This is a genomic window from Sulfuricella sp. T08 (assembly GCF_000971475.1).
GTDB lineage: Bacteria > Pseudomonadota > Gammaproteobacteria > Burkholderiales > Sulfuricellaceae > Sulfuricella.
This window is the reverse complement of record NZ_DF967529.1, coordinates 1-111,745: the sequence shown is the minus strand read 5'-3', so window position 1 is coordinate 111,745 and position 111,745 is coordinate 1. Positions and strand designations below refer to the sequence as shown.

Here is a 111,745-nt window from a genome sequence, read left to right as displayed (position 1 = left end):
CACTCGTTCCCGAGTAGGTCAGTGTATAAACGTGGGTCAAAATTCCATGCAAATCTCTATGGTTAGTGGGTCAGTTTTAAACGCAAATCAACAGCCCGATGGCAAACAGGCTCTTGCCTGTTCCCTTTTTACCGGTGATGACGTAATCAGTCATCAGTAGTACTTCGATGCCATGCGAAGGTGAGACATATTCCAGTCATAAATAAACCGCGCGATCTTGGCTGAAATAACCAGCGATATGCACAATCCGGTATTCGACGGCAAAAACATGGCCCCAGTCGCCGCCCAAGCCGGAAGATCGACAACCACCGTTAACACCATCGCCTTGATGGAGTAGGCGAAGGCAAGCGTAATCGAGATAGATGCAGCGATAGCCGCCGCAAGAAATATGGTCTTTTTGGCTAATGACAGGCCAAGAAGCGCAGCCAAATTGCCGATGAGACCCGCTAGCCATGCCGCGAATACGCCCATTTAATCTTCCCTTCTTGCGGTCAAAATACCGAATAGTGAATATGCCGTGAAAAGGTAAAAAGCGTACCCGGTGAAGTCGCGAATTTTTTGAACCGTCGGACACCAATCAACAGTGATCGATTTGCCAGCAAAATTGATTACAGGCGGCGCACAAGTCGCAGAAGGAATAATGGGAGACCAGTCCCAAACAAATCCATGGCTATCGGTTCCAGCTGTGGAGATACCATCTATTGCCGCCTTGTAGTCAGTGGCCGATTGATTTATTGCGGCTGCTGGAACCGTCATGCCGTTAGGTGCACCAGGTGAAGTGGTGATTTCGTTTTTAATCGCTTCGGAATTAGTCTTTAACGTGTCCGTATTAGACTTAATTGCCGTTTGTGTGGCTTCTCGGTTGTAGTCAGTCGGGAAAACAATGGGAGTCGCAGGTGCAGCCGTTCCAGATCCGGCAGCAGTTCCCGTACCCGGAACCGTAGTCCCCGAAACACCCGTAACGACCATCACGCCCTGAGCATTGGGAGCCATGTAAATATTCGTTGTCGTTGTCGTATTTGCTTGAACATTAGATACAACACGGGTAATTGTTCTGGTTCCATCCGGGTTTATAGTCACCGTTTCCCCATCACCATTGGCTTTTGTAGCTTTAGCTTGAGTACCGCTAACAGTCACACCAGCAGTTGAAAGACCGGAACATTCAGGGTCTTGAGGATCAACGGTAAATCCAGAAACAGACGCGAGGACATCACACCGACCATCAGCGGGTTTCATCACCTGAGCAGGAGAACTTAAAACACATGAAGAACCTGAAACAGCATATCCAGATGGACAGGCAGTTTCAGAAAGAGCCACGGCACAATTAGGTTGATTCGGGACATTACAGCCAATCGAATAAAGAGGAGGAGACGCCCTGTTAACCGTATCCTGAATCCATGGAGAACTACCAGGTGAATTGGCATTGAGACACGAAACAACCCCGGCCACCTGCGCGTAATAATTCGGAGGAGCACAAGCGGCCGGATAATTAGCAGAATAATGCAAAACAGGCGTAGCAGTACTAGGTGGCGAGGACGGCCCAGACCATCCAACAGGTGTAGGCAATTGAGCAGCAGTACGCACACCAAGAGGAATACCCGCAAAATTATCATCGTTGGACGTACTAGCTTGATTTTGATTCTTGAGCCACATCATGCCGGCCAAAGTACCGACCGTCAGCGCAGCCATAGCATTAGTCGCCAAAGTACCCTCAGTAAACACTGCGACAGCATAGGCAACAGCGGGGAGAATCGCACGAGCAGGAGCAGTAACGACACCCCAAAGAAAAGATGTCATAACAAAAAATATAAGAGGTTTTCTTAACAGCGTATGCATGGATTGGCCCACCATTTCCGCATTTCGTCCTGGCGCTTTTCATGCTCAACGTCCGGATTAGAAGCGCACCCTGCCAGCAGCAGGAAAATCAGAAAGCCGGCAAGGTGGCGCATTGTTGCTTAAACTGCTTTGCTGGTGCCGCGTTTGAACAGCTTGATAAGGGCGAAACCGACCGTCACGGCGGCCAGAATCGGCCAGATCGCCGCGAGAATGTCCGTCACACTACCGCTCAAAGAAGTAAAAGCGGCGGTTGCTTCCGCAGGCAAAGCAGCAGACGCAGAACCGGCAACCAGAGCACCAGCAGCAGACCCGATAACAACAACTTTTTGACCAACTGTTTTCAACATTTCCATTTTGATACCTTTCAGAGAGGTGAAACTAAGTGACGCGATCTATTGCGTTTTTAAAGACGGATAACAAGTAACCCCCCGTAAAACCGAGTACCCACGCGCCGATCAGGAACCCGAAAAATTCGATAATGTCCGCAATATTCATTGGCGATAACTCGTCATGAAACCGAGAGCAAAGACCACAAACATAAGGCCGTAAAACAACAAATCTTGAATGGCAAAGACGCTCATCAGGCCACCTTTTGGAAAGACGACAACTCCCAATATCCGGCAGGCATAGCAGCGGGTGCCAACTGGATGACCTCAACACGAGTTGCCAGCCGAGTCACGTTACAAGGCACTTTGATGTCGATACCGTAGGGCAAAAGCGCCGCACGCCAACGCTGTTTTTGCCTTAAGCAAAAATCAGGATCAGACCAAATATCGGAACCGTCGCGCCAATCCAGCGCGATCCGGCGCAGCCTAGACGGGATACCCTCAAAGGGATTGGTCTGTACGGTGTTGCGATCCAGAACCGCACTAAATTTGCCATAAATGATATTTTCCATAGTCTCGCCTTTTTCCTTCCACCCGAATGTCCACGCCCTCAAATCCTGCAAACCGTACTGTTTTAAATACCGACTTTTTAAACTGATTTCATGCCGAAGAATGCCGCTGTTAATACACCAATCCTTGACTTCTTGAGCCACGTGCGCCCCAAGTTCCATACCTTTCAAATAAAGCTTTGCGTACCAAAATTTCGATCCTTCATTCCATGACACGCCGTTGGCGTAAGTCTTGGGTAATCCCTTACCCGATGATGATGGAGCGGCAATGGCTTGACCCCCCATGTAATGCGCGACCCGTGCAGCACGTTCGTGACTGCCAGCAGCATAGTTTTTGGTAAGATCGACACGAGTAATAACCGCGCCAGTTGCGATAAATCCATCAGTGCGAGCGGAGACAACATTGCTGTTGATCTGGGTAAAGCGGGGCAAACAGAAAGTTTCAAGAAAATCGCTCGCCTTCTGGATGCACTCAAGAACAGAATAACCAAACACATTGTCAGGTCGTCCATAACGTCCAATGTTGCCCTCAAAAACGATGCGCGTACCATCACAAAGAAAACGCAATTTCGTGTCATAGCTCCCCACATGATCCAATTTTTTGCTGGTGCGGTATTCAATTTGCCCGTCAATATCGACACAAATCAGGTTGCCATTGTTAATAATCGGCAGCGTGCCGGGGGTGAAATCTTGGTAAATTGAGAGCCAATCACAAAAAACCATGAAAACCCAAGCCCCTATTCGTTTACAGCGTTTTTTGATGCAACGACACGCGACAGAAATGTCGCAGACTTTACGTGTAACTGGGACGTAAAGTCCTTTCCCGATTTGCAACTTGCCGCCAAGTTGAACAGAAAAACCGCAAAATCAAGAGGTGTCGCTTCGCGCTCAGGACGTGAAATACTCGGACGAACACCAGAACCCTTTTTTCTGGTTTCAAGAACACAAGGCGCTTCACCCAACACCAGCGGAAAAGCCGGAATATCGGCCGGAGAAATCCCGACCACATATAACCAAGTGTTCTTAAACGCCCGGTGACCAAACCAGAACTGGGGAACCGGCAGCGTAAAACCGCCGAACTCGTCACGCTGTCCAAGTCGAGGAAGTCCGGCAACTTGCCAAAGCGTCGATCCTGCAGGATGTTCAAGAACACCGCCCCAGGTGCGGACGGCATCGACGGCGAAAAACGCCAGGTCCTTCTCGTCCGGTCGAGGTTTGGCAAAATGCCGCAACCGACCCCAAGCCCTGCACGGAGGATGGGCAATAACCGGCAATCCGCCGGCGAAAGTCCGGGCATCCCGCGCCATGTCATACACATCGCAACCGTGGAAACCCTTGTAGACCGAATCCGAACGGGCAAAAAGAACCGCCACGCTTGCCAGGTCAACCGGGCAAAGGTGGCGGGAATGTTCCCGCAACAGGGCAGGGTGGCCAAGCATGATTTAGTCGACAGCGACCACAAAATGACGCGCTGTTTTAATCGTGACTTGCTCACCAGTTTCCTTATCCACCATCTTGTAACTATGGCGGGAACCGCGAGCAGCACAGATACCGCGCCACATATCGCCCACATCGGCCAGCGCCGAACCGCTTTCGACTTCGATGATGGCCGGACCGACCATTTCGTCACCGGACGGGCAGATCAAGACGGAATAATGGCGATTATTGAATTTGCGCTTGCTTTCGACTTTGCCGGAAACGAGCATTTGCAGCGGCTTAAAAGTTAAGGCGGGTTTTGCGGCAGGGGTTTGGATGGATTGCGGTTCGGCCATGATAGAAGCTCCTGAATGAATGATTATGACGTTGAGTTGGGAAACATGTCGTAATCCGACATGGCGCTTTATAACTCGGAAAACGACATGTTGTCAACGTCGAAATTCGAGGTAAACTCAAGGCACAAACAAAAACGAGGTGGAGAGATGAAACCAAGCGAATACCTGGATAAATGCAAGATCACCCTGCAAATCAAAAGCGACTACGCCTTAGCCAAGGCACTGAAAACGACCACGCCACGGATTAGCGACTACTACAAAAGCAAGGCATGGCCGGACGCCTACGCATGCGCACAGATCGCGCTGGCATTGAAGCTCGACCCGCTGGAAGTGCTGGCCGACATCGAGAGCCAGAGCGCCAAGACCGAGGAGCGCCGGGAATTCTGGCGGGGTTTTATTGGGCGTACCAAGAAGGTCGCCGCCGTCCTTCTGCTGGCGCTAACCTTTATTTCTATCTCACAGGGCGGCGGGAGTGGCGCTAATTGGGCCGCTATGGTAGCGGCAAGCGGTTTACTTTGGGTTTTGGTAGTTCGTATAATGTATATTATGTAAAATCATATACACAGAAACACCCGCATAACCACCCGTGTTGTAGCTCCCACGGAATTTCGGTAACCACTCCCGAAATTTTAGTAACCTACTCTAACCTGAGCGCGCAATCTCGGTGAAATGGCTTCTCGATTAATTGGATCGATGTCATTAAGGAACAGTTCTCTTTAAAAGAACTGGATTCTTAAATTTAAATAGAGCCAAAGCTCTTCTCACTTCAATCTTGCAAAAAAGCTCCGCGACCTCTCGATGCTCTCGGCTCAAACCTCTATTGCGTTTGCTAGCGCAGATTGGGCTCTGGTATTTATGCTAGGATGCTAAGGTATTAAGTTTCACTCATACTCATAATAAGAATGACGCCAGAATCTGCTGCCAGGGAGAACATAGATCGCCTTCTAAAGGCTGCGGGTTGGCATGTCTGCGATGCTTCCCAAGCCAATATCCACGCCAGTCGTGGTGTAGCGATTCGTGAGTTTCCTCTTCCTGGTTATGGTTTTGCGGATTACCTACTCTATATAGATGGTAAGAAGGCCTCTGGCCCGCCCAGATCAAGGCGATCCACAACCTCGAACAATCGTTGAAAGAAAACCGCCCCCGCGCCCTCATCCAGATGGCCACCGGCTCTGGCAAGACTTTCACCTCCATCAGCGCCATCTACCGGCTGATCAAGTTCGCCGGGGCGCGACGCATCCTGTTTCTGGTGGACCGCGGCAACTTGGCCGACCAGACACTCAAGGAATTCCAGCAATACGTCTCAACACCAACTTCAAAACCTGGCTAGTAGGAGCGGCGCCCCGCCGCGAAAAGCCATTCACCCAAGAACAAATCCGTTGGCTCGAAATGATCCGCGACCACATCGCTGCCAACCTTGGCATCGAGCCGGATGATTTCGAATACGCGCCCTTCGCCCAGGAAGGCGGATTGGGCAAGGTGCATCAGCTCTTCGGTGATGAACTGAATAACCTCATCGAACAACTGAACGAGACACTGGCGGCATAACGCAGCGTGTCATGCCGCCCAACTTGTAAACTCCGCTCACAAGCCATGGAACACACTGGTGAAACTTAATTCCTGGCTTTACAGATACCTGCTATGGTGCTTTAATAGGTACTCTTCTAAGTATTGGAGTTAAGCATGAACATCGTCCCCGCCCAGGAAATCAAGCGTCGCGGCATCGCCGCTGTGGATGAGGCTCTGGCGCAGGGCCCTGTACACATCATCAAGAACAACCGCCCGCAATACGTCGTGTTGACCGAAGAGCGCTACAGCGAACTGATCGAAGCCCAGGAAGAAGCCACCCTGGCCCGCATCAAGGCCTCGCTGGAAGACGCCAAAGCCGGTCGCGTCACCCGGCACAACAGCGTCGAAGCCCTCATGCAACACCTGGACAGTGAACCTGCGGCATGAGTTGGACACTGGCCACCACGGCCTTCTTCGACCGCCGTGCGCGCAAGTTCCTCACCAAACACCCCGACCTCCGGCCCCGCTTCATGGAAACCATGGCGCAATTGCGCGCCGACCCCTTCGAACCCAGCCTGCGCTTGCACCCCCTGACCGGCAAACTTCAGGGCATGCAGGCCGTTAGCCTCACCTACAGCTACCGCATCACCCTGACTGTACAAGTCACCGAACACGAAATCCTCCTGATCGACATCGGCAGCCATGACGAGGTGTACGGGTGAGCGGCGATCGCGGCATCGAACCGGATGAGTTCGAATATGCGCCCTTCGCCCAAGAAGGTGGCTTGGGCAAGGTGTATCAGCTTTTCGGCGATGAACTGAATATCCTCATTGAACAATTGAACGAGAGCTTGGCGGCATGACGACGTAACCGCCTTAATTTTGGCGGGGAAAGGGTGAAACGGACCGCCCAGAAAGGCGCCAATGCCGGCCGTGAGTTTTGGGGGTGTGTCCGGAACTGGGTTGAGGTTACCAAAATTTCAACATCAATCTTTAGTTTGTGCATTAATTTACACACGTAACACACTGTAGATAATTGAATTTTATTACGGGAATAAACTTTGGAATTTCAGCCTATGAATTCGCAAGTGGCTGAAATATTTGAGGAGGGATTACTGTTTTTTCGTTGTAGCTATAACCCGCTCACGATTCGCTCTCAACCCATTGCACGGCGAACCTGACCAGTTCCGTGGCATTCTTTAGCCCCAGTTTATCCTTGAGATTGGCGCGGTGCGCTTCAACAGTTTTCACACTGCGACTTAGCTCTGAAGCAATTTCGCTGGTTCTGAGACCCTTACCGATAAGCCGCAGAACATCAAGCTCCTTGTCGCTTAGATGGGATACTGGGGACGTTGGGGTTTCGAATCGGTTATCAATGATACGTTGCAGTATCTTCGAGCGCATTTTCTCGCTGAGATAAACTTCGCCACTCAATATATGCCTGATTGCAATCAAGACCTTTGCTGTGGCCTCCTGCTTCATGATGTAGCCTTTTGCTCCGGCCCTCAACGCTCTTTCGGCGTAGAGAGATTCATCATGCATGGAAATCACCAGAATCTGTACTTCCGGGAAACGTGAGCGCAGGATTTTGACTAGCTCGATACCGGAAATTCCCGGCAGCGACATATCTACCAGAGCGATGTCAGCGTTGCAGCAACCCTCGAGTTTAGCAATTGCCTCCAGGGCCTGATCCGCATCTCCCGCCTCGCAGCAGACTCGCATGTCGTCTTCACGATCGATGAGTTGAGCGATACCCTGCCGCACGATAGGATGGTCATCGACTATCAGTACATTGCTTTTTCTTCTGGGCTCAGTAAATACCTGATGCCGGTCAGCTAGTGGCATTATTTTTTCCTTCGTGGCCACGATATGGATATCGGTTATTGTTTTTTTTAGACTTTTTCTATTTTCGCACACTATCATGGGATCATGACATGTGAAAGTGGATTCTATTGACAGCTTCGCGTTATTTTCTGTGTTCAGAGAGGGAAATGCCATTCATGGCAGCGAAATCGGCAATCTGACCGAGCAACCTCGGCAGCATCCGGTTGGCAGCGATGACTCCTCCGTAAGGGTCGTCAGTAGGCGCGGCTTCGACCGCATCGAATACCTGGGTTGCCAATACACGGTAGCTCGTCTGCTCTACCAACTGAACGCGCAACTTCATGTGCAAGCGACTGGGTGAGGTAGTAAATTCCTGTTGCAGCAAGGTGATTTCGGTATCCAGACGCACGTCGCCCTTCACCATGCCGTCAGCGGACGTAACCGCATTGAAGCCTGTTCGCAGTTCCAGCGCGCGCACCAGGAGTGAGCCCAGCATCTTTGCTGGCGTTTCTGCCCAGCGATTTTTGGCAAAATATTCGAGCCTATGGGGCTGACGTACAAAAGCCATGCGCACGGTGTCGTAACCAGGTACTGCGCGCGGCGGACTGACAGTCAGCACGAGGGGAATGGGTTTGACCTGTACTGTGCGGTCAAATTGCGCTTCCAGCAGATAGGTGTGTACCGATTCTGCTTCAGTTGGACGCAAGCTGGAGCAGCCTGCCAGTACCAGGGCGAACAGCGCCGCGGCGATTTTGACATTCAGTTTCTTTCCAAGGAAATGTTTCAATTCTCTCCCCTCCCCTTATTCGCCAGGGCCTGGCTTAGGCTGAGGCTTGCCAAACAGCAGTGTGTTAGGGTTGCGTTCCAGTTGATCGCTGACACGGCGCAGGGAAGCGCTCAGCTCTCTCAGGTCGTCCACCAGCAACTGTATGCCCTGCAGCGTGCCGGGCACGGCAGCGGCAGTGCGGGAGGTCTCGTTGGCCAGTCGCTCGACCGCTTCGACGCTACGCCCTGCCCGTTCAATCAGGCGGCCCAGATCGGCGCTGGCACGGGCGCTGTGTTCCAGCGTTTTGGCAGCATTGTTCACGCCAGCTTCGATAGTCGCGGAACGCGCCGCCAGCACGCGCGTTACCGTATCGATCTGTGCGAGGCTGTGCTTGAAGGCACGTCGATTGTCTTCGTCCAGCACCGCATTAACATTGTCGGAGACGCGGCTGACGTTTGCCAGCAGGGTGCTCAGCGCGGTATCCATGCGCGTCATCAGCGATGGCCCAGTGCGAATCGCCGGGTATTTCTCATCGCCCTTTGGCTTCAATAGCGGGGACTGCAGGCTGCCGCCGGCAAGTTCGACGTAGGCGATACCAGTCAACCCCTGAGTGCGCAGTACTGCCACTGAATCCTCCTTGACCGGCGTGCCGCGTTCAATTTTGAGTAGCAGTCGCACCCTTTCGGAATTGGCGGGGTCCAGTGTAATATCGCTGACATTGCCGACTTCAACGCCACGGTATTTGACGGGTGCATTCAAATTCAGCCCGGAAACCGATTCGTTCATGTAAGCGTAATAAGTATCGTAAAGTTTGTAGTATCGGCCACCGGTTCCGAGCCAGAGGAGAATGGCAATCAGCGCTGCGACCAGCGTCAAGGTAAACAGCCCGACGATAGTGAAATTTACTTTCGATTCCACGTTTGCTCCCAAGCCGCACGCCCACGCGGTCCATAAAAATATTCACGCACCATGGGATGATCCGATTTGGATAGCTCCTTCATGGTGCCCTCCCCCAGCACGTGCCCCTCGCCCAGAATCGCCACCCGGTCAGCCACGCCCCATAACAGATCGAGGTCATGGGTGATCATCAGGATGGTCAGTCCGAGCAATTCTTTCAAGTGTCGCACCAATTCGTCAAGGCTGCTGGCACTCAACGGGTCGAGGCCGGCAGTGGGTTCGTCCAGGATCAGCAGTTCCGGGTCGAGTGCGATGGCACGCGCCAGAGCCGCCCGCTTGCGCATGCCGCCGGAAAGCTCGGCAGGAAATTTGGCCCCGGCGCTTTCCGGCAGTCCCACCAGAGCAATCTTGATAGCGGCGATCTCGTCGATCAATGCACCGCTCAGATCGGTGTGCTCACGCAGCGGCATTCCAACATTTTCCGCTACAGTGAGCGCGCTGAATAGTGCGCCGCGCTCGAACATGACACCCAGGCGGCGGCGCATGATCGTGGCCTGATCGCTGCCCATGCCCTGCACTTCACATCCAAACACCTTGATCGAGCCGGATTCAGGCTGCTGGAGCTGGATGATTTCGCGCAACAGAGTGGACTTTCCGCAGCCGCTGCTGCCAGCCAGTGCAAAAATTTCGCCGCGTTGAACGATTAGGTTCACGTCCTCATGCACCACCGCATTGCCAAAGCGGGTGTGAAGGTGGCGGATTTCAATAATCGGCTCGTTAGCGCCATTCATATTTTCAGCCAGCTGAGGATCACGGAAAACACGGCATCGAAAACAATTACCAGAAAAATTGACTGTACCACGCTGACTGTAGTCTGGCGGCCCACACTGTCGGCGCTGCCGCTCACCCGGAAGCCCTGAAAACAACCCACCAGTGCGATAATCGCGGCAAAAACTGGGGCCTTGCCGAGGCCAACCAGAAAAGAACTCACTTTGACGGCATCATCGAAGCGATCGAGAAAATCGGAAAAACTGACATTGAGCTGGGTTTGGGCCACGATCATTCCACCCAGCACGCCAAGGATGTCCGCGTATACCGTAAGCAATGGCAGCGCCACCAACAGCGCCAGCATTTTGGGCAGCACCAGCAGTTCCATGGGAGAGACGCCGATGGTGTGCAGGGCGTCGATTTCCTCGGTGACTTTCATGGTGCCGATCTGTGCCGCGTAAGCCGATCCGGAGCGTCCGGCAACGATGATAGCGGTCAGCAGCGGCGCCATTTCACGCAAGATGGAAAGTCCCACCAGGTCGGCCACGAAGATATTGGCGCCGTAGCGTACCAGTTGTATCGAACCTTGGTATGCGACGACCACCCCTATCAGGAAGGCCAGCAACCCGACGATGGGCAAGGCATTGAATCCCGCGATCTGCAGGTTGTACAGGATAGCTCGCCAACGGATGAGTGAGGGATGCGCCAGAGAGCGCAGCATGGCAACGGCGATTTCACCCAGAAAGGCAAGAAGTCCATTGAATTCATCCAGGTGGCGCCAAACATTGCGGCCGAGCTGATTCAGAAAGCTGTTGCGTGGCAAGCCGGGCGCGCTCTCCCCGGATGCGTGCGTTTGGATCAGCTGCAATAGTGCTTGATGCTCCGGGCACAAGCCCCGGATTGTAACGCTAAGCCCCATCCGCTCAAGCTGCCGCAGGGTGCGGAAGATCAGCCAGGCACCTGCGCTATCCAGGGCGGTAACGGCCGCGCCGTCAAAAATCACGGCGCCGGATGCAGGCCAGGCAAGTTGTGCGATATGCCGCTCCAGCAGTGGAATGCCTTGCAATGTCCACACCCCGGAGCAGCGCATGACCGCGGCCTCGTGCGCTTTTTCGAGGTTTGCTTCAGCTTTCGGTGCGAGAGTGGAGGCGCTCATGGAGGGACCTTATGAAACAACCACAGGTTGTCAAACTTCGCGGCGCTCCAGGATGGCTTGCGCCAGAGTGCCACTGTCCACGTGCTCAAGTTCGCCGCCTACCGGCAGGCCGCGCGCAATGCGACTGGCTTTTACGCCGCGCGAGCGCAGAATTTCGCCGATGTAATGAGCTGTGGCCTCACCCTCAACGGTGAAATTGGTTGCCAGTATCACCTCTTGCACCGCGCCATCAGTGGCGCGCTGGATCAGCCGGTCGAGATGAATCTCTTTTGGACCAATGCCGTCGAGCGGACTGAGCCGACCCATCAACACGAAATACAGGCCGTGGTAGCTCTGGGTCTGCTCCATCATCATCAGGTCAGCGGGCGTTTCCACCACACATAGCAGGGAGGCGTCGCGCCGCTCCGAGCGGCATAGAGAGCAGACTTCCTCCTCGGTAAAACTGTTGCACCGCCGGCAATGGCGGATAGTGTCGAGGGCATGAGTCAACGCACCAGCCAGTTTCGTTGCGCCTTTCTGGTCGCGCTGCAACAAGTGGTAGGCCATGCGCTGGGCTGATTTTGGTCCGACTCCAGGCAGGCAACGCAGAGCTTCGATCAGGTTTTCGAGGCTGGACGGCGCTTTCACTTTAGAATGGCAGCTTCATTCCCGGAGGAAGACCCAGGCCAGAGGTAAAGCCGCTCATTTTTTCCTGGGTGATAGTTTCTACACGTCGCACTGCGTCATTTACCGCGGCAGCCAGCAGGTCCTCCAGCATTTCCTTGTCTTCCCCTATCAGGCTGTCGTCGATGCTCACCCGCTTCACGTCGTGGCGGCAGGTCATCACCACCTTGACCATGCCGGCGCCAGCCTGACCTTCGACTTCGACCGAGGCCAGTTTTTCCTGCATTTTCTGCATGTTTTCCTGCATTTGCTGGGCCTGTTTCATGATATTGCCCAATCCGCCTTTCAACATCGCTCTCTCCTGTCACTATAGGGGTTTAATCGAGGATTCAATAACTTTTGCGTCGAAATTTTCGACCAGCTTGCGCACGAATGGATCCTGTTCGATCGCCTCCACTGCCAGAGACTGTTTTTCCTGTTTCTCACGGTTTTCGATCTGGGCCGGGGTATCTCCGGTTACGCTGCCCTCGGTAATGCTGAGCCTGACCGGTTCGGCAAAGTGCTCGGTCACGGCCGCCTTCAATTTGTCCTGGTAAGGCTTCTCCATCAGGTGGCGATGCTCCTGCGGCACGCAAAGCTCCAACAGACCGTTTTCAAAGGATTTCAGCTCGCAGTGCTGAGCCAGCATCTTGGCCATACCGCCCAGCTTGAGCTGGTTGACGAGGCTGTGCCAGTCGCCGGCAAAAGAGGAGATTTTTTCCAAGGGGGGATTTGTCTGGGCAGCGGGAGTAGGCGTTTCAGTCGGTCGTTCCTCTTCGCGAACAACGGGCCTGGCAGGAGGGACCAGACGTGGAGTTTCGAGGCGAGTTGCAGGCTTTGGCGCTTCCTCCAGGGTAAAAGCCAGCATCCGCAACAAAGTCATGCTGAAGCCGGCAAATTCATCCGGTGCCAGATACAAGTCGCGGCGGCCATGCAAAGCGATCTGGTAACACAACTGCACCTCATCAGCGCCGAAAAGCTGCGCCAATTCGAGCAGTTTCGCCCGTTCAGGCAGGTCCTCTCCGAGAGCCTCAGGGATAGTCTGCGCCAAGGCAACTTTGTGCAGCAGCGCGCCCAAGTCCTGCAAGGCCGCCTCAAACGACAGGCTGCGTTCTTCCATCCGTTCGGCAGCAGCAATCAGAGCCGGTCCGTCCTTGGCAGCCAAGGCGCCAAGGATTTCAAGCAGGTAGGTCTGGTCGATCGAACCCAGCATGTCGCGCACCTGAGCCTCCCCCACTTTGCCACCGCTGTAGGCGATGGCTTGATCGAGAAGAGACAGTGCGTCGCGCATGCTGCCCTGGGCGGCGCGTGCCAGAAGTTGCAATGCAGGCAGCTCGAAGGAGATGTTTTCCTGCGCCATGACGCTTTGCAGATGGCCGACAATCAACAGGGGAGGCATTTGTTTGAGATTGAATTGCAGGCAGCGTGACAGCACTGTGACTGGAATTTTCTGCGGATCGGTGGTGGCGAGGATGAATTTCACGTGTTCAGGCGGCTCTTCCAGCGTTTTCAGCATGGAATTGAAGGCCGCCTTGGAGAGCATGTGCACTTCGTCAATCAAATAAACCTTGAATCGGCCGGCGGTCGGCGCGTACTGAGCGTTGTCCAGTATCTCGCGCATATTGTCGATACCGGTGTTGGAAGCGGCGTCCAGTTCCAGCAGGTCGACAAAGCGCCCGCTGTCGATTTCGCGGCAAGCAGAACATTGTCCACATGGTGAAGAGGTAATCCCGGTTTCGCAGTTGAGCGCTTTAGCCAGTATCCTTGCCAGCGTGGTTTTGCCGACACCTCGCGTGCCCGTAAGCAGATAGGCATGGTGCAGACGTTGCTGATCCAGTGCATTGGAAAGCGCCTTGACGACGTGCTCCTGGCCCACCAGTTCAGTGAAGGTTTTGGGGCGCCATTTACGCGCCAAGACTTGGTAACTCATAAGGGAAATTGTACCAGATTCCGGCCTGCCTGGCAGAGCGCCAAGCAGTTTAGGGGTGGCGAGCCCAACCCCCGGCACTTGCAATAAATGGCTGTGGCTGCTTCCTTCCGGACCTGACCAGATTCACCACCTTGCAATGCGGGGAGGCCCGCCATAAAATCTGGCGGAGAGGGCGGGATTCGAACCCGCGTTAGGCATTAACCTAAACACGCTTTCCAGGCGTGCGACTTAAACCACTCATCCACCTCTCCGAAGAGCCGCGAAGGATAAACCAGAACCGGACTTGAATCAATATCTGAAGGAAATTAGTTTCCTTCAGAAGGCGGAGTTGCCGGTCGCATCAGCAGTGCCGGGATGGGTTTCTTCGCAGTCTGGCGCGGGTTTGCGTGAGATGTGGACGCAGGTTGAACAGTTTCTTGCTTGATAGGCGGCGTAACATAGGGCGCATCCAGCGAATTGACGGGGGGGCGTGGAGCCACATTTCTTCCTTCCCTGCTTCGTGGATGTTCCGGACGTGGCTCACGCCGCGGCCTGTCTGAGAATCCTGCTCGTGCTGCAATCTGGGCGGCCGCACCAGGTTCAAAGCCGGGCACAGTTTTTCTGGGTAATTCACGCTTCAACATGGACTCAATTTCCGCCAGCATCCTCAGTTCGTCTGCGCATACAAGCGAAATTGCTTCACCGCTGCTGCCAGCGCGTCCGGTTCTGCCAATGCGATGTACGTAATCTTCTGGCGCGTTGGGCAGGTCGAAATTCACTACATGGGGAAGTTGGTCGATATCCAGACCGCGAGCGGCGACATCGGTTGCGACGAGAACCCGAACCGTGCCTGTCTTAAACTCCGCCAGCGCCTGGGTACGTTGCTGCTGGCTCTTGTCGCCGTGAATCGCGGTGGCGCTAATTCCGTCTTTCTCCAGTTGTTGGGAGAGGCGGCTTGCGCCGTGCTTGGTTCGGCTGAATACCAGGACTTGCTGTAGATTTTCAGACTTGATCAGGTGCGCCAGCAGATCGCGCTTGCGTTCGTGGTCAACCGGATAAACCACTTGGGTGACATTCTCAGCAGCGGCATTGCGGCGTGCAACTTCGATCAGCACCGGGTCGGTGAGCAGTTGATCCGACAACTTTTTGATTTCGCCGGCGAAGGTGGCGGAAAACAGCAGGTTTTGCCGCTTTGCAGGCAATAGGGCAATGATGCGCTTGATATCGGGGAGAAAGCCCATGTCAAGCATGCGGTCTGCCTCATCCAGCACCAGGATTTCCACCTTGGACAGATTGACGGTTTTCTGCTCGACGTGGTCGAGTAAGCGACCGGGAGTCGCCACCAGGATTTCCACCCCGCCTTTCAGCGCAGCGATCTGGTCTTTAATATTGACTCCGCCGAATACCACGGTGGATTTCAACGGCAGGTATTTGCCATAAGTTTGCACGCTTTCCTCTACCTGTGCGGCCAGTTCCCTGGTTGGAGTGAGGATCAGAGCGCGTACAGGGTGCTTGGCTGGAGAAGTGCTGGTGTTGGCATGGACGCTCAGAAGCTGAAGCAAAGGGAGAGTAAAGCTGGCAGTTTTTCCGGTGCCGGTCTGGGCGCCACCCATGAGGTCGCGCCCTTCCAGGACGACCGGAATAGCTTGTTCCTGAATAGGTGTGGCCTCGGTATAGCCTTGATCGGCAACCGCACGCAACAGTTCGGCCGAGAGGCCGAGAGTTTCAAACGACATGTATTACATCTCCTAACCATCGGCCCGCAAAATATTCAGCCGGTCCAGGCAGATCGTGACAAAGTTAAAACTCGGGGTGGGGTATACTACGCGGGCTTGTGCGGCAGACCGGATTGCACGACAACAAATCCTTACCTTGTGATTATACGCCAGCCAAATCAATTTACCAAGTGACTGATATATCGATTTTTTTCAACCGATTGCAGAAAAACTTCCGGCATTGGGCGAAGTGGGCAAAACGACGCGGTATCACCTGCTACCGTGTCTATGACCGCGACGTACCGGAGTTTCCGGTTGCGCTGGATCTCTACGAGCAAAGAGCGCATCTGCAAGAATTCGACACCGGCTGGCAGATCGGTGAGGAGGAGCATGAGAGCTGGGTGGAAAGTGTTCGCGCCGTAGCGAGTGAAGTGCTGGCGCTACCTCTTTCTGCCATTTATTTCAAGCAAAGACGGCGTCAGCGCGGCCTGATGCAGTACGAAAAAACAGGCGCCCGGGGCGAGGATTTTGTCGTGCACGAAGGCGGCCACAGGTTTATCGTCAACCTGGAAGAGTATCTCGACACCGGTCTGTTCCTCGACCACCGCAACACCCGGCGCATGGTTCAGGAGAAAGCCGCCGGCAGACGCTTTCTCAATCTGTTCGCTTATACCGGCAGTTTCACGGTCTACGCTGCAGCGGGTGGCGCCATCCGCTCCACCACCGTAGACCTGTCCAACACTTACCAGGATTGGGCGCGTCGCAACTTCGAGCTAAACAGCATGAATTTGGAGCAGCATGAACTGGTGCGCGCCGACGTGTTCGGTTTTCTGGACGATGAAGTAAAGCGCGGGGAGAATTACGACCTGATCGTCATGGACCCGCCCACTTTCTCGAATTCCAAGAAAATGAGCGGTGTGCTCGACGTGCAACGCGACCACGCCCGACTCATCAATCAGTGCCTGAAACTGTTGCAGGAAAGCGGCGAACTGTTCTTCTCAACCAACCTGCGCAGCTTCCAGCTCGACGAGGTGGCACTGGCAACGAAAAATATCAGGGAAATTTCCAGCCAGACCGTTCCTGAAGACTTCCGCAACAAGAAAATTCATCGCTGCTGGCTGATCAGAAAGCGCTAAAGCCTCACCGAGGGACTGTTGACGTGTAGGCCACAACCTTGTTTCTTCCATTGAGTTTTGCCTGATAAAGCGCATCGTCGGCGGCTTTAATCAGCGCGCTAAAATGCGGCATGGCAGGATTGTATTCGGCGACGCCGATACTGACATTTATTTTTATGCGTTCTGCTCCGGCATTGATCAAACTATCTTCAAATGTCTTGCGGATCAGCTCGGCATACTGTGCCCCCTCTTTCAGTGAGGTATCCGGGCAAATCACCATGAATTCCTCGCCGCCTATGCGGGAAACGATATCCTGCGTACGTGAGGAATTTTTCAAAATATTGGCAGCCTGCTTCAGTGCGGTATCGCCAGTGTCGTGACCATAAGTATCGTTAATCTGTTTGAAGCGGTCCAGATCGATCAGCATGCAGGTCACGGGGCGGCCTCCGTTTTTGGCCGCCTCCCACTCCTGCTCCAGACTGTCCATGCCATAACGCCGATTGGGCAGTAGGGTCAGAGAATCCGTCAGAGCCAAGCGTTGCAGGCGGCGATTGGTAACGGCCAGTTCCGATGCGATCCGGCGCACCTCTTCCCTCTCCCGGCTGATCTCCTCTTTGAGCTGAATCAACCTTTGGCCAGCACGCAAGCGTGCCATCAGCACTTTTACGCTGAAGGGCTTGACCAGGTAATCATCCACCCCAGCCTCGAATGCCTCGACCAGCCGGTCTTCATCGGCCAGAGCCGTCAGAATGATGAAGTAAAGTCCTCGGCCATCCCGGGTCGTGCGCAAGGATCTGCAGAAGGCAATCCCATTCATGTTCGGCATAACCCAGTCGCTGATAACGAGCTGAGGATTGTATTCGAGCATCTTCTCCAGCCCCTCTTGGCCATCCGCAGCAGAAAACACGGTATGCCCATGACTGATAAGAAGCTTTTGCAGATAATTGGAAACGGCCTTGTCGTCGTCCACAACCAGGATGCGCAACGGAAGTTCAGCCTGATCGGATTTTTCTGCTGCTTCGTTATCGGTCACCTCGACCATAGCCGCTATTTCAGCAAAGGGTGGCAAATCCTGGGTTGGCACGTCGAGAATCTTGCCCCATTGCTGCCATTCGCTGACGACACGATCGCTCAGGGTCATCAGCGCTTCAGCATCGATGCCAAGACGAGCGCCAAGCACGTACAAACCCGGCAGCAGAGCGCGCCGTGAGCTTTCGTCCGCTACGCAGAGGTTTGCCAGGCTACGGGACAGGTTTAACGAATGCACCAGTGTATAGGCCCGTGAGCCCGCTTGAAAATCCCCTTTTTCAGTATCCTCATGGTGGTACACTATTTCAATGAGAATGGCAGGGAACCCCCATTCCTTGAGCATAGCGGCAGCCAATTCGTTGTGATCGGTGTCAAATTGCTCCTGCTCCAGGCGGATCAATTCATCAGGGGGCGCACCCGCTGCAGAACTGAGAACTTTTGCATACTTGTCGGGAAACAGGGTGGCCAGCGTTAGCCTTCCAATCCCGCTCAGCAAACCACAGGTAAAGGTTTCCTCGCTCGAAGTTTTGGCCTGTGCGCTCAGCGCCTGGTTGGCGATGGCTGTAGCCAGCGAGCATGACCAGAACATCTGGTAATTGAAAGCATTGCATTTACCATTGCGATGATCGGATAAAACCGAAAATCCCAGCACTAGCTGGCGCACCATCGGCAGGCCAATCACCATCACCGCCTCGGGAATCGAAGCGATGGGGCGGCGGGTATTGAAATGAAGCGAATTGGAGAATTTGATCAAGCGACCGGAAAGGGCTGGGTCGGTTTGTACGACGTGCGCAATATCCTGGATTGTCACGTCATCCTGTTGCATCAAATTCAGCAAGGCAAGCGCTACGCCTTTCGGGGAGGGCAACTGCCCCGTTGCCTTCAGCTCCTTGAAGCGGTTCTGGTTGATAACTTCCATTTCTGACCTGTGATTTTTATTCTGACTGGATATAGGTTACGGAATAACGTCCGATAATACAAACTGTGAGCCCCAAATAGTCAGTCTTTTCGCCATTGCGCAATGACATTCCGTATCAGTTCAAGAGAAGTCGGATCGTCCAGCGTGGTCAAATCTCCAGGTTCGCGCCCTTCCGCCAGCGCCTGCATGCTGCGGCGCAGGAGCTTGCCAGAGCGGGTTTTCGGCAAAGCGGAAACGAAGTGCACCTTGGCTGGACGGGCGATGGCGCCGAGTTCCTTGTCTACAGTCGCCATCACTTCCTTTTCCATCTGGGTAGCACTTTCCGGCGTTGAAGTGCAGCCCGCATCCTTGGTCACAGCGAAGGCCATGATCGCCTGCCCCTTCACCTCGTCGTAAACGCCAACCACCGCCACTTCGGCGATGTTGGGATGGGCCTGAATGGCCTCCTCAATCTCGCGCGTGCCCAGGCGATGTCCGGCGACATTGATGACATCGTCGGTGCGGCCAAGAATGAAATAGTAGCCATCCTCGTCACGGGTCGCCCAGTCGAAGGTGGAATAAACCAGTTCGGTCTCGAAATTCGAGAAATAGGTGTTGACGAAGCGCGTGTCGTCGCCCCATATCGTGGACAAACAACCCGGTGGCAGCGGGGGTACTGCTACCAGTACGCCTTTCTCGTTGACTCCCACTTCCTGACCGGTACTCTCGTGCAGCAGTTTCAGTTTAAAATCATACACTTGGAAGCTGGGTGAACCGAACTTGCGTGGCGTATCCTCTATGCCCGGCACGCTGGAGAGGATCGGCCAGCCGGTCTCGGTCTGCCAGTAGTTGTCGATGATATTGACTTTGAGCGCGCCGGCGATCCAGCGTGCGGTCGGCTCGTCCAGCGGTTCACCAGCAAGATACAGGTTACGCAGCGAAGAGACGTCATGTTTTTGCAGGAATTCAGGCGGCTGTTTTTTCAGCACTCGAATCGCTGTGGGCGATGAAAACATCACGCCGACCTTATTCTCCTCCACGATCTTCCACCAGATTGCCGGATCGGGCCGGACCGGCAGACCCTCATACAGGATGGTAGTCATGCCGTTGATCAGCGGACCATAGACAATGTAGGAGTGCCCCACCACCCAGCCGATGTCGCTGGTGGTAAACAGGGTTTCGCCCGGCTGCCCGGCGTAGATGTGGCGCATGGAAGCCGCCAGCGCCACCGCGTAGCCACCGGTATCGCGCTGTACGCCCTTGGGTTTGCCGGTGGTGCCTGACGTGTAGAGGATATAACTGGGATCGGACGACTCCAGCCACACCGGATCGATCCGGTCATCCATATGCTGATCGCGTAGGCTGGCATAATCCAGATCACGGCCGGCGGTTATCGACATTTCCTTGTCGAGACCACGGTTGACGATCACCAGCTTCTGCGGAGGATGGCTGGACAGCCGTAGCGCCTCGTCCACCAGGTGCTTGTAAGGAATGATCTTGCCGCCGCGCATGCCGGCATCGGCGGTCACCATCAGCCGGGGTTTGGCATCGTCGATGCGGGTCGCCAGACTGGCCGAAGCGAAGCCGCCGAACACCACGGAATGGATGGCCCCCAGCCGCGCACAGGCGAGCATGGCAAAAACCGCTTCAGGGATCATCGGCATGTAGATGATGACGCGGTCCCCCTTCTCCACGCCCTGCTCGCGCAATACTGCGGCAAAACGGTTGGTCTCGGCATGTAGTTCGCGGTAGGTGTAGGCCTGCTGCTGACCGGTTTCGGTGGAGATGTAAACCAGCGCCTTCTGCTCAGGACGGTCTTTCAAGTGGCGGTCCACGGCGTTATGGCACAGGTTGGTGAGGCCGCCGACAAACCATCGGGTGAATGGAGGTCGGCTGTAGTCCAGCACCTGGTCAAACGGCTTGTGCCAGTCGATCAGTCTAGCCTGCTCGGCCCAGAATTCATCAGGCTCGTCGATCGATTTCCGGTAAAAGTCCTGGTACTTGCCCATTTTTCCCCCTCATTCCTGAATTTTAACCACCACCCTGCCCTTTACCGCGCCCTTCAATAACGCGTCGAAGGTTTCGGGCAACTGTTCGAAATGGATGGTGCGCGTCATTTCCTTGAGATGGCGCGGCCTCATGTCGCTGGCCAGCCGCTCCCAGACTCTTCGCCGCAAATCCATCGGGCACTGCACCGAATCGATGCCGAGCAAACTGACACCGCGCAGGATGAACGGCATCACCGTGGTGTGCAGTTCGACCCCTGCCGTCAGGCCGCAGCTGGCAATCGTTCCGTGCTGTTTCATGGTGCGGGTAAGCCAGGCAAGCGTCTCGCCCCCAACCGGATCAACCGCGCCCGCCCAGATTGTCTTTTCCAGAGGCTTTCTGCCCATTTCCAGGGTATGGCGCGACAGCACCTGGGATGCGCCCAAATGGCGCAAATATTCGTGCTGATCGTCCTTGCCGCTGATTGCTGTCACTTCGTATCCCAGTCCGGCGAGCAAATCCACGGCCACGCTGCCCACCCCTCCCGAAGCGCCGGTCACCACCACGGGGCCGTTGGCCGGCTTGAGGCCGTTCTGCTCCATGCGCATGATCGCCAGCGCGGCGGTAAAACCCGCCGTGCCGATTGCCATCGCATCGGCAGTGCTCATTCCCTGCGGCAGAGGCACCACCCAGTCGGCAGGTACGCGGGAATACTCGGCATAGCCGCCGTCATGCTCTACTCCCATGCCGTAGCCGGTGACAAGTACGGATTCACCTTCCCGGAAACGCTTATCGCCGGAAGTGGCTACCGTTCCCGCCACGTCGACCCCTCCAATGACAGGAAAACGACGGACAACCCTGCCCGTGCCGGTAGCGGCAAGGGCATCCTTGTAATTGACGCTGGAATGGCTGTTCCTGATCAGCACCTCACCCGGATCGAGATCGTCAATCCCGAGTTCGACCAACCGGGCCGACACCTGACCCTCTTTTTCGAAAATACGGTAAGCGTTAAATCGGTGCATGCTCCTCCCTCAAGGTAAGTGCGGTTGAGCCAGGTACTGGCGCGACTGCATTTCCGTTAACCGGCTGATGGTACGATGGAATTCTTCGGCATGCGGGCCACCCGGATACAGTTCCTGTGGCGGCACCTGTGCCGACACGATCAGCTTCACCCGCCGGTCGTAGAATTCATCTACCAGCCAGGTAAAGCGCCGTGCTTCAGCCGCCTGTTCAGGCGACATTTTCGGAATGCCGGAAATCAGCACGGTATGGAAGCGCCGTGCAATTTCAATATAGTCCGCCTGCCCTCGCGGTGCACCGCAAATGGTCTGGAAGTCGAACCAGACCACGCCGGGCGCTGAGCGTTTTGTGCTTATCCGGCGCCCTTCTATCTTCAGGGAAACATGGCTTGCTCCCTCTCCGCCGGCAAGACTGGAAAAAGCAGTACCAAGACTGGCTTCAGCCACTTCGTCGAGGGGAAAATGGTAGGCCCTGACCCTTTCCAGCATGCGCAGCCGGTAGTCGATGCCGGCGTCGATTTCAACCACGTCCAGCCGTTCCTTGAGAAGGGCGATGGCGGGCAGAAAGCGGCTGCGTTGCAGGCCGTGCATGTAAAGTTCATCCGGTTTGTGGTTCGAGGTGGCGACCAGTACCACGCCCTGCTGCAGCAGTTCGCGCAACAGCCGCCCCAGCAGCATGGCATCGGCGATATCGCTGACATGGAATTCATCGAAACAGATCAGGCGCGCCTGCTGTGCAATGCGCTGCGCCACGATCACCAGCGGGTCGGCGTGATGCTTGATGGTGTCGAGCTCGGCATGAACATCCTGCATGAAGCGGTGAAAATGCACCCGCTTCTTCTGCTCGAGTGGCACGCTGGAGAAAAAGACATCCATCAGAAAGCTTTTACCGCGGCCGACCCCACCCCACAAATACAGTCCGCGTACATGATGCTGTTTCCTGCCGAACAACTTGTGCAGGAACCGGTTCTTGCGCACTTCGCTTTCAAGCAAGGCATAGTAAAGGTGCTGCAGACGATCCACGGCATGCTGTTGCGCCTCATCCAGCACGATATCGTGCTGGCAAGCCCGCTGGTGGACGCATTCCGCCAGGTTCATATTTAACCCGCCGCCAGCAAACATCAAATATGAATCGACCGCTGGGTCACGCCCAGTGCCGCCTCATGCAAGGACTCCGAAAGCGAGGGATGGGCATGCACGATGCGGGCGATGTCCTCGCTGCTCGCCGCGAATTCCATTGCCACCACCGCTTCCTGAATCAGTTCGGAAGCGCACGGGCCAATGATGTGCACGCCGAGGATACGGTCGGTTTTGGCATCGGCCAGAACCTTGACCAGGCCGGTTGTTTCCTGCAAGGCATGGGCGCGGCCATTGGCACTGAACGGGAAGGTTCCCTTGTGGTATTCCACTCCAGCGACTTTCAGCGCTTGCTCGGTCTGCCCTACCCAGGCGATTTCCGGTGAGGTATAGATCACCCAGGGGATAGTTGCATAATTAACGTGCCCGGCCTGACCAGAGATCAGCTCGGCTACTGCGACACCTTCTTCCGAACCCTTGTGAGCCAGCATGGGTCCACGCACCACATCACCGATGGCGTAGACATTCGTCAAGTTGGTGCGGCAATGCTCGTCCACATCGATGTATCCATGTTCATCGAACTTGAGCCCGGCCTTGCCAGCATCCAGGCCGGCAGTATTGGGAACACGTCCGATCGCCACTATCAGCTTGTCGAACAACAGCTTCTGGGCGCCTTCCTTGTTTTCGAATTCGACACTGACGTTTTTGCTGCTCACCTTGATCGCAGAGAACTTGACGCCACGATGGATCAGCAGCCCTTGGCGCGTAAAGATGCGCAGCGCCTCGGCTGCGATCTGCTCATCCACGCTGGACAGGAAGGTATCGTTTGGCTGGAACAGGGTGACATTCGAACCCAGCCGGCGCCATACGCTGCCCAGTTCCAGGCCGATGACGCCAGCGCCGATGATGCCAAGCCTTTTCGGCACTTCCTTGAAGTCAAGCGCACCGACATTGTCCACCACCCGCTTGTTGTCCACTGGCACCTGCGGCAGTTGGCGCGGGGTAGAGCCGGTGGCAATGATCACATGCGTGGCCTCGACCGATTCCGTCTTTCCGTCATGCCGCACCACTTCGAGTTTCCATAGTGCTCCACCCCCGTTAAAACGGGCCCGTCCGTGGATGATGGCCACCTTGTTCTTCCTGAATAGCAGAGAAATGCCGTCGGTCAGGGTACGCACGATCTTTTCCTTGCGCGCCAGCATGGTACCGACATCCAGTTTCAGCCCCTCGACCGTGATGCCGTGAGCGGGAAATTTTTCCTGTACGCGTTCGTAGTTCTCCGAGGATTCGAGCAGCACTTTGGAGGGAATGCAGCCAACGTTGAGACAGGTTCCGCCCAAACTGGCCTTGCCATCCTGGTTTTTCCAGTCGTCGATGCACACCGTATTCAGGCCGAGCTGGGCACAACGAATAGCCGAGACATATCCGGCCGGGCCAGCGCCGATTACAGCCACATCATAGGTTACGGACATGATTTTCCTTCCTCTATATCTGCAGCAGCATGCGCGCCGGATCTTCCAGCGCTTCCTTGATTGCCACCAGCGACAACACCGCTTCACGGCCATCAATGATGCGATGGTCGTAGGACAGTGCCAAATACATCATGGGACGGATGACAATCTGGCCATTTTCCACCACGGGACGATCATAGGTCTTGTGCATGCCGAGGATGGCCGATTGCGGAGGATTCAGGATGGGGGTCGACATCATTGAACCGAATACGCCGCCGTTGGAGATAGTGAAGGTACCACCGGTGAGTTCCTCGATGGTCAGTTTGCCATCCTTGGCGCGAGCGCCAAAATCGGCAATTTTCTTCTCGATATCGGCGATGGAAAGCTGATCGGCGTCGCGCAGGATAGGCACCACCAGACCCCGTGGGCTGCTCACTGCGATGCCGATGTCGTAGTAGCCGTGATAGACAATATCGCTGTCGTCTATAAAGGCGTTGACGATCGGGTATTTCTTCAGCGCCGCGATCGCCGCCTTGACGAAGAAGGACATGAAGCCCAGCTTGACGCCGTGCTCCTTCTCGAATTTTTCCTTGTAGCGGTTGCGCAGTTCCATCACTGGCTGCATGTTGGCTTCGTTGAAGGTGGTGAGAATGGCGGCGGTTTGCTGGGCCTCAACCAAGCGCTCGGCGACGCGTGCACGCAGCCGGGTCATCGGCACGCGCTGCTCCGGTCGGGGGCCGGCAGGGCTTACAGTCGCCACAGATGGAGTGTTCACTGGTGCAGCTAGCGCCGCTGGGCTGGCCGGTTTTTCGAGGTGGGACAGCACGTCTTCCTTGGTGATGCGTCCGCCTTGGCCGCTGCCACTGATTTCTGCCGGATTGAGATGATGCTCGGCCACCAGTTTACGCACTGCCGGGCTTAGCGAGTACTGAGTACTGAGTGCTGTGTTTGAAGTGCTTTTCTCAGGATTCGGCACTGCTGTTATCTCAGTGCTGGTATTTGCCTCGGTATCTATCACAGCGATCACCTCGTCACTATTCACGGATAGTCCGTCACCCTTGATAATTTTCGCCAAAATACCGGACTGAGGCGCGGGCAGTTCCAGCACTACCTTGTCGGTTTCAACATCGATCAAGATCTCGTCACGTACCACGGCATCGCCCACTTTTTTGTGCCATGAAAGCAGTGTGGCCTCGGAAATGGATTCAGATAAAACCGGCACCTTAACTTCTATTAACATCTTAACTATCTCCGATAACTTGATGAAACTATTATTATTTATTTATTTATTTATTTATTTATTTATTTATCGCTGCGTCCACCAAGGCTTGCTGCTGCTCCTGATGCTTTGCAGCATAGCCCACTGCAGGCGATGCTGACGCAGGGCGTCCGGCATAGAAAAGCTGCTGTTTGGCCGACAGACAGTCGCGCAGATGATGCTGGATCTGATACCAGGCTCCCTGGTTCATCGGCTCTTCCTGTGCCCACACCAGTTCCTTAGCCTTCTTGTAGCGTTGCATCTCGGTCGTGAATTGCTCTACCGGAAAAGGATAAAGCTGCTCGACGCGGACGATAGCGATATGGTTGAACTTGCGCTCGCGCCGTGCCGCCAGCAAATCGTAGTAGACCTTGCCACTGCACGCCACAACGCGAGTAACCTGATCCGGGTCGGCGACATCCACTTCGCCGATCACTGGATGAAATTTCCCTTTTGCCAGATCTTCCAGCGACGACATTGCGTCCTTGTGGCGCAGCAAACTCTTCGGGGTCATCACAATCAATGGTTTTCGATAGGGCCGCACCATCTGCCGGCGCAGCAAATGGAATATTTGTGCTGCCGTGGTGGGCATGCATACCTGGATGTTGTCTTCGGCACACAATTGCAGGTAGCGTTCCGGGCGTGCCGAAGAGTGCTCAGGACCCTGCCCCTCAAAACCGTGCGGCAGCAGCATCACCAAGCCACACAGCCTACCCCATTTGGCCTCGCCGGCACTGATGAACTGGTCGATCACCACTTGGGCGCCATTGGCAAAATCACCGAACTGCGCCTCCCAGATAACCAGTTCGTTCGGCTCGGCCGACGCATAGCCATACTCGAAACCGAGCACCGCCTCTTCCGACAGAACAGAATCGATAGCCAGAAAACGGGGTTGATTTTCAGCAATGTTCTGCAAAGGCAAATAGGCACCGTCATCCCATTTTTCGCGGTTCTGGTCGTGCAAAACCGCATGTCGATGGAAGAAGGTGCCTCGCCCGCTATCTTGTCCTGATAAGCGTACCGCAAAACCGTTTTCCAGCAGGGTGGCGTAGGCCAGGTTTTCCGCCATGCCCCAATCCAGCGGCAGCTTGCCCTCCCCCATCAGGCGGCGATCTGCAATGATTTTTTCAACCCTGGGGTGAAGCTTGAAATTTGGGGGTGTGGTAGTCAGCACACCCGACAGGCGCCGCAGGTCGGCTTTCGGCACACTTGTGTTGGCTGGATCGGTCCATTTGCCTTTTTTGAAGGGCGCCCAGTCAGTCGCAAATGACTGCTTGAAATTGGTCAACACGCTTCTGTTCACGGAAACGCCGGCGTCGAGATCCCGGCGGTAGGCAGCGATCATTTCCTCGGGATCATGCGGTAAAAGTACGCTTTCGGCGATCAGCCTGTCGGCATAGAGCTTGCGTGTGGTGGGATGCTGCGCGATAGCCTTATACATTAACGGCTGGGTCACCATCGGCTCATCCTGTTCATTGTGCCCAAGCCGCCGATAGCACACCAGGTCGATGACAACGTCCTTGTGGAAGTTCATGCGAAAATCGAGTGCGATTTCGGTGACCAGCAGCACTGCCTCGGGATCATCGCCGTTGACGTGGAAAATTGGTGCGGCCACCATTTTCGCCACGTCGGTGCAATAGAGTGTGGAACGAGTGTCGCGCGGGTCGGAAGTGGTGAAGCCGATCTGATTGTTGATGACGATATGCACCGTGCCACCGGTACCGAAGCCACGCGTTTTGGACAGGTTCAGGGTTTCCATCACCACGCCTTGACCGGCAAAGGCGGCATCGCCGTGAATCAGTACCGGCACCACCTGGTCACCTACCACATCATGACGCCGCTGCTGGCGTGCGCGCACCGAGCCTTCCACCACCGGGTTGACGATTTCCAGATGCGAGGGATTGAACGCCAGCGTAAGGTGCATCGGCCCTCCCGGAGTAGCGACGTCAGTGGAGAAACCCTGGTGATACTTGACGTCTCCGGAAGGTAGTTTGCTGCTCGCAGCATGCTTGCCCTCGAATTCCAGAAACAGGTCGCCCGGCAGCTTGCCAATGGTATTGACCAGCACATTGAGACGGCCGCGGTGCGCCATGCCGATCACCATCTCCTGCACGCCCTGACTGCCGGCACGCTGAATCAGGTGGTTCAGCAAAGGAATCAGGCTGTCGCTGCCTTCCAGTGAGAATCGCTTCTGCCCGACATAGCGAGTATGCAGGTATTTCTCCAGCGTTTCCGCCGCTGTGAGTTGCTCCAGAATGCGGCGCTTGCTTTCAGGGGAAAACTGCGGTTGCGCGCGGTTGGGTTCGATCCGGTCCTGTACCCAGCGTTTTTGCGTGGTATCCGAGAGGTACATGTATTCGGAACCAATGTTGCCGCAGTAGGTTTCCCTGAGTATCCGCAATATATCGTGCAGGGTTGAAGATTCCGGGGCCAGGAATGATCCGGTTTTGAATACATGGGATAAATCTGCATCGTTCAGACCGTAGAACTCGGGCTGCAGTTCAGGCACATCGGGCAGCTCGCGGCGCTTGAGAGGGTCGACGTTCGCCCGCATCATGCCGCGGAAGCGATAGGCATTGATGAGTTGAAGTACGGCAATCTGTTTGTTGACCAGAGCATCGACGTCGGCGCCCTGAACCGGAACACAGGGATGTCTGGCACGCTCGGCGAACGACTGTACCACCGCTGAGTGGGGAACGTCCATGGCAACCGCCCCAGGCATTTTCTGCAGGTGGTCGAAATACGCCCGCCATTCCTCGCTGACCTGCGCGGGATTGCCCAGATAGAGCTCGTACAGCTCCTCAATGAACGGCGCATTTCCGTCATAGAGAGCCGAGTTGTCCTGCATCTCCTTCATTACGCCCATGCTTTTCTCTTCTCCTACGTGTGACTTACAGCGTGCAAGGAGTGAGGAGACATCAGTGAGGAGACAAAATCAAAAGCGGCCACGTCACTGCTTTTACTCCTTAATACGACCTTTCATGAGCTTCAGCGCATAGAAAGTCGGAGCACTCTTGTGGTGCACCCCTCACCCGCGTTATCCACGCTTCGAAATCGGCACGAAATCCCGCTTTTTTGGACCCAGGAACAGCTGGCGCGGGCGCCCAATTTTCTGTTCTGGGTCGGCAATCATTTCATTCCATTGGGTAATCCAGCCGATGGTGCGTGAAATGGCGAAAATCGCGGTAAACATGTTGGTTGGGATGCCAATGGCCCGCAGCACTATGCCCGAATAGAAGTCCACGTTCGGATAGAGCTTTTTCTCGATGAAATATTCGTCTTCCAGGGCAATGCGTTCCAGTTCGAGGGCGATCTGGAACAGTCGGTCATCCTGACAGCCCAGCTCATTGAGTACCTCATGGCAGGTTTGCCGCATCAGGTTGGCGCGCGGGTCGAAGTTCTTGTACACGCGGTGGCCAAAGCCCATCAGGCGGAATGGATTGCTCTTGTCCTTGGCGCGCTCAATAAGTTTTGTAATTTTAGATACATCCCCGATCTCTTCCAGCATGTTGAGCACAGCCTCGTTGGCACCGCCGTGAGCGGGTCCCCACAGGGAGGCTATGCCGGAGGCGATGCAGGCGAAAGGATTGGCGCCGCTGGAACCAGCGAGGCGAACTGTGGAAGTGGAGGCGTTCTGCTCGTGATCGGCATGAAGCGTAAAAATCCGGTCCATCGCCCTGACCATCACTGGGTTGGGCACGTATTCCTCGCAGGGCGTAGAGAACATCATATGCAGAAAGTTCGCTGCGTAAGAAAGTGAGTTTTTGGGGTAGGCGAAGGGTTGGCCGATATTGTACTTGTAGCTCATGGCCGCAATGGTAGGCACCTTGGCAAGCAGCCGGTGGGCAGAAATTTCGCGGTGGCGCGGGTCGGATACATCGCCGGAATCCGGGTAGAAGGCAGACAGCGCTCCCGCTACCCCAACCATTGAAGCCATGGGATGGGCGTCGCGGCGGAATCCCCGGTAAAAGTTGTTGACTTGGTCATGCACCATGGTGTGTTGGCGTATGATCGAATCGAACGCCTGCTTCTGTTCCTGGGAGGGTAGTTCGCCGTAATAAAGCAGGTGGCAGACCTCGATGAAGTCGGCGTGTTCTGCCAACTGCTCAATGGGGTAACCGCGATAGAGCAGAATGCCCTCGTCGCCGTCGATATAGGTGATTTTCGAACTGCAACTGGCCGTGGACTGGTAGCCGGGATCGTAGGTAAATATCCCGTATTTTCCCAGGCTGCGGATATCGATCACATCCGGGCCAAGGGTACCGGAAAGTACCGGCAATTCGATCTCCTCGCCACCGTCGATTTTGAGATAAGCCTTACGTTCACCCATGTCTCGTATTCCTCTTCAATTAATATTGGCGCAGCAACAGCAACACCTTTCTTACATTATCATCCACGCCGGTATCAGTGCTCTGGAGCAGTCCCCATAAATCCGGGTCGGAATAAGCCAGCAGCTCCTTGAATGCTTCCACTTCCTGCTGCGTAAGCCGCTCGAAATTCTGCTCCATAAATCGCGCCAGAACAATGTCGAGTTCCAGCATTCCGCGACGGCAGTCCCAGCGGATACGGCTGTGATGGGTGAGCGGTGAGGGGCAAGGCGTAAGATCGCCGACGCTATTCTCCTCCTCGCTGATCACTCTTCTCTCCCCACTCAAACCGTGCGCTTGACTAGCATTTCCTTGATTTTACCGATCGCGCCGGTCGGATTCAGGCCCTTCGGGCAGACATCCACACAAGTCATGATACTGTGGCAGCGAAATAACCGGTAGGGGTCTTCCAGGTTATCCAGGCGCTCGTTGGTAGCCTGGTCGCGTGTATCGGCGATAAACCGATAAGCCTGCAACAACCCAGCCGGGCCGACGAATTTGTCGGGGTTCCACCAGAACGACGGGCAGGCAGTGGAGCAGCATGCGCACAAAATGCACTCGTACAGACCGTCCAGCTTTTCCCTGTCTTCGGGTGATTGCAGACGCTCGATTTCCGGTTCCGGTTCGTTGTTGATGAGGTAGGGTTTGATCGAGCGGTATTGTTTGTAGAACTGGCTTAGATCCACCACCAAGTCGCGAACCACCGGCTGGCCAGGCAACGGGCGCAGTTCGATCGGCTGCTTGAGCCCGGACAGTGGCGTAACGCAGGCGAGCCCGTTGCGCCCGTTGATGTTCATGGCGTCCGAGCCACACACCCCTTCGCGGCAGGAGCGGCGAACGCTCAGGGTTTCGTCCTGTGCCTTGAGCAGCAGAATGGCGTCGAGCAACATCATGTTGCCGGCCTCGATATCTAGCTCATAGTCTTGCATGTGAGGCTTGGAATCGGTTTCCGGATTATAACGGTAGATCGAGAAGCGCATTTAATTCTCCTGGTGATGAGAAATGAGTGATGGGGAAACCCATCACCGTTTACCCATTACTCAATATACCCTCGCCTTTGGCTTGAAAGGCTCCACCGTCAACGGTTTCAGCCGTACCGGCTTGTAATCCAGGCGGTGTCCTTCGCTGAAATACAGTGTATGCTTCAGCCAGTTGTCATCGTCACGCAGCGGGTAGTCGTCGCGTGCATGGGCTCCACGGCTCTCCTGGCGCGCTGCGGCCGAAATCATCGTCGCCAGCGCCACTCCCATCAGATTTTCCAGTTCCAGTGCTTCGATCCGGCCAGTGTTGTAGATCTTGCTGTGATCGCGCAGCATTACATCCGGCAGGCGCGCAGCAATTTCCAGCATTTCCCTTACCCCTTCCTGCAGCACCTCTTCCTTGCGGAACACGCCGCAATGCCTTTGCATGGTCTTGCGCATCTGTTCGCGCAACTCGTCCACGGTAATGCCGTCGCGCTTGGCATCCCAGCGGCTCAAGCGCGCCATAGGCAGATCCAGGGCGCCATCCGGGACGGGACGGGGGAATGGATTCTCCTTCAGGTATTCGATGACGTGGTTGCCCGCGGCGCGCCCGAACACGATCAGGTCGAGCAGTGAATTGCTGCCCAGGCGGTTGGCTCCGTGCACCGAAACGCAGGCGCATTCGCCGATGGCATAAAGCCCGAGCACGGCCTCCTCCGGGGCGGTAGTGGTCGGCATTACCACCTGTCCTTGCAGATTGGTGGGAATGCCGCCCATCATGTAGTGCACCGTAGGCACCACAGGGATCGGTGCCTCGATCGGGTCGACGTGAGCAAACTTGATGGAAAGATCACGGATGCCAGGGAGGCGATGCTGGATCACCTCCGGCCCGAGATGATCGAGCTTCAGCTCGACGTAATCGCCGTCCTTGCCGCAACCGCGCCCTTCGTGGATTTCCACTGCCATGGCGCGGGACACCACATCACGCGAAGCAAGGTCCTTGGCGCTGGGCGCGTAGCGCTCCATGAAACGCTCGCCATCCTTGTTGACCAGGTAGCCGCCCTCTCCGCGCACCCCTTCCGTCACCAGCACGCCAGCCCCGGCAATGCCTGTCGGGTGGAACTGCCAGAATTCCATGTCCTCGAGCGGAATGCCGGCGCGTAGCGCCATGCCGAGACCGTCGCCGGTATTGATCAGGGCATTGGTCGTGGCGCTGAAGATGCGTCCGGCGCCCCCCGTAGCCAGCAGCGTGGCACGCGCCTCGATAAAGATCGGCTCGCCTGATTCAATCTCGAGCGCCACCGCACCCAGAGCATAGCCGTGACCATCCATCACCAGATCGACCGCGAAGTATTCCTCGAAAAAATGGGTCTTGGCAGCGATGTTGCGCTGGTACAAGGTATGCAGCATGGCATGGCCGGTGCGGTCGGCAACGGCACAGGTGCGCATCACCGGCGCTCCGCCGTAATTCTGCGTCATTCCACCGAACGGCCGCTGATAAATTTTACCATTGGGCAGGCGGTCGAACGGCATGCCGAAATGCTCCAGCTCGATCACTGCCTCGTTGGCCTGTCGGCACATGAATTCAATGGCATCCTGATCTCCCAGATAATCCGATCCTTTCACCGTGTCGTACATATGCCAGTGCCAGTTATCCTCGCTGACGTTGCCCAGGGACGCGGCAATGCCGCCCTGGGCTGAAACGGTATGGGAGCGGGTCGGGAAGACCTTGGACACCACCGCCACCTTCAGATTGGCGTGGGACAGTTGCAGCGCCGCACGCAGGCCCGCCCCGCCGCCGCCAATGATCAATGCATCAAAAGTACGTTTGGCGATGGCCACTATCGGATACTCCATAAAATCTGCACCGACCACGCAGTACAGCCGACCAGAGCGAGTATGACCAGCGCCTCGAGTGTCAACCTGAGCACGGTATGGTGCACATAATCCATCAAGATGTCCCTGACCCCAACCCAGGCGTGGAGGTAAAGGCTGAGCAGGAAAAGCAGACTGGCAAGGCGCATCCACTGGTTGTGAAACAGACCGCTCCATTCCTCGAACTGGAGCGGCTGATGGGTCAGCAGAAAGGCCACCATGAAAAGCGAGTAAAGCGCCATGGCGACGCCCGTGATGCGCTGCATCAACCAGTCGCGCAGGCCGTAATGGGCTCCGCTGACGATACGCTCTACCATAATAGCCACCCCCCTATCATCGCCGTCAGGGTCAGGCTGAAAGCCATAACCAGCCAGCTGTTCAGACGGGTCTTAGCCAGTTCCACACCGAAGCCCATATCCATGGCGATGAAGCGCAAGCCAGCAAAAAAATGATGGGAATATCCCCACAACAGGACTATCAACACCAACTTGACCAGCGGGCTTTCAAATCCCTGTGTCACTGTGTCGAAGTCTGCCTGAGAGCCTAGCGTAAGCTGGAGTACGGCAAGGAACAGGGGGATGGCGATAAACAGCAGTGCTCCGCTGACCCGGTGCAGGAAGGAGACGATACCCGGCAAGGGCAGCTTGATCCTGAACAGATTAAGATACTTGGGGCGTTTTCTTGCCATAGTCGCCTCCGAATGATTTAAGCACAACCAACAAAAATACCCTTGCCACAGAGCACACCGAGTATATGGCGATTAAAAACCCTGGTTTTTCTCCGTGGCCTCTATGCGCTCTGTGGCCGGTTGTTCATTTTCCAGGTCACTCAGCAGCTTTCGCCACTGCCGGTGGAATGCGCTCGATCAAGCGGGGATCGAACGGCTTGGGCAGGATGTAGTCCCTGCCGAAAGCCATTTCCTTGGCGTTGTAAGCTTTGAGCACCTCTTCCGGCACTGGCTCGCGCGCCAGTTCGGCCAGCGCTTTCACGGCGGCGATCAGCATTTTCTCGGTGATCTGCTTGGCGCGTGCATCCAGAGCGCCACGAAAAATAAACGGGAATCCCAGCACGTTGTTGACCTGGTTGGGGAAATCGGAGCGCCCGGTGGCCATGATCAGGTCGTCGCGCGCCGCGTGGGCTTCGCTAGGCAGAATTTCAGGATCGGGATTGGCCATGGCAAACACGACCGGCCTGGGTGCCATACTTTTTATCATCTTCTGGCTGACCAGGTTGGAACCGGAAACGCCGATGAACACATCCGCGCCATTCATGGCATCCGTCAGCGTGCGTAGCGGAGTATCCCTGGCGAATTCCTGCTTGTAGATATTCAGGTCGCTGCGTCCGGTGTGGATCACGCCCTTGCTGTCTACCAGCAACATGTTTTCCATCTTTGCACCCATCGAAATCAGCAGGCGCATTCCTGCCAGTCCAGCAGCGCCGGCTCCGAGGCACACCAGTTTCACATCCTCCAGCTTCTTGCCCTGTATTTCCAGCGCGTTGAGCAGACCTGCGCAAATAATCACTGCAGTGCCGTGCTGGTCGTCGTGAAAAACCGGAATGTCCAGGCGCTCCTTGAGTGCCTTCTCGATCACGAAGCAGTGCGGTGCGGCGATATCTTCCAGGTTGATACCGCCGAAGGTCGGTGAAATGTTAACCACGGTTTCGATGAAGGACTCGATGCTGGGTGCATTGACCTCGATATCGAACACGTCAATATTGGCAAAACGCTTGAACAGGATGCCCTTGCCTTCCATCACCGGCTTGCTCGCCAGCGGGCCCAGATTGCCCAAACCAAGAATGGCGGTGCCGTCGGTGATTACCGCTACCAGGTTGCCCTTGTTGGTGTAACGGTAGGCATTTTCCGGATTTTTGGCAATTTCGCGCACTGGCTCGGCAACACCGGGGGTGTATGCCAGAGAGAGATCCTGCGCTGTGGCGCATGGTTTGGATGATTCAACCGAAATTTTTCCAGGTCTGGGAAACTCGTGATAATCAAGAGCCTGTTGATTTAAGGTGGTCATGTTTTTAGTCCTAAGTTCTAAAATTCTGGGTGCTGAGTGTGTTTATTCAGGACTGTTAAATTCATCCCAGATCGTTCAGATAGCAGTGATGTTGTGTGTTGCAGCGGCTGACGCGCCATTCCACCGGCTGATCGCCGTAAGTATAGGCCACCCGGTCGATATCCAGCAGCGGCGCATTCGGCGAGATGTTAAGCAGACCCGCAACGGCATTGTCCGCCATGACGGCCCGGATACGCTCCTCGGCGCGGATGATCCTGGTGCCATAGCGGGATTCGTAAAGACTGTAAAGCGTACCCTGAAATTCGGCGATCAAGCCATCGTTGAGCCCCTTGAACAGGGTGGCGGACAGGCAGATATCATCCAGAATCACGGCTTCTCCCGAAAACCGGAGCAGGCGACGCACCATCATGACCGGCGCCCCGCGCTTCAGCCCAAGCCGCTCCGCGGCAGTGCTGTCGGCCTTGCCGCGCTCGCAATGCAGCAACTCACTGACCGGGAATTCCTTCCTGCCGCTCAGCTCGACGATGCGCAGGAAACGGTACTGAGTATGCTCCTCGGTATGGGTGGCGACGAATGTCCCCTTCCCCTGGCGCCGCACCAAAATATTTTCCGCTGCGAGCTCGTCGATCGCCTTGCGCACCGTTCCCTGGCTAACCTTGAACCGGCTCGCCAGTTCAAGTTCGCTGGGGATCACCTCGCCCGGTCTCCATTCACCTGCCACAAGGCTTTGCGTGATCAGAATCTTGATCTGCTCATAGAGCGGTCTGAATGTAGGAGTCGAATGCGATTTGGTCATGGCTTTCCCTTGCTTTTCTTAACCCTAGCACGATCAATAAAAATTATCCACTGTCTTATATAAGACATATTACATAAGCTGATTATTGACATATATCTTATTCGATAACATTATACCCATTCCTCGAATTTATGCTTTGTAAAACAACAGCGATTCCCACAAAGGGGTAAGACATGACCGAGACTTCATCCGCTGGTGTGCGCTTTCGCGCTGCCGTCGCTACCGAAAAACCCCTGCAGGTCATCGGCGCGATCAATGCTTACCATGCCAAACTGGCAGAACACACGGGCTACAAGGCGCTCTATATCTCGGGCGGCGGCGTGGCGGCGGGTTCGCTCGGCTTGCCCGATCTCGGCATCTCCACCCTCGACGACGTGCTCACCGACGTGCGCCGCATTACTGACGCAACCCACCTGCCGGTTCTGGTGGATATAGATACCGGCTTCGGTGGCGCCTTCAACATCGCCCGCACCGTCAAAGCCATGATCAAGTTTGGCGCGGCCGCCGTGCATATCGAGGACCAGGTGCTGGCCAAGCGCTGCGGCCACCGGCCTGGCAAGGCAATCGTCTCACAGTCGGAGATGGTGGATCGCATCAAGGCCGCGGTGGATGCCAGAACCGACCCCGGTTTTGTCATCATGGCCCGTACCGATGCCTTGGCAGTGGAAGGATTGCAATCCGCCATCGACCGCGCCTGTGCCTGCGTCGAGGCGGGTGCGGACATGGTTTTCCCGGAAGCGATCACCGAACTTCCCATGTACAAAAAATTCTCTGATGCAGTAAAAGTACCCGTGCTCGCCAATATCACCGAATTCGGCTCGACACCGCTCTATACTGTAGAAGAGCTGGCGGGTGTGGATGTTTCCCTGGTGCTTTATCCGCTGTCCGCCTTCCGCGCCATGAACAAGGCCGCACTGAACGTCTACGAATCCATTCGCCGTGAAGGAACGCAGAAAAAGGTGCTCGACCAGATGCAGACGCGCATGGATCTGTACGAACACCTTGGCTATCATGAATACGAGCAAAAGTTGGATGAGCTGTTTTCTCAGGAAAAGAACAATTTAGCCACTAAGGTATAGAGGCACGAAGTTTTTTCGGGGTATTCAGGTTGGGTCTGTGTCTCTGTAGTTGACAGCATTTGGAGATTAAAAAATGAGCGAAGCGGATAGCACCCCAAAAAAGAAAAAATCAGTTGCCCTGTCCGGCGTAGTGGCTGGCACCACGGCCGTATGCACCGTCGGCCACAGCGGCAACGACCTGCACTACCGCGGCTACGACATCCTGGAGCTGGCAGAAATGTCCACTTTCGAGGAAGTGGCTTACCTGCTGATTCACGGTGCGCTGCCCACCCAAGCCGAACTAGACGGTTACAAGCACAAGCTGAAGTCGCTGCGTGGCCTGCCGGGACCATTGAAAACCGTGCTCGAACAAATCCCCTCTTCTGCGCATCCGATGGACGTGATGCGCACCGGATGTTCTATGCTGGGTATCCTGCTACCCGAGAACCCCGATCGCAATCTCCAGGGTGCACAAGACATCGCAGACAGTCTGGTCTCCTCATTCGGCTCGATGCTGCTGTACTGGTACCACTATTCGCACAACGGGAAACGCATCGAAGTGGAAACGGACGACGATACCGTGGCCGGCCATTTCCTTCATCTCCTGCACGGCAAGGTGCCTTCCGACCTCCAGAGCAAGGCGCTGGATATATCACTGATCCTCTATGCCGAACACGAATTCAATGCTTCCACCTTCACCGCCCGGGTCATTGCCGGCACGCTGTCCGACATCCACTCCTGCATCACCGGCGCAATAGGCGCGCTCAGAGGCCCGAAGCACGGCGGCGCCAACGAAGCAGCAATGGAGATCATCCAGCGCTACCGCAGTCCGGACGAGGCGGAGGCCGACATCCGTAGTCGCATCGCGCGCAAGGAAATCATCATCGGCTTCGGCCATCCGGTCTACACCATTGGCGATCCGCGCAACATAGCGATCAAGACCGTGTCGCGCATGTTATGCGAGGACGGTAGCAACATGAACCTGTTCAACATCTCCGACCGCATCGAATCAGTGATGTGGGAAACCAAGAAAATGTTCCCCAACCTCGACTGGTATTCGGCCTCCAGCTATCACATGATGGGCGTGCCGACCGAGATGTTCACCCCCCTGTTCGTGATCGCCCGGACTACCGGCTGGGCAGCGCATATCATCGAGCAGCGCATCGACAACAAGATCATCCGGCCGAATGCAGAATATATTGGGCCGGAGAACCGCCCTTACCTGTCCATTGAAAAAAGAGGCTAAACCCCTTAACCGCAAAGGGCGCAAAGGTTCGCGAAGGATTGCAGGATAGATTTTACTTTGTGGAACTTTGCGTCCCTCGCGGTAAAAAATTGATTTCTAGCTAAAGGAAACCGCATGTCCTCCCACACCTCCAACGTCCGTCCCGAACCCGATCAGGTTCTGGTGGATATTGCCGACTACGTCTGCGATTACGAAATCAAATCCGCTGAGGCTTACGACACCGCCCGCTACTGTTTGATGGACACCTTGGGCTGCGGCCTGGAGGCGCTCTCCTACCCGGCCTGCACCAAGCTGCTCGGGCCTATCGTGCCAGACACGGTGGTACTCAACGGCGCCAGAGTACCCGGGACACAATTCCAGTTGGATCCTGTCAAAGCCGCTTTCGATATCGGTGCCATGGTGCGCTGGCTGGATTTCAACGATACCTGGCTTGCCGCCGAATGGGGCCATCCTTCCGATAACCTTGGCGGCATCCTCGCCACCGCCGACTGGCTGTCCCGTACCAGAGTGGCGCACGGAAAATCCGCGCTGACCATGAAGAATGTGCTGACCGCCATGATCAAGGCGCATGAAATCCAGGGCGTACTGGCGCTGGAAAACAGCTTCAACCGGGTTGGACTCGATCACGTGATCCTGGTGAAAATCGCCTCCACCGCCGTCGTCACACAACTTCTGGGCGGCTCACGGGATGAGATCATCGACGCCGTATCCAACGCCTGGATCGATGGCCAAGCCCTGCGTACTTATCGCCACTCGCCCAACACCGGTCCGCGGAAATCCTGGGCGGCGGGTGATGCCACCAGCCGTGCAGTGCGCCTGGCGCTGATGACGCTCAAAGGTGAAATGGGCTACCCCTCTGCCCTCACAGCCAAGACCTGGGGTTTTTACGACGTATTATTCAAGGGCAACGCCTTCAAGTTCCAGCGCCCCTACGGCTCTTACGTGATGGAGCAGATTCTGTTCAAGATTTCTTTTCCCGCCGAGTTCCATTCCCAGACCGCGGTGGAAGCCGCCTTCCAGCTTCATGCCCAGCTGGGCGACCGGCTGGACACGCTGGAGAAGATCGCGGAGATCGACAAGATCGTCATCACCACCCACGAATCGGCGATCCGCATCATCGACAAGAAAGGCCCACTGCATAACCCGGCCGACCGCGACCACTGCATCCAGTACATGGCCGCCGTTGGCCTCCTGAAAGGCAATCTCACCGCTGCCGATTACGAGGATGCGGTTGCCGCCAACCCGCGTATCGACGCCCTGCGCGACAAGATGGAATGTGTCGAGCATCCTCAATACACCAGGGATTATCTCGACCCCGAAAAGCGCTCCATCGCCAACGCCCTGCAAATCTTCTTCAGGGACGGCACCCAGTCCGAAAACATCGCAGTCGAATACCCGATCGGCCATCGCCGCCGCCGCGCAGAAGGCATCCCCGAGCTGGTCAAAAAATTCAGGGTGAACCTGGCGCGGAGATTCCCCGCCAAGCAGTCAAGTGCGATCCTTGGGTTGTGCATGGATGCAAAGCGCCTTGAAGCAACGACGGTGAACGAATTTATGGACATGCTGGCAATCTAGTCAGTCACGTTGAATCGCACAGATGCAATACAGACAGGCCGCCTCCCCCTTTGTAAAAGGGGGATTGAGGGGGATTTGGCAGAGCAGGGTCACGCCGCCACCGTTAAATCCCCCCTACCCCCCCCTTTTCAAAGGGGGGGATCCTCCTGGTTTAACTTGACTGACTACTAGCCATCCCAGGCGCTTCCAGAACGTTTGACTATAATCACTATAGGCAAGACGGAACAGCAGGAGGCGTCATGAAAGCATTGATCATCAGCGCAGACCATTTCGAGGACACCGAACTCCTGGTGCCCTACTACCGCCTGAAGGAAGAAGGCTTCGAGGTGGATGTCGCCTCCATTTCCAGGGGAAAAATCAACGGCAAGCACGGCTACGAAGTCAGCGTAGACAAGGCACTGCGCGACGTTCATGCCAAAGACTACGACATTCTCGTTCTTCCAGGCGGCAAGGCGCCCGCAGCGCTGCGCAAGGAACTGGCCGCGCTGGAAATCGTGAAGGATTTCTTTCGCAGCAACAAGCCGGTCGCAGCCATCTGCCACGGTCCGCAGCTATTGGTTACGGCGGGCGTCATCAAGGATCGACACGCCACCTGCTACCACTCTGTCGCCGAAGAACTGAAAGAAGCCGGCGCCCTGTATGAAGACAGCGAAGTGGTGGTGGACGGCAACCTGGTCACGTCCCGCCAGCCCTCAGACCTGCCCGCTTTCATGCGGGAAACCCTCCGGATGGCATCAAAAATCGTGCATTGATCCTATCCCGCGCATTTATCTCGACACGACAACCAAGGAGAACAAAATGAAAACCCGATTCGCAGGTTTCCAACCAATCCGGCCTGACCGTCTGATTTGGGGGCAGGAGTATCGGCATGACGCCTACAAAGCCAAGCACAAACTGCCCGAACCCACGGCTTGCCCGGTATGCGGTGCCGTATATCACGAAGGACGCTGGCAATGGGCGCCCAGACCGGCTCAGGCCCACGAGGAAATGTGCCCTGCCTGCCATCGCATCCATGACGAGTTCCCGGCTGGATTTGTGACCGTGGGCGGGCAATTCTTCAAGGAACACCGGGAGGAATTGCTGCATCTGGTGAAGAACGAAGAAGCAAAGGCCAAAGCGGAGCATCCCATGGAGCGCATCGTCAAGATCGAAGACCAGGATGACGGCGCTCTGGTCACCACCACCGGAATCCATCTCGCCCGCGGCATCGGCGAAGCATTGCACCATGCCTACAAAGGCGAACTGGAATTCCACTACAACGAACAGGAAAACCTGCTGCGCGTAGTGTGGGAGCGGTAAGACACCTCAGATATGCTTGTGGCAAGCACGTAATGAACCTATGATGTTGGAATGGTATTAAGCAGAATGTATCCGTAGCCCCCCGTGTTACATGAATGGGGGGAACTGCTAATGGAGTAACTGCCTCGGCAGTCTTATCGAATAAGACATCAAGCGTATATAAAACATTATGCAAAAAGTTAATAAAGTGTATTACTTCACAACCTACAACATAATGACCGACGAGACGAAACGCATGCCACGACCAGCAACGCTTAAAGCAATTGCCGCAGCTCATGGAACAGCAATCAATGAAACGGTGCAGGAAGTAGACGTCTCTCGCTTGGATGGTTATGGATATCTTATTGCCGACAAAAGATAAGCAGCAAGCTCGAGAGCCATTCATGAGATGGTCACACGACACAACATTCAATATAAAAGGGAATATTACATGAGATTAATTATCACCTTGGCTATCGTTATACTTGTGAGCGGGTGCCAAAATCAGATGCAGCGCGAAAACAGTTCAGCAGCGGCTATCCCAAATCCTGGCGTGGCCTGCATTAACGAGCTGCCAAATAGATCAGAATTCTCGCGAATCGCTAACAAAGTATCACTTGGGACGCCAGAACAGCAGACCCTTGAAATGTTTAGCGACATGAAAAAGCCAACAGAAGAAGAAAAGACAGCGATAGCTGCATGGGTCAAAGCTAAGGCGGAATGCAACAACCTCTCGCGTCAATGGAGCGCACAAATAAAAATGCCCGCGCAATTTGTCACGATCAACGAAAGCACATTATCAAGCTTTATGATTCTGACATCTGAGCTGTATAACGGCAAATTAACTTACGGTGAATACGCTAAAGCGCGCGCTGAGCTTCGCTCTAACACACAGCAAAAATTAGCGGCAGAGACGCAAAACTCACAGCAGCAACAGTCCGCTGCGGAAGAACAGAACAAGAACCGTGCTCTGATGTATTTAATGAATCAACAAGCGCCAACGATAGCACCCATACAGATGCCCAAGCACACGAATTGTTACGTCGTCGGAAATCAGATGAATTGCACAACGCAATAACTGAAATTAGTAAGAACGACTTTTCACCAGAGCCATTCATGGTAGCAACAGAACAGCTTAATATAGTTAAGACAGCTCGCTGCATGCTTTTTCCATTAAGGATTAACAGATATGGAATACGTCATATCGAAGATCGACGCAGCAGTGGATCAGCTTGATTGGTCAATACGACTGTTCCTAGATCATCAAGCCTATGTTCCGGCCATTACGTTAGCTGGCGCAGCGGAAGGAATCATCGGTGAACCTCTATCCGATCAATCTGCATTTGCTTTGTTGAAGAAGAAGTTATCCTCCCAGTTCGGCCTTCTTGAAAATGTGGTAAACCAGTCTCATCTAAATAAGGCTAGGAACTGGCTGAAGCATTGGAAAGGGCTTAGCGACAAAGAGACGGTGTCCTTGGAGTTAGAAACCGAAGCAATCCAGTACATCGTTCGTGCTGTGGCCAGTCTAGTTGCACATGATCGTTCACTTCCGAGCGAAGCCCCTCGCTTTTTTGAGTGGCTCTCAAGCAATCGGACAGACTTGTATCAAATTACTTGCTTTAAACCTAGTGCGGAGCCAATTTGAAAAGTGAAATAGTCTCTTCCCAGTGCCCAGATTTGTCCGAACCGGCGAGCCAGCAACGTCTATTCCCCTAAGGCTTGGCCTCCTCCACCTGGGGCGCGGCTTTCTTCTCCACCTCAGGCTGCGCACGTACCGCCGGCTTAGACTCTTCCAGCACCTGGAAAAAAATCTCGTCGCGCTTGATCATGCCCAGTTCGCTGCGGGCGCGCTCCTCGATGGCGTCGTAACCCTGCTTGAGGTCGCGCACTTCGGCATCGAGAGAGGCGTTGCGCGCTCTCAGTTTCAGGTTGACTTCCTTCTGTTGCGTGGATTCGCGGTCGACCTCCCATACCCGCAGCCAACTGCCCTTCCCCAGCCACAAGGGATATTGAAGCGCGGCAATCAGTACGACGAAGATCAGGGTCAGCCAGCGCATCTCGCGACAGTTTTTAACCTAGTTGGTAAAAAGCCTCTCGACCCGCATAGCTCGCCGCGTCGCCCAGTTCTTCCTCGATCCGCAGCAGCTGGTTGTACTTGGCGATGCGTTCGGAGCGGCTGATCGAGCCGGTTTTGATCTGCATGGCGTTGGTGGCCACGGCGATGTCGGCAATGGTGGTGTCTTCGGTTTCGCCGGAGCGGTGTGAAATCACGGTGGTATAACCGGCGTGCTTGGCCATTTCGATGGCGGCGAAGGTTTCGGTCAGCGTGCCGATCTGGTTCACCTTAATCAGGACGGAATTGGCAACACCTTTGCGAATGCCTTCGCGCAGGATTTTGGTGTTGGTCACGAACAGGTCGTCCCCCACCAGCTGGATCGATTTGCCCATGCGCTCGGTCAGCATGCCCCAACCTTCCCAGTCGTTCTCGGCCATACCGTCCTCGACGCTGAGGATCGGATACTTGTCGGTCCAGGCAGCGAGATAATCGGTAAACTGGGCTGCGCTCAGCTCCAGGTTGTCAGCCTTGAGGATGTATTTGCCGTCCCTGTAGAATTCCGTGCTGGCGCAATCCAGGCCGATCACCACATCGGAACCCGGCAGGTAGCCCGCCGTTTCGATGGCTTCCATGATGAATTGCAGCGCTTCCTCGTTGGAGGAGAGGCGTGGCGCAAAGCCGCCTTCGTCGCCCACGGTAGTGGCCAGGCCGCGCTTGCCCAGGATGCTTTTAAGGGTGTGGAAGATTTCGGCGCCGCAACGCAGCGCTTCACGGAAACTGGAGCTGCCCACCGGGATGATCATGAATTCCTGTATGTCCGAGCTGTTGCTGGCGTGCGCGCCGCCGTTGATGATGTTGATCATCGGCACGGGCAGCCTCTTCGGACCTGCACCGCCCAGATAACGGTAAAGCGGCAGGCCGGATTCCTCAGCGGCGGCCTTGGCCACAGCCAGCGATACGGAGAGCAGCGCATTGGCACCCAGACGGCCTTTGTTTTCGGTGCCGTCCAGTTCGATCAGAGTGTGGTCGATAAAAGTCTGTTCTTCGGCATCCAGGCCGATGATCGCTTCGCAGATTTCGGTGTTCACATTTTCGACGGCCTTCAGCACGCCCTTGCCAAAATAGCGCTGCTTGTCGCCATCACGCAATTCAACTGCTTCCTTGCTCCCGGTAGAAGCGCCGGAGGGTACGGCAGCCCGCCCGATGATGCCGGACTCGAGCAGTACGTCGGTTTCTATGGTTGGGTTGCCGCGGGAATCCAGAATCTCTCTTGCGATTACATCTACAATTGCACTCATTATCTTTTCCTTAATATCTAGATCACAATTTATTTAATGACTTACACACTGGCCAGCGAAGACGGGTTTCAGCATTCCTGTTCGGCGAATCCTTGTTTCTTTACCAGCGCATCCAATAGTTTCAGGGTTTCCAGCAGGCCGCGCATTTTGTCCAGAGGCCAGGCATTGGGTCCGTCGGATAAGGCTTGGTCTGGATTGGGATGGGTTTCCATGAACAGGCCGGAAATTCCGCTGGCAACCGCTGCCCTGGCCAGTACCGGCACGAATTCGCGCTGCCCGCCGCTCTTGTCGCCCTGCCCGCCGGGGAGTTGCACCGAATGGGTCGCGTCGAACACGACCGGGCAACCGGTTTCACGCATGACCATCAGGGAGCGCATGTCGGAAACCAGGTTGTTGTAGCCGAACGATACGCCGCGCTCGCAAACCATGATGTTGTCCTGGCCGCTCGCCTCCCGGGCTTTGTCGACGACGTTTTTCATGTCCCAGGGGGCGAGGAACTGCCCTTTTTTGATGTTGACCGGCTTGCCCGCGCGTGCCGCCGCGTGGATAAAATCGGTCTGGCGGCACAGGAAGGCAGGGGTTTGCAGCACGTCCACCACCGCCGCAACCGGCGCGATTTCATCAATGGCATGCACGTCGGTCAGGACGGGCACCTTGATCTGACATTTAACCTCATCCAGAATCTTAAGACCTTCATCCATCCCTTTGCCGCGGAAGGACTTTGATGAGCTTCTGTTGGCCTTGTCGTAGGAGGATTTATAGATGAAATTGATACCCAGGCCAGCGCAAATCTCCTTCAGCGCACCAGCAGTATCCAGCGCCATCTGCCTGGATTCGATCACGCAGGGACCGGCGATCAGGAACAGGGGCTGATCCAGACCGACTTCAAAACCGCAAAGCTTCATTTTACTTCCTTCTGTGAGCCGCTCAGGGCATTCAGATCATGCTGCTGTATTGCCGCCTCCACGTAGGACTTGAACAGCGGATGGCCATCGCGCGGGGTGGAAGTGAATTCAGGATGGAACTGGCAGGCGACGAACCAGGGGTGGTCGGGCAGTTCGATCATTTCGCACAGGTCTTCTCCGCCAACCGACCGGCCGCTAACTCGCAAGCCTGCCTGCTCCAGCCGGGGCAGCAAGCTGTTGTTAACCTCATAACGATGGCGATGCCGCTCGGTAATCCGATCGGCGCCATAAATTTGTCGCGCCAGAGTATCGGGCTGGAGCTGGCATTCCTGGCCGCCCAGACGCATGGTTCCGCCCAGATCGGAATTGGCATCGCGCACTTCAATACTGCCATCGCGTGCGCGCCATTCGCTGATCAGCGCAACTACCGGGTACGGGGTGTCCGGCTCGAATTCGGTGCTGTGCGCACCCGCCATGCCGGCCTTGTCACGGGCATACTCGATTACTGCCAGTTGCATGCCGAGGCAAATACCCAGATACGGAACGCGCCTCTCCCTGGCAAAGCGGATCGCCGCAATCTTGCCTTCCACTCCGCGCTTGCCGAAGCCGCCCGGAACCAGAATGGCGTCCATGCCTTCCAGCGCCCCGGTGCCGCTGGTTTCGAGCGTCTCGGAATCGATGTAATGAATCTTGATCTTGCTCAAAGTGTGTATGCCGGCATGTATCAGCGACTCAGACAGAGATTTGTAGGACTCGGTCAGATCCACGTACTTGCCGACCAGGGCAATATTTACGCTGTGCTGTGGGTGCTCCAGGGAAAAGACCAGACTTTCCCACTTGCTCAGATTCGCGGGCGGCGGCGACAATTCCAGCTTCTTACAGACGATCTCGTCCAGACCCTGCTGATGGAGCAGACCGGGGATTTTATAGATGCAGTCCACATCCACGGCGGAAATAACCGCCTTTTCTTCAACGTTGGTAAACAGAGCGATCTTGCGCCGTTCGTCATCAGGCAGATGCCTGTCGGCACGGCACAGCAACACGTCGGGCTGGATACCGATTTCGCGCAGTTCCTTAACCGAATGCTGAGTCGGCTTGGTCTTGATTTCTCCCGCCGAGGCGATGTATGGCACCAGCGTGAGATGAACGTAGCAGGTGTTGTTGCGCCCCAGTTGCACACCCATCTGGCGGATGGCCTCAAGGAAGGGCAGTGACTCGATGTCGCCCACGGTGCCGCCGATTTCGATAATCGCGACTTCCGCATCTCCCGCCCCTAGACGGACGAAATTCTTGATTTCGTCGGTGATATGAGGAATCACCTGCACCGTCCCGCCCAAGTAATCGCCGCGACGCTCTTTCTTGATCACGCTTTCATATATCTGGCCGGTGGTGAAGTTGTTGCTCTTCTTCATCTTCGCCTGGGAGAAGCGCTCGTAGTGCCCAAGGTCGAGATCGGTTTCGGCGCCATCCTCGGTGACGAATACCTCGCCGTGCTGAAACGGGCTCATAGTGCCCGGATCGACGTTGATATAGGGGTCAAGCTTGAGGAGGGTAACCTTGATGCCGCGCGTTTCGAGAATAGCGGCAAGAGAGGCGGCTGCGATACCTTTACCAAGAGAGGAAACAACCCCGCCTGTGATGAAAACGAATTTGGTCATTTTGGGAGCAGAATTGGCACAAGACGGGGTCAAATTGTAGCGCAAAACGTGTTTCACATAAAGCTAAACATCCATTAAACAAGTTTCATAAAACGATTTGCAAACGCTCGGGACGTATGGCACAATAAGAACCATTCTCATTAATGTAAGTCCAAAAAGCATGGCTACCGTCAACCTGGAAACTCTCAAAGCCGGTGAAACCGCCACTATCGCTGCGGTGCACACCGATCGCGCGCTTTCCTATCGCCTTGCGGCGCTGGGCTTCCGCATCGGGAAACGCGTCGAAGTCATCCGCCATGGCCGTTTTTCCGGCCCGCTGCACGTCCGCATCGGTGCTACCGACATCATGCTGCGCAAAAAAGAGGCGCAGAAAATAGAAGTTCAAACGCTCGCCTGATGAAACGCGTCGCCCTGGTGGGCATGCCGAACACCGGCAAATCCACGTTCTTCAACCGCGCCACCGGCGCTTCGGCCCGGGTCGGCAACTGGCCGGGCATCACTGTCGACCTGCTCGGCGCCAAGCTGCTGCTTGCCGGCGAGATGGTCGAGCTGGTTGACCTGCCCGGCATCTACGACCTGCACGGCTTCTCCGACGACGAACAGGTAGTACGCCATTTCCTGGAGAACAATCCAGTCGATCTGGTAGTCATCATCCTCAACGCTACCCAGATCGAGCGCCAGCTCAGCCTTGCCCTGCAGATCAAGCAGCTGTGCCTGCCTGCCGTGCTGCTGCTGAACATGGCGGACGAAGCGAAAAAATTCGGCATCACCATCGACGCCGAAAAAATGTCGACCTCGCTGGGGATGCCCGTCGTTATGCTCAGCGCCAAATATGGCAACGGCTACCAGGACGCGCACAAGATCATTACCCAGGCCATTCAAAGCAGCATGCCGGTTCCACCCGAGAAACTGCAAGTCCTGCTGGCGGCCGACGACCAGATCGAAACCGATATGGAGGTCGTGCTCAAGCAAACCGTCCAGGTGCCGGTTCAGTTGTCGGACAATCTGACCACCCAGCTCGATCGCCTCATGCTTCACCCCTGGCTTGGGCTGCCGCTGTTCTTCCTGATCATGTATTTGCTGTTCCAGGCGATCTTTCTGCTTGGCAAACCCTTGCAGGATGGCGTCGGATGGCTGCTGGAAGCTTTCAAGCAGGGCGCTCTGGAGCCTTTGCTGGCGGGCCTGCCGGCGGCGTTGCATGGCCTGTTGATCGAGGGCATCTACAACGGCGTGGGCACCGTTGCCACTTTCGTGCCTGTCATTGTTCTATTCTTCCTGTTCATGGCGCTGGTGGAGGATAGCGGCTACCTATCGCGCGCCGCGTTCCTGATGGACGCGCTGATGGCCAAGCTGGGGCTGGACGGGCGCAGCTTCGTCATGATGCTGCTTGGCTTCGGCTGCAACGTCCCCGCGCTGATGGGTACCCGCGTAATGCGCTCGCGCAGCCTGCGTCTGCTGACCATGCTGGTGATCCCATTTTCGCTGTGTTCGGCGCGGTTGCAGGTCTTCGTCTTCATCACTGCTGCAATTTTTTCGCCCAAGGCCGCTCCGCTGGTGCTTTTCAGCCTGTACCTGTTCAGCTTCGCCGCCGCCTTCATCACCGCGCTGCTGTTCAAGAACCGCTTCCAGAACAATGAGCCGTTCATCCTCGAATTGCCGCCATACCGCTTCCCCACTCTCCGCCAGATGGTTCTGCGCGGCTGGCACGAAGTCCGCCATTTCCTCAATCGCGCCAGCAAATTCATCATCGCCGGCGTGGTGCTGGTATGGCTGCTGACGCATTTTCCCCAGAACGTGGCGCCGGGCAGTATCGATACCTGGGCCGGAACGATCGGCCATTTCATGGAACCAGTGCTCTCGCCCATCGGTATTGACCAGCACCTCGCCATCGCCCTGATTTTCGGTTTTGTCGCCAAGGAAATCGTGGTCGGATCATTGGCGGTGATCTACGGTCTCGAAGGATCGGCTCTGACCGGCATGATGGCGCAACAGCTGGATTGGGTGCAGGCTTACAGCTTCATGCTGTTCACCCTGATTTACACACCCTGCCTTTCCACCATCGCCACGATCCGCAGCGAATCGAAGAGCATGCCCTACACCTTGTTCGCCGTTGCCTTTCCCCTCGGGTTGGCGTGGCTGCTGAGCTTTGCCTTTTACCAGGCAGCCAGGGCACTAGGCTATTAGCAAGTCTGGCGGACCCGCTCGAAAAAACAGATAGCCGCCGCGGCTGCGGCATTCAGCGATTCCGCCGTCCCCGGCATGGGAATCATGACCCTGCTATCAGCCACGGCCAGCAAATTCTCCGAAATCCCCGCGCCTTCGTTGCCGATGACAAAGGCCGTCGGGCCTCTCATATCAAGGCTAAACAGGGTTTTTTCGGCATTTAAAGTCGTTGCAACCACTTGCCCCGAAAAACTCCGCGCAGCGGCCACCAGATCGCTGCTTTCATGAACAGACAAATGAAAATGGGCACCCATGCCCGCCCTGAGCACCTTGGGCGACCAAGCGTCGGCACAACCCGACGACAAATGAACCCGACCGATTCCGGCAGCGGCGGCGGATCGCAGGATAGACCCCAGGTTGCCGGGATCCTGGATATCTTCAAGCAGCACACAGCAATTGGTTTCCTCTTCAGCTGGATGCGGAATGCAGATCAACGCGACGATCCCGGTCGGCGTGTCCACGGTCGAGATGTCCCGGAATAGTTCATCGCTCAGGACGATCAGATTTTCCGGCGGCACCATATGCAGAAAATCTCGTATTTCCGGATGATCCTGTGCGGAGGCAGAAACCATGACCGCTTCAGGCAAGCCGCCTGCCTGATGATAGGCGGCGACCAGATGGATGCCATCCAGCAGGGTTTTGCCGGCCTTCTTGCGCTCTTTTGACGAAGCGGCAAGTTTCCTGACGCTTTTAAGCAGTGGATTTTCTCTTGAGGTAATCGTTTTCATGGTGGTTTTGTGGCCGGCCAGCTCCTGCTATAGTTCGCTCATCCATCTATGAAAATCGTCATCGTAACACCAGCCGCTGCCCGCGTCAGGAATGGAAACCGTAACACGGCGCAGCGCTGGGCCACCTTCTTGCGCCAACTGGGGCATCGTGTCAGCGTGCAGGTCGAGTGGAATGGCAGCCGCGCCGACCTGATGCTGGCGCTGCACGCGCGACGCAGCCACGCCTCTATCCGGCACTTTGCCGACTGCTGTCCGGATCTACCGCTGATCGTGACCCTGACCGGCACCGACCTGTATCGCGACATCAGGGACGATCCTAGCGCCCAGGAGTCCCTGCAGCTGGCCACGCGCCTGGTGGTTTTGCAGGAAATGGGGCTCAACGAGCTGGCACCGGCATTGCGGGAAAAAACCCACGTCATCTATCAATCAGCCCGGCCTGTCACACCTGAACCGCCTTCAAAAAAATACTTCGAAGTCTGTGTCATCGGCAACTTGCGCGAGGAAAAAGACCCTTTCCGCTGCGCGCTCGCATCTGCCCTGCTGCCGGAAAGTTCTGAAATCCATATTAGCCATATGGGCCGCGCCCTGAATGACGAAATGGCGCGGCAGGCGCAGGCCCAGATGGAGAGAAATCCGCGTTACCGCTGGCTGGGCGAACTGCCCCATAGTCGGATAAGAAACAGACTAGCCCGCTGCCGGCTGATGGTGATCAGTTCCATCATGGAAGGTGGCGCTAACGTGGTGTCAGAGGCGTTGGCAGCCGGTGTGCCGGTGATCGCATCGGACATACCGGGCAATATCGGTATGCTCGGTGCCGACTATGTCGGCTATTTCCCGTGCGGAAACGAGCGCGCCCTGGCCGACCTGCTGCATCATACGGAAACCTCGCCGAAATTTTACGACCTGCTCAAGGCGCAGAGCGCCAGGCGGAAACCTCTGGTTGAGCCCAAGCAAGAACTTGCCGGACTGGAACAGCTTATCGCAGCCGCATCGGCTACTTCTTCTTTGCCAGATGGGCCAAGCCCTGTGCTGCGCGCAGGCAAAGCTGCTTGAATTCGAGGTAGCGTCGCTCATCGAGCGCACCGCCGTCATGCATGCTATCCGCGTAGAACAAGCCAATCGGCTTGTCATGCAAAAAAACCGACATCGCAAAAAACTCGCCATGCCCAAGCAACTGCCTGATCCCGAAAGGGATCATCGGCTCCAGCGTATTTCGATTGCTTGCGCTGAGCCAAATTCCCTGCACCTTCTCCATTAAGCGACTGAAAAGATGCCTCGTCGTCATGTCGATCTGAAATTGGCGCAATGGCGAACCCGGCTCGGCCCCAACCACATACTTGGCCTTCAGGGCACTGCGATCCGCAGTCATCAAGGCGAACACCACGCGGTTCAATCCGATCCCTTCGTGCATCCCCTTCAGCACCAGTGCCATCATGTCGTGCAGATCCAAAGTACCGTCCAGATGCGCCGCAATCTCGGCCATGATCTGGCTCAGCACATCAGGGTGCGGCGTCAGCCTGACCTCTGATTCTTCCCTTAATTGCCGTGTTTCTTCTGCCTCGCCAGGCTCCGCTGGCCAATCGCCCGGCAGCATGGGCAGAAATGCAGCAGCCGGTGGCACGCCGTACCAGTCCCAGTGACGCGCCTCCGCCACGGCATTGCGATGCACTGTGTGCACCACTTCATCGAGATGCATGTGCAGCATCTCTGCGATCACTTCATAATTGGCAAGCAAAGCGGGATCATGCCATCCGGTTTCGGCGAGCCGCGCGACAGACGCTGCCAAAGTCACCCCCAGGATGCGCGGCTGGACAGTATTTCCGCAGTGCATGAATGCCTGCATCAGTTCAGGCAGGCGCCATGATTCCGCAATCGCAAGTTGCAGTTCACGCGCATCGAACCCGAGGATTTCTTTCTGCGCCTGTGCCAGGCTGATTTTATTGCGCTGCACCAGCTTGCGAATTTGGAGTGCCTGCTCCGGGGCATAAGACCAGAGCAGAATTTCCCCCATGTCATAGAGCAGCGCGCCGATATACACTTCCTCGGATTTCATGTCAGCTCGGCTATTCGCCCAGTCGCGCGCCTGCCAAGCGGCATGGTGGGCTCGGCTCATGACCTGCATCAGCCTTGGCAATGCACCGTCAAATGTCTGCAGGCTTTCCTCGACAGCCTTTAGATTGGAGAGACGATTAAAGAAAGGTCCGACTCCCAACATCATCACGGCATGTTCCACCGTCGTGATCTCATTGCTGAGGCGGCTGCGTGACATGCCGTTGACCAGGCGCAGCACCTTCAAAGTCAGTAGCGGATCGTGCAGCACCACATCCGCGATTTTTCCGGCAGTAATCTGCTCCACTTTTCCGGCAAGCTTGCCCAGTTCCCTGACACTGCGCTGCAACACAGGCATATCCCAGGATTTCAGCTCGTCAACCCATTCGGCCATGGTTTTCATACTGAGGTATCCATTTCTTGCCGTGCCGGAATCCGGTAAACATAAAGCCGGGAATGATGGAAGTCATCCAGGTCAACAACACTTTCCGACTCGACGTCGGGAACAGGGAATGTATTGCTGATAAAGTGGCTGCCGGATGGCATTTCCTCGCAGACCTTGCGCCAGAGTCGAGCCATCGGCACCGGGGAGAGATAGGCGTAAACCACATCCTGATCGGCGAGGCTGTGCGGCCAAAAATCACCCCATTGGAGAGAATAATTTCCTCTGGTCGTTTTTTTTCTGGCCCAACCCAGGACAAACGGTAAGGGAGCAATTTCCATCCCGGAGAACTTTCCGTCTGGATGCTGTGTATCGAGATAGTTCAGCATTCCACCCAGGCCGGCACCCAAATCCAGAAACCGGACTCCCGCTTTGGCGGGTAGCAACTTGTCAACCGCCGCCCAAGCCTTGCGGCTAGACAAGTAGAGGGGCACCTGACTACGAAACACACTCCAGTAGATAAGGAACAGCAGAACAAAGCCGGCCAGGAACCACGACGGCGCAATGCCGAACGACAGGGTCGACACTAGTGCCGAAGAAAACAGCAGATTGATGGGCAGCCACCATGATGCCAGACCGAGACGTACACCGAGGAATGCGGCAATGCCCCCCTGAATCAAGGCGGCGGCAATGGATGGGATTTCGAGCTCGAATATGGCAAACACGGGCGCCACCAGCATCAGGGCAACCAGTGTCGCAGCAACCTGTGAAAACAACGCAACCAGGGAAGGTGAAAAAGACTGGAGCCAAGCCGACACAGCATGCCGCTCTCGCTCTGGCAGGGCGGGCTTGCAGAAAAAAGTGAAATTACTGATTTTTGCCTTCGGCTGCACTGGTTTTATCTTTTTTGCCTTCGACTTCACTGGGTTTCTCTTTCGGCGCTACCTGCTGCAGAGCGGGTGTAACCTGTTCCTGGCCACTCACCTCAAGCGGCTTGCCACCGCGGCTGATGGCATCTTCCGTATCCCTGTTCAGGACGATCAGGCTGATGCGCCGATTGATTGGATTATTGGGATCCTTGTTGTCCAGCATGACTGCAGAAGAGAGGCCAACTACACGCAACATCTTGCTCTCCGCCATCCCTCCGGCAATCAGCTCGCGCCTCGATGAATTGGCCCGGTCGGCGGATAGTTCCCAGTTGCTGTAACCCTTCTCTCCTGAAGAATAAGGTGTCGCATCGGTATGGCCGGACAAGCTGACCCGGTTCGGTACTTCATTCAGCATTTTTCCGATTTCCTGCAAAATCTGTACGGTGTAGCTTTTCATGTGGGCGCCGCCCAGATCGAACATCGGACGGTTCTTCTCATCCACGATTTGAATACGCAGGCCTTCGGAGGTAATGTCGATCAGAATCTGGTCCTTGAACTGTTTCAGCATCGGGTTGGTTTCGATGGCTTTTTCTATTCTTTCCTTCAACCCCTGGAGTTTCTTCAGCTCCTGCTTTTCGAATTCCACTTTTGCGGCTGCCAAATTGATGGTTTTTTTCTCGAGCGGATCAATGGTTTTTTGCACCTGGCCATCTTTTCGAGTCAGATCCTTGCCGCCTCCCTTGATCAGGCTGGAACTGTCGCCGCTGCCACTTCCTCCCTGCAAGGCAACCTTCAAAGGGGTCTTGAAATACTCTGAAATGCCGGCAAGGTCTCCCTTGGCCGTGGACCCCAGGAGCCACATCAGCAGAAAGAACGCCATCATCGCAGTCACGAAATCAGCGTAGGCGATTTTCCATGCGCCACCATGGTGGCCATGCGCACTCTTCTTGATGCGCTTGACGATTATCGGGCGTTGCGAATCGTCGCTCATGCCGAATTTCTAACTGCTGCTGACATGCGAAAGGTCATTTCGACTTGCTTTGCTTGACGTATTCTTCCAGTTCCATGAAGGTAGGACGCTCGGTTGAATACAGCACCTTGCGCCCGAATTCTACCGCGACCTGTGGTGCGTAACCATTCAGGCTGGCCAGCAAGGTCACCTTGATTACATTGTACAATTTTGTGCTTTCGTCATGTTTCTGCTCCAGTAGTGTGGACAGCGGGCCGACGAAACCGTAAGCGAGGAGTATCCCCAGAAAGGTGCCGACCAGTGCATGAGCGATTAGGATACCCAGCTCAGCAGGTGGGATACCGACCGATTCCATGGTATGCACCACCCCCATCACCGCCGCCACGATGCCGAATGCTGGCATGCCATCGCCCAGTTTGGCGATCACCCCGGCTGGCACCGCCCCCTCATGGTGGTGAGTATCGATTTCGTTATCCATCAGGTTTTCGATTTCGAAGGCGTTGAGGTTGCCGCCCACCATGATGCGTAAATAATCGGTGATAAATTCGACGACATGGTGATCGCTGACAATTTTAGGGTATTTGGAAAACACCGGACTTTCATGCGGCGCATCGACATCGGATTCGATCGCCATCAGCCCTTCCTTGCGCACCTTGGCCAAAATTTCATAAAGCAGGGCAAATAGTTCCAGGTAAAGCGCCTTGGTGTACTTCGAACCCTTAAATATGGTTGGCAATGCCTTCAGGGTTGCTTTGATCGCCTTTCCGTTATTGCCGACAAGAAAGGCTCCTCCCGCCCCGCCACCGATCATCAACAACTCCAACGGCTGGAGCAACGCGGCGAGATGACCGCCACCCAGCGCGAAGCCGCCGAAGACGGAAGCACAAACAACCACGTAACCGATAATTACAAACATCTCGTTTACCGCTCCCAGACAAAAAACAGTTCAATCACAGGCCAGCTGGATTGCAATAATATATGACAAATTGTGTTCTTCTCAGAACACAATGCGGCTCAAGGCAGCAACGGCAATGTTGATCAACCCCAGAATCAGATTGAAGCCTATCAGCTTGCGGATTGTGGCCAGCGCATCGCCGGCTTGCTTCCATTCCTGGGCAGCAACGGCACGTACTAGTTTGCCATAGGGAATAAAATAAACGAAGCAAAAAACCAGCATCATTACCAGTCCGATTCCGAACATTGCGTGAATACTCAATGCGATGGCCTTGAATCCCCCCAGCAGCATGATCATATACAGTCCACTGAGCAGGATTAGCACCACGGATATCCACACTACAGGAAAAAAACGCTCGAACACCCTAGCCCACAATGGCAGCCGCTGAGGTGGAGCGAGCAAGTCGGCGGCAACCGGGCGCAACATCTGGTGAGCAAAGTACATGCCGCCTACCCAAATCACCACACCCAGAACATGCAAAAAGATCGCAAAAGCCATGGTTTCTCCTGTTATATCAATTTATGGGCAATCGCCAGTTTAACTGGAGCAAAGCTTCTGCGGTGAATTTCGCTTGCGCCATGACGCCGCAAAGCTTCAAGGTGCATTGCGGTCGGATAGCCTTTATGTCGGTCGAAGCCATATTGCGGATATTCCTGATGCAATCGAAGCATTTCTGCGTCCCGCGCGGTTTTGGCTAAAATGGAGGCCGCCGAAATTTCCGCCACGCTACTGTCGCCCTTGACGATAGCTCGACAGGGCATAACCAGTTTTGGGCAATGCAGGCCATCGATCAGAGCCTCCGATGGGACGGGCAGCAGCTTTTCCACTGCGCGCCGCATTGCGAGCAGGCTTGCCTGGAGGATGTTGATACTGTCAATTTCATCGGCTTCGGCTTTGGCGATGGCCCAAGCCAGAGCACGTTCCCTGATTTGTTCAGACAGGTACTCGCGCTTTTTTTCGCTCAATTTTTTCGAGTCGGCCAGCCCTGCTATCGGCCGCTCTCCATCGAGTATCACCGCAGCCGCGAAAACGGCCCCAGCCAACGGCCCACGACCTGCTTCGTCAACACCGCAAATGAGCCAGTTTGAACGTGTGCTCATTTATGTAGTCAGAAACGGCAGAATGGCGTCCACGGCTTTTTCTGCGGAATTTTGCTTGAGATCGAGATGCATCCTGGAGAAGGCGCGAGTCAACTTCTCCCTGACCGGCCCATCATTGACCAGGTTCAGCACTGCCTGGGACAAGTTTTCCGGCGTGGCCTCATCCTGCAACAGTTCCGGCACAATGAAGCGCCCTGCGAGAATGTTCGGCAACCCGACATAGGGCAGGTATTTCTTGCTCTGCATCATGCGCCAGGTCAAGGGCGACATTTTGTACGTGATCACCATCGGGCATTTCAGCAATGCCGCTTCCAGCGTCGCGGTGCCAGAGGCCACCAGCACCGCGTCTGCGGCCGTCATGGCGTCATGGGCGTGGCCGAACAATATTGTTAGCGGCAAGTCGCCGCCTCCCGCGCGATACAGTTCAGTCTCAAACATATTGCGCGTTTCACGGCTCAGCAGCGGCACCAGGAAATGCACATTTGGAGTGACGGCGGCAATCATGCGCGCAGTCTCCACAAACAGCCTGGCCATGTAATGAACTTCGCTCTGCCGACTGCCCGGCAAAAGCGCGATGACATGATCACCTAGAGGCAGCCTGAGCTGCTCACGCGCGGCAATCCGGTTGGGTTGTTCCGGCAACATATCAGCCGATGGATGACCGACATAAGTGGCCGGAACGCCCACTGCATCATAGATTTTCTTCTCGAACGGGAATAGCACCAGCATATGGGACACAGCCCGAGCGATCTTGTGAATGCGTTCACCACGCCATGCCCAGATTGACGGGCTGACGTAATGGACGGTGGGGATTCCCCTCTTCTTCAGCCTGAGTTCCAGGTCGAGATTGAAGTCAGGTGCATCCACGCCGATGAATACATCTGGCGGATTTTCCACGAAATGGCGCAGCAGTTTATGCCGAATTTTGACGATCCCCCGATAATGCCGCAGCACCTCGACATAGCCACGAACGGCCAGCTTTTCCATGGGGAACAGTGAATTTACGCCGGCAGCCAGCATTTTCGGCCCGCCGATGCCTACAAATTCGACACCTGGAACACGGTTCTTCAGCGCTTTAACCAGGTGGGCGCCCAGTAAATCACCTGATGCTTCGCCCGCGACAATTCCGACTTTCAATTGATCTAAAACCCTGTTAACGAATGATGCCGCGCGTGGAATGAGCGAGGAAATCGGTCAGAATCTGAATTTCGGGGCAGGCATGCATCTGCTCGGCCAGGGCCAGCTTCGCCTGTTCCAGGGTAAGCCCCGACTTGTATAGTGTCTTGTAGGCGCGCTTGATCGCCAATATGGCTTCGCTGGAGAACCCCCTGCGCTTCAGCCCTTCCGAGTTGATGCCATGAGGTTGTGCATCATGACCGGCCGCTGTGACATAGGGAGGAACATCCTTGAACAGGATGGTGCCCATCCCGGTGATGCTGTGCCCGCCGATATGGCAAAACTGATGAACCACGGTAAAACCGCCGAGAATGGCGTAATCTCCGACCTGCACATGACCAGCCAATTGGGCGTTGTTGGCAAAGATGGTATGGCTGCCGATCTGACAGTCATGCGCCAAGTGTACATAGGCCATGATCCAGTTGTCGTCACCCACCCGCGTCACTCCCACGTCCTGCGAAGTACCCCGGTTGAACGTGCAGAATTCACGAATCACATTACGGTCGCCAATTTCCAGGCGGGTTTCTTCTCCCTGGTACTTCTTGTCCTGCGGCATCTCTCCCAGAGACGAAAATTGGAAAATCCGGTTGTCCTTGCCGATCCGGGTATGACCATTGATCACCACATGCGGGCCGATCGATGTTCCAGCGCCGATTTCGACATGCTCGCCGATGATCGAATAGGGCCCTACGCTGACATCGGGAGCCAGTCTGGCACCCTCATGAACGATTGCTGTCGGGTGAACCATTTACAGGGCTTTCACCGTGCACATCAGCTCTGCTTCGGTCACGACGGCACCGTCGACCTTGGCACGCGCCGCGTATTTCCAGATCCCCTTGACCGACCTGGTAATCTCCACCTCGAGAGTCAGTTGATCGCCGGCAGATACCGGTTTTTTGAAGCGCGCACCGTCGATGCCGACAAAGTAATACACGGACTTGTCGTCAGGCCGGGTGCCCATGGTCTTGAACGACAGAATCGCTGCCGCCTGGGCCAGGGCTTCGATAATGAGCACGCCCGGCATCACTGGATGGTGCGGGAAATGGCCGACGAAAAAGGGCTCATTGATCGTCACGTTTTTCAGTGCCACGATACTCTTCCCCGGTTCGCACGAAACAACGCGGTCAACCAGCAAAAAAGGGTAGCGGTGCGGCAAATACTGCAATATTTCGTGGATATCCATGCTATTCAAGGCTGTTTCCTTTCCAGTTCGCTGATTTTTTTTTCCAGTTCGCTCAATTTCTCCGCCATTTTATCCAGATGGCGAAGATGAGCTGCATTCTTGAGCCAGTCCTGATGTGCGGAAAATGGCATCACGGAGGTATACGTCCCCTCTTTGGTGATCGACTTGGTAACCAAGGTACCGGCGGAAATGTTGACGCGATCAGCAATCTCGAGGTGCCCCAGAATCACCGCGCCGCCTCCCACCGTGCAGTGCTTCCCGATTTTTGCGCTGCCGGCGATCCCGACGCAACCCGCAATCGCGGTATGAGCGCCGATACGCACGTTATGCGCGACCTGAATCTGGTTATCCAGCTTGACGCCATCCTCAATAATAGTGTCGTCCAGGGCTCCCCGGTCAATCGTGGTATTGGCGCCAATTTCAACGTCATCTCCGATGACCACCCGACCGATCTGCGGAACCTTGATCCAGCGCCCTTTTTCCATGGCAATGCCAAATCCGTCAGCCCCGATCACTGCTCCCGAATGCAGGATGGCACGATTACCAATAATACAGCCATGGTAGACCACCACTTGCGGGTAAAGCAGCGAATCATCCCCGACCTCGACCCCATCACCGAGGTGACAACCGGATCCGATGACAGCGTGTTCACCGATTTCTACACCCTTTCCGATAAACGCGAATGCCCCAATTGTGGCTGAGGCTGGAATGATTGCAGTTTGATCGACTATCGCCGTTGAGTGGATACCGGGTGATTCGGCATGCCGGGGATTGAGCAATGCGGAAACCTTGGCAAAATAAGCATACGGGTTATCGCTCAAAATACGCGGCAGGTCGGTCGCATCGCGCTCCGCGACTCCCAGGATCACTGCGCCAGCCCTGCAATTTTCCAGTAGCCGGCGGTATTTCGGATTGGTGAGAAAGCTGATATGCCCGGATAGTGCAGAGGAAAGCGGCGCGACCTGATTGACCACGACATCTGCGTCGCCAATCAGCTCACCGCCAAACCGCTCGACGATAGCACCCAGCGTGTAGCCCGTACCAGTCCGAATCATGGAATCATCCGGCAGAAGGCGCCCGCTATGCGCATCGGGAAAAAAGCCTTATTTATCGGTCAAAGCCTTCAATACCCTATCGGTAATATCGATCCGCGGACTGAAATAAACCGCTTCTTCCAACACCAGATCGAACTTCTCCTTCTCGGCGATCTCCATGATCGTTTTTCTGGCACGATCATGAACGGCGCCCAGCTCCTCGTTTCGCCTCAGGTTGAGGTCTTCCCGGAATTCTCGTTGAGCACGTTGGAAATCGCGATTCAGATTGGCGAGGTCGCGCTCCTTGTTGCGTCGATCGGATTCACTGATCGTCACGCCTTCCCGCTCCAGATGAGCCTGCAGTTCCTTGGCCTGTTTCGCCATTTTTTGCAGTTCCTGCTCGCGTGCAGCGAATTCCTTCTCGAGTTTTTTCTGTGCCTTCATAGCCGGGGCTGCTTCCCGAAAAACCCGCTCGGTGTTGACGAAGCCGATCTTCATTTCGGCGGCGGATGCCCCTGCCGCAATCGGCAATAAAGTGGCGGCAATTAATACAGCAATAATCTTGTTCAACTTGATCTCCTGAAATCGCGATTAGAACGTGGAACCCAAAATAAACTGGAACCTCTCCAACCTGTCTGTTGCTTTGGAATTGAGTGGTGCGGCAATGCTGAATTTCATGGGCCCCATCGGGGACTGCCAGCTAACGGCAAGACCGGTGGAATAACGCATGTCGGCAAAGCTGATCTTGGAATATTGTCCAGCGATATCGCCATCGCCAAAAACCGATCCGGCATCAAGGAACAGGCTCATGCGCAGGGATTTGTCCTTTTTCATGCCCGGAAACGGGAACAGCACCTCTGCATTTCCCACCAGACGGCGATTGCCACCCAGCGCATTGCCATCAATGTCTTTAGGACCAAGCGAAGATGACTTGAAACCGCGCACCGAAGTATTGCCGCCGGCGAAGAAGCTTTTGAAGAAGGGCAACGGTTTGCCGCCGTAACCATTGGCGTACCCGGCTTCGCCGTTTAACATCAGGGTGAAATCCTGAATCAAAGGCCTGAGCCACTGATGCTGATAGGAAAGCTTGTAGTACTTAATGTCCCCCCCGGGTAGCCCCACCTCGGAAAATGCCCTTTGCAGGCTGCCTTTTGTCGGATAAATAATGCTGTCACGAGTATCCCTTGCCCAGCCAATATCCCCACGCAAGGTGGTATTAGTGTCGCCAAATTGATTGACATAATCCACGTAGCGTTGAGGGCTGACTCCGCCAAGTGCGGGATCGGTGTATAACTTTAATTGGGTACTCTCGACCGACAAACCGAAATTGACCGAATCCATTTCGTTTAATGGCACCCCGAAGCGCACCCCGCCGCCAATGGACTTTGAGTCGTACCGGGAAACCGACAAGGAAGATGAATTTACTTTACGCTCATAAATGTCAAAGCCGCGACTGATGCCATCGTCGGTGTAGTAAGGGTTGGTGTAGGACAGCGAATACACCGTATTGATCTTGCCGCTGTTGAACTGAGTGGAAAGATAGTTGCCGCTACCGAATACGTTAGCCTGTGAAATAGAGCCACTAAGAATGAAGCCTTCCGAACTGGAAAAACCCGCACCCGCCATGATGCTGCCAGTGGGCTTTTCCGTCACGCTGACGTTCATGTCCACCTGGTCGGTGGTGCCGGCAACAGCGGGCGTTTCAACGTTGACATCAGAAAAATATCCTAGGCGGTCAATCCGTTCGCGTGACCGGGTAACCTTATCGGCAGCGTACCAGGCACCTTCCATCTGGCGCATCTCGCGGCGAACGACTTCATCCCGCGTTTTGGTGTTGCCGGTTACGTTGATGTGGCGCACATAAACCCGCCGACCCGGATCGATGAAGAAGGTGAATTTCGCCTCCTGTTTTTCCTTGTTGAGTTCGGGGACCGCGTTGACGTTGGCAAACGCGTAGCCGTCCTTGCCGAGGCGATCACCGATCAACTTTGTACTTTCGGTCAGCTTTTCCCTTGAGAAGACATCGCCCGGCTGAATCTTGATCAGCTTGCGTAGCTCATCTTCAGGCACCAGCATTTCCCCTGCCAGCTTGACGTCAGAAACCGTGTACTTCTGGCCTTCAGTGATGTTGATGGTGATATAGATGGATTGCTTGTCAGGGGAAATGGATACCTGTGTGGAATCCAGATTGAATTCGAGATAGCCGCGGTTCAAGTAATAGGAACGTAGCGTTTCGATGTCTGCAGCCAGTTTCTGCTTGGAGTACTGATCGTTCTTGCTCCACCAGCTCATCCATCCGGGAGTGGAAAGCACGAACAGATCGAGGAGGTCCTTCTCAGGGAAAGCCTGGTTGCCGACTATGTTGATCTGCTGGATCTTCGCCACTTCGCCTTCAGTGATATTGAAGCTGATGGCAGTGCGGTTGCGCTCCAGTGGCGTGACAGTGGTGGTAATCGCAACCGCATATTTGCCGCGGCTGAGATATTGGCGTTTGAGCTCCTGCTCAGCCTTGTCCAGCAGGGATTTGTCGAAAATCCGGCCCTCGGCCAGCCCGACTTGTTTCAACCCATCCACAAGCTGCTTCTTGTCGAATTCCTTGAGTCCTACGAAATCGATTTGGGAAATCGCCGGCCGTTCCTGCACCATGACGATCAATACATCGCCTTCAACCTCCAACCGAACATCCTTGAAAAAACCGGTTCCATACAATGCCTTGATGGCCACAGCAGCTTTCTCGTCGTCCAGTTTCTCGCCCACCTTGACCGGCAGGTAGCTGAATACCGTCCCGGCCTCTGTACGCTGAATTCCCTCTACCCGAATATCCTTGATAACAAACGGCTGAAACGCCCAGGCAGAAGCACCATACAGGCTCATCAACAACATCGGCAGGAGTTTTAATTTCATTATTGTTTAGCCAACAACCAGACGGTTAATATCGTTATAGAAAGCGAAAATCATTAATGTCAGCAGGATCGCAATGCCGATCTGCTGCCCGATTTCCATGGTCTTCTCGGAAACGGGGCTCCCCTTGATCATTTCGACCATATAATACATCAAATGCCCCCCATCCAATAAGGGGACGGGCAATAAATTGAGCACCCCGAGGCTGATGCTGATCAGTGCCAGAAAGCTGATGTAGGGAACCCAACCGAAGCGTGCGGATTGTCCGGCATAATCAGCGATGGTAATTGGGCCGCTGATGTTCTTCCAGGAAACCTGACCGGTAACCATCTTGCCCAGCATCTTCAGACTGAACAATGACGTATCCCAGGTTTTCCGCAGCGCCTGTACAAAGGCCCTGTCGACAGGATAACGCACCTCCGTAACCAGTTTTGCAAACAAGGCCGGATCCACCATCGGCGACGCGCCGATCTTGCCTACGGAGGAATCTCCGTTTTCCTTTACTGCATCGGGGATCACTTTTACCTGGAAATACTCGCCGCCTCTTTTTATGGCCAGCGTCAGAGGCAGACCAGGGTTCCGCCTGACCCATTGCACGAGTTCTTCCCAGCGATCAAGCTGAGTCTGATTCACGGAAATAATTTCATCTCCGACCCTCAGGCCAGCCTTGGCTGCAACGCCGTCCGGCTGAAGCCTGCCAATTTTGGCCGGCAAATCGGGTTGAAAGCGCTTTAACCCAAGCTTTCCCATGAAATCATTGTCCAACTCGTCGGACGACAAGCCAGCCAAGTCAAGCTGATGCGTAGCAATTTCGCCACGCTCGTTGCGAGTTTCAATTTCCACCCCAGATTTCTGAACGGCATGCTGAAGTAATATCCAGTTCACATCCTGCCAGGTCGCGGCCGGCTCGTCGCCGATCCGGATAATCGTATCGCCGCGATGAAAAGACGCAGTTGCAGCGGGAGTAGCCAACGGCACCTCCCCCAGAACCGGCTTGATACCCGGCACGCCGTAAACAAACAGAAACCAGTACAACAACACGGCAAGAATGAGATTTGCGACCGGCCCAGCCATCACGATGGCGATGCGTCGATAAATGGATTGGCTATTGAAAGCATAGGGCAGTTCGGCCGGCTCGACCGGCCCTTCCCGCTCGTCCAGCATCTTGACGTAGCCGCCCAGCGGGAAAGCGGCCAACACCCATTCCGTGCCTTCCGACGCAAACTTCCTGGTTATCAGCGGCTTGCCGAAACCCACAGAAAAACGCAGCACCCGGACACCGCACCAGCGCGCCACGATGTAATGCCCGTATTCGTGAACGACGATCAGAATGCCGAGCGTGACGGCAAATGCCGCAAGGGTAAACAACAGGCTCATGCGTATCCCATCGAGCGCATCCATTCCCGAGCCGATTCGCGCGCATCTGCATCTGCATCAATCACATCTTCCAGTGCCAAGACCGGTTTGGATCCGTTTTGGTTCAACACACTTTCTATCAGGGCCGGAATCAGCTTGAAGGGAATGCGCTCATCGAGAAATGCATCTACCGCCACTTCGTTCGCCGCATTCAAGGTAGCAGGAGTCGTACCTCCTTGACGCAAAGCCTGGTATGCCAGATCGAGGCAGGGAAAACGAACGTTATCTGGCGCTTCGAAATCGAGACGTGCTATTTTGAACAGGTCCAGCGAGGAGACTCCGGCATCGATCCGTTCTGGAAAACCCAGCGCATAAGCAATCGGCGTGCGCATGTCAGGATTACCCAACTGCGCCAGCACCGACCCATCGATGTACTCCACCATTGAATGAATCACACTCTGGGGATGAATCACCACCTGGATTTTGTCCGCATCTGCGTTAAACAGCCAGTGCGCCTCAATGACTTCCAGCCCCTTGTTCATCATGGTCGCCGAATCCACGGAGATTTTCCGCCCCATTACCCAGTTCGGATGGGCACAGGCCTGCTGAGGCGTCACATTATCCAGGTCGCGCAGCGGCACAGTGCGGAAAGGCCCGCCCGACGCGGTAAGCAGGATGCGCTTGACCCCCGAGCCACCCAGATCACCCGAAAAGTCTCTTGGCAGAGACTGGAAAATTGCATTATGCTCGCTGTCAATGGGCAATAACGTGGCTTTGTGCTCCCTGACCGCATCCATGAACACGCTGCCCGACATCACCAGCGTTTCCTTGTTGGCAAGCAGGATGCGCTTGCCTGCCTTGGCCGCGGCCAGCGAAGGGCGCAACCCGGCGCTACCGACAATCGCCGCCATCACACTATCCACCTGGGGTAGCGACGACACCCTTTCCAGCGCCTCAATGCCGCTAAGAACCTCGACATCGAGGCCAGCCAGCTTGATCTTCCCATGCAACACCTCTGCACAATCCGGATCGAGCATGACCGCGTAATCGGGCTGAAATTGACGGCATTGCTCAAACAGGCGGTCTACCTGGAGATTCGCGGTCAGCGCAACCACCCGAAAACGCTCGGCATGGCGACCAATGACATCCAGGGTATTCATGCCGATCGTCCCAGTCGAGCCAAGCACGGTAATATTTTGAATTTTTGACATCAGCTTACTAAGTTGTAATTCTTGATGAGAAGCAGCCCGAAAGCGGCTATGGGCATCGCCGCAGTCAGGGCGTCGATGCGGTCCAATATACCGCCATGGCCGGGAAGAATCTGACCGCTATCCTTGAGCCCGGCCACGCGCTTCATCCAGGACTCGAACAAATCCCCCAGGATACTGAACAGCGTCAGCAGCCACAGCAACAGTATTCCCAGCCACAAACCCGAGCTGAACAGCACGATGGAACTGTCACAAATTCCCCAAGTCATACCATACAAGGTAACGCCCAAGAACGCACCGGCGACACCCTCCCAGGTTTTACCCGGGCTGATCGTCGGAGCCAGCTTGTGCCGGCCAAATTTGCGGCCAGCAAAATAGGCGGCGGTATCAGCTATCCAGACCATCGCTAGCAAGCCCAGAAGCAGTCCGGGGGCTAAATCTCGCAGCTCAACCAGGGCAAGCCAGGTGGGAATCAAAACAACCCAACCGATCAGCGCCATGGTAATCCAGTGCCTGGTACGCCATTGATTGTGCAGCCACAGCGGAACCAGTAGCGCCCAGAAAAGGAAGGCAATACCGTACAACATGAAATTGGCTGAACGAGAAGATTCGGGCAGCAGTGCCAGACCGATGAACAGCGTCAGCAGCACATAAACCCAGCCCTGGAAACCAGAGAAAGCGGAAATTTTCGACCACTCACGGGCGCCGATCAGCAGCACCACCCCCAGCATCAGTAGCGCCCAACCCATATCCGGGAGAAGAAACAGTGCGGCTAAAAATAAAGGCAACAGCAAAAGAACGGTCAGAACGCGTGTCTTAAGCATTTGACTTAAGCTGCTCGCTGGTGCGCCCGAAGCGGCGCTCTCTTTGCTGGAAGGATTCGATCGCGCGCTTTAAGGCTGTACTATTGAAATCCGGCCACAATGTGTCGGTAAAATACAGTTCCGCATAGGCCAACTGCCAAAGCATGAAGTTGCTGATACGCTTCTCCCCGCCGGTGCGTATGAACAGATCCGGCTCCGGCGCATAGCTGGTGGAAAGATAGGGCTCCAGCTCCTCTTCCTTGAAAATCTGGCCACAATCAGGATTAGCCTCCAACATCCTGTGTGTTGCCTGAACCAAGTCCCAGCGGCCGCCGTAATTGGCGGCGATGGTCAGAGTCAACCCGGTATTGTTTTTCGTGAGCGATTCAGCGTGATCGATCATCTCGACCAGTTTGCCCTCAAAACGGGAGCGGTCGCCGATAACTTTCAGCCGGATGTTGTTATTATGGAGTTTAGTGACTTCCCGTTCGAGGGCGAGCATGAACAGCTGCATCAGAAACGACACTTCCTCCGCCGGGCGGCGCCAGTTTTCGCTGCTGAAGGCGAACAGTGTCAGGTATTTGACCCCAAGTTCGGAACAGGCCTTTACCGTGGTTCTGACAACTTCAACGCCGCGCTTGTGGCCGGCGATACGCGGCATGAACCGCTTCTTGGCCCACCTGCCGTTGCCATCCATGATGATGGCAATATGCTGCGGCACATCCCCGATTTCGGGGATGCTGCGAGTGGAGCTGGTAAACAGGGCCACTTCGCGCCTCTAAATTGCCATCAGATCGGTTTCCTTGGCTTGAAGGACCTTATCGACTTCAGCAATATACCGGTCAGTCAGCTTCTGGATTTCTTCCTGGGAGCGGCGCTCATCATCCTCGCTGATCGCTTTATCTTTCAGCAAATCTTTGAGCGTTGCATTGGCGTCGCGTCGTACATTACGCACAGCCACTTTGGCGTTTTCCGCCTCGTTCTTGACGACCTTGATCAATTCCCTGCGGCGCTCTTCCGTCAGCGCCGGCGTCGGCACCCGGATCAGATCGCCCTGGCTGGAGGGATTAAGACCCAGATCGGAGTCACGGATCGCTTTCTCAACAGCGCCCACCATTTTCTTTTCCCATGGCGTCACGCCGATGTTGCGCGAATCGATCAAGTTGATGTTGGCAACCGAGCTGATCGGCACAAGAGAACCGTAGTAATCGACCATTACGTGATCGAGTATCCCAGTATGAGCGCGACCGGTGCGCACCTTGCCCAAATCCACCTTCAGAGCCTCAAGGCTCTTCTGCATTCTTTGCTCGGCTGATTTTTTTACGTCTGCAATCATGTCAAGAATCCTTCCTGTCCAGACTCAACCCACTTTATTAGTGAGCTTTCAACACTCAACCAGCGTTCCTTCATCTTCGCCCATCACTACACGTTTCAACGCACCATGCTTGAAAATGCTGAACACGCACAGCGGCATTTTCTGATCGCGGCACAGCGCTAGCGCGGTAGCATCCATGACCTTGAGGTTTTTGGCAATCGCCTCGTCGAAACTGAGACGGTCATAGCGTGTTGCTTCCGGATCGGTCTTCGGGTCCGCAGTATAAACACCATCCACTTTGGTCGCCTTGAGCACTACCTGCGCTGCCATCTCGGAGGCGCGCAGTGCAGCGGCCGTGTCCGTGGTAAAGAATGGATTGCCGGTGCCCGCACCGAAAATCACGACTTTGCCTTCTTCCAGATAACGCAATGCCTTGCCACGAATATAAGGTTCCGCTACCTGTTGAATGGTCAGCGCCGATTGCACTCGCGCGATGAGGCCGGCGCGCCGCATGGCATCCTGTAGCGCTAATGCGTTCATCACGGTAGCCAGCATACCCATATAGTCGGCGGTGGCGCGATCCATACCCGCAGATGCGGGTGCCACGCCACGGAAAATATTGCCACCTCCAACTACTACCGCGACTTCTACCCCAAGTTGAATCACATCACCGATTTCGGAAACGATGCGATCGATAACATCACGGTTGATACCGTAGCTGTCATCGCCCATCAGCGCTTCGCCAGAAAGCTTAATCAGAATGCGTTTGTACTTGGGGGTAGTCATAGACATTACACCTTTGCGGCAGCCGCCACTTCAGCGGCGAAATCGGTGCTGCGCTTCTCGATACCCTCGCCCACCACGAACATCTGGAAAGCATTGACCTGGGCACCTTTGGAAGCCAGCAGTTTTTCCACCGTCATGTCGGGATCCTTGACGAAGGGCTGACCAACCAGAGTCACTTCGGCGAGATATTTGGTAATCCGGCCTTCCACCATCTTCTCGACGATGTTGGCTGGCTTGCCGCTCTCAGCTGCCTGGGCGGTATAAATTTCACGTTCCTTGGCAAGCAGGTCAGCAGGCACTTGTTCCCTGGAAACACAAACCGGTTTGCTGGCCGCAATGTGCATGGCGATATCCTTGCCCAGCGACTCTTCGCCGCCGGTGTAATCTACCAGCACGCCGATCTTGGTGCCATGCAGGTAGACCGCCATTTGGCCAGCCGAACTGAAGCGAACAAAGCGGCGAACCGCAATATTTTCACCCAGCTTCATCACCAAACCTTGGCGTGTTTCCTCAATGGTACTGCCAGAGGCCAGCTTCATTACGGACAGAGCGGCAACATCCGATGGATTCTGCTGTGCCACTGCCTGAGCCACTTCCTTGGCGAAATTGTTGAAATCGTCATTCTTGGCCACGAAATCGGTTTCGCAGTTGACTTCAACCAGGGCGCCGGTCTTGCGGTCCGCACTGATAAAGCTGGCTACCACACCTTCAGCTGCAATGCGGCTGGCTGCCTTGCCGGCCTTGGCGCCGCTCTTGATGCGCAGCGCATCTTCAGCTGCCTTGATATCGCCGTCTGCCTCAACCAGCGCCTTCTTGCACTCCATCATGCCGAGGCCGGTCAATTCACGCAGGTCCTTGACCATGCTTGCGGTGATTTCCGCCATTTTCAAACTCCTTGCTAAAATATATTTAAGCTGTCGCAGCTAGAGCTTTTTACAGCACGTGCGCCATTAAAATTCAAATTCAGACATAAAAAAGGGGCTCGAAGGCCCCTTTTTTTGCAGGCTGATTACTCAGCCGCCTGCTCTTCAACCTCGACAAACTCCTCGCCGACGATCTCCTGCAGCGACTGACTACGCCCTTCCAGAATTGCATCGGCGGCGCCCCTGACGTACAGACGGATGGCCTGAGTAGAGTCGTCATTACCGGGAATAACGTAATTCACGCCAATCGGGGAATTGTTGGTATCCACCACGCCAACCACTGGAATGCCCAGCTTGTTGGCCTCAGTGATCGCGCCCTTCTCGTGGCCTACGTCGATCACAAAAATCATATCAGGCAGGCCACCCATATCCTTGATCCCGCCCAGACTGCGTTCCAGCTTGTCCAGTTCGCGGCGAAGGAGCAATGCTTCCTTCTTGGCCAGCTTGCCGATGTTCTCTTCCGACAGCATGGTCTGCACTTCCTGCAAACGCTTGATGGACTGCTTGACCGTCTTGAAGTTGGTCAGCATGCCGCCGAGCCAGCGGAAATTCACGAAATGGCAACCCGCGCGCTCTGCTTCTTCCTTGAGGATTTCACGAGCCTGACGCTTGGTGCCGACAAACAGGATGCTGCCCTTGTTCGAAGCCAGTTTGCGCATGAACTTCATCGCATCCTGATACATCGGCAGGGTTTTTTCCAGGTTGATAATGTGAATCTTGTTGCGGTCGCCGAAAATAAACGGCGCCATCTTGGGGTTCCAGTAACGGGTTTGGTGTCCGAAATGGACGCCCGCTTCCAACATCTGACGCATGGTCACTGACATTTTGCTGCTCCTAGTAAGGGTTATGCCTCCACCCGCCCGATACCACCCGGCTAGCCGGGCACCCTGTACGTTAAGCGGATGTGCGAAGTTTTAAGTTTTCAAGCCATTGGCCATAAAACTTAACTTGCAATTCTAGCACGCCTGCAAGGATTTCCTCAAGGACGAATGTAAGCCCATCCCTCGCGCTGTCGTTTCATCAGCTCCACCACCCCCGCCTTGACGTAGCCGATGGACGGGTACATGTCCGCATGAGTCAGCTTGCGGCCGATCATGGTGTTCTCGCAGGCTACGATTTTCACGCCGCGGCTGACTGCCTCATCGATTTTTTCGGCCATCTCGGTTTCCAGCAGCACCATGTCCAGACCTGGGCCGTAGACCACGATCTCGATTTGCACATTCATCATACCCAGCTCTTGCTGCACGTTTTTTGCATTGCTGAGGGTGAGGTACCACTTTTGCGGTTCATTGTCACTCACCTGAAAAACCACCTTGTGAACAGACTTCGCCGAAGGTCCGCCGGCATTAGCCGGCAAGGCCGCTTGCAGCAATAGCACAGAGAGTAAAACCCCTTTTAGCCACCACATAGCTTCCTCCAAATCTTGGGACTCAGTTTATTTTGATATACTGACCACAATTTAATTCGATCAGCGGCGCCATGTCCATCATAATCAAAACCCCGGAAGAAATTGAAAAAATGCGCGTCGTCGGCAAACTGGCGGCCGAACTCCTCGACTATATCGGCCCCTTCGTCAAGGCGGGCATCACCACCGACGAGCTGGACAAGCTCTGCCACGATTACACCGTAAACGTGCAGCATGCCATACCCGCCCCGCTGAATTACGCACCTTCCGGTCACCACCCTTACCCTAAATCCATCTGTACGTCCGTCAACCATCAGGTTTGCCACGGCGTTCCCAGTGACAAGACGCTCAAATCCGGCGACATCATCAATATCGATGTCACCACCATCAAGGATGGCTACCATGGGGACAGCAGCCGCATGTTCTATGTTGGCGAGCCCTCCATCCAGGCAAAGCGCCTGTGTGAAATCACCTACGAATGCATGTGGCTCGGCATCGCCGCAGTCAAACCAGGCGCCCACCTGGGCGACATTGGACATGTAATTCAGCAGCGTGCCGAGAGCAATGGATACAGTGTTGTACGCGAATTCTGCGGTCACGGCATCGGTGCAAATTTCCACGAAGAACCCCAGGTCGTCCACTATGGCAAAGCGGGCACGGGCATCGAACTGGTTCCCGGCATGATCTTCACCATCGAACCAATGATCAATGCCGGCCGGCGCGACATTCGCCAACTCGGTGACGGCTGGTCGATAGTAACCAAGGATCACAGTCTTTCGGCCCAATGGGAACATACCATCCTGGTCACCGAAACCGGTTATGAAGTCTTGACACTGTCCGCCGGTTCGCCCAAGAAACCTGATTTCATCAGCTGACCTTGATAGCTCCTCCCTCCCTGGACATGGCGCGGTGGCGCGAAACCCTCCAGAGCGGCAGGAATGAGCTGCGTAAGTCTTATCTTGCGCAAGTCAATGCCGCCGCCCTCCTGCGCGGCCACAGCACCTTGGTTGACAAGCTTCTCCAGAGCATCTGGCGACAGTTATCCTTACCTCCCTCCTGCACGCTTATCGCGGTTGGCGGTTACGGCCGCAAACAACTTTTCCCCGGCTCGGATGTCGATCTGCTGATTCTTCTGCCGGCGAATCCGGACCAGATGCTTGGACAGAAACTGGAGCTGCTCATCGGCTTGCTTTGGGACATCGGCCTGGAAGTCGGTCACAGCGTGCGCACCCTGCCCGAATGCCTGGAGGAAGCGAAGGACATCACGGTCCAGACCAATCTGATCGAAGCACGCTTCCTGGCCGGAAACCGCGCGATGTTTCAAAGATTTACTGTTGCGGTACATGAAAACCTGAATGCGCAGGATTTTTTCGAGGCGAAACTGTTGGAACAGCAGCGACGCTACGCCCGCTTCCACGATACTGCCTACAACCTGGAACCCAACCTGAAGGAAAGCCCAGGCGGTCTGCGGGATTTGCAAAACATCCTGTGGGTCAGCCGTGCGCTGGGTTTAGGGGATACCTGGAACAAACTGGCGCTCGAATCCATTATTACCGCCCATGAAGCCCGTCAAATCCGCAGCCACGAACGCTTCCTGGAAAACCTGCGCATCCGCCTTCACTACCTCGCCCGGCGGCGCGAAGACCGCCTCCTGTTCGACCATCAGACGCTGCTTGCCGAGCAATGCGGATATACGGACAAAGCCCAGCGCAGAGCCAGCGAACAATTGATGCAGCGCTATTACCGCACCGCCAAGGCGGTCAGCCTGCTCAACGAAATTCTGCTGAAAAATCTGCGCGAGCGCATCTCCCCTGCCGCCTCATGGCAGGTTGACCCTATCAACGAATACTTTCAGGCTCGCAATGGGCTGCTAGAAATCACCGATGCAGATGCATTTCAGCGTGAACCGGGCATCATCCTGGAAAGTTTTCTGCTGCTACAGCAACACCCTGAACTGAGTGGCATGAGTGCGGCCACACTGCGTGCCCTGTGGCGTTCGACACCGAAAATCAATGCCACCTTCCGGCGCCAGCCCAGCAATCAGGCACTATTCATGCAAATCATCAGACAGCCGCGTGGGCTCACCCACGAACTGCGCCTGATGAACCAGCTCGGCATCCTGGGACGCTACATTCCTGCCTTCGGCCGGATTGTCGGCCAAATGCAGCACGACTTGTTCCACGTCTACACGGTGGACGAGCACATCATGATGGTGGTGCGCAATCTGAGGCGTTTCACCGTTCCGGAATTCACCCATGAGTTTCCGCTGGCCAGTGAGCTCATCAACAGTTTCGAACGTCCGGAAGTGCTCTATCTGGCGGGCCTGTTCCATGATATCGCCAAAGGCAGAGGTGGCAACCACTCGACGCTGGGCACGACGGATGCGCGCCGTTTTTGCCGGCCGCATGGCCTTAGTGAGGGGGATACCGACATGATCGCCTGGCTGGTGGAAAATCACTTGGTCATGTCAGCTACGGCTCAAAAACAGGATACCAGCGATCCCGAAGTGATCGAATCCTTCGCCAATCGCGTCCACGACCAGCGTCACCTCGCCGCACTATATCTACTCACTGTCGCCGATATTAGAGGCACCAGTCCGAAGGTCTGGAATGGCTGGAAAGGCAAGCTGCTGGAGAACCTGTTCAGGGCAACGCAACGTTATCTTGCGAGTGGAAGCACCCCGCTGGAAACACACGTTCAGGTACGGCAAGCCGAGGCACTGTCCCTGCTCCGCCTTTACGCCTTCGGTAATGACGCGCATCGGGCGCTATGGGCGCAACTTGAACCGGGCTATTTCCTTCGACACGAGGCGCAGGAAATAGCCTGGCACGTCCGCAACCTCCATGGCAAGGTCAACTCAAAGCAGCCCATTGTCAGAGCTCGCTTAAGCCCCGCCGGTGAGGGCATCCAGGTGATGATCTACACGCCGGACAAGGACGATCTGTTCACCCGGATTTGCAGTTTTTTCGAGCGCAACGACTTCAATATCGTCGAGGCCAAAATCCACACCAGCCGCCATGGCTATGCTCTTGACAGCTACGTGGTACTCGACGAGGCCAACCGCTCCGCCCATTACCGCGATTTGCTGAGCTTTATCGAATATGAATTGTCACAGCGCCTGACTCCTGACATGGCGCTGGAACCCCCTTTGCAAGGGCGGCTGAGCCGCCATCTCAAGCATTTCCCGATTACGCCGGAAATTGCGATCAAGGCTGATGAAAAAGGCGTCTACCATGTGCTGTCAGTCGTTGCGGGCGACCGTCCCGGCTTGCTATCACGCATCGCTCAGGTGCTCCTGAAGCATCGCATTCGCCTACATACTGCAAAGATCACAACACTGGGCGAGCGCGCCGAGGATACTTTCCTGATTACGGGTGCGGAACTGGAAAACCCGAAAGAAGTGCTGCGGCTCGAAACCGATTTGCTGCATCAACTTCAGGCAACCCCCTGATAATTCGTGATGCCGGACTTAGATACACTCATTTTAGAAAGCAGGAGTAAGAGTGACATCTCCAGACTCGCTTGATCCCTCCGACTGGCAAGACTTCCGGACTCAAGGCCATCGCATGCTCGACGACATGCTGGACTACCTCGAGCATATCCGCGAGCGCCCTGTCTGGCAGCCGATTCCTCAGGATGTGCGCGACAAGTTCAATCAAGGACTTCCCCAGGAACCGGGCGATCTTGCCGCCGCACATGAAAGCTTCATGCGGGATGTTCTTCCTTTCGCAATCGGCAACGCGCATCCAGGCTTCATGGGCTGGGTTCATGGCGGGGGAACACCGGTAGGCATGCTGGCGGAGATGCTGGCAGCCGGACTGAACGCAAATCTTGGCGGCCGTGACCAGATGCCGGTCGAGGTGGAGCGGCAGGTGGTGCAGTGGGTTCGCGAACTTTTCGGCTTTCCGGAAAGTGCTAGCGGGCTGTTTGTGACCGGAACCTCCATGGCGAATCTAATCGGGGTTCTGGTTGCCCGCACAGCTACCCTCGGCACCGGCGTACGCCTTGCAGGACTCGCCGCCAGCGACAAGCGGCTGATCGCCTATACTTCTGCGGGCGCCCATGGCTGCATTGCGCAGGCAATGGATCTTTCCGGCCTTGGGATCGATGCCTTGCGAGTCATTCCGGTGAACGATCAGTACCAGATGAATATCGCTGCGCTTGAACAAGCAATCGCAGCGGACAGATGCGCCGGTTTCAGCCCGTTCTTCATTGCCGGCACCGCAGGTACGGTCGATGTCGGCGCGATCGACAATCTCACTGCACTTGCCGATATCGCCCAAAAGGAAGGACTGTGGTTTCATGTCGATGGCGCCTACGGTGCTCTTGGCATGCTGGCCCCGGATATTGCACCGCGCCTTGAAGGCATCGGTCGGGCGAATTCCATCGCCCTTGATTTCCATAAATGGGGACAGGTGCCCTACGACGCCGGATTTATCCTGGTGAGAGATGGAAAACTTCATTACGACACCTTCGCCTCCCCAGCGGCTTACCTGCGACGGGAAACCAGGGGAATGGCGGCCGGATCGCCTTGGCCGTGCGATTTCGGACCTGATCTCTCGCGTGGCTTCCGGGCACTCAAAACCTGGTTCACGATCAAAATCTACGGCGCGAAAAAACTCGGCCAGATAATTTCCAACACCTGCACGCTTGCCCAGTACATGAAGCAGCGCATCGAGGCCACACCGGAATTGGAACTCCTCGCGCCGGTTTCACTGAACATCGTCTGCTTTCGCTACCGCAGCGAAGATGCCGACCGGGTGAATGCGAAGATTGTCGTTGCCCTGCAGGAGTCAGGAATAGCTGCACCATCGACGACCACCATCCATGAGCACCTCGCCATTCGAGCCGCCATCGTCAATCACCGCACCAATTCGGGTGATATCGACGCCTTGATCAATGCAACGATTGCTTTCGGCAATGCGCATGCCAAAAGCATACAAGATTAGGAAACTGCATGTCTGATGAAGATAACCAAGAACCTCTCATAGGCTTGGCTGCGCTGATGAGAATGGCCTATTCCGGCGTCGACCTCGCGCCGCTGGGGGCGCAACTGATCGCGCGCGCAGAGCGCAATCCAGCCGATGCCAATGCGTTGATGGATTTATCTACAGTATTGCAACTCAGAGGGAATCGCGAAACGGCACTGGACGTACAAGCCCAGGCACTGGCATTTCAGCAGCTTTACCGTCTGCCGACTGCCGGCAGTCAATCTGAAATCCGCCTTCTCGCCATCATGGGGCCCGGGGATTTGATGGCAAACTCGCCGCTGGAGTTTCTGCTGGAAGATGCCGATGTCGCGCTTGATCTGCTCTATGTTGCCCCGGGCCTCCCTTTACCGCCATCCTTGCCCGATCATGACGTGCTGTTCGTCGCCATCGCCCAGTCAGACAAGAATCTTCCACTGTTACAAGAGATAGCGAGCGCCATAAAATCCTGGCCACGCCCGGTGCTCAATAAGCCGGACAGAATTGCCTGGATGTCGCGCGATGGCGCTTGCGCGTTGCTGAAGTCCGTGCCGGGTGTTGTCATGCCGGTCACGGCACGGATATCCCGGCAGGTTCTGGAACAAATCGGCCACGAAGCGCTATCGATTACCACCGTTCTTGAAGATGGCGTTTTCCCTGTCATAGTCCGTCCGGTCGACTCCCATGCGGGCCAATGCCTGGAGAAAATAGAGCATCCGGCTGCCCTGGCGGACTACCTGAGGACGATGCCGAACGGCGAGTTCTATGTGGCACGCTTTGTCGATTATCGATCCCCGGACGGGCAGTTCCGGAAATACCGGATCGTGCTCATCGACGGCCGCCCGTTTGTCAGCCATATGGCCATATCCGACCACTGGATGATTCACTACCTGAATGCGGGGATGGCCGACAGCGCCGAAAAACGGGATGAGGAAGCACTTTTCATGGCCGATTTCGACACCGGCTTCGCACGCCGGCACGAACAGGCCTTCCGTGACATCAACAAGCGGGTTGGGCTCGACTACCTGGGCATTGATTGCGGCGAGACCGCTGATGGAAAATTGCTGATTTTCGAGATTGACAGCTGCATGATCGTCCACGCGATCGATCCGGTCGACGTGTTTCCCTACAAACAGCCTCAGATGCAGAAAGTATTCTCTGCATTTCGCGAGATGCTGTTCAATGCAAGTCGGAACAAGCGCCCTTCACGTTTGCTTCCTCTCCCGCAAGCGGGAGAGGATTGAGGTGAGGGCATTCCCTTGGGAGAGCGCCATGAGAGAGGAAAACGATCGGTCATGAAAGGCATGCATGTCCCTTCCCCGGGAGACATCCCGTCCACAGAGCAGCTACTGGTGGAGGGCGGCGATGCGCGCATTGCGCTTGAACCTGACGACGTTTTGAACAAATACGGTTGCCAGCCATTCCCGGATCCAGATCTGGCCGCTTTCGGATCATCGACAGCATCGGTCATTTCCGCTGAGAGCTTCGCCGCAGCCGACCAACTGCGCCATCGCATCTTCCTCACCGCCGGAGTCGAGCCCGAAGCAGTCACTTATACCCGGGAGCTCGATCTGATTCGCCGGGAATTGCTTCGCTTGTGCGGAGTATCCGACCTCGCCGGTATCGAGGTGGTCTTTGCCTCATCGGGCACCGATCTTCACTTGATCGCCGCCCAACTCGCGGGCGGCACCGAATCCATGCCCACCCTCGTCGTCATGGTGGATGCTGCGGAAACCGGCAGCCACGTACCGGCAGCCCTGGCCGGGCGCCACTTCAGCAGCCGGGCCTCACTGGGTGATTCGGTCATCGAAGGGACATCCATCTCAAACAGTGGCGCCATTGAAGTCGTGACCGTGCCCATTCGCCGCGAGGATGGAACCCCACGGGCGGCAGCTGACGTAGACGCCGACTTCGAATCCCTGGTGAGCGGCGCAGCCGCGACGGGACGGCGCGTTATTCTGGTCCTTGTCGATGTCTCCAAAACCGGACTGATCGCGCCCAGTTCGGCCTGCGTTTCGCGACTGCAGCGCCGGTTGCCGGAAATTCTGGATGTCCTCGTCGATGCCTGTCAGTTCCGGATCTCGCCGTCGACCCTGCTCGCCTATCTGGAGCATGATTTCATGGTAGCGCTGACCGGATCGAAATTCGTGACCGGCCCGACCTTTTCCGGCGCGCTACTCATCCCCCCGGCAGTCGCGCTGCGGCTGCGGAAGCGGCCTTTCCCTCCCGCACTGGGAGCCTATTCCACCCAGGGCGATTGGCCTCAAGGCTGGGACACCGCCGGTTGCCTCGACAATGTTGCCAATTTCGGGCTTCTGTTGCGCTGGGAAGCCGCATTGGAAGAGCTGCGCGCATTTCGCTCGGTGCCTGAGGCGGAAATCACCGCCTTTCTGAAGACATTTGCCAGCGCCATTCAGGAGCGCCTGACGCACGACCCGGTCTTCGAACCCTTGCCTGTGTCCGAACTTGACCGTCGCCCCTTGATCAAGACGGCAAGCTGGGACTCTATCCCGACGATCTTCCCATTCCTGCTCCTTCATCCCGATACCCATGCAGGGATGAAGCACCTGAACCACGAAGAAACCGCGCAGGTTTACCGATTGCTGCAAATCGACCTGACCCACCATCCTGCTTCAGAACACGCGGGAATAACCGGTGACAGTGCCAGACTGCGCTGTCAGTTGGGGCAACCGGTTGCGTGCGGCAACCGTGACGGTGTATTGGTAAGTGCGTTACGCCTATGCATCAGTTCACGTCTCATCGTCGAGGCGACATCGCAAGGAGGACGTAATACCGCTATCATCATTGCGAGGGCAAAGGCGGCACTGGACAAAACGGCATTGCTTGTAACAAAGAATGTTTTTAAAAATGAGACGATCGGGAGCCAAGTGAGCGAGGACACATCCGAGAGCCACTACCTCGGCCAGTTCATTCCCCTGCACTACCATCACCACATGCTGATGGACAAAAATCGCATGGGCAGCTTCAAGGCAGCCATAGCCCATACGGTTTTCGAAGGCGCCAAGGTGCTCGAACTGGGCGGAGGCACTGGTGTTTTGTCCTGTTTCGCTGCATCCAAAGCGCGCAAGGTATGGTGTGTGGAGTTCAACCCCGACCTGGTGGTGGAGTCGCGGCGTCTGCTGGCGCGCAACCCGGATGGACACAAAGTGGAAGTAGTCCACGCTGACGCTTTCCACTACCTGCCCCCAGAGCCTGTAGACGTGGTGATCTGCGAAATGATCCACTCAGCCATGTTGCGGGAAAAACAGGTCGCGGTCATCAACGCTTTCAAGGATCGCTACCGGCGTCGCTTCGGCGGCCCCCTGCCGGTTTTTGTACCGGAGGCCGTCATCATGGCTGTCCAGCCACTACAGCAGACTTATGACTTCTTCGGCTTTCACGCTCCCATCGTCCAGTTCCAGTCGCCGCATGCAATCCAGCCTGACACACTCGAGATGGCTGCACCGGTGGTTTACAGTACGCTGGACTTCACCCTGCCGACTTCTCCAGATATCCAATGGGTAGGCACTTTCTCCATGGAAAGGGACGGGACGGTCAACGCCCTGCGCTTCGTGACAAAAAACATTCTGGCAGTAGTGCCTGAGCAAGCCACCACGATAGATTGGCTAGGTGGCCATCTTGTGCTGCCCTTGGCCGAAGCGTTGGAAGTCAAAGCCGGCAACGTGATCCAGGTAAGCTTCCGCTATTTTGCTGGCGGGTCGTTGCGGTCGCTGGAAAAAAACATGCGTGCCACAGTGCTGGACTCTGAATGACAGAATGTCGGTTATATGGGTGGTGGCTTGTTGTCCACGCCACCATGCTCCAGTTGGTAAAGCCAGGCGAGTAGTTCCGCCACCGCGAAATAAAGCTCCGGTGGAATATGCTGATCCAGATCCACCTGCATCAACAACGAAACCAGTTCGGGCGATTCGTGCACATAGACGCCGGCATCCCGTGCACGCTCGATGATCGCTTCCGCCAGAAAACCGCGACCCTTCGCCACCACCTGTGGCGCTGCCTTGCCGGCGCTGTAAGCCAGCGCGACCGCAAGCTGCTGGCTATCAGGCTTTTTCATGCCGCTCCACCGACATGGCCAGCACATTCAGGCCGGAGGCCTCCATCGAGCTGCGCAGCTTGTCCTGCGCGCCTCTCATCGCCACCGCCGTATCCGCATCCGCAGCCTTGAGGTCGATGCGCAAGCCCTGCGGGGTAAATGCCAGTGTTGCCTGTACATCACCCAGCCTGGGTAGCTGCAGACGCAAGCTGGTCTGCCAGTGGGGCATTTCAACCTCTCCCACCCCGCCCTCGCGCGCGTTCCTCTCCTCCACCCGCCATTCCATCGACTGCCCCTGCCACACCTGCCCCTGCCACACCATCTGGCGGGAATCGAGCGTCTGCAACTGCTGCTGAACCAGCGCAACGGCCTCGGCATGAACCGGCATGCGGGAGGTGCTTTGCGCAAGAAGCCCGACCGATTGCATCGAGACCGGAGCGTTTTTTTGCGCGATTTCAGCTCCCGCCCCGGGATTCAAAGCCGAAAGCTTCCCCTGCGGCTCCTGCAGCAAATCCGTCAGCCTCCTCTCTCCGGCGACCCACTGCGCTTGGTGCGACTCGTAGAACAAGCCGCTCTGGGACAAAGTATTGCGCAGAGAGGTGGCAAACTCCTTGATATCGGAAGGTGCAGCGGAAAGCAGCGGAGCCGTCTTGTTGAGCGGAGCGGCTTGGGTTTCCGCATGGTCGGAAATTTTTTGCAGCAGTGCGCCTAGATAACGCACCGAATCGCTGAGATTGACTTGTGGTTTAGCTTCGGAAGCAAGGTTGTTGCCTGCCGCGGCAGGCAAATCGCGGGTAAGCGCGAACGTGAGGCGTGGCTGATTGGAAACGAAGGTCAATTCGACCTGAGCGCCAGGCTGGGTATTGCGGGGCAGATTCATGTCCAGCGCCATATCGCCTACTTGCACCTGGAATCGCCCGTTCGGCAAGCTAGCCAGCACCATGGCTGTCAGGCGCTGGCCAGGCACCCATTGGGCTTCCTCAAGCGGCGTCTGAGCGACCTCGATGAGAGGTGGTGCTGAAGTTTTAATCAGCAGTTGCAGCTGATTTAAAACATCATTATGAATCATGGGGGTTGATTACGGTGCAAGGCGACGATCAGTTCAGCCTCGCCGCGTGAAATGCCGCAACTGGCCGCCACCTCGTTTACGTTGAGGCCCTGCTGAGCCATTTGAATCGCGTGGGTATAAGGCGTTGCCACTACCTGCTGAGCCTTCAGTTGCTCAAGCTCCTTCTGCAGCCTGTCGACCTGCTCCTTAAGCTGCGTAAATTCCAACTCCAGGGATTGCACCTCACGACTTTTGGCGTGGGCTTCAGCCCCTCTTTGCCAAATCCGCCATCCGCGAGGCTTGGCAGAACGCATCAACAACAACATCTCGGCGATATAAACCGCTAGCACCAGCACCGCGCCTATGAGCAATTCACGCCAGGTAATGACAAAGGATTCCAAATGTTGCATCTCAGCTTAAAAATGATCATTACAATATCATTTTGCATCCGTTTTACCAACTGCTCAGGCATATTCATCGATCTGATGATCCGGATCAGGATGTTTGCCATCAGGGTTTTGAGGAGGCTGTTCCGAATGGGGCTTGCGCTTGTTTTTCTGCTTGAAATCGTCGGATGACGGATGCCTGTCCTCAGGATGAACCGGGACGGAGTCGTTGACGGTACCGATCGAGTCTGTCGTGACCCAAAATGGCAGGGGGAATATTAGATGTGGCTCTGCAAACAGAGATTGGTGGTGTTGCATCACCTCTCCAGGAATATTCAGGAATGGTTATGGTGTTTCGTAGGTATTGTTCAATTTCTGTTCAATTCTGACGCTGTCCAGCATCCCCCGCAACTCCATCATCTGAGATTCCGTCAGTAATTTTATTTCAGCATCTATATCAAGCATGGAGCGGATCAATTCTCCTTTCTTCACGCCCTCAGACAGTGTCCATAAACTTTCTATATCCTCTTGCTTCAGCCTTTCAACGATTACGGAACGCTCATGTTCGAGTTCGATCAGCCGGTCCCAATCGCTGTGCCTTGCAGAAGCTAACATCTTCTGCGTCAAGCACAACATTTCGTCATAGAGTTTGAGCAAGTCAGCACAGTTCATGGTTCATCGTTTAAGCCTTGCCATAGCTAATAGCAGCTCGATTAGGGATCTGTTCTGGAGTAACCGGAACAGCCTTAGCACCCGTTGGCTGCGACTTGCCTATCACGTCCCACGCTCCATTCAACTCAGCAAGCAAACGCCCCACCTCATCCAGTGGTTCAATAGTGTTCTTCATATTGGCTTCGAGCAAACGGTAGGACATGTACTCGTATAGTGCCTTCAAGTTCTGCGCCAACTCCCCGCCGGTTTTCTCATCAAGGCTAATTATTAGCCCTTCGTTGATGATCGAAATAGCCCTTGAAATCGCCTGTCCTTTGCTGGCAACATCGTTGCGCTGCATGGCCGCCTTAGCGCTGGCAACGGACAGAATAGCGCCATTGAACAGCATTGAAATCAGCTTGTGCGGGCTGGCACTATCAACACCGACATCAATTTCAACGCGAGAGTAGGTATTTAATGCGTCACGAGACATTACGTTCATTTTCATTTCCTCCTGCTCCAACAAATTCGCCATCTATGACAAATTTAGTCGAATGGCTAATACGTTAGCCAGTTACCTTAGGTAAATTAGCCAACTGTTGTGTCAGGTAGCTGCTGGTTTGAGACATCTGGCCTATAAGCACGTCCAGAGAAGTAAACTGAGTACGGTAGTTTTTTTCTATGGCCGTCAGGCGAAGGTTCATAGCGTCACGACGCTTAGCGATATCCTTGAGGCTGCGATTGAGCCCGTCGGTTTGGCTGGAAATCAGCCCTGGACTGGCCAAAAATTGGCTCACCAAATTATTCAGATTATTTGCATAGCCCTGGGAATAATTAATAACCCCTCTCGCACCGGTTCCCCCACCTGTAATTTGAATTTTAAGCCCATCGGTTGCGCTCCCCGCCGCCCCTGTAAGGTATTGACCAGAACCTCCTGCGGCTACCCCGTCGATCGTGCCCGCCGCGTCTAGTCCGGCACTAGTGGTCGGCGTGCCCATAAATGTTGCCACGGCAGTACCCGTTCCGCTGCCCATGCTGACACTGGAAGCAGAGCCATAGCGATTGGATGTGATGCTTAAAAATCCAGTGACAGCATCAACCGACGCAGCTACCGACGAACCTGCCGATGAAAATGCAGCGGTGCCATTAATAGCCGACTGGATTAATGTCGCCAGTTGGGTTCCAGTATAGCTTCCTGCGGTCAAGGCAACAGATGCGCTTATTCCATCTACAGCCACAGTCACTGTCGTCCCGGCCGCTATCATCGTATTGACGGCGGGGGGATTCAAATTAATGCTGCCGATCGTTTTGCTCTGAGTTGCCAACGTGCTCACGTTGACAGCGTAACTCCCCGCTTTGGCGTTTCCAGTCGCACTAACGTAGTTGACCAAGCTGTCTGTGGGCTTGCCAACAGCCGCTAACAAACTGGCGATATCATTAAAATTGTTGGTGATGGCACTTTGCAGCTTGGTCGCATCCAACCCCAAAGTCCCATCCTTCTGGAAAGCAACGCCGATTTGGGAGAGCGTAGTTAAGCTACCGCTCAAGCCTGCAAGCGGGGAGGAAAGTGTCCGCCGAATTTGCGCTTGAATATTCCGAACCGCTGAATCACCAAGCAATGGTCCGGCCTGCTTGGTGGTGGGATTGTAAGCTGTCAAATTAGCCAAGGTGCTGTTGATGTCATTATAGGCTTTGACGAAAGCCTGCACAGCAGTTTGCACCGAACCAGTGTCACGCACCACGTTCAGGTTGGTTGTACCTATCTTGGCTAAACTCAGGGTGACCCCCTGAATAGCACCGGTCACCAAATTGGAAGCACTGCTGACCGCTACACCATTAATGGTGACCGAGGCATCCTGGGCGGCGGCAGTTTGAGTCATACTCTGCACCAAAGCCGGGTCGTAGCTCAACAAGCCCGTCACGGTCGCGTCTCCACCAGCGCCAGCGGTGATTTTCATGGTCGAGTTTGCGCCGGTCTTATTGGAGGTCAACACCAAGCGGTTAGGGGCAGCGCTGCCATCGTTAATTATCGTCGCCGTGACTCCGATGTTGGCTGCATTGACCGCGTCCCTGATCCCTTGCAGGGAGTTATTGGTGCTATTGATAGTCACCGAGCCAGTGGCCTGCGCAGGATCCTGGGTGAACGCTCCAGCGGCGAAAGTACCGAACTGAAAAGTTAGAGTAGTAGCGGTGCCGGCACCTATCGTTGCCGTGGTGCTGACTTGCCCCGCAGCCCTCAACGTTTGGGCTTGAGCCAGCGCACCAACAGTGACCGAATAGGTGCCCGGTACGGCAGTGCTGGCGGCGGAAGCCGTCATAATCGTCGTATCGGCAGGCGTGGCTACAAAATTTTGAAATTTGGATAAATTTGTCAGCCCGCTCAATGCGGTCTGAAAAGAAGATAGCGCACCGCCCAAGCTCCCATAACCGGAAAGTTTCGCCTGGTAGCTCGCTTCTTTTTGGGCCAGCAAGGTTAGCGGCTGCTGTTCAACCGTCATCAACTTGGCAACAATGCCGTTAACATCGAGATTGGAACCAATACCGGGTGATGAAATAGCCATTATAGTCTCCTTACCTAAGGCCCCGCTTCGCCGTGACGTTCAAATTCCTGGCCACGCTCACGCCTTCTGGCGAATAATCAGGCCCTGCAAGGTATCCAGCGCTTTGGCGATAGCCACTACTTCTGCCGACGGCATTTGCCGAATGACTTCATTGGTCTTGGTATCCACCACCTTCACCAACCGGATGCCGGTCTCTTCATCCTGTGTAAAGCGCACGTCGTCGCTCAAGGTCTGTATCACCTTATTTACGCGTTCCATGGCTTGTTTCACCTGCTCTGGAGCTGGAGATGAAGCTGCCGCCTGAACCGCCTTGGCCGGCAACTCTACAGGTGCTGCCGGGGCCGGGGCCACATCCTGCACAACGGGGCGTTGCGACGTTGCCACATCAAGCGATACTGGCGGCACAACACTGCTTGCATTATTTTGAGAGATTATCATTTTCTACCTCCTTAAGGCAAAAAACCCGGCCGGAAATCCGGCCGGGTTTCTTACTATGTCACCATGTCACCACTTAGCGCAACAGGGCAAGCACGCCGTTCGGCAAGGCGTTAGCCTGGGCCAGCATCGCCGTACCAGCCTGCTGCATGATCTGGCCGCGGGTCAGCGCAGCCGTTTCTGCCGCAAAGTCAGTATCTTGAATCCGGCTACGGGAAGCGCTCAAATTCTCCGAGGTAGCTTGCAGGTTGGAGATCGTCGTACTAAAGCGGTTTTGCACCGCGCCAAGGGAAGCCCGTGAGCTGTTGATGTTGGCCAGCGCCGAGTCAATAACTTGTAGCGCACTGTTGGCACCAGTGGGGATGCCGTTGGTGAGTGAAGTTACGTCAATATTAGCAACTGGATTAAGGCTACTGGAGATAGCAGTAGTAACTTTCAACACACCAACGCCACTGGCGGTAGCGGAGAATGAAGTTGGTGATGCAAAGCTGACCGCCCCGCCAACCGTGATTGCATCCGCTGCGACGCCGTTTGCTGTCAGGGATTGCGCTGTACCCGTACCGCCAGAGGCAACTGGCAAACCGGTTACAGTGACGCCAGTTGCACCAGCACCAACAGCGCCAAGGTTGACTATGCCAATGTCGTAGCCCTGAGACTGTGTCAGTGCAATTTTGCCATTAGTCAGATCGGCCACGGCGGTGATGCCCGTTATCCCAGATTGGTCATTGATCGCTTTGCTCAAAGCAGTCAAATCAGTGCTACTGTTGACTTGGGCGGAAACGGTGATCGGGTTAGCTGCGCCCGCAGAGTTTGGTGCACCCTGCAAAATCATAGATACAGTGCCAGTATGGGTAAAGTTGGCCAACGTTGCCGTGGTTGTCGCTGTACCGGTAACCCCGGTAGAGCCTGAGGCGGCATTCACTGTATCGGCAATCGTTTTTGCACTTGCGCCAATAGCGATGGTCATGGCGCCGCTCGATGCACCATTACCCTGAATGGTCAATGTTTGCGCGGCTACGCTGTTAGCGATGATATCCGCTGCGGTACCTGCAGTACCCGTTCCGACTTTTGCATCAACCATCGTGCCATTATTCGCGGCCCCAATAGCGTTATTGCCAATGGAGGTGGCTTGGGCGTTGCCGATCGAAAAATTGATCGTCTGGTTGGCGTTGGCGCCGACCTGGAACTGGGCGTTGTTGAGCGAGCCATCCAGGAGGTTTTGACCGTTGAACTGAGTGGTGTTGGCTACGCGGTTCATTTCCTGTTGCAGTTGGGTAACTTCAGACTGGATCGACTGACGGTCCGATGCGGAGTTGGTGCCGTTGGCGGCTTGCACCGCCAGTTGCCGCATACGCTGCAGCAGATCGGTGGTCGTGGCCAAGCCGCCTTCAGCCGTTTGCGCCATCGAAATGCCGTCGTTGGCGTTACGCGCAGCTTGGTTAAGGCCGTTGATCTGGGCGGTAAACCGACTGGCAATCGCCATGCCTGCCGCGTCGTCCTTGGCGCTGTTGATGCGCAAGCCTGAGGACAAACGCTGCAATGCGGAGGACAAACCGGCTTGCGACGTATTCAAGTTGCGCTGCGCATTCAGCGAGGCAATATTCGTATTGATGACTTGGCTCATTTTAATTCTCCTTGGTAGGGTAGTTTAACTGCTGGCGTTGTCGCCTCCGACTTTGGTTGCCCTAAATAATCAGAGCCACTTAATCCGCCGTCAGTACCTTTATCGGGAGGCCATGGAGAAACTTTAATGTTTTTTTATCGCTTGAGATCGCGGTAGAAATTTTCGTGCGTGCCTAATAGCAACAGCACCCTGGTTGAAGGGGCATATTCATAGGCCACCAGAAATAATTGGCGATGACACTTGAACTTGTAGACATAAATACCTGCAAGATCGCCCTTCTTGGCTTCGCCCAACTCCGGGTTTGACACAATGGCGCCCACCGCTTCATCAACCACGTCTTTCTGGTTGTCGTGGAGCCTTTTATACGCCTTGATAAAGGCATTGGTCTGGATTACTTCGACACTAGCCACGATACTGCCCCGGCACGAAGCGGGTCAGCGCTTGAGCGGGTTCCTGCCGTGCGCGCAGCAGGTCGACAATAAATTCGACAGGCAGATCGGGGTTATCGAGCGCCGTTCTGCCTACCTGAGCCCAAAACTCGATCTGCCCAGCGATCGTCCTGTGCTCCGCCTTGGCGGCTACTTTGGCATTCTCATAGAGTTCGTCATCAATGCGTACAGGCAAGCCCATCATTCATCTCCAAGATTTACTACATTTGTAGTATAACAGAACGTGGTGAGGATTTATTTCAGGTTGTCCGTAACAGGCGATATTTTTGAGCACTGTGCTCAAGCAGTCGTCATTCCCGCGCAAGCGGAAATCCAGCTTCAGAAACACATTTATTTATAACGATCATTTTTAGGGAGGCGCTGAACAAATCAAATTCCGTCATTCCGGCGAAAGCCGGAATCTAAAATAATCAACGAACTAGACCCCGGCTTTCGCCGGGGTGACGAATAAATCAGCGGTTCCTTAGACCGTATGGATTCAGGTTATTGCCGGAATGACGGGCCAATAGGTTTCCGGGTTTATTCCAGGATGGGCGGATTGCCCGGGAACAACTCTTCGACAAAACCGAAGTTCTTCATATCCTTGATACGCATCGGGTACAGCATGCCCTGCAAATGGTCGCATTCATGCTGCACCACCCGCGCATGGAAACCGCTCACGGTGCGGTCTATCGGGTTACCGAACTGATTGAAGCCCTGGTAGCGCAAACTTTTGTAGCGTGGCACCAGGCCTCGCAGGCCGGGAATGCTCAGGCAACCCTCCCAGCCTTCATCAGTTTCGTCGCTGAGCGGCGTTAGCACCGGATTGATCAGCACTGTGTCCGGAACCAGTTCGGCATCCGGGTAGCGCGGATTGGCAGCCACACCAAAAATCACCACCTGCAGGCCGATTCCGACCTGTGGCGCGGCCAGCCCTGCGCCGCTGAGGGAGGCCATGGTGTCGCGCATATCTCGGATCAATTCGTGCAATTCCGGCGTGTCGGTAAGGGCAACCGGCGCCGCTACTTCCAGCAAGCGCGGGTCGCCCATGCGCAGTACTGCTCTAATCGCCATCAAGACCCACTACATGCTCCAGGATGATACGTACACGCTGCATGGCCTGCTTCAGCACGACGTCGATTTCCTCGAAACTGATGGCGTGTTTGCTGGAATTTCGGCCTGCGGCATGATTGGCGACCACGGCAATGGCGGCATAACAAAGCCCCAACTCGCGGGCGAGCACCGCCTCCGGCATACCGGTCATGCCCACCATAGTAGCGCCGTCGCGGTCGAGGCGGTTGATCTCCGCTGCTGTTTCCAGGCGCGGACCCTGAACTGCGGCATAGACTCCACCATCGATGATTTTCTCACCGGCCTCCGATGCAGCCTGCATGCACTGCTGGCGCATTTTTTCGCAATACGGCTCTGTAAAATCGACGTGCGTAACCGACTTGCCATTCCCATCAAAATAAGTAGCCTTGCGCCCGTGGGTATAGTCGATAATCTGGTCAGGTATGACAATGGCACCTGGCTCGTAATCCGGATTGATTCCTCCGACAGTGGCGATCGATACGACATTCTTCACCCCCTGAGCTTGCATCGCCCACATGTTGGCCTGGTAGTTGACCTCGTGCGGCGGGATGGAGTGGCCATAGCCGTGCCGTGCCATGAACACGACCTCATGCTCCTTGATCTTGCCGAAAGTCAGCGCGCCGGATGGCTCGCCGTAGGGAGTACGAATCACTTGCCGGTGCGTAATCTCGAGATTTGCCAGTTGGGTTAATCCGGTACCGCCGATAATTCCTAACATTATTTACTCTTCCTTTAATGCATAAATCGCGGGGAGATTACGCCATGCCCCGCGCACATCCATGCCGAAGCCGAACACGTAACGATTGGGCAATCTGATTCCGGCAAAATCAGCCTGAATCGGCTTGGCCCGCCCCAGATCCTTGTCTGCGAAAACGGCACTGTAAAACGCTGCCGCACCCATACCGAGAACCTTGTCGCGGATTGCCGCCAAGGTATGCCCCTCATCGAGGATATCGTCCAGCACCAGCACCACACGGCTAGTGACATTTTCCTTGGGCATCACCTTCCATTCCAGAGTGTTACCCTGGGTAGCATTGCCGTAGCGGCTCGCATGGATGTAATCGAAATCCAGGGGGAAATCGAGCAGGGGAAGGATCTGTCCGGAAAACACCACCGCCCCGCCCATCACGCTCAGCACCAGCGGGTGCGCATCGCCCAGGGACGCTTTGATTTCAACGGCCAAATGTTTAACTGCCGCTGCAACCTCCTCTGCAGAGCAGATCAGATCGGCCCTGGAGAATATCTCCCTGGCTTCTTTGGCTGAAATCAAGATAACTCCAGAGTGGATAAATAGTTGCGGAATTCGCCATTCACTTCCGGATGCTTCAGGGCAAACTGGATGGTTGCCTTGAGATAGCCGATCTTGCTGCCGCAATCGTAGCGGATGCCCTTATAAGCATAGGCCAACACCTGCTCCTGCTTGAGCAGCGATGCGATGCCATCAGTCAGCTGGATTTCGCCACCCGCACCGGCCTGCACGCTCTCCAGATGACTGAAAATGCGCGGTGTCAGGATATAGCGCCCGACCACGCCCAGCGTGGAGGGCGCTTCCTCGGGCCGGGGTTTTTCAACGATGCTGTTCATCTTGTAAATACCGTTTTCCAGTTCTTTGGCATCGACAATGCCATATGCTGAAGTTTCCTCGCGCGGCACGTCCTGTACCCCGATCACCGAACTGTGATAATGCGCGTACAGGTCAACCATCTGCTTCAGCACCGGCGGTTCTCCATCGAGCAGATCATCGGCAAGGAGCACCGCAAACGGATCATTCCCTATCACCTGCTTGGCGCACAGCACAGCATGTCCGAGCCCCAGCGCCTCGGCTTGGCGGATGTAGACGCAGGTTACGTTGGGAGGGATGATGCTGCGCAGCAACTCAAGCATCTTGGTTTTGCCGCGCGCCTCCAGCTCGGCTTCCATTTCATAGGCCTTGTCGAAATGGTCCTCGATCGCGCGCTTGCTGCGCCCGGTGACGAAAATCAGCTCGGTGATGCCGGCCGCCACCGCCTCCTCGACCGCATACTGGATTAGGGGCTTGTCCACGATAGGCAGCATTTCCTTCGGACTGGCCTTGGTTGCCGGCAGGAAACGCGTACCCATACCCGCCACCGGAAAAACTGCTTTGGTTATTTTTTCCATGCTCACTTCCCCAATAATTCTATTAAGTTATTTTCATCAAGGACAACCACACCCAACTCCTGCGCCTTGGCAAGCTTGCTACCGGCCTCCACACCTGCCACAACATAATCGGTCTTCTTCGACACGCTGCCGCTCACCTTGCCGCCCAAAGCCTCGATTTTTTCTTTTGCTTCATCCCGTGTCAAGCTCGGCAGGGTTCCAGTCAGGACGAAGGTTTTCCCGCTGATCGCGCTTGCCATGGGTCTGGGCGCCCGTTCACCCTCCACCCAATGTACCCCCACCGCCCGCAGGCGTTCGATCACCCCACGGTTATGGGGCTCGGCGAAAAATTGGACAATGCTTTGCGCCACCACCGGCCCCACGTCCGGCACCTGCTGCAACTCCTCCTCATCCGCCGCCATCAAGACATCCAGTCCGCCGAAATGGCGCGCTAGGTCCTTGGCCGTGGCCTCGCCCACATTGCGGATACCGAGTGCGTAAATGAAGCGCGCCAGGGTGGTTTTCTTGCTAGCCTTGATGGCGTCCAGCACATTGGCAGCCGATTTCTCCGCCATGCGGTCGAGGCTGGCCAGCGTATTCATGCCGAGCTCGTAAAGATCGGCTGGCGTCATGCGATCGAGGCTATCCAAGTCCTTCAAGCCTAGCGTGTACAAATCTGCCGGCGTACTAACCAAATCCCTGTCCACCAGCTGCTCCATCAGCTTATCGCCCAAACCCTCGATATCCATGGCTGTCCGGCTGGCAAAATGTAGCAGCGACCGCTTGCGCTGCGCCGGGCAGAACAACCCGCCGCTGCAACGCGCCGCCACCTCGTCAGGTAGGCGGATCACGTGCGAACCGCACACCGGGCAGACATGTCTCACGGCCTCAAGCAGGTTGTATGCTTGCGTGCCGGGCTGCCGACGCTCCGGCAAAACACGCACCACCTCGGGAATCACATCTCCTGCGCGGCGCACGATCACGGTATCGCCGATTCGCACATCCTTGCGGTCGATTTCGTCCTGGTTATGCAGGGTGGCATTGGTCACCGTCACGCCGCCGACAAAGACCGGTTTGAGCCGTGCCACCGGAGTCAGTGTTCCGGTGCGCCCCACCTGCACATCGATCCCCAGCAGCTCGGTCATTGCTTCCTGAGCCGGAAATTTATGGGCGATAGCAAAGCGCGGCGCGCGGGACACAAAGCCCAACTGCTCCTGCCAGGAAAGATTGTTGACCTTGTAAACCACGCCGTCGATATCGTAGGGCAGGCCGTCACGCCGGGCGCCGATCATGCGGTAGTAATCCAGCAGCCCGTCAACACCCTGCACTACCCTGCGTTCACGGCAAACCGGCACTCTCAGGCTTTCCAGGTAATCCATGACGGCGCTTAATTTGCGCGGCAAATCCACCTCGTCGACGCTGCCCAGGCCATAAGCAAAGAAGGTCAACGGACGCGTGGCCGTAATGCGTGGGTCGAGTTGGCGCAGCGAACCAGCGGCGGCGTTACGCGGGTTGGCAAATTCCTTGTCGCCCTTTTCCCGTTGCTGGCGGTTAAGCTTTTCAAAGTCCGCCTTGAGTATCAGCACTTCACCGCGCACTTCAAGCAATTTCGGCGGGTTCGCCGTATGGAGCCGCAGTGGAATGGCTTTGATCGTCCGCAGATTGGTGGTCACATCCTCTCCGGTGTAGCCGTCGCCCCGCGTCGCACCTTGAACCAGAATACCGTTCTCATAGATCAGGCTGATTGCCAGGCCGTCGAATTTGGGATCTACCGCGTATTCCACCATCTCGACACCGAGGCCTTCACGCACACGCCGGTCGAATGCCGCCACTTCCTCTTCCTCGAACGCATTGTTGAGGGAAAGCATGGGCACGCGGTGAGTCAGCTGGGAAAATTCGGCGAGGGGTGAGGCGCCAACGCGCCTGGTGGGGGAATCGGGCGTGGCGAGCAGCGGATTTCCCGCCTCCAGCCGCTCCAGTTCACGGAACAGTTTGTCGTACTCGGCATCCGGAATTTCCGGCTTATCCAGGACGTAGTAAAGGTAGTTGTGCCGCTCGATTTCCTCGCGCAGCTGCCGAACACACGCAGCGGCATCCTGCGGAACAGTCATTTAGGAAAACAGCCTTAGCGCGCGGGCGCTACCGCTCTTGATCTGCTGCGCCTCCATCCTTGCGTAAATATCGGCAAGCTGCTGCTTGATCCTGGCGATTCCGGCATCGCTCAGCGGCCGGCGGTTATCGTCCACAACCTGCCCACCCAGGGAGGAGGCCATCTGCCTGGCCACCGTCAGCATCTGGTTGAATACGCGTACCCCGTCGGCCACCCTGGGCACATCGAACAGAAAGGTGATGCCATGGGTGCTGAGATGACGGATGTTTTCCGCGGAAAACGGCGTCGGATCCAGATTGGCCAGCGAGAACAAATCCGCACCCTCGTCGTTGATATAATGGAATGCGCCATCCGGCTGCAATTTCATTCCAGCCGCTTCAGACATGGCCCGTACCTTGGTTGCAGCGAAGGCTTCACCGTTCTGGGTGATGATATTGGCACCAATCAGCACATCGACATCGGCACAGAATTGATCAAGCGCAGCGGCGAGCGCCAGCGCAGGCTGCCGTTTCGGGAATTCGGCGACCGCCACCAGTTCGTCCGCAACAGTCTGAACCTGGCTGCAAAAAGCCGCCAGATCCGAATCGGAAACCGGCCCGGTACGATCCGCCAACTGCAATGTTGCGGCAATATTGAGATATTCCTCGGCACTTCCCTGCCCGACTTCTTCCCACCCGCCGGTCAGTGAATTCATGCCAAGCCAGTGCACGCGTTTGCCGAAATCTCCCTGGCGCTGTATGGCTTCAATGAGAGCAGCAGCGCCAACTGATTCACTCGGGTGAAGTTGAACCCGGTAATTGATGGTTTCATCCTGCGACACGACCGGCCTGTCTTCGTGCAGGGGCTTGCCCCTCTCTTCCGGCTGCGATTCAACTGCGGAGACAGGCTCGATTTGCTCAATGCTCACTTCCGCTGCCGCCAGCTCTTCAGCCAGCTCCACTGGCATCTCCTCCGGCGGCATCGAAATGATCGGCTCGATCCGTGACTCTTCACGAAAACCGGCAATTTCATGCGCATCCGTAAGGGTATCGGGTAACGTGTTGGTGCCGCTCTCAAGCAGCACATCCTCCTGCCTGGCGGGAAAAGCCTTCTCGGCAATGCGCCGATACCTCCTTTCCTGGTAACGGTTAAAACCGTACACACCGGCAACGATCAGGAGACCGATCGCCAGCAAACTGATTTGCAATTCGCTCATAACATTGTTCCACTCAATTTTTTAAACCTGAAAACGAGAATTCATTTACCACAGAGACACAGAGAAAACCTGAAAACACCCGTTAGGCACAGATGGCCCAAATATTTCACAGATTGGGCAACACCTTTGAATTTCTCTGTGCCTCTGATGGTTAAGTTAAATGTATTCTCCAAGAAGAATTATAACTCACGCCGGCACTTCATCCTTCATCCGCATTGCCTCTTCGATGTCTACCGCCACTACGCGCGACACGCCCATTTCCTGCATGGTGACGCCAACCAGTTGCTCCGCCATTTCCATGGTGATCTTATTATGGCTGATATAAACGAACTGGGTCTGTACCGACATTTTTTTCACCAGTTCGCAGAAACGTTCGGTGTTTGAATCGTCGAGCGGTGCATCCACCTCGTCGAGCAGACAGAACGGCGCCGGATTGAGCTGGAACAGGGAAAAGGTCAGCGCCAGCGCAGTCAGGGCCTTCTCCCCGCCGGACAGCAGGTGGATCGAACTGTTTTTCTTGCCCGGCGGCTGGGCGATGATCTGTATCCCGGCATCGAGAAGTTCCTCGCCGGTCAGCATCAGCCTGGCCTGGCCACCGCCGAACAGCGATGGAAAAAGTTCGCCGAAATTGCGATTTACCTGATCATAAGTGCTTTGCAGGCGCTCCCGCGTTTCCCGGTCGATGCGGCGGATCGCCTGCTCCAGCGTGGCTATGGCCTCGTTCAGGTCTTTGGCCTGGGATTCGAGATAGCCACTACGCTCCCGACTGCCTTGCAGCTCTTGCAGTGCAGCCAGGTTGACCGCACCAAGCGCTTCGAGTTCCGCCGTGAGCCTGACGATCTCGCCCTGCAGGGCACTGGGCCGGAGGTTTTTCTCCATAGCTTGCAACAGTTCTGCCTCGTCGGCTCCTGCTTCCCTGAGCTGGCCTTCGTACTGTTCCTGGCCAAGACGCGCTTCCTGTTCCTTGAGGCGCAGCTCGCTGATCTGGTCGCGTAGCGGCTGCAGTTTTTGCTCGCTGCTCATACGCTGCTGCTCCAGTTCGCGCAGACGGTTAGCTGCCTCGGCCAAGGCATCGCGCGCCAACGCCAGAGCTTTCTCTTTCTCCTGCTGCTGGGTTAGCGCCTGCTGCAGCGCATGACTTAACGGTTCCTCGCTGACCCCCTGCTGCTCGGCGAGCAGGTTTTCAAGCTGGATGACCGCCTCTTCGGCCTGTTCGGCGAGCTGGGCGCTTGAAATTTCAAGCTCACCGATCTTGTTCTGACAGCTCATCTCGACGAACACCGCCTCCTGTGCGGCACGTTCTGTCTGCCTTAGCGCCTCGCGTTGCCGGTTGAGATTTTGCTCGACACCGGAACGCTCCTGGCGGGTTTCATCCAGCTGCTCGCGCAGCGCCCCGATCTGGCTTCGGCCCAGTTCCAGTCTGGCTTCAGATTCTGCGAGTTGCTCGCTCTCAGAGCCAAGCTGTCCGGCGATTTCCGCCTGTTCCGCCGAAATCCCTTTTTGACGCTGCTCGCTCTGCTGTCTGACCTGCACTAGCCGCTGCACCTCGAGTTGCAGGCGGTGCTGCTTCTGCTGCGCTTCGCCAGTAGCGCTACGCAGCCGGGCAATGTCTTTCTGCTGCTGCGCCAGCGCAGACTCGGCCTGAGCCATCGCGGTTTGAAGCTGCGCCAGCGTCACCTGTTTTACTTCAAGATCCGCCTGCAGCTGCTCGATTTCGCGCTGACGCGCCAACACCCCGTGCAGCTCGCTTTGTGGCGCATGGAAACGAATACTGTGGCGAGTAAAAACTTGGCCCGCGCGCGACACCAGCATCGCCCCTCGCGGCAACTCATTACGCAGGGCAAAACCCTCGGCGGCATTCTCGGTTACATAGATATCAGCCAGCCAGTCGTCAAGGAATGCAGGGGCACTGCCATCCGACCAGGAAACATAGCGGGACAAGAGAGCCATCCCCTCTCCCCAACCCTCTCCCGCTTGCGGGAGAGGGGGCAAAGGTGAAAGGCGCTGGTTTTGATCGAATGCAGTGACCGCTGCTGGCGGCGCATCCTCCACCCACCCCTGAGCCTGCTCGATGCTTTCCAGCGCAATACTATTCAGGCGCTCGCCCAGCACGCTTTCCAGCGCGTCTTCCCAGCCCGCTGCTATGCGCAGGCTGTTCCACAGCCGCGGCAGGCTTTCCAGATTGTGCCTCGCCAACCATGTATGCAATTTCTGGTTATGGTCGAGGCGGCTTTGCAGGTGTTTCAAGGCATTTAGCCGGGCCTCCAACTCGGTAACCAGTCGCTGCTCCGCTTGCAACCCGTCCCTGGCTTCATGTGCGCCCTTTTCCAGTTCTGGCAGCACCGCAAGCAGCTGCGCCAATTCAGCCTGAAGCGTTTCGAACTGGCCCGCCACATCGGCAAGCTCAACCTCTTTCAGCGACAGCGCCGCAACATCGAAGCGCGGCAAGCTGCTGGCCTCCTGCTGCAAACGCTGCTGCCTCGATTGCAGTTGCTGTCGGTTCCTTTGCGCGTGCGAGCGGTGGGTTTCCTCGATCTGCTTCGCCTGCTCGGCTTGGGCAAGGCTACGTTGCAGCTCGCTATAACGCCGCTGGCAATCGCGGAAACTCACCTCGGCCAGCGGCAAATTGCGGCCCTCCTGCTCCAGCTGTTCCTTGTTCTGCGCCACGCGTTCACCCGCCACTGATAGTTCGCAACGCCAGTGTTCCAAGGCTGCGAATGCCTCGTCGCGCTGTCTTGCCAGGCGCTCGCCCTGTTCGCGCAAGGCGGCGGACTGTGCGGCCAGGCGCTGGCGGCTTTCACGCTGGTGCTGCAGGTTCTGCTCCAGTCTGGAAACCTCGGCATTGGCCGCATAAATACCGCCCTGCGCCTCATGCAGCGCATCGCTGGCAGCGTAATGAGCTTCCCGCGACTGTTCCAGCTGGCTCTCGGCCTGGCGCAGTCGTGCGTTTTCCGCTTCCAGCTCATTGCTCAGGCGCGCCACTTCGCGCTGCCAGCGATCGCACTGTGCTGCCGCCTCACGCTTTCTGAGCAAAGCCAGCAGGCTGTGCGACAACTTCAACTGGGACTGCAAGGCCAGATATTGCCGTGCCACCTCGGCCTGCGATTCAAGCTTGCTAATCTGCTTGTCCAACTCCTGACGCACGTCCTCGACGCGCAACAAGTTCTCGCGCGTATCCTTCATGCGCAGCTCGGTTTCGCGGCGCCGTTCCTTGTATTTAGAGATTCCCGCCGCCTCTTCCAGAAAAACGCGCAACTCCTCGGGCCGTGCCTCGATAATGCGCGAGATCATGCCCTGCTCGATGATGGCGTAGGCGCGCGCGCCCAGCCCGGTACCCAGGAAAATGTCGGTGATATCGCGGCGACGGACATGCAGGTTGTTGATGTAGTAAGCGGACTCGCCGTTGCGGCTGAGTATCCTTTTGACGGCGATCTCGGCGTACTGTGACCATTGCCCGGCGGCTTTGCCCAGGCTGTTGTCGAAAATCAGTTCGACACTAGCTCGACTTACCGCCTTGCGTGTGGCGGAGCCGCTGAAAATCACGTCCTGCATGGATTCGCCGCGCAGCTCCCGCGCCCGCGATTCGCCCAGCACCCAGCGCACTGCATCGATCACGTTGGATTTGCCGCAACCATTCGGGCCGACAACACCCACCCGCTGCCCAGGAACGGGTATCGTGGTGGGATCGACGAAGGACTTGAAGCCGGCGAGTTTGATGTGGGTAAGACGCAATTTTTTGTCGGCAGCTGTTTTGGAAAGGTGCGGCATAAAGCCTGCGTTATAATGACAGCATTTTAACCGATTTAGTCGAGAGTGCGAAAATGGCCAGCCAACCCAGCAAGATCCTGGAAACCTTCGATAACCCGAACCCGGAGCGTGACTTCCACATCCACATGGAAATCCCGGAGTTCACCTGTTTGTGCCCGAAGACCGGCCAACCCGATTTCGCCACGCTGTATCTCGACTATATCGCAGATCAAAAGTGTGTCGAACTGAAGAGCCTGAAGATGTATATCTGGTCGTTCCGCAACGAGGGCGCATTTCACGAAGCTGTCACCAACAGCATCCTGAACGACCTGGTGGCCGCGACTCAGCCGCGCTTCATGCGTCTGACGGCGAAATTCTACGTACGCGGCGGCATCTTCACCAATGTCGTAGCCGAACACCGAAAACCGGGCTGGGAACCGCAGCCGCGCGTCGACTTGACCGCATTCAAGGCTAATTCCAATACTCGCGGGTAAGAAGTTAAGGGGGTAGCGTATGGGGAACACTACAATTCACCTTTCGCCCCTCACCCCTCACACTTATCTAGGTATCGATTTCGGCACCAGCGGTGCCCGTGCCATTGCAATTGATGGTAGCGGAGCAATACTCGCCGAGGCGCGACGAGTTTTTAGCGATCAAACTCCAGAAGCCTGGCGTGCAGCCCTGTTCGACCTGATCGACCAGACTCCGACAGACACCCGACGATTACTTAGCGCCATCGCCATCAACGGCACTTCAACCACCGCACTATTGTGCGACGCTGACAACCAGCCGCTTTGCCCGCCTCTGCTTTACAACGATGCGCGAGCCCAGCTTGAGGCAAAGCAGCTTGCTCAGATTGTTCCACCCGGCCATCCGGTACTGAGTGCAAGCTCCAGCCTGGCGAAGCTGCTCTGGTTCCAGAAACAACCCGAATTTCCCCGCGCCCGTTTTCTCCAGCACCAGACCGACTGGCTGGCCTCACTGCTACATGGCAGGCCGGGCATCAGTGATTACCACAACAGCCTCAAACTGGGCTTCGACCCAGAAACCCTGCGCTACCCGGAATGGCTGCTGCATCTGGCTGTGGCACCCCTGTTGCCGCGCGTCTTGGCGCCCGGAGCCGCGATCGGCCCGGTTACCGCAGAAATCGCCGCGCGCTTCTCACTTCCCCGCAGCTGCCTCATTCGTGCCGGCACCACCGACAGTATCGCTGCATTTATCGCCAGCAGGGCCTGCCGCCCCGGTCAAGCGGTAACATCGCTCGGCTCGACCCTGGTGTTGAAACTGCTCAGCCGGAAACGGGTGGACGCGGCACAATACGGCATCTACAGCCACCGTATCGGCAACCTGTGGCTGACGGGCGGCGCCTCCAACAGCGGCGGCATGGTGCTGCGATCGTTTTTCAGCGACGCCGGACTGGAAGAATTGAGTGCCCGCATTCATCCAGAAACAGACAGCGGCCTGGATTATTACCCTCTGCCCAGTCCTGGAGAGCGTTTCCCGATCAACGATCCCAAGTTTGAACCACGCCTGACTCCCAGACCACAAGACGATGCCCTGTTTTTGCATGGCTTGCTGGAGGGGATAGCCCGAATCGAGGCACAGGGTTACCACCTGCTGCAGGAACTGGGCTCAGACCCGCTCGAATCAGTGCTGACTGCCGGAGGCGGGGCCTGCAATCCGGCATGGACCGCAATGCGCACCCGATTCCTTGGCGTACCCGTCCAGCCTTCTTCCCACGTTGAAGCCGCATATGGCAGCGCACTGCTGGCGGCCAGAGGAGAAAATTTGCTATGCTACGAGCAATCACAAGCGGAGGAAAAAAACTAAAATGGACAGACTGAACAGGGTTTTCTCTCAGGAAGGCGTTTCCTACTTCACCATTATCCCTCTGAGCTGGTACCCGGAGGTTGAACCTTCGGCGGGCGATATCGCCGTCTGGATGTATGGTAACGTCACGCTACTACGGGCATTGGCCACGATCGAGGCGGTACAACCGGAGCTGGATGGTGACGTGGGATCCGGTGTAGGCAAGGTGCTGGAGCGACTCGAATTCAAAATCGACCTGACGCTCAGCCTGGTTGCCAAATTGCTGGCAAAAAATGCAGTCCTGCCCTCGACCTGCCCTGTCTTTGTCAGCGCCGAGGGCATGGAATGGATCTGCAAAGAAACGGCTACCGAGGGCGAGGATATCGTTATTTCCGCCTACATCAGCCCGAAATTGCCACAACCGCTGGTTCTACCGGCAAAAATCAAAGCCGTACAGCAAGAGCCGGGCGGCACCAGGGTCTATGCCACTTTCACCCATCTTAGTGAAGAAGCACAGGACTGGCTCTCACGTACCATTTTCCGCTACCATCGCCGCGCGGTGCAGCTACATTCACGCTAAGGGGTAATTCAACGTTTCAGGTGACCATAGGCGGGCAAGGTCTGCAAGCGGGTGTCCGTTAAAGGCGCCCCAACAGTGAAGTGATAAAGACTTTGCATCCTCTTCCCCTGCAGCCCCAGCGCCTCATGTACCCCATCGTCAAAGAAACAGCCGATTCCCGTGCCGCGTACTCCGGCCGCTTCTGCTTCCAGATACAGCACCTGTCCCAGCACGCCCGCTTCCCAAAAGAGTTGCCGGTAAACCCAAGGTCCCAAAGCAAGGCTCGCTTCGTATTCGGCCAGCATGCCCAGGCTGAAGGCGCCGTCGGCAGCAATTTCCTGGTGGCAAGACAAAGCGCGCGCGGCATCGCGCATATCGGCCGCCACCAAGCGGAATAACGGCAAATGCGCAGGGCAGCCATCCACCCGCTTCCATTCTAAATCCTGGCGGAACAAGGTGCGCAGCGTGTCCCCGCGTTGCGCATTACGCAGGAATAGGTATAGCCCTGGCTCCAGACAATCGACACGGTGTACGAACAACACCAGATCAATCCGTGGCGCCCATGGGATTACATCCCAGGGCGGCATGCCGGGGCGTGGCAGGGTCAGGTCGAGCATCCGATAAAAGATGCTGAGCGGAATACTGCTGATACCGTCAAAAGACTGGGCGCTGCGTCGCTGCTGGATGATTCCCCTGGCGCTAAGGATACAGGGTGAGTTCAATGGCGCAGGCAACTTCGGCGCTTGCCAGGTGCTTTCATGCGTTTCAGGTTTGACGCAGGCCGCTGCGACTTTGTCTATGGCCGGCCAGTCGTGCATGTGATTAACGGAGAGCGTATTCGCCTGCCCTAGCTTCACGCCAGCACCAGCTGCCCGCAACAGTTTTTCTGGCGCAACGGTCTCGACTACGGCCTGCAGCGACACCTGCAACATGATGTCAGGGTGTTCTCGTTCAGCCTGGACATTATCCTCGCTCCGGTCTGTGCCAAGCACTCGGCCAATCTCGACATCCGACCAGCTATCCAGCAATTTCACCGTCCAGCCGAGCGCTGCGGCTGCATAGCGTACAGCGGCGATGGCATGTCCGACATCGTGCTGGCAATAGCGGAAGGCGCGTTCGCCGTATTTCCAGGCTTCACGCCAATGAATCGAGGTCAGTCCGAGCAGAAAGACGTTCGTCGGCAAGACGCGTTCTACGTCGGCAAAACGGCAACGTTGCTCCAGCAGGTGATCACGACTCACGTAATGATGCACCCCATCCACAAGCCCGAAGCAGCCTTGCGCCACCACATAGGCTTCGGTCGGATGCAGATTGCCACTGGACGGGTTGCAGCGCAGTGCCCAACGAGTCTCATCATATTGCTTCCAGGCCGAGATCCCGAAAGACAACTGCAGCAATGCAGCCAGGCTGTTCAGATCAAGCGGCTGAGGCGCGATGCTTGGCTGCTGATAGAGCTCGGCATAGCCTGGGCCGGCAGACGCATCCAGCAAAGGCAGTTCCAATCGCGGGCTGCCGGCATAGGTGCGGAAGGGATCAGGCTGGCTGTTCCAGTCCATCCCGTCCGGCCCCGCTGCATAACGCTGGAATTGGTGCTTGCTGCGCTGGTGGTAAGCCAGCACGGCATCAAGTGCTGTAGTCATGTGAATATCGCACCTGTTGAATCAGCTCGATCGCGTTGCCATCCGGGTCACGACAGAATAATGCGGGCCGGCCGGAGCTGCTCAAAGTATAGGCAACGCCAGCCAGATCCAGTGTCTGTTTGAGCACAGTCAGGTCGTTAATGGCAAGGGCGATATGGCGGTCGCGTCCGCCATGTGCGGGCCGCCCTTCCACGGGATCAGGATTGGGCAGCGCCAGCAGATGAATCTGCTGTGCGCCAATCTCGTACCACACGCCATCGAAGGACATCTCCGGCCTGGCGGATGAAGGGGTCAACCCAAGCACGTTTTCATAGAAGGTGCGAGCCCGTGCCAGGTCTGAGACCAGCAGGGAGGCATGCAAAAATCCGCTAATTTCAGGCATAGAATATTTAGTCCGCTCAAATTTTACTAGGCTGGGTAAGTATCATGTTCCAGCTTACCGGAAAACAGGCTGGCGGCAACGATCATCGCGCCGCCCAGCCATTCCTGAGCTGTCATCACCTCGCCGGCGAGGAGGTAGCTTGCTACCGCCGCCACTACCAGCTCGAACAGGAAAATCACGATCGCCTGGTTAGCCGGCGCCCGGGCCAAGCCGTATTGCACGGTCAGGGTCACGGCAAAAATCAGGATACTGACCAACAGCAGCCACATCCATCCGGAAACAGGCAACACCGGCAAAGCCGCCAGCGTGGCGGGATGGTAGATCAGCGCCAGCAACGACAGCACACTGACGCCGACCCATACGCTCAGCGATTTCAGCCAAATATCGGATGCCTCGGCGCGCCGCGACAGCACATTGGTTGCGGCGAACGTCAAGCCGGCGGAAAGCGCCATCCATTCCGCCGTATTCTGCGGCAGTGGCAGGCCAAGGCTCGGTCGCCACAGCATCACTACGGCTCCTGTAAAAGAGAGCGCCATCACCAGGTAACCATGAAATCGGAGGCGCTCGTGCAGGAGCAGGCGCGCCAGCAGCACCGTCCACAGCGGCGAGAGGTAAAACAGCAACAACACCCGCATCACTTCGCCGTCGATGACTGCCAGCACGTAGGCGAGATTGGTCCAACCCGCCGTCAGCCCGATCAGCAACAGAATCGGTGGAAAATGCCGCAGCCGCAAACGCTCTGAATACAGGGTGAAGCCCAGTATCAGCGGAATCAAGTAGGTGGCAAAACTGGAAAGCGCACCTGAAACACCCATCTGTTCGAGTAGCCGGTAGGGATACCAGATCAATCCCCAGATGATCGCACCCGAGAGCAAACCGGAAATAGCCAGAAGTTTTTCTTTGGATGCCACGCTGCGAGCCTTTATAATGTTGTGCATCTAGAAACGTTACCGTACAGAAATCGTGAACCCCAACCTCGACCTGCTCCACCCTTACCCGTTCCAGAAGCTGCGTGACCTGTTCCGCGGCGTGACGCCCAACCCGGATTACAGTGCTATCAATCTTTCCATCGGCGAACCGAAGCACGCCACGCCCGACTTCATCCGCCGCGCACTGGCTGAAAACCTGGATGGGCTGGCCAATTATCCCACAACCCAGGGCAGCGAGGCGCTGCGTCAGGCTATCGGTGCCTGGATCGAGCGCCGCTACGGCATTCCGCCGCTCAACCCGAATACCCAGATCCTGCCGGTGAACGGCAGCCGCGAGGCCCTGTTCGCCTTCGCCCAGGCGGTCATCGACACCAGCAAGCCTGACCCGGTCATCATCTGCCCCAACCCGTTTTACCAGATTTACGAGGGCGCGGCGCTGCTGGCCGGGGCTACGCCCTATTTCCTCAATACCACGCCGGAAAATGGCTACTCCATGGATTTTTCCAGCGTCCCGGAGGAAATCTGGAAACGCACCCAGCTGGTCTACGCCTGCTCCCCCGGCAACCCCACCGGCAAGGTGATGGATATCGAGGAATGGTCGCACCTGTTCGATCTGTCCGACAAATACGGATTCATTATCGCCGCCGACGAATGCTATTCGGAGCTGTATCCCCTTGAGCATGTACCCCCGCTCGGCGCGCTGCAGGTCGCGCACCAGCTGGGCGGCGAAGACTATGGCCGGCTGGTGGTTTTCAATAGCCTGTCCAAGCGCTCCAACGTGCCCGGCATGCGCTCTGGCTTCGTCGCCGGCTGCGAGTCGATCCTGGAAAAATTCCTGCTTTACCGCACCTACCATGGCTGCGCCATGAACCCTGCGGTGCAGGCGGCGAGCGCAGCAGCCTGGAACGACGAAGCCCATGTCGAGGAAAACCGCCGTCTTTACCGGGAGAAATTCGCCACCGTCACCCCGCTGCTGCAGCAGGCCCTCAAAGTAGAGGAGCCCGATGCCGCGTTTTACCTGTGGGCACAGACACCGGTATCCGATACGGAATTCGCGAAAGCACTGTACCGGGATTATAATGTCACGCTTTTGCCCGGCAGTTTTCTCGCGCGCGAGGCGCACGGACTCAACCCCGGTACGAATTTCGTCCGCATCGCACTGGTCGCTCCATTGGCGCAATGCGTGGAAGCAGCGGAAAGAATCCAGAATCTCGTCAAAACCTTGTCATCAGGAAAAACAACATGAACGAACTACAGAGCATCATCGATGAAGCCTTTGAACGCCGCGCCGACATCACCCCGCGCAACGTCGATTCCAAACTTAAGGACAGCGTCGAGCAGGTAATCGACTTGCTGGACAAAGGCGAGTTGCGCGTAGCGGAAAAAATCAACGGCGACTGGGTCACCCACCAGTGGCTGAAGAAGGCGGTGCTGCTGTCCTTCCGCATGGAAGACAACTTCTTCATCAAGGGCGGCTTTACCAACTATTTCGACAAAGTGCCGTCCAAGTTCGCCGATTACAACTCCAAGGATTTCCGCGACGGTGGCTTCCGCGTGGTGCCGCCCGCTGCTGCCCGCCGCGGCTCGTTCATCGGTAAAAACGTGGTGCTGATGCCGTCTTACGTCAACATCGGCGCCTATGTCGGTGAAGGTACTATGGTCGATACCTGGGCCACCGTCGGTTCCTGCGCCCAGATCGGCAAGAACGTCCACCTCTCCGGCGGCGTCGGCATCGGCGGCGTGCTCGAACCGGTTCAGGCCAACCCCACCATCATCGGCGACAACTGCTTCATCGGCGCCCGCTCCGAGGTGGTTGAAGGTGTTATCGTCGAAGACAATGCAGTCATTTCGATGGGCGTCTACATCGGCCAGTCCACCAAGATCTACGATCGCGAAACCGGCGAAGTCACCTACGGCCGCGTCCCCGCCGGCTCGGTGGTGGTATCCGGCAACCTCCCCTCCAAGGACGGCAGCTACAGCCTGTACTGCGCCGTGATCGTGAAGAAGGTCGACGAGAAGACGCGCAGCAAAGTCGGCATCAACGAGCTGCTACGCGGGATCTAAACCATATTTGCCGCGGAGCGCGCAGCGATCACAGAGCGGACGTGGCAAGATTTGTCTCTGTAAATTCTGTGGCATAGGTCTTTAAATATGTGCGGCATCTGCGGCGAACTCCGCTTTGACCAATCTTCTCCTGACACCGCCGTCATTCGGCGGATGTCGGAGAAGCTCGCCCGCCGCGGGCCCGACCATGAAGGCCTGATCAGCGACGGCCCGCTGGCATTCGGCCACCGGCGCCTCGCCATCATCGACCTCTCCCCCAGCGGCGACCAGCCGATGGTGGACAAGGAACTCCGCCTTTCCCTGGTGTTCAACGGCACCATCTACAACTACAAGGAACTGCGCCAGGAACTCTCGGAGATGGGCTACACCTTCTTCTCCGAAGGCGACAGCGAAGTCATCCTCAAAGGGTACCATGCCTGGGGCGAGAAGTGCGTGGAGCGCTTCTACGGCATGTTCGCTTTTGCCGTGTGGGACATGCGCCACACCAACCTGTTCCTGGCGCGCGACCGCTTCGGCATCAAGCCGCTCTATTACTCGCTGGACGGCGCCAGCCTGCGCTTCGCCTCCAGCGTCCAGGCGCTGCTTGCCGCAGGCGGCGTGGACACCAGCATCGACCCGATCGCCCTGCACCATTACTTCACCCTGCACGCCGTAGTGCCGGCTCCGCGTACCATCCTCAACGGCGTGAAAAAGCTGCCCCCGGCCACCACCATGACGGTGAGCACCGAAGGCCAGTTTACCCAGCGCACCTACTGGAGCCTGGACGCCACCCGCCCGGCGCACAACCTGTCCGAACAAGACTGGCTGAACGCCACCCGTGCCGTGCTTAATCGCGCCGTGGAGCGCCACCGCCTAGCCTCCGACGTGCCGGTCGGGGTGCTGCTCTCTGGCGGACTGGACTCCAGCCTGCTGGTGGGCTTGCTGGCCGACCATGTAGACGACCTGCTGACCTTCTCGGTGGGTTTCGAGGATGTCGGCGAAGGCGCGGAAAAAGCCGACGAGTTCGAGTATTCAGACCAGGTGGTGGAACGCTTCAAGACCCGCCACCACAAATACCTCATCCCCAACGCTGAAGTCTTGAAACGCCTGCCCGAGGCCGTTTCCAACATGGCCGAGCCGATGGTCGGCCAGGATGCTGTAGCGTTCTACCTGCTCGGCGAGCGCGTTGCGGATGAAGTCAAGGTCGTACTTTCCGGCCAAGGCGCGGACGAGGTGTTCGGCGGCTACTTCTGGTATCCGCGCATGGACGAGGCTACAGGCTCCGCCCTCGACCGCTTCCGCCTCAACTATTTCGACCGCGACCATGCCGAATACCTGGAAACCGTCGCCCCGGCCTGGCATGTGCCGGACGTCACCGCCGAACTGGTGGAGCGGGAACTCACCAAGCCCAAGGCCGATTGTTTCCTCGACCAGGTGCTGCGCTTCGACGCCACCACGCTGGTCGTCGACGACCCGGTGAAGCGCGTCGACAACATGACCATGGCGTGGGGTCTGGAAGCGCGCGTCCCCTTCCTCGACCACGAACTGGTGGAACTGGCGGCCAGGATGCCGCCATCACTCAAACTCAAGGAAGGCGGCAAATTCCCGCTCAAGGCCATCGCCCGCGGCGTAATCCCGGATGCTGTGATCGACCGCCCCAAGGGCTATTTCCCGGTGCCGGCACTGAAATACGTACGCGGCGAATTCCTCGAATTCATGCGCAAAATCCTGATGTCGGACGCCTGCATTAAACGCGGCCTTTACCAGCGCACCTATGTAGAAAAACTGCTGGCCGAACCGGAAGCCCATTTCACGCGCATCCAGGGCAGCAAACTGTGGCAGTTGGCGCTGCTGGAACTGTGGCTGCAACTGAATGTGGACAACGGCTAGAAGATGACCGCGAGACGCTGAGGCATCAATGGATGCTTCCCGACTCACAGGAACCGTTCAGCCTTCAGCGCAATGAAGGTCTGCTATCTGAGGTATTGTGTTGAACACAACCTTCGACGGAATCGTGCAACAAAGCTCCAATGGCTTCATCCTCGCTGCCGTCCTGTTCCATGACGAACACCGAAACGGCTAAAAGGTGAGATACGTAGGGAACCTCTCCACCTTTGCGTCGCTGATGGGCGTGAATCTCGAAGCAGAATTGCTCATGGATCAGTTGGCTGAGTTAAGCCTTAAGCGCGGATAAACAAGAATAAACATCTCCGAATTACTAACTTGTAACTGGTTTCCGCTCTCTTCTATGGCTACGCTGTCAGCATTAACCATAGCAGCCCAGAGAGCATTGGCCATGAAAAACCCGGCCGCTTACTATCCCCATCGCAGAAGTTGGCGCTCAATCTTGCTGGCGATGCTGACCAGCGTTTCATTGCTGCTGGCGCACTCGAGCTGGCGCGCCTACGAGGCCGCCCGCGATGAGATATTCCGCACCGAGGCCGGCATGGTGCGTCTGGCAGATTCCGTCGCGGCCTCTCAGCAAGCGTTGCTCGATCGCACTACCCAACAGCTGCGCATATTGGGCGGGATTTATCTGTCAGAAAACAACAACCCGGCAGCGTGCAACCGATTTCTCGCGCGCCAACTGGGGATTTTTCCGGCATTCGACAATCTGGTTTTTGCAGATGCAAACGGCGCGGTGACATGCAGCGCACACGCCAACACTATCCCTCTGCCCGCTTTGCTTCCAGACACGACCTCGCCCGACAAGCCTTTATTGCTTTCCATGGGCAGCGATGGACTTGCGCTCGCCTTGCCCCGCAAAGCCATCAAAGGGCTTGCGAAGAGTTGGGTAATTGCGGTTTTGCCTGTCGCGACGTTCTTCCAGGTCAACTCGCAGGATGCCGTATTCGGCTTGGTGCATGATGGAGGGTTGGTTGCAGAGTACCCTGCCAATAACGCCCGGGAAAATCGCAATCCATTATTTATCAGGTTCATGCAGGCTCTTAGGCCAGCAACGGCAACGCCATTGGCAACTCAGGATGGAACGGACTGGTTGTATGCGGCTCAGGTTAAAGGCAGCGCAAAGGAGTTGTGGCTGCTGGTGCGACTGCCCACCGACGCGGCGACTGTGCAAATGATGCGCATGGCAACACTGATGGTGATGGCCCTCGCTCTGGCCTGGTTGTCGCTGTGGGCGCTGTGCAGCCAGGGCACCGCATACTTGGCTGCGATCAATTGGCGACGCTTCGACCTGGCCGCGAAGGTCGGACACGCCGTCGCTACGCTGCATAAGAGGCTGCGCCAGATTCAATGGAACAAGGCACAGCGTTTTGAAGGCGGCAATACCGAGTTGCGCGTCGCTTATCAAAAACTCAAACATTCCTTCGCCGACGAAACGGAACGGATGCGGCAAATCACGCTACTGGACGAGTTGAGCCAAGCGTTGCAAGGTTGCATCAATAGCGCGGAACTAACCGAGCTGGTAGCGCGCTCCGCCGTCGCCTTGTTTCCCGGTAGCAGTGGCGCGCTGTTGCTGAATGCGGCATCGGACATGGTGGAGTTGCATCATGCCTGGGGCGGCAGCACCCATCAGGAAGCCTTCCCGCCGCAAGATTGCTGGGCGCTGCGCATTGGCCACCCTTATCACGCCCAGCAGGAAGGCGCCATGCCCTGCGCACACCTGCGGGAAACGCATGTGGATTATATTTGCCTGCCATTAATTGCGAATGGCGAAATACTTGGCGTGCTGCATCTGTCCAGGCTGGACGGCAACCCAATAGAAGCTGGTATTCCCTGGGCCGCGGAGTCCATCGCCGAGCGTACCGCCATCGCTATTTCAGTAATCAGGAGGGCTGAGCAGTTGCAAATCCGCGCCACGCGGGATGCACTGACCGGCATTTACAACCGGCGCTTCATGGAAGAAGCGCTGGCCATTGAGCAGAGCCGCGCCGAGCGCCGTGGCTCGTCCATTGGTTTGATGATGATGGATGTGGATTACTTCAAACGCTTCAACGACACTTTCGGTCATGATGCAGGGGATGCCGTGCTACGCGGCATCGGCCGCTTGCTAAGCCGAACCATACGTGAAGGGGACATGCCGTGCCGCTACGGCGGCGAGGAATTCGCGGTCATCCTGCCCGGCGCCGACCTGGCCGATACACGCCAGCGCGCGGAAGCAATTCGCACCGCAATCGAACGCTGGAAGCCTCAGGACGAGGGGCATGCCTTCGGGCAGGTCACCGTTTCCATCGGTATCGCCGCCCTCCCGCTTAACGGAAATTCGTGGCAAGCCGCGCTCAAGGTGGCAGACAAGGCGCTCTACGCAGCCAAGCGCGGCGGGAGGAACCAGGTAGCGACCGGCCAAGCTACCGGGATGTTAGGACAGCCGTCCGCTCGAGAGCCGTTCCCGGACGGCTATTCTTCCTAATCGAGGTCAGCGTTCGCTGGCGGGGACCAGGAACTTCCGTACTCGACCTATTCTGTTGAAAAACTCCAGCAATGAATGGCTGCGCCAACCCGCCAAATATATAATTACATCATTGATTTATTGATGATAAGTCATCATGATGGGACAACGGTCAGGAGGGCAGAACCGGTTGTTCTACTCGTTCAATCTTGAAGACCACAATCCCCAGAATCCTTTCTTGCGCGGCATTGACCAGTGCGCGGGATGCTCGATGAAAGACCGTTGCTGCCCGAATACTCCGATGCGCAAAATCGCCCGCAGTCTCCATGAGACTGCGGGCGATGTGGCCCGTCAAATCGCCACCACGCCGGAATATCAAAGATCACGCTGTGAGCGCAAGAAGGTCGAGGTACTCTTTTCCCTCCTCAAGCGCATTCTCAGACTAGATCGACTCAGACTACGAGGTCTTAGCGGTGCGACCGACGAATTCACCTTGGCCGCTACCGCGCAAAATCTGCGGCGTTTGGCCAAATTCATTGTGCAAGGGCCACCGATTCACGGGGGCGGTGCGCCTGCTTGAGGCGAAACCACTTGGATTAACCCACAAATCAGGTGTCAGACTTGCTTGCAGGCCCCCAAAGGGCAAAACCCCCAGCGCCACATCACCTGTCTGGAAATCAACTCGACTACAGCAACGAGGTTTTCAACGGAATAGGCACTTAGCTGCCCCCCCCCACTTTCGTAACCTTACCGGCGATATTACATCCGGTCTTGACTCACGCAGGCGTTCATTATCTTTCTGGGGGCCGGCTTCATTCTGTCTTGGTAGCCTCAAATCCGATTTTCTCAGAGAAAATCCCAATACAACACCACCACTGTTAAAATATGCGCATGAAACTCTACGGCATCCCCAACTGCAATACCGTCAAAAAAGCCCGCACCTGGCTGATGGAAAACGGCGTTACCATCCCTTTCCACGACTTCAAGAAGCAGGGCGTGAGCGAAGAACTGCTCAAAGTCTGGCTGAAGCAGATAAGCTGGGAAAAGTTGGTTAACCGTCAAGGCACCACCTGGCGCCAACTGCCGGACGAAGCCAAGGCCGCGGTCTGCGATGAAACCAGTGCGATACACCTGATGCTGGAAAAATCCAGCGTGATCAAGCGCCCGGTACTGGAAATGGACGGCAAGATTATCCTTGGCTTCGACGAAGCCATTTATCAAACTCAATTCGGAAAGAAATAATGGACAACAGTACGTTGGAATTGGCCAAGGCCCTCATCGCCCGCCGCTCGCTCACACCGGATGACGCCGGCTGCCAGGACATCCTGATCGAACGTCTGGAAAAGCTCGGCTTCAAAATTGAGCGCATGCGCTTCGGCGATGTCGACAACTTCTGGGCGCGCCGCGGCACTGCCGCCCCGGTGATCTGCTTTGCCGGCCACACTGACGTGGTGCCGACCGGACCGGTGGAAAAATGGGGCAGCGAACCCTTCACCCCGACTATCCGCGACGGCATGCTCTACGGGCGCGGCTCCGCTGACATGAAAACCTCCATCGCCGCCTTCATCACCGCTATCGAAGAATTCACCAGCGCAAATCCAGACGCACCGGGTTCCATCGCCCTGCTGATCACCTCGGATGAAGAAGGCGTGGCCGTGGATGGCACTGTGCGCGTGGTCGAGGCACTGCAACAGCGCGGTGAAGGCATCGACTACTGCATCGTCGGCGAACCTACCTGCGTCTCGAAACTTGGCGACACCCTCAAGAATGGTCGGCGCGGCTCGCTCTCCGGTGACCTGACGGTAAAAGGCATCCAGTGCCACATCGCCTACCCTCATCTGGGCAAGAATCCGATCCATCTCGCTGCGCCGGCAATTGCTGAGCTTGCCAACACGACATGGGATCAGGGCAATGAGTACTTTCCCCCGACGACCTGGCAGGTTTCCAACATCCGCGGCGGCACTGGTGCGACCAACGTCGTGCCCGGTACGGTGGATATCGAGTTCAACTTCCGCTTCTCTACTGCAAGCACTGTCGATGGTCTCAAAACCAAGGTTCACGCCATTCTCGACAAGCATGACCTGGACTACGATCTGAAATGGGCACTCTCCGGCAAGCCTTACCTCACTCCCAAAGGGAGCCTGGTGGATGCTGTCGCCCAGGCAATCAAGGACACGACCGGGGTAGACGCCGAGCTTTCCACCAGCGGCGGCACCTCGGATGGCCGCTTCATCGCCGACATCTGCCCTCAGGTACTGGAAATCGGCCCGCTCAACGCCACCATCCACAAGATCGACGAATGCGTGGCCGTGGCCGATATCGAGCCGCTCAAGGAAATCTACCGACGCACGCTGGTTAATATATTGGTGAAGAAATGAACTTCGAAGAGGCGAAAAGCCGACTGACCACCGTGCGCGACCTGTTGCGCTTTGCCGTGAGCCGCTTCAACCAGGCAAACCTGTTTTTCGGCCATGGCACCACCAACGCCTTTGACGAGGCGGCCTACCTGATCCTGCACACGCTGCACCTGCCACTGGACCGGCTGGAGCCGTTTCTCGACGCACGCCTGCTGCCGGAGGAAGTCGATGCCGTGGTGGAAATACTCCGCCGCCGCGTCGAGGAACGCCTCCCTGCGGCCTATCTCACCCACGAAGCCTGGCTTGGTGACCTCAGCTTTTATGTCGATGAGCGCGTGATCGTGCCTCGCTCCTTCATTGCCGAACTACTGCGCGAACAGCTTCAGCCCTGGGTAGAGGATCCTGAAGCCATCACCAGCGGCCTGGACATGTGCACCGGTTCGGGGTGCCTCGCCATCCTGATGGCGCTCACCTTCCCCAACGCCCTGATCGACGCGGTTGACCTATCCACCGATGCGCTCGATGTGGCACGGCGCAATGTCGCCGATTACGGCCTGGGAGACCAGTTGAGCCTGATTCAGTCCGACCTGTTCACAGCACTGGAAGGACAGCGCTACGACCTGATCGTGAGCAACCCGCCCTACGTCAACGCGCCCTCGATGCAAACCCTGCCCGAAGAATACCGGCGTGAACCCGTTGGCGCGCTGGCCAGCGGCGAGGACGGCCTGGAGCATGTTCGCACGATCCTGCGCGAGGCCCCCAAACACCTGAATAAGGGCGGACTACTGGTGGTGGAAATTGGCCACAACCGTGATGCGCTCGAAGAGGCTTTCCCCGAACTGCCGTTTACCTGGCTGGAAACCAGCGCAGGTGACGAGCATGTCTTTTTGCTTACCCGCGAGCAACTTGCTTAATCCCAACACGATTCAATTACGCCAATCTTGCTGAGTATGTTGAAGCATGAGCGGCACTCATTATGCTACAGCCTCACGAAATGCCGGCCAATCTGCACGTGCGCAATAACCAGCGGACATTGCACCGCATGGCGGAACCAATTCAACGGATTAGTTACACTAATCCTCCCTACGCAAGCTATTCTACGATATCGTTTGTCGAAAAACTTTACATACATATCCTGACAATAATTTCGTCATATGTGGATAGGCAGAAAATCCTAATACTTGTTAGGGAAGCCCTGAACAAGTCATCATTCAGGACCTCGAATTAAACATATTGCGGCATCAGGCTTTTTTCCACCGGAATTAGCCTGAAACAGC

General features: G+C 56.0%; 111 protein-coding genes, 1 tRNA gene, 1 other RNA gene and 1 pseudogene. 34 read left to right on the top strand and 80 right to left on the bottom strand.

Annotated features, from left to right (window positions below; translation table 11 throughout):
* Window positions 1-153: 153 nt before the first annotated feature.
* The 6 genes from SCT_RS05995 to SCT_RS05970 form a co-directional block, all read right to left on the bottom strand.
* The gene (locus tag SCT_RS05995; RefSeq protein ID WP_059420379.1) at window positions 154-471 is read right to left on the bottom strand and encodes a DUF5455 family protein; all 318 of its coding nucleotides are present in this window, start codon (window positions 469-471) and stop codon (window positions 154-156) included.
* Complete coding sequence (locus SCT_RS17050) at window positions 472-1,836, bottom strand: hypothetical protein (protein ID WP_144408232.1); 1,365 nt, start codon at window positions 1,834-1,836, stop codon at window positions 472-474.
* 119 nt (window positions 1,837-1,955) lie between these two features.
* Entirely contained in the window at window positions 1,956-2,189 is a 234-nt protein-coding gene (locus SCT_RS05985; RefSeq protein ID WP_059420376.1) for a major coat protein, read from the bottom strand.
* A gap of 227 nt (window positions 2,190-2,416) precedes the next feature.
* Window positions 2,417-3,454, bottom strand: a complete 1,038-nt coding sequence (locus SCT_RS17045; protein WP_144408231.1) for a phage/plasmid replication protein — start codon at window positions 3,452-3,454, stop codon at window positions 2,417-2,419.
* 14 nt (window positions 3,455-3,468) lie between these two features.
* Complete coding sequence (locus tag SCT_RS16715) at window positions 3,469-4,170, bottom strand: hypothetical protein (RefSeq protein ID WP_202812128.1); 702 nt, start codon at window positions 4,168-4,170, stop codon at window positions 3,469-3,471.
* A 3-nt stretch (window positions 4,171-4,173) separates the two neighbouring features.
* Window positions 4,174-4,503, bottom strand: a complete 330-nt coding sequence (locus SCT_RS05970) for a hypothetical protein (RefSeq protein WP_059420371.1) — start codon at window positions 4,501-4,503, stop codon at window positions 4,174-4,176.
* Between the two features lie 147 nt (window positions 4,504-4,650).
* On the opposite strand from SCT_RS05970, the gene SCT_RS05965 reads away from it, so the two are divergent.
* The 6 genes from SCT_RS05965 (at window position 4,651) to SCT_RS16700 (ending at window position 6,874) form a co-directional block, all read left to right on the top strand.
* On the top strand, window positions 4,651-5,055 hold the full coding sequence (locus tag SCT_RS05965; RefSeq protein ID WP_059420366.1) for a hypothetical protein: 405 nt from the start codon (window positions 4,651-4,653) through the stop codon (window positions 5,053-5,055).
* Window positions 5,056-5,599: 544 nt separating this feature from the next.
* Window positions 5,600-5,833: a DEAD/DEAH box helicase family protein gene (locus tag SCT_RS17480; protein ID WP_371257729.1), complete on the top strand. Its 234-nt coding sequence runs from the start codon at window positions 5,600-5,602 to the stop codon at window positions 5,831-5,833.
* Window positions 5,791-6,051 (top strand): type I restriction-modification enzyme R subunit C-terminal domain-containing protein, encoded by a 261-nt coding sequence (locus tag SCT_RS16705; RefSeq protein WP_082098211.1) that lies wholly within the window; start codon window positions 5,791-5,793, stop codon window positions 6,049-6,051. Before SCT_RS17480 ends, SCT_RS16705 begins: the two co-directional genes overlap by 43 nt.
* 135 nt (window positions 6,052-6,186) lie before the next feature.
* Entirely contained in the window at window positions 6,187-6,459 is a 273-nt protein-coding gene (locus tag SCT_RS05950; RefSeq protein ID WP_059420355.1) for a type II toxin-antitoxin system Phd/YefM family antitoxin, read from the top strand.
* The gene (locus tag SCT_RS05945) at window positions 6,456-6,734 is read left to right on the top strand and encodes a plasmid stabilization protein (RefSeq protein ID WP_059420350.1); all 279 of its coding nucleotides are present in this window, start codon (window positions 6,456-6,458) and stop codon (window positions 6,732-6,734) included. Before SCT_RS05950 ends, SCT_RS05945 begins: the two co-directional genes overlap by 4 nt.
* A complete protein-coding gene (locus SCT_RS16700) occupies window positions 6,731-6,874 on the top strand; it encodes a type I restriction-modification enzyme R subunit C-terminal domain-containing protein (RefSeq protein WP_082098210.1) in 144 nt (47 codons plus the stop codon). The genes SCT_RS05945 and SCT_RS16700 overlap by 4 nt, the downstream gene beginning before the upstream one ends.
* A 280-nt stretch (window positions 6,875-7,154) precedes the next feature.
* On the opposite strand, the gene SCT_RS05940 is transcribed toward SCT_RS16700, so the two are convergent.
* The 11 genes from SCT_RS05940 to SCT_RS05885 form a co-directional block, all read right to left on the bottom strand.
* Window positions 7,155-7,856 (bottom strand): response regulator transcription factor, encoded by a 702-nt coding sequence (locus SCT_RS05940; protein WP_059420346.1) that lies wholly within the window; start codon window positions 7,854-7,856, stop codon window positions 7,155-7,157.
* 121 nt (window positions 7,857-7,977) lie between these two features.
* A complete protein-coding gene (locus tag SCT_RS05935) occupies window positions 7,978-8,622 on the bottom strand; it encodes an ABC-type transport auxiliary lipoprotein family protein (RefSeq protein WP_059420341.1) in 645 nt (214 codons plus the stop codon).
* Window positions 8,623-8,637: 15 nt separating this feature from the next.
* On the bottom strand, window positions 8,638-9,519 hold the full coding sequence (locus SCT_RS05930; RefSeq protein WP_059420340.1) for an MlaD family protein: 882 nt from the start codon (window positions 9,517-9,519) through the stop codon (window positions 8,638-8,640).
* Entirely contained in the window at window positions 9,504-10,289 is a 786-nt protein-coding gene (locus tag SCT_RS05925) for an ABC transporter ATP-binding protein (protein WP_059420337.1), read from the bottom strand. Before SCT_RS05925 ends, SCT_RS05930 begins: the two co-directional genes overlap by 16 nt.
* Window positions 10,286-11,422 carry an MlaE family lipid ABC transporter permease subunit gene (locus SCT_RS05920; RefSeq protein WP_059420334.1) on the bottom strand — a complete coding sequence of 379 codons (1,137 nt, stop codon included), beginning with the start codon at window positions 11,420-11,422 and terminating at the stop codon, window positions 10,286-10,288. Before SCT_RS05920 ends, SCT_RS05925 begins: the two co-directional genes overlap by 4 nt.
* 30 nt (window positions 11,423-11,452) lie before the next feature.
* Window positions 11,453-12,049 (bottom strand): recombination mediator RecR, encoded by a 597-nt coding sequence (gene recR / locus SCT_RS05915; RefSeq protein WP_059420333.1) that lies wholly within the window; start codon window positions 12,047-12,049, stop codon window positions 11,453-11,455.
* 1 nt (window position 12,050) lies between these two features.
* Window positions 12,051-12,374 carry a YbaB/EbfC family nucleoid-associated protein gene (locus tag SCT_RS05910; RefSeq protein WP_189799648.1) on the bottom strand — a complete coding sequence of 108 codons (324 nt, stop codon included), beginning with the start codon at window positions 12,372-12,374 and terminating at the stop codon, window positions 12,051-12,053.
* A gap of 18 nt (window positions 12,375-12,392) precedes the next feature.
* Window positions 12,393-13,994: a DNA polymerase III subunit gamma/tau gene (gene dnaX / locus SCT_RS05905; RefSeq protein ID WP_059420324.1), complete on the bottom strand. Its 1,602-nt coding sequence runs from the start codon at window positions 13,992-13,994 to the stop codon at window positions 12,393-12,395.
* Window positions 13,995-14,048: 54 nt separating this feature from the next.
* Window positions 14,049-14,147: signal recognition particle sRNA small type (gene ffs, locus SCT_RS05900), an RNA gene on the bottom strand.
* A gap of 8 nt (window positions 14,148-14,155) precedes the next feature.
* Window positions 14,156-14,245: transfer RNA gene (locus SCT_RS05890), tRNA-Ser, on the bottom strand.
* 54 nt (window positions 14,246-14,299) lie between these two features.
* Window positions 14,300-15,709: a DEAD/DEAH box helicase gene (locus SCT_RS05885; RefSeq protein WP_059420322.1), complete on the bottom strand. Its 1,410-nt coding sequence runs from the start codon at window positions 15,707-15,709 to the stop codon at window positions 14,300-14,302.
* 170 nt (window positions 15,710-15,879) lie between these two features.
* On the opposite strand from SCT_RS05885, the gene SCT_RS05880 reads away from it, so the two are divergent.
* Entirely contained in the window at window positions 15,880-16,824 is a 945-nt protein-coding gene (locus SCT_RS05880; protein WP_059420395.1) for a class I SAM-dependent methyltransferase, read from the top strand.
* A gap of 4 nt (window positions 16,825-16,828) precedes the next feature.
* On the opposite strand, the gene SCT_RS05875 is transcribed toward SCT_RS05880, so the two are convergent.
* The 15 genes from SCT_RS05875 to SCT_RS05805 all read right to left on the bottom strand — a co-directional run bounded on the left by SCT_RS05875 (window position 16,829) and on the right by SCT_RS05805 (window position 35,542).
* On the bottom strand, window positions 16,829-18,751 hold the full coding sequence (locus tag SCT_RS05875; protein WP_059420320.1) for a diguanylate cyclase: 1,923 nt from the start codon (window positions 18,749-18,751) through the stop codon (window positions 16,829-16,831).
* Between the two features lie 80 nt (window positions 18,752-18,831).
* Window positions 18,832-20,739: a propionate--CoA ligase gene (locus tag SCT_RS05870; RefSeq protein ID WP_059420318.1), complete on the bottom strand. Its 1,908-nt coding sequence runs from the start codon at window positions 20,737-20,739 to the stop codon at window positions 18,832-18,834.
* Window positions 20,740-20,748: 9 nt separating this feature from the next.
* Complete coding sequence (locus tag SCT_RS05865; RefSeq protein ID WP_059420314.1) at window positions 20,749-21,738, bottom strand: oxidoreductase; 990 nt, start codon at window positions 21,736-21,738, stop codon at window positions 20,749-20,751.
* Between the two features lie 9 nt (window positions 21,739-21,747).
* On the bottom strand, window positions 21,748-22,833 hold the full coding sequence (gene zapE, locus SCT_RS05860; RefSeq protein WP_059420394.1) for a cell division protein ZapE: 1,086 nt from the start codon (window positions 22,831-22,833) through the stop codon (window positions 21,748-21,750).
* Between the two features lie 23 nt (window positions 22,834-22,856).
* Window positions 22,857-24,284 carry a dihydrolipoyl dehydrogenase gene (lpdA, locus tag SCT_RS05855; protein ID WP_059420308.1) on the bottom strand — a complete coding sequence of 476 codons (1,428 nt, stop codon included), beginning with the start codon at window positions 24,282-24,284 and terminating at the stop codon, window positions 22,857-22,859.
* A 13-nt stretch (window positions 24,285-24,297) separates the two neighbouring features.
* Window positions 24,298-25,503, bottom strand: coding sequence for a 2-oxoglutarate dehydrogenase complex dihydrolipoyllysine-residue succinyltransferase (odhB, locus tag SCT_RS05850; protein ID WP_059420306.1), 1,206 nt, complete (start codon window positions 25,501-25,503; stop codon window positions 24,298-24,300).
* Window positions 25,504-25,561: 58 nt separating this feature from the next.
* On the bottom strand, window positions 25,562-28,378 hold the full coding sequence (locus SCT_RS05845; RefSeq protein ID WP_202812130.1) for a 2-oxoglutarate dehydrogenase E1 component: 2,817 nt from the start codon (window positions 28,376-28,378) through the stop codon (window positions 25,562-25,564).
* Between the two features lie 180 nt (window positions 28,379-28,558).
* The gene (gene gltA, locus SCT_RS05840; protein WP_059420302.1) at window positions 28,559-29,851 is read right to left on the bottom strand and encodes a citrate synthase; all 1,293 of its coding nucleotides are present in this window, start codon (window positions 29,849-29,851) and stop codon (window positions 28,559-28,561) included.
* 19 nt (window positions 29,852-29,870) lie between these two features.
* A complete protein-coding gene (locus tag SCT_RS05835) occupies window positions 29,871-30,158 on the bottom strand; it encodes a succinate dehydrogenase assembly factor 2 (RefSeq protein ID WP_237759616.1) in 288 nt (95 codons plus the stop codon).
* Window positions 30,159-30,172: 14 nt separating this feature from the next.
* A complete protein-coding gene (locus tag SCT_RS05830; RefSeq protein WP_059420300.1) occupies window positions 30,173-30,868 on the bottom strand; it encodes a succinate dehydrogenase iron-sulfur subunit in 696 nt (231 codons plus the stop codon).
* Window positions 30,869-30,928: 60 nt separating this feature from the next.
* The gene (sdhA, locus tag SCT_RS05825; RefSeq protein WP_059420298.1) at window positions 30,929-32,692 is read right to left on the bottom strand and encodes a succinate dehydrogenase flavoprotein subunit; all 1,764 of its coding nucleotides are present in this window, start codon (window positions 32,690-32,692) and stop codon (window positions 30,929-30,931) included.
* On the bottom strand, window positions 32,692-33,042 hold the full coding sequence (gene sdhD / locus SCT_RS05820) for a succinate dehydrogenase, hydrophobic membrane anchor protein (RefSeq protein ID WP_059420296.1): 351 nt from the start codon (window positions 33,040-33,042) through the stop codon (window positions 32,692-32,694). Before sdhD ends, sdhA begins: the two co-directional genes overlap by 1 nt.
* On the bottom strand, window positions 33,036-33,413 hold the full coding sequence (sdhC, locus tag SCT_RS05815) for a succinate dehydrogenase, cytochrome b556 subunit (RefSeq protein ID WP_059420294.1): 378 nt from the start codon (window positions 33,411-33,413) through the stop codon (window positions 33,036-33,038). Before sdhC ends, sdhD begins: the two co-directional genes overlap by 7 nt.
* 136 nt (window positions 33,414-33,549) lie before the next feature.
* Complete coding sequence (locus SCT_RS05810; protein WP_059420288.1) at window positions 33,550-34,746, bottom strand: malic enzyme-like NAD(P)-binding protein; 1,197 nt, start codon at window positions 34,744-34,746, stop codon at window positions 33,550-33,552.
* Between the two features lie 61 nt (window positions 34,747-34,807).
* Window positions 34,808-35,542, bottom strand: a complete 735-nt coding sequence (locus tag SCT_RS05805; RefSeq protein ID WP_059420284.1) for a GntR family transcriptional regulator — start codon at window positions 35,540-35,542, stop codon at window positions 34,808-34,810.
* A 173-nt stretch (window positions 35,543-35,715) separates the two neighbouring features.
* On the opposite strand from SCT_RS05805, the gene prpB reads away from it, so the two are divergent.
* The 8 genes from prpB to SCT_RS05770 all read left to right on the top strand — a co-directional run bounded on the left by prpB (window position 35,716) and on the right by SCT_RS05770 (window position 42,344).
* On the top strand, window positions 35,716-36,621 hold the full coding sequence (gene prpB, locus SCT_RS05800) for a methylisocitrate lyase (protein ID WP_059420282.1): 906 nt from the start codon (window positions 35,716-35,718) through the stop codon (window positions 36,619-36,621).
* A 73-nt stretch (window positions 36,622-36,694) separates the two neighbouring features.
* Window positions 36,695-37,846 carry a 2-methylcitrate synthase gene (gene prpC, locus SCT_RS05795; RefSeq protein ID WP_059420280.1) on the top strand — a complete coding sequence of 384 codons (1,152 nt, stop codon included), beginning with the start codon at window positions 36,695-36,697 and terminating at the stop codon, window positions 37,844-37,846.
* A 114-nt stretch (window positions 37,847-37,960) separates the two neighbouring features.
* On the top strand, window positions 37,961-39,421 hold the full coding sequence (locus SCT_RS05790; protein ID WP_059420278.1) for a bifunctional 2-methylcitrate dehydratase/aconitate hydratase: 1,461 nt from the start codon (window positions 37,961-37,963) through the stop codon (window positions 39,419-39,421).
* Between the two features lie 239 nt (window positions 39,422-39,660).
* The gene (locus SCT_RS05785) at window positions 39,661-40,173 is read left to right on the top strand and encodes a type 1 glutamine amidotransferase domain-containing protein (RefSeq protein ID WP_059420275.1); all 513 of its coding nucleotides are present in this window, start codon (window positions 39,661-39,663) and stop codon (window positions 40,171-40,173) included.
* Between the two features lie 46 nt (window positions 40,174-40,219).
* Window positions 40,220-40,720, top strand: coding sequence for a BCAM0308 family protein (locus SCT_RS05780; RefSeq protein ID WP_059420273.1), 501 nt, complete (start codon window positions 40,220-40,222; stop codon window positions 40,718-40,720).
* A 169-nt stretch (window positions 40,721-40,889) separates the two neighbouring features.
* Window positions 40,890-41,081 carry a hypothetical protein gene (locus SCT_RS17295; RefSeq protein ID WP_159107885.1) on the top strand — a complete coding sequence of 64 codons (192 nt, stop codon included), beginning with the start codon at window positions 40,890-40,892 and terminating at the stop codon, window positions 41,079-41,081.
* A 69-nt stretch (window positions 41,082-41,150) separates the two neighbouring features.
* Window positions 41,151-41,777, top strand: coding sequence for a hypothetical protein (locus tag SCT_RS05775; protein ID WP_059420271.1), 627 nt, complete (start codon window positions 41,151-41,153; stop codon window positions 41,775-41,777).
* A gap of 111 nt (window positions 41,778-41,888) precedes the next feature.
* Window positions 41,889-42,344 carry a hypothetical protein gene (locus SCT_RS05770; RefSeq protein WP_059420269.1) on the top strand — a complete coding sequence of 152 codons (456 nt, stop codon included), beginning with the start codon at window positions 41,889-41,891 and terminating at the stop codon, window positions 42,342-42,344.
* Between the two features lie 67 nt (window positions 42,345-42,411).
* Here the strand turns inward: SCT_RS05770 and ftsB are convergent, their stop codons facing one another.
* The 4 genes from ftsB to SCT_RS05750 form a co-directional block, all read right to left on the bottom strand.
* The gene (gene ftsB, locus SCT_RS05765) at window positions 42,412-42,756 is read right to left on the bottom strand and encodes a cell division protein FtsB (RefSeq protein WP_059420267.1); all 345 of its coding nucleotides are present in this window, start codon (window positions 42,754-42,756) and stop codon (window positions 42,412-42,414) included.
* A 13-nt stretch (window positions 42,757-42,769) separates the two neighbouring features.
* Complete coding sequence (eno, locus tag SCT_RS05760; protein ID WP_059420266.1) at window positions 42,770-44,053, bottom strand: phosphopyruvate hydratase; 1,284 nt, start codon at window positions 44,051-44,053, stop codon at window positions 42,770-42,772.
* Window positions 44,054-44,121: 68 nt separating this feature from the next.
* The gene (gene kdsA, locus SCT_RS05755) at window positions 44,122-44,958 is read right to left on the bottom strand and encodes a 3-deoxy-8-phosphooctulonate synthase (RefSeq protein WP_059420265.1); all 837 of its coding nucleotides are present in this window, start codon (window positions 44,956-44,958) and stop codon (window positions 44,122-44,124) included.
* Window positions 44,955-46,616: a CTP synthase gene (locus tag SCT_RS05750; RefSeq protein WP_059420390.1), complete on the bottom strand. Its 1,662-nt coding sequence runs from the start codon at window positions 46,614-46,616 to the stop codon at window positions 44,955-44,957. Before SCT_RS05750 ends, kdsA begins: the two co-directional genes overlap by 4 nt.
* A gap of 160 nt (window positions 46,617-46,776) precedes the next feature.
* Here SCT_RS05750 and SCT_RS05745 point away from each other — a divergent pair, with 160 nt between their 5' ends.
* Together SCT_RS05745 and feoB are read left to right on the top strand one after the other, a co-directional pair.
* Window positions 46,777-47,013 carry a FeoA family protein gene (locus SCT_RS05745; RefSeq protein WP_059420264.1) on the top strand — a complete coding sequence of 79 codons (237 nt, stop codon included), beginning with the start codon at window positions 46,777-46,779 and terminating at the stop codon, window positions 47,011-47,013.
* Complete coding sequence (gene feoB, locus SCT_RS05740) at window positions 47,013-48,800, top strand: ferrous iron transport protein B (RefSeq protein ID WP_059420263.1); 1,788 nt, start codon at window positions 47,013-47,015, stop codon at window positions 48,798-48,800. The genes SCT_RS05745 and feoB overlap by 1 nt, the downstream gene beginning before the upstream one ends.
* Here feoB and SCT_RS05735 read toward each other — a convergent pair.
* Window positions 48,797-49,567, bottom strand: coding sequence for an RNA methyltransferase (locus tag SCT_RS05735; protein WP_059420262.1), 771 nt, complete (start codon window positions 49,565-49,567; stop codon window positions 48,797-48,799). The two genes, feoB and SCT_RS05735, sit on opposite strands and share 4 nt — an antisense overlap.
* 48 nt (window positions 49,568-49,615) lie before the next feature.
* On the opposite strand from SCT_RS05735, the gene senB reads away from it, so the two are divergent.
* Window positions 49,616-50,620 carry a selenoneine biosynthesis selenosugar synthase SenB gene (gene senB / locus SCT_RS05730; RefSeq protein ID WP_059420257.1) on the top strand — a complete coding sequence of 335 codons (1,005 nt, stop codon included), beginning with the start codon at window positions 49,616-49,618 and terminating at the stop codon, window positions 50,618-50,620.
* On the opposite strand, the gene SCT_RS05725 is transcribed toward senB, so the two are convergent.
* The 21 genes from SCT_RS05725 to SCT_RS05625 form a co-directional block, all read right to left on the bottom strand.
* A complete protein-coding gene (locus SCT_RS05725) occupies window positions 50,562-52,019 on the bottom strand; it encodes an HDOD domain-containing protein (RefSeq protein WP_059420255.1) in 1,458 nt (485 codons plus the stop codon). The two genes, senB and SCT_RS05725, sit on opposite strands and share 59 nt — an antisense overlap.
* Window positions 52,016-52,891 carry a hypothetical protein gene (locus SCT_RS05720; RefSeq protein ID WP_059420253.1) on the bottom strand — a complete coding sequence of 292 codons (876 nt, stop codon included), beginning with the start codon at window positions 52,889-52,891 and terminating at the stop codon, window positions 52,016-52,018. The genes SCT_RS05725 and SCT_RS05720 overlap by 4 nt, the downstream gene beginning before the upstream one ends.
* Entirely contained in the window at window positions 52,866-53,858 is a 993-nt protein-coding gene (gene motB / locus SCT_RS05715; RefSeq protein ID WP_059420252.1) for a flagellar motor protein MotB, read from the bottom strand. Before motB ends, SCT_RS05720 begins: the two co-directional genes overlap by 26 nt.
* Window positions 53,859-53,892: 34 nt before the next feature.
* Window positions 53,893-54,753: a flagellar motor stator protein MotA gene (gene motA, locus SCT_RS05710; protein WP_059420247.1), complete on the bottom strand. Its 861-nt coding sequence runs from the start codon at window positions 54,751-54,753 to the stop codon at window positions 53,893-53,895.
* A gap of 81 nt (window positions 54,754-54,834) precedes the next feature.
* Entirely contained in the window at window positions 54,835-55,290 is a 456-nt protein-coding gene (locus SCT_RS05705) for a CopD family protein (RefSeq protein ID WP_059420243.1), read from the bottom strand.
* Window positions 55,291-55,301: 11 nt separating this feature from the next.
* The gene (gene rnhB / locus SCT_RS05700) at window positions 55,302-55,892 is read right to left on the bottom strand and encodes a ribonuclease HII (RefSeq protein WP_059420241.1); all 591 of its coding nucleotides are present in this window, start codon (window positions 55,890-55,892) and stop codon (window positions 55,302-55,304) included.
* On the bottom strand, window positions 55,893-57,029 hold the full coding sequence (gene lpxB, locus SCT_RS05695) for a lipid-A-disaccharide synthase (RefSeq protein ID WP_059420239.1): 1,137 nt from the start codon (window positions 57,027-57,029) through the stop codon (window positions 55,893-55,895). It abuts the gene before it with no gap.
* A gap of 16 nt (window positions 57,030-57,045) precedes the next feature.
* On the bottom strand, window positions 57,046-57,816 hold the full coding sequence (lpxA, locus tag SCT_RS05690; protein WP_059420237.1) for an acyl-ACP--UDP-N-acetylglucosamine O-acyltransferase: 771 nt from the start codon (window positions 57,814-57,816) through the stop codon (window positions 57,046-57,048).
* Entirely contained in the window at window positions 57,817-58,251 is a 435-nt protein-coding gene (gene fabZ / locus SCT_RS05685; RefSeq protein WP_059420235.1) for a 3-hydroxyacyl-ACP dehydratase FabZ, read from the bottom strand.
* Between the two features lie 5 nt (window positions 58,252-58,256).
* Window positions 58,257-59,306 carry a UDP-3-O-(3-hydroxymyristoyl)glucosamine N-acyltransferase gene (gene lpxD, locus SCT_RS05680; RefSeq protein WP_059420233.1) on the bottom strand — a complete coding sequence of 350 codons (1,050 nt, stop codon included), beginning with the start codon at window positions 59,304-59,306 and terminating at the stop codon, window positions 58,257-58,259.
* A gap of 48 nt (window positions 59,307-59,354) precedes the next feature.
* Window positions 59,355-59,855, bottom strand: coding sequence for an OmpH family outer membrane protein (locus SCT_RS05675; protein WP_202812127.1), 501 nt, complete (start codon window positions 59,853-59,855; stop codon window positions 59,355-59,357).
* A 21-nt stretch (window positions 59,856-59,876) separates the two neighbouring features.
* Complete coding sequence (gene bamA / locus SCT_RS05670; RefSeq protein ID WP_059420229.1) at window positions 59,877-62,189, bottom strand: outer membrane protein assembly factor BamA; 2,313 nt, start codon at window positions 62,187-62,189, stop codon at window positions 59,877-59,879.
* A 6-nt stretch (window positions 62,190-62,195) separates the two neighbouring features.
* Window positions 62,196-63,563, bottom strand: a complete 1,368-nt coding sequence (gene rseP / locus SCT_RS05665) for an RIP metalloprotease RseP (protein WP_082098207.1) — start codon at window positions 63,561-63,563, stop codon at window positions 62,196-62,198.
* The gene (gene ispC, locus SCT_RS05660; RefSeq protein WP_059420227.1) at window positions 63,560-64,753 is read right to left on the bottom strand and encodes a 1-deoxy-D-xylulose-5-phosphate reductoisomerase; all 1,194 of its coding nucleotides are present in this window, start codon (window positions 64,751-64,753) and stop codon (window positions 63,560-63,562) included. Before ispC ends, rseP begins: the two co-directional genes overlap by 4 nt.
* Window positions 64,753-65,574 (bottom strand): phosphatidate cytidylyltransferase, encoded by an 822-nt coding sequence (locus SCT_RS05655; RefSeq protein WP_059420226.1) that lies wholly within the window; start codon window positions 65,572-65,574, stop codon window positions 64,753-64,755. Before SCT_RS05655 ends, ispC begins: the two co-directional genes overlap by 1 nt.
* Window positions 65,567-66,322 (bottom strand): isoprenyl transferase, encoded by a 756-nt coding sequence (locus tag SCT_RS05650; RefSeq protein WP_059420223.1) that lies wholly within the window; start codon window positions 66,320-66,322, stop codon window positions 65,567-65,569. The genes SCT_RS05655 and SCT_RS05650 overlap by 8 nt, the downstream gene beginning before the upstream one ends.
* 9 nt (window positions 66,323-66,331) lie before the next feature.
* On the bottom strand, window positions 66,332-66,889 hold the full coding sequence (gene frr, locus SCT_RS05645; protein ID WP_059420221.1) for a ribosome recycling factor: 558 nt from the start codon (window positions 66,887-66,889) through the stop codon (window positions 66,332-66,334).
* A gap of 48 nt (window positions 66,890-66,937) precedes the next feature.
* Window positions 66,938-67,654, bottom strand: a complete 717-nt coding sequence (pyrH, locus tag SCT_RS05640) for a UMP kinase (protein WP_059420386.1) — start codon at window positions 67,652-67,654, stop codon at window positions 66,938-66,940.
* A gap of 5 nt (window positions 67,655-67,659) precedes the next feature.
* Window positions 67,660-68,538 carry a translation elongation factor Ts gene (gene tsf, locus SCT_RS05635; protein ID WP_059420218.1) on the bottom strand — a complete coding sequence of 293 codons (879 nt, stop codon included), beginning with the start codon at window positions 68,536-68,538 and terminating at the stop codon, window positions 67,660-67,662.
* Window positions 68,539-68,663: 125 nt separating this feature from the next.
* Window positions 68,664-69,401: a 30S ribosomal protein S2 gene (gene rpsB, locus SCT_RS05630; protein WP_059420214.1), complete on the bottom strand. Its 738-nt coding sequence runs from the start codon at window positions 69,399-69,401 to the stop codon at window positions 68,664-68,666.
* Between the two features lie 155 nt (window positions 69,402-69,556).
* Window positions 69,557-69,985, bottom strand: a complete 429-nt coding sequence (locus SCT_RS05625) for a DsrE family protein (RefSeq protein ID WP_059420212.1) — start codon at window positions 69,983-69,985, stop codon at window positions 69,557-69,559.
* Window positions 69,986-70,056: 71 nt separating this feature from the next.
* Between SCT_RS05625 and map the strand changes: the two genes are divergently transcribed.
* From map to SCT_RS17635, 5 genes are read left to right on the top strand one after another with little or no spacing between them, the layout of a single operon-like run.
* Window positions 70,057-70,857 (top strand): type I methionyl aminopeptidase, encoded by an 801-nt coding sequence (gene map / locus SCT_RS05620; protein ID WP_059420209.1) that lies wholly within the window; start codon window positions 70,057-70,059, stop codon window positions 70,855-70,857.
* 26 nt (window positions 70,858-70,883) lie between these two features.
* Window positions 70,884-73,433: a [protein-PII] uridylyltransferase gene (locus tag SCT_RS05615; protein ID WP_059420207.1), complete on the top strand. Its 2,550-nt coding sequence runs from the start codon at window positions 70,884-70,886 to the stop codon at window positions 73,431-73,433.
* A 52-nt stretch (window positions 73,434-73,485) separates the two neighbouring features.
* Window positions 73,486-74,931: a pyridoxal-dependent decarboxylase gene (locus SCT_RS05610; protein WP_059420203.1), complete on the top strand. Its 1,446-nt coding sequence runs from the start codon at window positions 73,486-73,488 to the stop codon at window positions 74,929-74,931.
* An 8-nt stretch (window positions 74,932-74,939) separates the two neighbouring features.
* Window positions 74,940-76,193: a RimK family alpha-L-glutamate ligase gene (locus SCT_RS05605; RefSeq protein ID WP_059420198.1), complete on the top strand. Its 1,254-nt coding sequence runs from the start codon at window positions 74,940-74,942 to the stop codon at window positions 76,191-76,193.
* A gap of 60 nt (window positions 76,194-76,253) precedes the next feature.
* Window positions 76,254-78,722 carry a methyltransferase domain-containing protein gene (locus SCT_RS17635; RefSeq protein ID WP_237759614.1) on the top strand — a complete coding sequence of 823 codons (2,469 nt, stop codon included), beginning with the start codon at window positions 76,254-76,256 and terminating at the stop codon, window positions 78,720-78,722.
* An 11-nt stretch (window positions 78,723-78,733) separates the two neighbouring features.
* Here SCT_RS17635 and SCT_RS05595 read toward each other — a convergent pair whose 3' ends face one another.
* The 18 genes from SCT_RS05595 to smc form a co-directional block, all read right to left on the bottom strand.
* A complete protein-coding gene (locus SCT_RS05595; protein ID WP_059420195.1) occupies window positions 78,734-79,024 on the bottom strand; it encodes an EscU/YscU/HrcU family type III secretion system export apparatus switch protein in 291 nt (96 codons plus the stop codon).
* Entirely contained in the window at window positions 79,011-80,072 is a 1,062-nt protein-coding gene (locus SCT_RS05590) for a flagellar hook-length control protein FliK (protein WP_059420193.1), read from the bottom strand. The genes SCT_RS05595 and SCT_RS05590 overlap by 14 nt, the downstream gene beginning before the upstream one ends.
* Window positions 80,069-80,461 (bottom strand): DUF2802 domain-containing protein, encoded by a 393-nt coding sequence (locus tag SCT_RS05585; RefSeq protein WP_082098206.1) that lies wholly within the window; start codon window positions 80,459-80,461, stop codon window positions 80,069-80,071. The genes SCT_RS05590 and SCT_RS05585 overlap by 4 nt, the downstream gene beginning before the upstream one ends.
* A 54-nt stretch (window positions 80,462-80,515) precedes the next feature.
* Window positions 80,516-80,755 carry a hypothetical protein gene (locus SCT_RS16695; RefSeq protein WP_082098205.1) on the bottom strand — a complete coding sequence of 80 codons (240 nt, stop codon included), beginning with the start codon at window positions 80,753-80,755 and terminating at the stop codon, window positions 80,516-80,518.
* Window positions 80,756-80,782: 27 nt separating this feature from the next.
* Complete coding sequence (locus SCT_RS05580; RefSeq protein ID WP_059420190.1) at window positions 80,783-81,109, bottom strand: flagellar protein FliT; 327 nt, start codon at window positions 81,107-81,109, stop codon at window positions 80,783-80,785.
* 10 nt (window positions 81,110-81,119) lie between these two features.
* Window positions 81,120-81,596 (bottom strand): flagellar export chaperone FliS, encoded by a 477-nt coding sequence (gene fliS / locus SCT_RS05575; RefSeq protein WP_237759613.1) that lies wholly within the window; start codon window positions 81,594-81,596, stop codon window positions 81,120-81,122.
* 58 nt (window positions 81,597-81,654) lie between these two features.
* A complete protein-coding gene (fliD, locus tag SCT_RS05570; RefSeq protein ID WP_059420188.1) occupies window positions 81,655-83,649 on the bottom strand; it encodes a flagellar filament capping protein FliD in 1,995 nt (664 codons plus the stop codon).
* Between the two features lie 57 nt (window positions 83,650-83,706).
* Entirely contained in the window at window positions 83,707-84,087 is a 381-nt protein-coding gene (locus tag SCT_RS16690; protein WP_082098204.1) for a flagellar protein FlaG, read from the bottom strand.
* A gap of 73 nt (window positions 84,088-84,160) precedes the next feature.
* Window positions 84,161-85,708: a flagellin gene (locus tag SCT_RS05560; protein ID WP_059420183.1), complete on the bottom strand. Its 1,548-nt coding sequence runs from the start codon at window positions 85,706-85,708 to the stop codon at window positions 84,161-84,163.
* A 134-nt stretch (window positions 85,709-85,842) separates the two neighbouring features.
* Entirely contained in the window at window positions 85,843-86,118 is a 276-nt protein-coding gene (locus SCT_RS05555) for a type II toxin-antitoxin system RelE/ParE family toxin (RefSeq protein WP_202812126.1), read from the bottom strand.
* The gene (locus SCT_RS05550; protein ID WP_237759612.1) at window positions 86,111-86,341 is read right to left on the bottom strand and encodes a ParD-like family protein; all 231 of its coding nucleotides are present in this window, start codon (window positions 86,339-86,341) and stop codon (window positions 86,111-86,113) included. Before SCT_RS05550 ends, SCT_RS05555 begins: the two co-directional genes overlap by 8 nt.
* Window positions 86,342-86,676: 335 nt before the next feature.
* Window positions 86,677-87,210 carry a peptide deformylase gene (def, locus tag SCT_RS05545; protein ID WP_059420175.1) on the bottom strand — a complete coding sequence of 178 codons (534 nt, stop codon included), beginning with the start codon at window positions 87,208-87,210 and terminating at the stop codon, window positions 86,677-86,679.
* The gene (locus SCT_RS05540; protein WP_059420173.1) at window positions 87,200-87,946 is read right to left on the bottom strand and encodes an S-methyl-5'-thioinosine phosphorylase; all 747 of its coding nucleotides are present in this window, start codon (window positions 87,944-87,946) and stop codon (window positions 87,200-87,202) included. The genes def and SCT_RS05540 overlap by 11 nt, the downstream gene beginning before the upstream one ends.
* Window positions 87,947-87,949: 3 nt before the next feature.
* A complete protein-coding gene (locus SCT_RS05535) occupies window positions 87,950-88,498 on the bottom strand; it encodes a hypoxanthine-guanine phosphoribosyltransferase (RefSeq protein ID WP_059420170.1) in 549 nt (182 codons plus the stop codon).
* Entirely contained in the window at window positions 88,495-89,367 is an 873-nt protein-coding gene (gene galU, locus SCT_RS05530) for a UTP--glucose-1-phosphate uridylyltransferase GalU (protein WP_059420167.1), read from the bottom strand. The genes SCT_RS05535 and galU overlap by 4 nt, the downstream gene beginning before the upstream one ends.
* 2 nt (window positions 89,368-89,369) lie before the next feature.
* Window positions 89,370-91,457, bottom strand: a complete 2,088-nt coding sequence (ligA, locus tag SCT_RS05525; protein ID WP_059420164.1) for an NAD-dependent DNA ligase LigA — start codon at window positions 91,455-91,457, stop codon at window positions 89,370-89,372.
* Window positions 91,458-92,651: a cell division protein ZipA C-terminal FtsZ-binding domain-containing protein gene (locus tag SCT_RS05520; RefSeq protein ID WP_059420159.1), complete on the bottom strand. Its 1,194-nt coding sequence runs from the start codon at window positions 92,649-92,651 to the stop codon at window positions 91,458-91,460.
* Window positions 92,652-92,837: 186 nt separating this feature from the next.
* Window positions 92,838-96,419, bottom strand: coding sequence for a chromosome segregation protein SMC (gene smc / locus SCT_RS05515; protein ID WP_237759611.1), 3,582 nt, complete (start codon window positions 96,417-96,419; stop codon window positions 92,838-92,840).
* Between the two features lie 53 nt (window positions 96,420-96,472).
* On the opposite strand from smc, the gene queF reads away from it, so the two are divergent.
* The 3 genes from queF to SCT_RS05500 are packed head-to-tail and all read left to right on the top strand — an operon-like array spanning window position 96,473 to window position 98,787.
* Window positions 96,473-96,892 carry a preQ(1) synthase gene (queF, locus tag SCT_RS05510; RefSeq protein WP_059420157.1) on the top strand — a complete coding sequence of 140 codons (420 nt, stop codon included), beginning with the start codon at window positions 96,473-96,475 and terminating at the stop codon, window positions 96,890-96,892.
* 19 nt (window positions 96,893-96,911) lie between these two features.
* Window positions 96,912-98,228 (top strand): FGGY-family carbohydrate kinase, encoded by a 1,317-nt coding sequence (locus SCT_RS05505; protein ID WP_059420151.1) that lies wholly within the window; start codon window positions 96,912-96,914, stop codon window positions 98,226-98,228.
* 1 nt (window position 98,229) lies between these two features.
* Entirely contained in the window at window positions 98,230-98,787 is a 558-nt protein-coding gene (locus SCT_RS05500; RefSeq protein WP_059420148.1) for a PilZ domain-containing protein, read from the top strand.
* Between the two features lie 8 nt (window positions 98,788-98,795).
* Here the strand turns inward: SCT_RS05500 and SCT_RS05495 are convergent, their stop codons facing one another.
* The 3 genes from SCT_RS05495 to SCT_RS05485 are packed head-to-tail and all read right to left on the bottom strand — an operon-like array spanning window position 98,796 to window position 101,699.
* A complete protein-coding gene (locus tag SCT_RS05495) occupies window positions 98,796-100,406 on the bottom strand; it encodes a SagB/ThcOx family dehydrogenase (protein WP_059420146.1) in 1,611 nt (536 codons plus the stop codon).
* A complete protein-coding gene (locus SCT_RS05490) occupies window positions 100,390-100,788 on the bottom strand; it encodes a VOC family protein (protein ID WP_009205547.1) in 399 nt (132 codons plus the stop codon). Before SCT_RS05490 ends, SCT_RS05495 begins: the two co-directional genes overlap by 17 nt.
* 26 nt (window positions 100,789-100,814) lie before the next feature.
* On the bottom strand, window positions 100,815-101,699 hold the full coding sequence (locus SCT_RS05485; protein WP_082098213.1) for a DMT family transporter: 885 nt from the start codon (window positions 101,697-101,699) through the stop codon (window positions 100,815-100,817).
* A gap of 52 nt (window positions 101,700-101,751) precedes the next feature.
* Here SCT_RS05485 and dapC point away from each other — a divergent pair, with 52 nt between their 5' ends.
* The 3 genes from dapC (at window position 101,752) to SCT_RS05470 (ending at window position 105,650) form a co-directional block, all read left to right on the top strand.
* Window positions 101,752-102,963 carry a succinyldiaminopimelate transaminase gene (gene dapC, locus SCT_RS05480; protein WP_059420140.1) on the top strand — a complete coding sequence of 404 codons (1,212 nt, stop codon included), beginning with the start codon at window positions 101,752-101,754 and terminating at the stop codon, window positions 102,961-102,963.
* Complete coding sequence (gene dapD, locus SCT_RS05475; RefSeq protein ID WP_009205544.1) at window positions 102,960-103,781, top strand: 2,3,4,5-tetrahydropyridine-2,6-dicarboxylate N-succinyltransferase; 822 nt, start codon at window positions 102,960-102,962, stop codon at window positions 103,779-103,781. Before dapC ends, dapD begins: the two co-directional genes overlap by 4 nt.
* An 87-nt stretch (window positions 103,782-103,868) precedes the next feature.
* Entirely contained in the window at window positions 103,869-105,650 is a 1,782-nt protein-coding gene (locus SCT_RS05470; RefSeq protein ID WP_059420136.1) for an N-acetylglutaminylglutamine amidotransferase, read from the top strand.
* Between the two features lie 64 nt (window positions 105,651-105,714).
* On the opposite strand, the gene SCT_RS17905 is transcribed toward SCT_RS05470, so the two are convergent.
* Window positions 105,715-105,897 carry an HD domain-containing protein gene (locus SCT_RS17905; protein ID WP_371257728.1) on the bottom strand — a complete coding sequence of 61 codons (183 nt, stop codon included), beginning with the start codon at window positions 105,895-105,897 and terminating at the stop codon, window positions 105,715-105,717.
* Window positions 105,898-106,056: 159 nt separating this feature from the next.
* On the opposite strand from SCT_RS17905, the gene SCT_RS05465 reads away from it, so the two are divergent.
* The 5 genes and pseudogenes from SCT_RS05465 (at window position 106,057) to prmB (ending at window position 111,382) form a co-directional block, all read left to right on the top strand.
* Window positions 106,057-108,132: a diguanylate cyclase gene (locus tag SCT_RS05465; protein WP_159107884.1), complete on the top strand. Its 2,076-nt coding sequence runs from the start codon at window positions 106,057-106,059 to the stop codon at window positions 108,130-108,132.
* A gap of 235 nt (window positions 108,133-108,367) precedes the next feature.
* Window positions 108,368-108,691 (top strand): annotated as a pseudogene (locus SCT_RS05460) (transposase); the annotation flags it as partial.
* Between the two features lie 311 nt (window positions 108,692-109,002).
* Window positions 109,003-109,353 (top strand): ArsC family reductase, encoded by a 351-nt coding sequence (locus tag SCT_RS05455; protein WP_082098212.1) that lies wholly within the window; start codon window positions 109,003-109,005, stop codon window positions 109,351-109,353.
* Window positions 109,353-110,489, top strand: a complete 1,137-nt coding sequence (dapE, locus tag SCT_RS05450) for a succinyl-diaminopimelate desuccinylase (protein ID WP_059420121.1) — start codon at window positions 109,353-109,355, stop codon at window positions 110,487-110,489. Before SCT_RS05455 ends, dapE begins: the two co-directional genes overlap by 1 nt.
* Window positions 110,486-111,382: a 50S ribosomal protein L3 N(5)-glutamine methyltransferase gene (gene prmB / locus SCT_RS05445; protein ID WP_059420119.1), complete on the top strand. Its 897-nt coding sequence runs from the start codon at window positions 110,486-110,488 to the stop codon at window positions 111,380-111,382. The genes dapE and prmB overlap by 4 nt, the downstream gene beginning before the upstream one ends.
* Window positions 111,383-111,745 lie beyond the last annotated feature (363 nt).

Bases quoted from the DNA above. Each gene is read 5' to 3' on its own strand.
- SCT_RS05995 (WP_059420379.1), bottom strand. From the start codon at position 471: ATGGGCGTATTCGCGGCATGGCTAGCGGGTCTCATCGGCAATTTGGCT.
- SCT_RS17050 (WP_144408232.1), bottom strand. From the start codon at position 1,836: ATGCATACGCTGTTAAGAAAACCTCTTATATTTTTTGTTATGACATCT.
- SCT_RS05985 (WP_059420376.1), bottom strand. From the start codon at position 2,189: ATGGAAATGTTGAAAACAGTTGGTCAAAAAGTTGTTGTTATCGGGTCT.
- SCT_RS17045 (WP_144408231.1), bottom strand. From the start codon at position 3,454: ATGGTTTTTTGTGATTGGCTCTCAATTTACCAAGATTTCACCCCCGGC.
- SCT_RS16715 (WP_202812128.1), bottom strand. From the start codon at position 4,170: ATGCTTGGCCACCCTGCCCTGTTGCGGGAACATTCCCGCCACCTTTGC.
- SCT_RS05970 (WP_059420371.1), bottom strand. From the start codon at position 4,503: ATGGCCGAACCGCAATCCATCCAAACCCCTGCCGCAAAACCCGCCTTA.
- SCT_RS05965 (WP_059420366.1), top strand. From the start codon at position 4,651: ATGAAACCAAGCGAATACCTGGATAAATGCAAGATCACCCTGCAAATC.
- SCT_RS05950 (WP_059420355.1), top strand. From the start codon at position 6,187: ATGAACATCGTCCCCGCCCAGGAAATCAAGCGTCGCGGCATCGCCGCT.
- SCT_RS05945 (WP_059420350.1), top strand. From the start codon at position 6,456: ATGAGTTGGACACTGGCCACCACGGCCTTCTTCGACCGCCGTGCGCGC.
- SCT_RS05940 (WP_059420346.1), bottom strand. From the start codon at position 7,856: ATGCCACTAGCTGACCGGCATCAGGTATTTACTGAGCCCAGAAGAAAA.
- SCT_RS05925 (WP_059420337.1), bottom strand. From the start codon at position 10,289: ATGAATGGCGCTAACGAGCCGATTATTGAAATCCGCCACCTTCACACC.
- SCT_RS05920 (WP_059420334.1), bottom strand. From the start codon at position 11,422: ATGAGCGCCTCCACTCTCGCACCGAAAGCTGAAGCAAACCTCGAAAAA.
- dnaX (WP_059420324.1), bottom strand. From the start codon at position 13,994: ATGAGTTACCAAGTCTTGGCGCGTAAATGGCGCCCCAAAACCTTCACT.
- SCT_RS05885 (WP_059420322.1), bottom strand. From the start codon at position 15,709: ATGTCGTTTGAAACTCTCGGCCTCTCGGCCGAACTGTTGCGTGCGGTT.
- SCT_RS05875 (WP_059420320.1), bottom strand. From the start codon at position 18,751: ATGGAAGTTATCAACCAGAACCGCTTCAAGGAGCTGAAGGCAACGGGG.
- SCT_RS05870 (WP_059420318.1), bottom strand. From the start codon at position 20,739: ATGGGCAAGTACCAGGACTTTTACCGGAAATCGATCGACGAGCCTGAT.
- SCT_RS05865 (WP_059420314.1), bottom strand. From the start codon at position 21,738: ATGCACCGATTTAACGCTTACCGTATTTTCGAAAAAGAGGGTCAGGTG.
- zapE (WP_059420394.1), bottom strand. From the start codon at position 22,833: ATGAACCTGGCGGAATGCGTCCACCAGCGGGCTTGCCAGCACGATATC.
- lpdA (WP_059420308.1), bottom strand. From the start codon at position 24,284: ATGTCCGTAACCTATGATGTGGCTGTAATCGGCGCTGGCCCGGCCGGA.
- odhB (WP_059420306.1), bottom strand. From the start codon at position 25,503: ATGTTAATAGAAGTTAAGGTGCCGGTTTTATCTGAATCCATTTCCGAG.
- SCT_RS05845 (WP_202812130.1), bottom strand. From the start codon at position 28,378: ATGAAGGAGATGCAGGACAACTCGGCTCTCTATGACGGAAATGCGCCG.
- gltA (WP_059420302.1), bottom strand. From the start codon at position 29,851: ATGGGTGAACGTAAGGCTTATCTCAAAATCGACGGTGGCGAGGAGATC.
- SCT_RS05830 (WP_059420300.1), bottom strand. From the start codon at position 30,868: ATGCGCTTCTCGATCTACCGTTATAATCCGGAAACCGATTCCAAGCCT.
- sdhD (WP_059420296.1), bottom strand. From the start codon at position 33,042: ATGGTAGAGCGTATCGTCAGCGGAGCCCATTACGGCCTGCGCGACTGG.
- sdhC (WP_059420294.1), bottom strand. From the start codon at position 33,413: ATGGCAAGAAAACGCCCCAAGTATCTTAATCTGTTCAGGATCAAGCTG.
- SCT_RS05810 (WP_059420288.1), bottom strand. From the start codon at position 34,746: ATGACCACCTTAAATCAACAGGCTCTTGATTATCACGAGTTTCCCAGA.
- SCT_RS05805 (WP_059420284.1), bottom strand. From the start codon at position 35,542: ATGACCAAATCGCATTCGACTCCTACATTCAGACCGCTCTATGAGCAG.
- prpB (WP_059420282.1), top strand. From the start codon at position 35,716: ATGACCGAGACTTCATCCGCTGGTGTGCGCTTTCGCGCTGCCGTCGCT.
- prpC (WP_059420280.1), top strand. From the start codon at position 36,695: ATGAGCGAAGCGGATAGCACCCCAAAAAAGAAAAAATCAGTTGCCCTG.
- SCT_RS05790 (WP_059420278.1), top strand. From the start codon at position 37,961: ATGTCCTCCCACACCTCCAACGTCCGTCCCGAACCCGATCAGGTTCTG.
- SCT_RS05785 (WP_059420275.1), top strand. From the start codon at position 39,661: ATGAAAGCATTGATCATCAGCGCAGACCATTTCGAGGACACCGAACTC.
- SCT_RS05780 (WP_059420273.1), top strand. From the start codon at position 40,220: ATGAAAACCCGATTCGCAGGTTTCCAACCAATCCGGCCTGACCGTCTG.
- SCT_RS17295 (WP_159107885.1), top strand. From the start codon at position 40,890: ATGCAAAAAGTTAATAAAGTGTATTACTTCACAACCTACAACATAATG.
- SCT_RS05775 (WP_059420271.1), top strand. From the start codon at position 41,151: ATGAGATTAATTATCACCTTGGCTATCGTTATACTTGTGAGCGGGTGC.
- SCT_RS05770 (WP_059420269.1), top strand. From the start codon at position 41,889: ATGGAATACGTCATATCGAAGATCGACGCAGCAGTGGATCAGCTTGAT.
- ftsB (WP_059420267.1), bottom strand. From the start codon at position 42,756: ATGCGCTGGCTGACCCTGATCTTCGTCGTACTGATTGCCGCGCTTCAA.
- eno (WP_059420266.1), bottom strand. From the start codon at position 44,053: ATGAGTGCAATTGTAGATGTAATCGCAAGAGAGATTCTGGATTCCCGC.
- kdsA (WP_059420265.1), bottom strand. From the start codon at position 44,958: ATGAAGCTTTGCGGTTTTGAAGTCGGTCTGGATCAGCCCCTGTTCCTG.
- SCT_RS05750 (WP_059420390.1), bottom strand. From the start codon at position 46,616: ATGACCAAATTCGTTTTCATCACAGGCGGGGTTGTTTCCTCTCTTGGT.
- SCT_RS05745 (WP_059420264.1), top strand. From the start codon at position 46,777: ATGGCTACCGTCAACCTGGAAACTCTCAAAGCCGGTGAAACCGCCACT.
- feoB (WP_059420263.1), top strand. From the start codon at position 47,013: ATGAAACGCGTCGCCCTGGTGGGCATGCCGAACACCGGCAAATCCACG.
- SCT_RS05735 (WP_059420262.1), bottom strand. From the start codon at position 49,567: ATGAAAACGATTACCTCAAGAGAAAATCCACTGCTTAAAAGCGTCAGG.
- senB (WP_059420257.1), top strand. From the start codon at position 49,616: ATGAAAATCGTCATCGTAACACCAGCCGCTGCCCGCGTCAGGAATGGA.
- SCT_RS05725 (WP_059420255.1), bottom strand. From the start codon at position 52,019: ATGAAAACCATGGCCGAATGGGTTGACGAGCTGAAATCCTGGGATATG.
- motB (WP_059420252.1), bottom strand. From the start codon at position 53,858: ATGAGCGACGATTCGCAACGCCCGATAATCGTCAAGCGCATCAAGAAG.
- motA (WP_059420247.1), bottom strand. From the start codon at position 54,753: ATGTTTGTAATTATCGGTTACGTGGTTGTTTGTGCTTCCGTCTTCGGC.
- SCT_RS05705 (WP_059420243.1), bottom strand. From the start codon at position 55,290: ATGGCTTTTGCGATCTTTTTGCATGTTCTGGGTGTGGTGATTTGGGTA.
- rnhB (WP_059420241.1), bottom strand. From the start codon at position 55,892: ATGAGCACACGTTCAAACTGGCTCATTTGCGGTGTTGACGAAGCAGGT.
- lpxA (WP_059420237.1), bottom strand. From the start codon at position 57,816: ATGGTTCACCCGACAGCAATCGTTCATGAGGGTGCCAGACTGGCTCCC.
- fabZ (WP_059420235.1), bottom strand. From the start codon at position 58,251: ATGGATATCCACGAAATATTGCAGTATTTGCCGCACCGCTACCCTTTT.
- lpxD (WP_059420233.1), bottom strand. From the start codon at position 59,306: ATGATTCGGACTGGTACGGGCTACACGCTGGGTGCTATCGTCGAGCGG.
- bamA (WP_059420229.1), bottom strand. From the start codon at position 62,189: ATGAAATTAAAACTCCTGCCGATGTTGTTGATGAGCCTGTATGGTGCT.
- rseP (WP_082098207.1), bottom strand. From the start codon at position 63,563: ATGAGCCTGTTGTTTACCCTTGCGGCATTTGCCGTCACGCTCGGCATT.
- ispC (WP_059420227.1), bottom strand. From the start codon at position 64,753: ATGTCAAAAATTCAAAATATTACCGTGCTTGGCTCGACTGGGACGATC.
- SCT_RS05655 (WP_059420226.1), bottom strand. From the start codon at position 65,574: ATGCTTAAGACACGCGTTCTGACCGTTCTTTTGCTGTTGCCTTTATTT.
- frr (WP_059420221.1), bottom strand. From the start codon at position 66,889: ATGATTGCAGACGTAAAAAAATCAGCCGAGCAAAGAATGCAGAAGAGC.
- pyrH (WP_059420386.1), bottom strand. From the start codon at position 67,654: ATGACTACCCCCAAGTACAAACGCATTCTGATTAAGCTTTCTGGCGAA.
- tsf (WP_059420218.1), bottom strand. From the start codon at position 68,538: ATGGCGGAAATCACCGCAAGCATGGTCAAGGACCTGCGTGAATTGACC.
- rpsB (WP_059420214.1), bottom strand. From the start codon at position 69,401: ATGTCAGTGACCATGCGTCAGATGTTGGAAGCGGGCGTCCATTTCGGA.
- SCT_RS05625 (WP_059420212.1), bottom strand. From the start codon at position 69,985: ATGTGGTGGCTAAAAGGGGTTTTACTCTCTGTGCTATTGCTGCAAGCG.
- map (WP_059420209.1), top strand. From the start codon at position 70,057: ATGTCCATCATAATCAAAACCCCGGAAGAAATTGAAAAAATGCGCGTC.
- SCT_RS05615 (WP_059420207.1), top strand. From the start codon at position 70,884: ATGGCGCGGTGGCGCGAAACCCTCCAGAGCGGCAGGAATGAGCTGCGT.
- SCT_RS05605 (WP_059420198.1), top strand. From the start codon at position 74,940: ATGTCTGATGAAGATAACCAAGAACCTCTCATAGGCTTGGCTGCGCTG.
- SCT_RS17635 (WP_237759614.1), top strand. From the start codon at position 76,254: ATGCATGTCCCTTCCCCGGGAGACATCCCGTCCACAGAGCAGCTACTG.
- SCT_RS05595 (WP_059420195.1), bottom strand. From the start codon at position 79,024: ATGAAAAAGCCTGATAGCCAGCAGCTTGCGGTCGCGCTGGCTTACAGC.
- SCT_RS05590 (WP_059420193.1), bottom strand. From the start codon at position 80,072: ATGATTCATAATGATGTTTTAAATCAGCTGCAACTGCTGATTAAAACT.
- SCT_RS05585 (WP_082098206.1), bottom strand. From the start codon at position 80,461: ATGCAACATTTGGAATCCTTTGTCATTACCTGGCGTGAATTGCTCATA.
- SCT_RS16695 (WP_082098205.1), bottom strand. From the start codon at position 80,755: ATGCAACACCACCAATCTCTGTTTGCAGAGCCACATCTAATATTCCCC.
- SCT_RS05580 (WP_059420190.1), bottom strand. From the start codon at position 81,109: ATGAACTGTGCTGACTTGCTCAAACTCTATGACGAAATGTTGTGCTTG.
- fliS (WP_237759613.1), bottom strand. From the start codon at position 81,596: ATGAAAATGAACGTAATGTCTCGTGACGCATTAAATACCTACTCTCGC.
- fliD (WP_059420188.1), bottom strand. From the start codon at position 83,649: ATGGCTATTTCATCACCCGGTATTGGTTCCAATCTCGATGTTAACGGC.
- SCT_RS16690 (WP_082098204.1), bottom strand. From the start codon at position 84,087: ATGATAATCTCTCAAAATAATGCAAGCAGTGTTGTGCCGCCAGTATCG.
- SCT_RS05560 (WP_059420183.1), bottom strand. From the start codon at position 85,708: ATGAGCCAAGTCATCAATACGAATATTGCCTCGCTGAATGCGCAGCGC.
- SCT_RS05550 (WP_237759612.1), bottom strand. From the start codon at position 86,341: ATGATGGGCTTGCCTGTACGCATTGATGACGAACTCTATGAGAATGCC.
- def (WP_059420175.1), bottom strand. From the start codon at position 87,210: ATGGCGATTAGAGCAGTACTGCGCATGGGCGACCCGCGCTTGCTGGAA.
- SCT_RS05540 (WP_059420173.1), bottom strand. From the start codon at position 87,946: ATGTTAGGAATTATCGGCGGTACCGGATTAACCCAACTGGCAAATCTC.
- galU (WP_059420167.1), bottom strand. From the start codon at position 89,367: ATGGAAAAAATAACCAAAGCAGTTTTTCCGGTGGCGGGTATGGGTACG.
- ligA (WP_059420164.1), bottom strand. From the start codon at position 91,457: ATGACTGTTCCGCAGGATGCCGCTGCGTGTGTTCGGCAGCTGCGCGAG.
- SCT_RS05520 (WP_059420159.1), bottom strand. From the start codon at position 92,651: ATGAGCGAATTGCAAATCAGTTTGCTGGCGATCGGTCTCCTGATCGTT.
- smc (WP_237759611.1), bottom strand. From the start codon at position 96,419: ATGCCGCACCTTTCCAAAACAGCTGCCGACAAAAAATTGCGTCTTACC.
- queF (WP_059420157.1), top strand. From the start codon at position 96,473: ATGGCCAGCCAACCCAGCAAGATCCTGGAAACCTTCGATAACCCGAAC.
- SCT_RS05505 (WP_059420151.1), top strand. From the start codon at position 96,912: ATGGGGAACACTACAATTCACCTTTCGCCCCTCACCCCTCACACTTAT.
- SCT_RS05500 (WP_059420148.1), top strand. From the start codon at position 98,230: ATGGACAGACTGAACAGGGTTTTCTCTCAGGAAGGCGTTTCCTACTTC.
- SCT_RS05495 (WP_059420146.1), bottom strand. From the start codon at position 100,406: ATGACTACAGCACTTGATGCCGTGCTGGCTTACCACCAGCGCAGCAAG.
- SCT_RS05490 (WP_009205547.1), bottom strand. From the start codon at position 100,788: ATGCCTGAAATTAGCGGATTTTTGCATGCCTCCCTGCTGGTCTCAGAC.
- dapD (WP_009205544.1), top strand. From the start codon at position 102,960: ATGAACGAACTACAGAGCATCATCGATGAAGCCTTTGAACGCCGCGCC.
- SCT_RS05470 (WP_059420136.1), top strand. From the start codon at position 103,869: ATGTGCGGCATCTGCGGCGAACTCCGCTTTGACCAATCTTCTCCTGAC.
- SCT_RS05465 (WP_159107884.1), top strand. From the start codon at position 106,057: ATGAAAAACCCGGCCGCTTACTATCCCCATCGCAGAAGTTGGCGCTCA.
- SCT_RS05455 (WP_082098212.1), top strand. From the start codon at position 109,003: ATGAAACTCTACGGCATCCCCAACTGCAATACCGTCAAAAAAGCCCGC.
- dapE (WP_059420121.1), top strand. From the start codon at position 109,353: ATGGACAACAGTACGTTGGAATTGGCCAAGGCCCTCATCGCCCGCCGC.
- prmB (WP_059420119.1), top strand. From the start codon at position 110,486: ATGAACTTCGAAGAGGCGAAAAGCCGACTGACCACCGTGCGCGACCTG.